The sequence below is a fragment of the Actinoplanes sp. NPDC051388 genome, assembly GCF_055586225.1.
Window position 1 is genome coordinate 189,273 of sequence record NZ_JBVJIP010000017.1, and the last position, 84,501, is coordinate 273,773.

The following is an 84,501-nucleotide window of genomic DNA, read 5'->3' on the forward strand; positions in this document are numbered from 1 at the left end:
CCACCCCCCCATCTTTTTTTTTGGTCTGCCCTCCTTTTTCTTTCGTTTTTTTTTTTTTTTTCCCCCCCCCCCCCCCCCCCCCCCCCCCCCCCCCCCCCCCAGCCCAGTGGGGGGAGGTTTGGTGGTCCGGTCACGGCACGCAGGCCCGCGCCGCGCACGGGCCGGCAGTCAGTGGGCGCCCGGAAGTCTGATCACGGATCTCCTCTGACCCTTCGCCGGTTGCTTGGTTCCCGGCAATTGCACCCCCGGCGCGATCAGGAGGGCCAGCTCCCCGTGCCGAGGCCGTCGCCGCGCGTCGGCGTCGACCGCAAGCCGCCCAACAGCGGACACCGGTACGACGACCAGGCCTGGCGGCGCTGAGGATCTGCGCGAGCCCAACAGTCGACGATCCGTGCGCGTTGGGTACGGATCGTCGACTTTGTTGGGTAAGCCCGGCGTCCGGACCCTGGCCCTGTTGGGTCGGGCCGCGGGCGACGTCGTCGGATTGTTGGGTTGGTGTTGAGCGCGCCGACGCGGACAGCCCGGCGAATTGCGGCGGCGCGACGCCTTAGTGAGATGCGAACACGGCCAGTCGGCGCGGGGGCGACCTGCCCATGACTGCCCATGACAAGAATGTGCCCGAGACCCCGGCCTCCCGGACTGACACGGCCCCCGACATCCGTGTCACCCACGCCAGCCGCGACAAGGCCGCCGTCATCGTCTGGCGGATCACCGCGGACCAAAGCGGCGACGCTGACGTCGCCCGGAATTCTGGCGCCGGCGACAGCCCGCTGACGCCGCGTCTGGCGCGCCATCTCGTCGCGATCTACAGCGACGTGCACGGCACGGTCATCGACTTCGACGCCGACATCAACCTGGAACGCGCCGCCGAGGCAACGGGACGTGCCTATTCGACGATCACCGACGTCAGCCGGACAAGTCCGGGAACGCACCTGCCCGTCCCGGCAGCGTTGATCCTGCTGCGCTGGCCCCGCCCGGACACCGAAGGAGCAGAAGCGGACGCCAACAGCCTGCTCAGGCGCTGCCAACAGCACCTCGCAGACGATGGCAGCACCATCGTCGTCGTCACGGCCGTCCCGCCGGGTGCCGACGGGCCAGCTACGGCGATCACGAGCAGATCCTGCTCCCCGCAGCGCGGGCCGCCGGGCTGCGCCACCTGCACGACATCGTCCCGATCGACACCGCAGACGAGCAGGACGTCTTCACGTACGCGACCGGGCCGCACACCGCCGGGCAGACCTCCTCCGGCGAAGGGCGACAGGACGCCGTCACGACCTTGGTGATCTTCGGTCATCCCCGGCGGCGGCCGTGACACCCCACGACAACGGCGACAGCAACCCGGCCGAGGGACGACAGAAATCTCGGCCCGTTCCCGTCACCCGCGACACGAAACCAGAGCCGCGCGACAGAAACCTGTCGCCGGGTGACAGAGACGAACAGCCGACCCCGCAGGCGAATGAGTCACGTTACGGTGCTGCGCCCGCGACGGCCCCGCCGCCGCAGCCCGGGAACTGGACGCCGGGCAGCAACCACGCCGTCGACCTGACATTGACCCGGGCCGACCTACGAATCGAGCTTCCGCAGCACGACCCGGTCATCACCGCGGCGGCAGCTCGCGCCCTGCTACGGCTGGTCCAACGAGCTGCAGCGGGGCGCGACCCGCCTGACGGCCGGCAGCCTCCACTACTAGGGAGTAGTCCATGAGATTCGCCTTCTACGGACGGGTGTCCACCGAAGACAACCAAGACCCACAGGCGTCCTACAACTGGCAGTTCACGCGCGCCCGCGGGCTCATCGAGCCCGCGGGACACACCATCGTCGCCGATTTCTTCGACATCGGCACGTCCCGCTCATTGCCGTGGAAACGCCGGCCCCGAGCCAACGAGCTGCTGGCCGCGTTGAAGGACCCCCGGCGCGGGTTCGAAGGCGTCGTCATCGGTGAACCTCAGCGCGCGTTCTACGGCAACCAGTTCGGTCTCACCTTTCCTATCTTCGAGCACTATCGCGTCCAGTTGTGGGTTCCTGAAGTCGGCGGGGCCGTCGATCCAGGCAGCGACGCCCACGAGCTGGTCATGGCCCTCTACGGCGGGATGAGCAAAGGCGAACGCAACCGCATCAAGATCCGTGTCCGGTCCGCGATGGCCGCCCAAGCCGCGATGGAAGGCCGCTTCCTCGGCGGACGCCCGCCCTACGGATACCGCCTCGCCGACGCCGGACCGCACCCGAACCCCGGCAAGGCGGCCGACGGCAAGCGCCTGCACCGGCTGGAAGCCGACCCGATCACCGCACCGGTCGTGCAACGCATCTACCGCGAATACCTGGCCGGCGCGGGCATCTTTGCCATCGCCGAACGGCTCACCCGCGACGGGATACTCTCACCCTCGGCCGCCGACCCGGCCCGCAACTCCCACCGCCACATCCAGGCGTGGGGCAAGAGCGCCATCCGGGTCATCCTCACCAACCCCCGCTACACCGGCCGACAAGTATGGAACAAGCAGCGCAAGGCCGAGATCCTCATCGACGTCGACGATGTCGCGCTGGGCCACGAAACGAAAATGCGCTGGAACCCCACCCAGGAATGGGTCTACTCCACCACCCAGGCACACGAGGCGCTCATCGACGACGAGACCTTCGAACGGGTTCAGACCATGATCGCGGCCGGAGCGCGACGGCCCGACGTGGACCGTAAGCCGCGACGGAGCAAGCGCACCTACGCCTTCTCCGGGCTGCTCTTCTGTGGCCTATGCGATCGTAGGATGATCGGCAGCTTCAACAACGGCCGCAACCACTACCGCTGCACCTACGCCGCCGAGTACGCCGATGCCAGCCGCCTCGCCCACCCGCGCAGCCTCTACCTGCGCGAGGACAAGATCGTCGAACTCGTTGACCCCTGGATCCGCCGGGCCTTCTCCTCCACCAACCTGCGCACCACGCTGCAGGCGATGGCCGACGCCCAGCACGACGACGCCGACCAGCATCGCGTCATCGCGGCCCGGGAGAAGATCAACATCTGTCAGACCAAGCTCGAGCGGTACCGAGCCGCACTCGACGCCGGCACCGACCCGATCCTGGTCCAGCAATGGATCACCCAGGTCCAAGCCGAGAAGGCCATCGCCGAGGGCGACCTGCGACGGATTACTGGACGCCGCACCATGACCGCCGAAGAGATCAACACGCTGGTCGAAGCAATGGCCGGCATCGCGACGATCCTGCGCCAAGCCGATCCTGCTGACAAAGCCGATGTCTACAGGCAACTCGGAATCAAGCTCAGATACGAACCAGGCCTCCGCCTGATACAAGCAGAGGCCTCACCAAGTGGATCATGTACTAAAATGTGTCCGGAGGGGGACTTGAACCCCCACGCCCGATAAAGGGCACTAGCACCTCAAGCTAGCGCGTCTGCCATTCCGCCACCCGGACCTGCATTACAGCCTAGCCTGGCCGACCTTGGGCTTGCGCCCAGGATCGGCAGCCCGGCGGGCCGCACAGGCGAGTACTTTACACGGCCCCCGGACCCACCCGCAGGGTGGGCCGCGGGGTGTCGCGCTTCGGGACGATTGGGTCATTCCGGGGTTCGGGCCTGGCGGGCGGCGGGCGTACGCGGCAGCATGTCTCGCGTGTCTCAGCCCTCCCCGCTCGAGCCTGCCCGGCAGCGTGCACTGACCCTTGCCGAGCAGGGTGATCGTGCTGCCGCCATCGCGATGCTCGAGCATGCCGTGGGACTGGGCAGGGTGAACCTCGGCGAGGACGACCCGGGGGTGCTCGGGGCGGCGCATCAGCTCGCTCGCCTGCACCAGGATGACGACGATCCGTCCTCGGCTCGGCGGGTGCTGGAGGAGGCCTACGCGGCGGGGCAGTGGCGGCTCGGTGAGGCCGATCCGTTGATGCTGGAGATCTCCTACGACCTGGGCGTGGTGGCCGAGGAGCTGGGGAACCGGCATGAGGCGCGGAAAGCGCTCGGGCGGGTGGTCGAGGCGGGGCAGCCGGTGCTCGGCGATCACCACTGGGCCGTGTTGAAGGCGCGGGCCTATCTCGACGGTGACACCTCCGTGCTGAGCCCGGACGCACCCACTCCCCCGCCGCCGCCCGCGCCACCACTCCGGCCCAGCCCGGAAAGCAACTGGCCAGCACAACAGGGCACGCCAGCAATGCAGAGCACGCCGCCGATGCAGCGAGCGCCCGCAAACGACTGGCCGGCACAACAGAGCGCCCCGCCGAGCGACTGGCCGGCGCAACAGAGCGCCCCACCAACGCCCGCGAACGGCTGGCCGGCAGAGCAGCAGAACGAACCGACGACCTATTTCCAGCCGTCCGCGCCCCCGCCGCCGATCCAGCACCCGGCCTACGTCGAACACGCACCACCCGTCCAACAGCCGGCCTACGGCCAGCAGGCGCCACCTGCCCAGCAACAAATGCCGGTCCAGCAACAAATGCCGACCCAGAACACGCCGGCCCAGAACACGCCGGCCCAGCAGATCCCGGTCCAGCAGATGCGGGCCCAGCAAACGCAAACGCCACCGGCCTACCAGCAGACCTACGTCCACCAAGACCAAGTGCCGCCCGTCGACCAGCACATCCCGATGCAACCGACCTACCACGACCCCCCGCCCTACCGGCTCGCCGAACCCCAGATCGAACCCACGAAACCGAGCAACCCCCCGTACCAGAGAAAGGGTCCTGCTCTGTTCGCGGCGATCGCCGCGGTCCTGGCCGTCACCGTCGCCGTGGTCGCGCTGGTCTTCGTGCTCGCCGGCCGCAACGGCTCCGGTAACGACAACGACCCGGATGTGCCAACTCTCGGCGGCGGCCCGGCGCCCACCGACGTGCAGGTCCGCGACCGTGGCAGCGCCGTGGAGATCTCCTGGACGAACCTCGGCGAGGGGAAGAACTCGACCATCATCACCGGCGGCCACCCGGGCGAGGTGCTCAAGCCGATGGGTGAGGTCGGGCCCGGCGAAACGCGGTTTGAGCTGCGTGGACTCAATGATCAGCTGGACTACTGCTTCGCGGTGGTCGCGGTTTATGGGACGAACTCGTTCGCCACCTCGGCGCAGTCCTGCACGACGCGGCCGGGGCCCGCCAGCACGGGATGATCATTACAGATAGCGATCAAAGTTATCCACAGCCGTGAAACCTCGGGGGCCCGCCGCCATCGGCATCCCCCTATGATGGCTCGCGTTCTGAAGGTCCAAAACGGGGAAGGATGCGCAGGCCGTGACCACATCGAAGGGCCGCTGGCGCAGCCGCGGTGGGCTCGTCACGATCGGCACGGTGCTGAGCCTGCTGACCGGTCTGGGGCTCACCGTGCTCGGGCTCGGCGCCGCGGATCAGGCGGTGGCGAGCTTCGACGCCGCCTCCTGGGTGTGGAGCAAGGGCAAGGGCGAGGTGGCCCGGGTCAACGGCGTGACCGCCAAGGTGGACACCCGGGTCGACGTGCCGGGCGGGCGCAACCACCAGATGCAGGTCTCGCAGAACGACCGCTTCGTGATCCTGCGCGACGTGAACACCGGCCAGATCAGTTCGATGGACCTGGCCTCGCTCAAGGTCTTCGCGACCGCGGACACCAGCGCGGGCATCGGTGTCAGCGTGGCGCTGCGCGATGACGCGGCCTTCGTGATCGACGCGGTGCGCGGGGTGATCCGCCAGCTCGACCCGCGCACGCTGACCCCGATCGGCCAGCCGCTTCGTTATCCGCCGGGCATCACCGGCGGGGTCTTCGACGGCTCGGGCCGGCTGTGGATCGCGGTCCCCAGCGAGGGCACGGTCTCGGCGATCACCGCGGCGCCGATCGCCTCGGAGGGGCCGCAGCAGGGCGCCGGACCGACGCAGGTCAGCACCAGCACGGTCGCGCCGCCGAGCCACGACCTGGCGATCTCCACGCTGGACACCGGCGTGGCGGTGCTCAACCGCACCACCAACGCGCTGACCACGATCCGCGACGATCGCCGGCAGAGCACCACGCTGCCGCTGACCGGGCCGGGCACGGTCGCACCGCAGACCAACGGCCTGCGGGTGCCGGTGACGGTGCCGGACGCGCGGCATGTCTATGTGGTCGGTGACGGCAAGATGAGCGGCGACTTCCCGGTGCCGGGCGACGGGCCGGAGCTGCAGCCGGCGGTGGCCTGGGAGGGCTTCTTCTATGTCGCCGAGCGCGACACCGGCCGGGTGCACGTCTTCGACGGGCAGGGCCGCGAGCAGCAGGGCATCGACATCCCCTCGCCGGGCGGGCCGCTGGAGCTCGAGGTGCGGGAAAACTATCTGTTCATCAACGCGCCGGGCGCCGCGACGGCCCGGGTCGTCGACAACGCGCACCGGGTGCGGACGGTCGACAAGTACGCCGACGACGTGCTCGGCGGCGACGCCCCGCCGACGCCGCCCACTCCCCCGCCGCCGCCGAAGCCGAAGAAGCCGGTGGTCAGCAAGCCGGGCGCGCCGCGCAACGTGCGGGCCGCGGCGGGCAACGCGGAGGCCCGGGTCAGCTGGCAGTCGGCGAGCGCGAACGGCGCCGCGATCACGCGTTATGTGGTGTCCGGCGCGGGCAAGACCATGCAGGTCGGCGCCGATCAGCGGTCGGTGAACGTGACCGGGCTGACGAACGGTGAGACCTACCGGTTCGAGGTCTACGCGGTGAACAAGAAGGGCAACGGCCCGCCGCGCACCAGCAACGCGGTGCGGCCGACGGCCGAGGTGCCGGACGCGCCGACCGCGGCCGAGGCGCAGGCCCGGCCGGACGGCTCGGTCGTGGTGACCTGGCCGGCCGCGAACGGTCAGGGCCTGGAGATCGAGCGTTATGCGGTGAGCGCGATCTCCGAGGGCGGCACGGCCCCGGTCGGCGAGTCCGACTCGCCGGAGCTGACCATCAAGGACGGCGAGCTGGAGTACGGCAAGCAGTACGCGTTCACCGTGGTCGCGATCAACGAGCGTGGCGCCGGTTCCAAGGCGTCGCCGGTGAGCAACAGCGTGGTGCCGTTCGCCAAGCCGGGCCGCCCGGAAGACGTGGACGCGACCACCGTCAGCGACAAGGCCGGCGCCGTCCGGGTGATCTGGACGGCGCCCGCGGAGAACGGCCGCCCGATCACCAAATACGTGGTGCAGGCCGGCGACAAGTCGCAGGACGTGACCGACGGCAACTCCGTGACGCTGACTGGCTTCGGCGCGGGTGAGACGGTGGCGGTGCAGGTCCGCGCGGTGAACGAGGCCGGCGAGAGCGAGCCGGCGACCGCGACCGCCCGCACGGTCGCCAAGCCGGTGCTGACCATGACCGGCGGGTCGACGACCGTCGACACGGGCACCGTGACGTTCAGCGTGGCGGCCGGCGGCGGTCAGGCCGAGTGCACAGTGACCGCGAACAACGGCGGCGGCTCCGCCACCGGCAGCTGCTCGAGTCTCAAGCTGGACGAGCTGATCTCCAACACGAGCTACAAGTTCACCGTGACCGCCAAGAACGTGGCCGGCACGGACACCGGCGAGCGCACGCAGTCGACCCAGATCCTCGGCGGCACCGCCACCTGCAACAACGGGCCCGACGGCGACCAGCGGACGTATTGCAACTCCGACGTCGACGGCCGCAACGGCAACGAGGTCTTCAGCGTCACCAGCCAGAACAACAACAGGCAGGTGGGCTGGGCGCGGCCGGACAGCCGCTGGCAGGCGTACTGCAAGAAGTCCGGCGAAGAGGTCTACGCGTTCGTCTACAACGACGACAAGCGCAGCAACATGTGGGTCCAGATCAACTACGAGGGCCGCAACTACATCCCGTTCGCGTGGCTCAACCTGGACGCCGGCGACAACGTGAACAAGCTCCCCGACTGCTAGGGCCACCGACTGTGCACACCGAACCCCTGCCGCCCCAGCACATCCAGGGCTTCGCCCAGGTCGCCGCGCAGCTCGCGGACCGGATCGGCGCCGTCGTGCTGGGCAAGCCCGAGGTCGTCCGGCTGGCGCTGACCGCGCTGTTCGCGCAGGGGCATGTGCTGCTCGAGGACGTGCCCGGCGTCGGCAAGACCACGCTGGCCCGGGCGCTCGCGGCGAGCATCCGCGGGCAGTGGCGGCGCATCCAGTTCACGCCCGACCTGCTGCCCTCGGACGTGTCCGGGGTGACGATCTTCAACCAGGCGAGCCGCGGCTTCGAGTTCCACCCGGGCCCGGTGTTCGCGAACATCGTGATCGCCGACGAGATCAACCGCGCCTCGCCCAAGACGCAGTCCGCGCTGCTCGAGGTGATGGAGGAGAAGCGGGTCACGGTCGACGGCGTGCCGCACCCGGTGCCGCAGCCGTTCCTGGTGGTGGCGACGCAGAACCCGGTCGAGATGGACGGCACCTACCGCCTGCCGGAGGCGCAGCTCGACCGCTTCCTGGTCAAGCTGTCGGTGGGTTACCCGGACGAGGATGTCGAGGTCGAGGTGCTGCGCGGCGCGGCGATGCGGTCGCCGGACGCGCTCGAGCCGATCACCGACACGGCCACGGTCGGCGAGATGGTCCGGATGGCCATGCGGGTGCACGTGGCCGATCCGCTCTATCTCTATTCGGTGCGCCTCGCCGCCGCCACCCGCAACCACCCGCAGGTCCGGGTCGGCGTCAGCCCCCGTGGTGTCATCGCGCTCACCCGGGCGGCGTGCGCCTACGCGCTGATCAACAACCGCGGCTACGTGCTGCCCGAAGACCTGAAGACGCTGGTCGAGCCGGTCTTCGCGCATCGCGTGCTGCTCACCCCGGACGCGCAGCTGCGCGGTGTCACGGTGGCGGAGGTGCTGAACGACGCGATCCGCTCGGTGCCGGTGCCCCTGCCCGACAACCAGCGCGCGTGAAGGGCGTCACCGCCCGGGGCGTCGGCGCCGCCGTCGCGGCGCTCGCCCTGCTCGTCCTCGGGTTCCGCTTCGGCTACCCCGACCTGGCCATCCTCGGCGCGGCGGCGGCGCTGGCCCTGGCCGCCGCGGCGGTCTTCGCGATCTGGCGGCCCACGCTCACCGTCGAGCGCCACGCCGAGCCCGACCGGGTGGCCCGCGGCGACCCCGCGACCATGCGCCTGACCGTGCACAACGCCAGCCGGTTCCGGGCCGCCAGCCTGGTCGCCGTCGACCGCTGCGGCGGCCGGGACGTGCCGGTACCGCTGCTGCGGCTGCGGCCCGGCAGAGACACCACCGAGACCTATCCGGTGCCCACCGAGCGCCGCGGCGTCGTGCCGGTCGGCCCGCTGCACGTCACCCGCGCCGACCCGCTCGGCCTGGTCGAGCTCGCCCGCAGCTACGGGGACCCGGCCACGGTCTGGGTGCATCCGCGCATCCACCTGCTCCGCGCGGTCCCGGCCGGCATGGCGCGCAGCCTCGACGGCCGCATCGACAAGGTCCCGCACGGCACGATCACGTTCGACTCGCTGCGCGAATACGTCGTCGGGGACGAGATGCGCCGCGTGCACTGGCGCAGCTCGGCGAAGGTCGGCGAGCTGATGGTGCGGGAGCAGCTGGACACCAGCGAGCCGACCATCGTGGTGCTGCTCGACGACCGCGCCGGCGCCCACCCCGACCCGGAGACGTTCGAGTCGGCGTGTGAGGCGGCCGCGTCGATCATCGCCGCCGCGGTGCGCGAGGACCTGCCGGTCGGCCTGCACCTGGTCACCGGCGAGCACACCGGGCCCTATCTGGACGTCCTCACCGAGGTCACCCTCACCGACGGTGATCTCGGCGCGCGGATCCGCAGCCTGCGCACCAACCGGCTCGGCGACACGCTGGTCTTCCTCACCGGGCCCGGCGGGCTCGACGACCTGGGCGCGATCGGCGCTCTCCGCGGGCCGTACCCGGTGGTGATCGCGGGGCTCTTCGGCGACCGCGACGCCGCGCCGGTCACCGGCGGTAGCGGCATGATCGTCATCGAGGCGGACGACGGATTGCAGTTCGCGGGCGCCTGGGACGGGGTCCGCGGATGGTGAGGTGGCTGCGCGCGGCGGTCGTCCCGATCGTGCTGGCCGGGCTGATCGCGCTGGCCGGGCTGGTGCTGGGCCGGATCTACGCGGGCGATCTGCTGGCCTGGCTGGTGGCCGGCGCGGCGGTGGGTTCGGTCGGCGCCGGGCTGGCCGCGCGCAAGCTGCCGTCGTGGAGTGTCGCGCCGCTGTCGGTGCTGCTGATGGCCGGTTACACGGCGTTCGCGCTCAAGCTCGCCGCCGATCGCGCGGCGCTCACCGATCCGCTCGCCACGATCATCCGCGACTCCCTGATCAACGGGATTCCGCGCCTGCTCACCGCCATGATCCCGGTCGAGGCCACGCCGGACACGGTGGTCGTACCGATCATCGCCGCCTGGCTCGCCGGCCTGGCCGGCACCGAGATCGCCGTCCGCGCCGGCCGCGTCCTGCTCGGTTGCGCGCCCGCCGCGGCGCTCTATGCGGGCGCGCTCTACGTCGTCGGCCCCAACGCGGCCGCGGCGGTGCGGCCGACATCGGCCTTCGCCGGCCTCGTCGTGCTCGCCCTCGCCACCTCGAAACCCGAGACCGGTACGAATGCCGACGACGTGCCCGCCGCGACACGCAAGCTGGTGCGCGGGCGAGCGCTCGCCGGCGCGGCCGCCGGGCTGACGGTGGTGCTCGCTCTCATCGCGACCGTCGGTCCGTGGGTGGCCGACCGGGTGTCCGCCACGCCGGTCGACCCGCGCCGCTACGTCACGCCGCCGCAGGTGGACAGCCTCGACGAGAGCCCGCTGAACCGGATCTCCGGCTGGGCGCTGACCCCGGACGAGCGGCTGCTCGACGTGCGGATGACGACGCCCGGCGAGGAACCGGCGCGGCTGCGGCTGGCGGTGCTGTCCGACTACGACGGGGTGACGTGGCGGGTCGGGGCCACGTACCGCAATGCCGGCCGCGTGCTCCCGCCGCAGCCCGCGCCGGAGGGCGCCACGGTCGACGAGGTGCGCCAGGACATCACCGTCGAGGGGCTGACCGGGCGGCTGCTGCCGGTGGTGCCGACGCCGAGCGAGGTGCAGGGCGCCCGGGTGGCGTTCGATCCGGCCACCGGCACGCTGATCCGTCCCGAGGCGTTGCAGCGCGGCGTGCGCTACGAGGTCACCTCGGAGCGCCCGACCCCCGACCTGAACCTGCTGCCCGGCGCCGACTCCCCGTCCGGCGACGCGGTCGCGCGTTATCTGGCGATCGGCGCGGGCGTCCCGGACCCGATCCAACGGCTCGCCGACCAGCTGTCCGACGGCAACGGCGGCGCCTTCGACCGGGCCACCGCGATCGAGGAGTTTCTGGCCGAGCACTACCGCAAGGTCGCCGACTCGCCGAGCGGGCACGCCTATCCCAACCTCGAATACTTCCTGTTCGGCCGCCGCGACCAGGGTGGACAGGTCGGCACGTCGGAACAGTTCGCCGCTTCCTATGCCCTGCTGGCCCGGCTGACCGGCCTGCCCAGCCGGGTGGTGGTCGGCTTCACCGTGCGGCCCGGCGGCGGCGCGGTCACCGCTGCCGACGCGCTGGCGTGGCCGGAGGTGCTCTTCGACGACCTGGGCTGGGTGGCCTTCGACCCGATGCCGAAGAGCAGGGATCCGCGGCCGGTCGAGGAGGACTTCACCCCGAAGCCCACCACGCCCCCACCGCCGCCGTCCGACGCCCCGCCACCGAGCGACGAGCCGTCCGCATCGGCCGCGCCGCCCCTGCTCGCCGCGGGCGGTCCGGGCGGGCCGTCCACCGTGGTGGTGGCCGGTGGTGCTTCCGGGTCCGCGTTCCTGCTGCTCGCGGCGGCGGCGCTGGGCGTGGTGCTGATGCGCCGCGGGCAACGACGGCGGCGCCTCTCCGACGGTGCTCCCGACGATCGGATCGCGGGCGCCTGGCTGGAGTTCACGGATGCGTTGCGGCTGGCCGGAAAGCCGGTGCCGGGGCACCTCGCGGCCACGGAGGCCGCCGCCTACGCGGCGACGGTTCCCCGCCCGGAGTCCCCGTCACCGCGGCGGCTGCTCCGCCGGGCCGCACCGGTCGCCCTTCTGGAACCGGCGGCGCCCGGTGAGGCAGCGCCGTTGCCGCCGCTCGACCAGCTCGTGGACGGGATCAACACGACGGCCTTCGCGCCGGGCGCCGCCGACGAGGGACAGGCACGGCGGGCCGCCGACCAGGCTGTCACCTATGCGAGCGCGCTGCGCGGCCGCCGATCCTGGTGGCGGCGTGCCTGGTGGTCGCTGCACCCGGGCCCGCTGCGCTGGCACCGCGGCCATCGCCCGCCGTCCGGTCAGTGGAAGGGCGACTCGCCGAAGACCTCCCGGATCCGGTAGAGATCGCGGAGCCGGGGTTCGGTCGCGCCGCTGACCCAGCGGCTGACCGTCTTCGTCGACACCTCCATCTTCCGGGAGGCCGCCTCGAGGGTGAGGCCGCCGTCGCGGAGCCGGCCGGAGAGCCACGCCGCGAACGACGGTTGGCCGCCGCCCGGCTCCGGCTCGGGCCCGCGCGCCGGCGCGGCGGGGCCGGACGTGCGCGGGAGGGTGGCGGGCACCGCGTCCGGCGCGACGAGCACGTCGACCTCGGCCGCGCCGGGAAAGATCCGCAGGGAGACCTGAATGGCGCCGCGCGGCCCGGCCGCCTCCAGCAGCACCTCGGCCACCCGGTCGCTCAGCGTCCGCACGTGCTGTTCGGACATCGGCGAGGTGGCGGTCAGCTCTCGCCGGACGAAGTCGCGGACGTCCGGCAGCGCCGACGGCCGCGCCGGAAAGTTCTGCGTGACCACCACGATCGGCAGGATCTCGGGAGTCTCCGGCATCGCACTCCAATCTCCTGGGCCCTGTGACGACCGCGGGTCGCCGTGCTGAGCCTAAGGGCGGACGGTGTACCCGAACGGGTGACAGTCCTTCTGCCGGGCCCGGCAGCGTGCAAGTCTCGGACCCGCCGCACGTGGCTGATCGGACGGTGACGGCTGATGCTCTTCCCAACCGGCGACGAGCGAGTGCTGCACCTGCTGTGGATGAACGGCGGGCTGAGCTGCGACGGCGAGTCGGTCGCGCTGACCGCCGCCACCCAGCCCAGCATCGAGGACCTCGTGCTCGGCGCGCTGCCGGGAGTGCCGCGGATCGCCCTCCACTGGCCCTACTTCGGGTTCGAGACCGGGCCCGACGGCGGCCCGGACAGTTTCGTCGAGTGGTTCCACCGGGCCGCTCGCGGTGAGCTGGAGCCGTTCGTGCTGATCGTCGAGGGCTCCGTGCCCGACGAGGGCAACAAGGACCAGGGTTACTGGAGCGGATTCGGCAACGACCCGCAGACCGGTCAGCCGATCACCAGCTCCGAGTGGCTGGACCGGCTCGCGCCCCGTGCGGAGGCGGTGCTGGCGGTCGGCACCTGCGCGGCGTACGGCGGCATCCACGCGATGGCCGGCAACCCGACCGGAGCCATGGGCGTTCCCGATTACCTCGGCTGGGACTGGAAGTCCAAGGCCGGCCTGCCGATCGTCTGCGTGCCGGGCTGCCCGACCCAGCCGGACAATCTCGCGGAGACCATCCTGCAGCTGCTCTACCGGCTCAGCGGCCAGGCGACCGAGCTGCCGCTGGACGAGGAGCTCCGGCCACGATGGCTGTTCGAGTCCACAGTGCACTCCGGTTGTGACCGGGCCGCCGCCTATGACCAGAACGAGTTCGCCACCGGCTACGGCTCGAGCACGTGTCTGGTCAAGGTCGGCTGCTGGGGGCAGGTGGTGCGCTGCAACGTCGCGAAACGCGGGTGGATCAACGGGGTGGGCGGCTGCCCGAACGTCGGCGGCATCTGCATCGGCTGCACGATGCCCGGCTTCCCGGACAAGTTCATGCCGTTCATGGAGTCGACGGCGGCGGCGGACGCCCCCGCGGACCCGGCTTTCGCGCCGGTGGTGCGCACACTTCGCGGTTTCACGGTGCGGCTGGCGACAACGCGATGACCGCACCCGGCCCGGCCGAGGAAGCCGCCGCGCAGATCGATCACCTATTGTCGGAGCTGCGTGCACGTCCCGACCGGCGGGCCGCGCACGCCGCCGAGGAACTGACCCGCTGCCTGGTGCAGCTCTACGGCGCCGGCCTGAGCCGCGTCGTGGCCGTGCTCGGCCCGGACCAGCTCCGCGACCTGTGCGCCGACCCCCTCGTGGAGAGCCTCCTGCTGGTGCACGACCTGCATCCGATGACCGTGGACGCCCGGGTCCGTCAGGCGCTGGCGAAGTTGCCCGGCACGGCGGAGTTCCGGGGCATCGACGAGGACGGCGTGGTGCGCCTGCGCATGCCCGCGGGCGGCGGGTGCCGATCGACGTTGCGCGGGATCGAGGCCGGCCTCGCCCGGGCGGTGCCGGAGGTGACCCGGGTCGTGCTGGACGAGCCGCTGCTTCAGGTGTCGTTGCGGCCCGGAATCGCCGCGCCGGGTCATCCGGGCGGCGTACAAGTCCCGCGCCCAGCCACCGGACACATCTGTCCGACGACGCCCTGACCAGCGGCTTCAGCGGGAGCGACGGGGCCGCGGGCCGCCACTTGTGTGCGGACAGGGATGGGTCTGGCGGCGGCCCCGGAACGCCGGGCAGGCTGTAACCGGTAATCAACGCACCGTAAGCACAGGCTCAGGAGTGGCGACGTGATGTGGAACAGACGCGCACCGGGAACGCACCGCGCCAACGAGGCGGTCATCTGGCGTAAGCCGAGCTGGCTGCGGCGCGGGCCCCGGCCCGAGGACACGCCGCCGGTCGTGCGGGAGCCCGAGGCGGGATGGTGGCGGATGCTGGAGGTCCTCGACGCGACTGAGCCGCCCGTGGCCGGCCGGGCGCCGGATCAGCCGGAAGGCGCCCGGTCGGTGGCGGCGGTCAGCCACTCGTACCAGGAATTCAGGTTGTCTCCGCGGGTGGCCGAGACGATGACCACCCGCGCGTGAGGATTGACCGAGGCGATGTGCCGCCGGCAGGCGTCGAGGTCGAAGTCGACGTGGGGCAACAGGTCGATCTTGTTGATCAGCACAAGATCGGCGGCTGCGAACATGTACGGGTACTTCAGCGGCTTGTCGGCGCCTTCGGTGACCGAGATGATCACGACCTTCCCGCCTTCGCCGAGGTCGAACAGCGCGGGGCAGATCAGGTTGCCGACGTTCTCCACGAAGAGCAGCGAGCCGCGCGGCGGGTCCAGCTCGTCCAGCGCCGTGCCGATCATCGCGGCGTCCAGGTGGCAGCCGGCGCCGGTGTTCACCTGAACCACCGCGCAGCCGGTGCGGCGGATGCGGTCCGCGTCCAGCGGCGTTTCCTGATCACCCTCGATCACCACGACCGGGCGCCGGCCGTCCAGGTCGCGGATGGTCCGTTCGAGCAGCGTGGTCTTGCCGGAGCCGGGTGAGCTCATCAGGTTCACCGCGTGCACGTCGCGGTCGGCCAGCCGGCCGCGGATCACCTCGGCGAGCGCGTCGTTGGCGGCGAGCACCTTCTCCTCGAGGGTGATCGTCTCGGTGGCGTGGTGGTGGACGTGATCGTGGACTCCGCAGCCACAGGTCGCGCACATTCCTCAGCCCACCTCCATCGAGACGATCTGCAGCTCACGCCCGGCCGTGACGGCCACGTCGGCGCTGCCGCAGGGGCACAGCAGGATCAGATCGGGGACCTCGGCGTCGCCGCCGCACCGGCGGCAGTGGACGGTGCCGGGACGCCGCTCGATGTCGAGCCGCGCGCCGTCCGCGACGGTGCCCTCGACGGCCAGCTCGAAGCAGAACCGCATCGCGTCCGGCACCACCGCGGTCAACGCTCCGATCCGGACCAGCACGCTGCGCACCGGCCGCTCGCCGGCTCGCCGGCACACGGTGTCCACCACGCTCTGCGCGATCGACAACTCGTGCATCGGACTCCGTCCGGGATCACGGTCGGGTGGGACCGCCGGGGATCGGTTGACATTGTCGCACGCAGACGAGCAATGTGTTCGCAGCGTAACGCCTCCGATACCCAGTGTTGATCTTCGATGCCACAGGGCCTCGACCTGCTCCGGAAAGCGTGTCCGTCATGCCATCAGCCGAAGCGGTGAAAGCAGCCGACACTCTGGTCCACGTTCTCTGGATCAACGCCGGGCTCAGTTGCGACGGTGATTCGGTCGCGCTGACCGCGGCGACCCAGCCGAGCATCGAGGAGATCGCCCTCGGCGCCCTGCATCGTCAAGCTCGGGTGCTGGGGCCCGGTGGTCAAGTGCAATGTGCCCAAACGCGGCTGGATCAACGGGATCGGCGGCTGCCCGAACGTCGGCGGCATCTGCATCGGCTGCACCATGCCCGGCTTCCCGGACAAGTTCATGCCCTTCATGGACGAGCCACCCGGCGGACGGCTGTCCACCGGCGCCGTCGGACTCTACGGCCCGACCATCCGGCGCCTGCGCCAGATCACCACGCGCACGCTCGACAAGGAACCCAAGTGGCGCACGCCGGGCCGGACGCTGACCACCGGCGCCTCCCGGACCTGGTGACGGGAGCTGACGGAGATGACCGCGACGGAGAGCCGGCGGAACAGCACGAGCAGCGCCACCGAGCTCGTCGACATGGCCTGGGACCCGATCACCCGCATCGTCGGCAGCCTGGGCATCCACACGAAGATCGACTTCAAGCAGCGGATCGTCGCCGAGTGCAAGAGCACCAGCTCGATCTTCCGCGGCTACTCGATCTTCATGAAAGGCAAGGATCCGCGCGACGCGCACTTCATCACCAGCCGGATCTGCGGGATCTGCGGCGACAACCACGCGACCTGTTCCTGTTACGCGCAGAACATGGCCTACGGCGTGAAGCCTCCGCACCTCGGCGAGTGGATCGTCAATCTCGGTGAGGCCGCGGAGTACATGTTCGACCACAACATCTTCCAGGAGAACCTGGTCGGGGTGGACTACTGCGAGAAGATGGTCGCCGAGACGAACCCCGGTGTGCTGGAGATGGCGAACCGCACCGAGTCCCCGCACGCCGGCGAGCACGGCTACCGCACGATCGGCGACATCATGCGCTCGCTGAACCCGTTCACCGGCGAGTTCTACCGCGAAGCGCTGCAGGTCAGCCGGATGACGCGGGAGATGTTCTGCCTGATGGAGGGCCGCCACGTGCATCCCTCCACGCTGTACCCGGGCGGTGTCGGCACGGTCGCGACCATCCAGCTGATGACCGACTACCTGAGCCGGCTGATGCGCTACGTCGAGTTCATGAAGAAGGTCGTGCCGATGCACGACGACCTGTTCGACTTCTTCTACCAGGCGCTGCCCGGCTACGAGATGGTCGGCAACCGCCGCATCCTGCTCGGCTGCTGGGGGTCCTTCCAGGACCCCGAGGTGTGCAACTTCAAGTACGAGGACATGACCGCCTGGGGCCGGCGGATGTACGTCACCCCCGGCATCGTGGTGGACGGGAAGCTGATCACCACCGACCTCGTCGAGATCAACCTGGGCATCCGGATCTTGCTCGGCTCGTCGTACTACGACGACTGGGAGGACCAGGAGATGTTCGTGACCCGCGACCCGCTGGGCAACCCGGTGGACCGCCGGCACCCGTGGAACCAGCACACCAACCCCAAGCCGCAGAAGCGCGATCTGGACGACAAGTACAGCTGGGTGATGTCGCCACGCTGGTACGACGGCAAGGACTATCTCGCTCTCGACACCGGTGGCGGCCCGCTCGCCCGGCTGTGGTCCACCGCGCTCGCCGGGATGGTGGACATCGGCTACGTGCGGTCGACCGGCTCCAGCGTGCAGATCAATCTGCCGAAGACGGCGCTCAAGGGGCCGGTCGAGTTCGAGTGGAAGATTCCACGATGGAGCAACACCATCGAGCGGAACCGGGCCCGGACCTATTTCCAGGCGTACGCGGCCGCGTGCGCGCTGCACTTCGCCGAGAAGGCGCTGGTCGAGATCCGGGCCGGGCGCACCAAGACGTGGGAGTCGTTCGAGGTGCCGGACGAGGGCATCGGGTGCGGCTTCACCGAGGCGGTGCGGGGCGTGCTGTCGCACCACATGGTGATCCGGGACGGGAAGATCGCGAACTACCACCCGTACCCCCCGACACCGTGGAACGCCAACCCGCGGGACAGCTACGGCACCCCCGGTCCCTACGAGGACGCCGTGCAGGGGCAGCCGATCTTCGAGGAGAACGACCGGGAGCACTTCAAGGGCATCGACATCATGCGTACGGTGCGCAGCTTCGATCCGTGCCTGCCGTGCGGCGTGCACATGTACCTCGGCGGCGGCCGGAAGCTGGACCTGCTGCACTCGCCGACGCAGTCCGCCGGCAGCGAGTGATCCCGTGCCGGACCACGACTGGCAGGCGGCCGGGGCGCGCATCGACACGCTCCTCGCGGCGAGCGCGTCGAAGCGCGCCGCCGCCGGGACGCCGACATGAACGCCCCGCTGTCGGCACTGCGCCGGATCGCCCGCAGCCGCCCGGCGCCACCCGACGGGGAGCACTGCGACATCTGCGCGGCCGGCATCGTCGCCGCGCACTCGCATGTGGTCGATCTGCAGAGCCGGGCGCTGCTGTGCACCTGCCGCCCGTGCTATCTGCTCTTCGCCGACGAGCACGCCACCCTGCACTACCGGGCGGTGCCGGAGCGCTACCTGTCGCTGCCCGGCTCGGCCCTCGACGAGCAGGCCTGGGACGACCTGCAGATCCCGGTCGGCCTGGCGTTCCTGTTCCGCAACTCGGTGCAGGACCGGATGGTGGCGTTCTTCCCGGGCCCGGCCGGCGCGACCGAGTCCGACCTGCCGCCGGCCGTCTGGGAGCTGATCGTGGCGCGCACCCCGCAGCTGGCCGCGCTGCGACCGGACGTCGAGGCGGTGCTGGTCAACCGGCCCAGGACCACCTCCACGGCCGACCCGTCGAGCTACCTGGTGCCGATCGACGCCTGCTACGAACTGGTCGGCCGGCTGCGCACCCTCTGGCGCGGCTTCGACGGCGGCAGCGAGGCGCATGCCGCCATCGCCGAGTTCTTCACCCGGGTGCGAGCTCGCAGTAAGCCCGCGCCATGAGCAACTACCGGTTCACCGTTCTCGATGTGGTCGCCGAGCCCTATGCCGTGGCGCCGCAACTGACCGCGCGGCTGCGCCTGGAGGAGACCACCGGCGCCCGGATCCACGCCGTCGTGCTGCGCTGCCAGGTGCGCATCGAGCCGCGCCGCCGCCGCTACGACCAGCCGGAGGAGGACGCCCTGCTGGGTCTGTTCGGCACCCGGGAACGGTGGGCCGACACTCTGAAGTCGTTCTCCTGGATGCAGTGCGACACCACGGTGCAGGGCTTCGTCGGCCGCACCGAGGTGGACCTGGCGCTGCCCTGCACGTACGACCTCGAGGTGATCGGCACCCGCTACCTGCACGCGCTCGACGCCGGCGACGTACCCCTGACCTTTCTCTTCTCGGGCACCGTCTTCACCCGGGGCGAAACCGGCTTCTCCGTCGAGCAGATCCCATGGTCCTGCGAGGCCGGGTACGCGCTGCCGGTCGCGGTGTGGCGGCAGATGATCGAGTCCTACTTCCCGAACACCGGCTGGCTGCGCGTCGACTCCGGCGTCCTCACCGCTCTCGCCGCCTTCCGGTCCCGGCACGGCCTGACCAGCTGGGACGAGACGATGCAGAAACTGCTCGCCGAGGACGGACCCGGCTCATGAGTCTGGACGCGGTGCGGGCCGTCGCCGACGCGGTGCTCTACGAGGGGTACCTGCTCTACCCCTATCGGGCGAGCGCCGCCAAGAACCGGTCCCGGTGGCAGTTCGGGGTGCTCGGCCCGCCGGCCGCCGGATCCTTCGGCGAGGCCCCGGACATGGCGATGCAGTGCCTGCTGGACGGGGACGGCGCCGTCACGGTGTTGCTGCGACTGCTGCACCTGCAGGCCCGGGAGGTGCAGCGCCGGGAGCCGGACCACACCTATCGGCCGGTCGGCTCGCTGACCGTCGCCGGCACCACGGCCCTGAGCTGGGACGAAGCGGTGGAGCGGGAGATCACGCTGCCGCGGGTGCCGCTCACCGGCGCCGCGGAGTTCCCGGTCTCGATCCCCGGCGGCGAGGAGGTGGAGCCGATCGAGGGCGGCCGGATCGTGCGCCGCCGGTGGCCGCTGACCGCCCGGGTCCGCACCCGGGTGGAGCCGGACGACGGCTTCCTGCGGCTGACCGTGAGCGTCGTCAACGACCATCCGGGCGAGATCACCGGCAAGGACGACGCGATCCGCCGGTCACTGATCGGGGCGCACCTGATCGTCCAGGCGCACGGCGCGGCGTTCGTCTCCCTGCTGGAGCCGCCACCCGCGGCCGCCGCGGCCGCCGCCCGCTGCTCGCAGCACCGCTGCTGGCCGGTGCTCGCGGGGCCACCGGGATCCGGCGATGTCGTGCTGGGCGCGCCGATCATCCTCTACGACCACCCCCGGATCGCCGAGCAGAGCGGGGGCGCGCTCTTCGACTCCACCGAGATCGACGAGATCCTCACCCTGCGGGTGATGACCATGACCGACGCCGAGAAGGCCGAGGCGCGCGCCACCGATCCGCGGGCGCAGGCCATCGTCGACCGCTGCGACGCCATGTCGGCCGGCGAACTGAACCGGCTGCACGGCGGGCGCAGCGACCAGGTGCCCTGGTGGGACCCGGCCGCCGACGCGGCGGTGGATCCGGCGACCGACGCGGTGGCCATCGCGGGCGTCCGGGTCGCCAAGGACAGCCTGGTACGCGTCCACCCGTCCCGCCGCGCCGACGCCCAGGACATCTTCTTCGCCGGGCAGACCGCCCGTGTCACGGCGGTGGTCGGCGACGTCGACGGCCGGACGCACGTGGCCGTGGTGCTCGTCGACGACCCGGCCGCCGACCTGCACGACTGGTACGGCCGCTACTTCTACTTCGCACCGGACGAGCTGGAGCCCCTGCCCGGCCCGCCGGCGTCCCGAGAGGAGAACCGATCGTGCGAATCATCGGCGCCATCACCACCGCCCTGACCATGGCCGTCGCCGTGCTCACCGCGGTCGTGCTGGTCAGGTCCATCCCGGACATCCGCCGCTATCTGAGGATGCGCTCGATGTGAGAGTGCTGGTGGCCGGGGTCGGAAACCTCTTCCTGGGCGACGACGGGTTCGGACCCGAGGTCGCGCGGCGGCTCGCGGGCGCGCACCGGTTGCCGCCCGGCGTCCGGGTGGTCGACTACGGCATCCGTGGCATGCACCTGGCCCACGATCTGCTGGATCCGGTCGACGCGCTGGTGCTGGTGGACGCGCTGCCCGGCGGCCGGACGCCGGGCGAGGTGGTGGTGCTGAAGGTCACCGCGGACCGGTGGGGCGCCGCCGAGTTCGACTCGCACGGGATGAACCCGGTGGCGATGCTGGCCGGGCTGGAACGCCTCGGCGGCACGCTGCCGGACACCTACCTCGTCGGCTGCCGGGTCGCCGCGGTCGACGAGGGGATCGGGCTCAGCGCCCCGGTCGCCGCCGCGCTGCCGGAAGCGGTCGAGGCCGTGCGCACCCTGCTGGACCGGCTGACCACCGCCGCACGGAGGTCCTGACCATGTGCCTGGGCATTCCTGGACGGGTCGTCGAGATCGTGCCCGGCTTCGCCGATCAGCTGGCCCTGGTCGATGTCCTGGGCGCCCGGCGGCGGGTGAACATCGGGATGCTCGACGCGCCGCCGAGCCCCGACGACTGGGTCCTGATCCACATGGGCTTCGCACTGGAGATCATCGACGCGGCCGCCGCCGGCCGGGCGATGGAGGGCCTGGAGCTGATGGGCCGGTCGGCCGACCAGCGGATCCGGCGTCACCTCAGCGTGTCGGGGCTCGTGCAGGGCGTCGGGTTCCGCCCGTTCGTCTATGCCACCGCGGCCGCGCTGGCCCTGACCGGATCGGTGGTCAACTCCGGCGAGGGCGTGCAGATCGAGGTCGAGGGCGATCCGGACGCGGTCCGTGAGTTCGGCCGCCGGCTGCGGGCCGACGCGCCGCCGCTGGCCATGGTCACCGACATCCGCGAGACGGCGCTGACCACGCGGGGCGGCACCGGCTTCACCATCGGGGCGTCGACCGGCGAGCAGCCGGCCCGCACGCTCGCCTCCCCCGACACGGCGATGTGCGCCGACTGCCACGCCGAGCTGAGCGACCCGCACGACCGCCGGTTCCGGCACCCCTTCATCACCTGCACGAACTGTGGCCCGCGCTTCACGATCATCACCCGCCTGCCGTACGACCGGGAGGCGACCACGATGGCCGGATTCCCGATGTGCGCCGCCTGCCGGGCCGAATACCGGGATCCGGCCGACCGCCGGTTCCACGCGCAGACCGTCGCCTGCCCCGCCTGCGGTCCCCGCCTCGAACTCCTCGCCGGCGACACCCCGGCCGTGACGGGCGAGGACGCCCTGCGCGGCGCCCGGGAGATGCTGGCCGCCGGCCGGATCGTCGCCGTCAAGGGCCTCGGCGGCTACCACCTGGCCTGCGACGCACGCAACGAGGCGGCGGTCACGGAACTGCGCCGCCGCAAGCAGCGCGGCGGCAAACCGTTCGCGCTGATGGTGGCCGACCTGCCGGCCGCCGAGCGGTTGGTCACCATCACGGACGGCGAACGCGAGCTGCTGACCGGGATCCGCCGCCCGATCGTCCTGCTCCCCCGGCGCGACGACGCCACGGCCGGCGTGGTCGCCGGCGCGGTCGCACCCGACACCCCCGACCTGGGCGTCATGTTGCCCTACACGCCGCTGCACGTGCTGCTCTTCGGCCTGCCCGGCGACCCGCCCGGCCCGGACGCGCTCGTGCTGACCTCCGGAAACCTGTCCGGCGAGCCGATCGTCACCGACGACGCCGACGCCCTGACCCGACTGACGCCGCTGGCGGACGCGTGGCTGCGGCACGACAGGCCGATCCGGGTGCCGTGCGACGACTCGGTGAGCCGGCACGTCGCCGGGGCCGAGTTGCCGATCCGCCGATCGCGCGGGCACGCGCCGCTGCCACTGGCGTTGCCGTTCGACGTCCCGCCGATGCTCGCGGCCGGCGCGGACCTGAAGAACACCTGCGCCCTCGCCGAGGGCCGGTACGCCTGGATCAGCCAGCACATCGGCGACATGGACGACATGCGCACCATCGACGCGCTGACCCGCACCGAACGGCACCTGGCCGAGCTCACCGGGGTCCGGGCCGAGGTGCTGGTCGCCGACAAGCATCCAGGTTACCGGTCCGCCGACTGGGCACGCGCCCACGCCGGCGGGCGGCCCGTCCGCCTCGTCCAGCACCACCACGCGCATGTCGCCGCGGTGATGGCCGAGCACGGGATCGGGCCGGACGAGCAGGTCATCGGCATCGCCTTCGACGGCACCGGCTACGGCGACGACGGCGCGGTGTGGGGCGGGGAGGTGCTGATCGCCGACTACAAGTCCTACCGCCGCGCGGCGCACCTCGGATACGTGCCGCTGGCCGGTGGGGACGCCAGCGTGCTGCGGCCGTACCGGATGGCGCTGGCTCATCTGCGCGCCGCCGGCGTGCCCTGGCACCCGGACCTGCCGGCCGTGGCGGCCTGCCCGCCGGCCGAGCGGGCCGTGCTCTCGCACCAGCTCGAAACCGGCCTCGGCTGCCTGCCCACCTCCAGCATGGGCCGGCTCTTCGACGCCGTCTCATCGCTGGCCGGCGTGCGGCAGCACGCGGCATACGAAGCCGAGCCGGCCATCGTCCTGGAGGGGCTGGCCCGGCACGCCACCGGCCCGGCGTATGCGTTCGGGTTGACCGGGAGCCTGGTCGCCGACCCCGGCCCGGTGGTGCGGGCCGTCGCGGCCGACGTCCGGGCCGGCGTGACCGCGGCGGTGATCGCGGCGCGCTTCCACGCGGCGGTCACCGACCTGATCGTCGCGCTGGCGGAGCGCTGCCGCGAGCGGACCGGCCTCGACGTCGTCGCGCTCGGCGGTGGCGTCTTCCAGAACGCCCTGTTGATCGACGCGGCCGGCCGAGGGCTGCGCGAGCGGGGCTTCACCGTGCTGCGCCCGCGTCTGCTGCCACCCAACGACGGCGGCATCGCACTCGGCCAGATCGTCGTCGGAGCGTACGGCTGAAGAGAGGAGAAGCCCATGTGCCTGGCAGTCCCGGGGCGCATCGTGAGCGTCAGCGAGGTCGACGGCACACCGATGGCGGACGTCGACTTCGGCGGCGTACGCAAAGAGGTCTGTCTGCAATATGTGCCCGACGCCGCGGCCGGCGAATACGTCATCGTGCACGTCGGATTCGCCATCCAGCGGCTCGACGAGGCCTCGGCGGTGCAGACGCTCGCCAACTTCGAACGGCTCGGCATCCTCGAGGAGGAGTTCGGCGATGGATTCACCCGGGCGGCCGGGCAGGCAGGGGCGGACCGGTGAAATACCTGGAGGAGTTCAGCAATCCCGACCTGGCCCGCAAGCTGGTCGACCAGATCCACGCGGTGACCACCCGGCCCTGGGCGATGATGGAGGTCTGCGGCGGCCAGACGCATTCGATCATCCGGCACGGCATCGATCAGCTGCTGCCGGACGGCGTCGAGATGATCCACGGGCCGGGCTGCCCGGTCTGCGTCACTCCGCTGGAGATCATCGATCGGGCGCTGGCCATCGCGGCGCAACCGGGCGTGATCTTCTGCTCGTTCGGCGACATGCTGCGGGTGCCCGGCAGCAGCCGAGACCTGTTCCGCGTCAAGAGCGACGGCGGCGACGTCCGGGTGGTGTATTCGCCGCTGGACGCGCTGCGGATCGCCCGGGACAACCCGGATCGGCAGGTGGTGTTCTTCGGCATCGGCTTCGAGACCACCGCGCCGGCCAACGCGATGACCGTCTACCTGGCGCGCAAGCTGGGCGTGCCGAACTTCTCACTGCTCGTCTCGCACGTGCTGGTGCCACCGGCGATCGCGGCCATCATGGAGTCGCCGCGCTGCCGGGTGCAGGCGTTCCTCGCGGCCGGGCACGTGTGCAGCGTGATGGGCACGACCGAGTACCCGCCGCTGGCCGCGAAGTACCGGGTGCCGATCGTGGTCACCGGGTTCGAGCCGCTGGACATTCTGGAGGGCATCCGGCGGACCGTGATCCAGCTCGAATCGGGCCGGCACGAACTGGAGAACGCCTATCCGCGCGCCGTGCGCGACGAGGGCAACACCCCGGCGATGGACATGCTGCGAGACGTGTTCGAGGTGACCGACCGCACCTGGCGGGGCATCGGGATGATCCCGGGCAGCGGGTGGCGGCTCTCCGAGCGGTATCGCGACTTCGACGCCGAGCTGCGCTTCGACGTCACCGGGCTGCACACCGAGGAGCATCCGGGGTGCCGCTCCGGCGAGGTGCTGCAGGGCCTGCTGAAGCCGAACGAGTGCGCGCTGTTCGGCAAGGAGTGCACGCCGCGCAACCCGTACGGCGCGACCATGGTGTCGTCCGAGGGAGCCTGCGCGGCCTACTACGCCTACCGCCGGCTCGACCTGGTGCGGCTGCCGTGACCGCCGAACTGGACCTGGAGAACTGGACCTGCCCGGTGCCGCTGCGCGACACCCCGACGGTGGTGATGGGTCACGGCGGCGGCGGCGCGATGTCCGGCGAGCTGGTCGAGCATCTCTTCCTTCCCGGGTACGGGTCCGCGGGCGGCTCGGCCGGCCTCGCCGACTGCGCGATCGTGCCGGTCGGCAGCGCCCGGATCGCCTTCTCCACGGACTCGTTCGTGGTGCAGCCGATGTTCTTCCCGGGCGGCTCGATCGGCGACCTGGCGGTCAACGGCACCGTCAACGACCTCGCGATGGGCGGCGCGACGCCGCTCTACCTGTCGGCCGCGTTCATCCTGGAGGAGGGCACCGCGCTCGCCGAGATCGGGCGCATCGCGGAGGCGATGGGCGCGGCCGCGCGCGCCGCCGGCGTCCGGCTGGTCACCGGCGACACCAAGGTGGTCGGCCACGGCAGTGGCGACGGCGTCTACGTCACCACCTCCGGGGTCGGCCTGGTCCCGGCGGGCGTCGACATCGGCCCGCACCGGGCCACCGCCGGCGACGCGGTGCTGATCAGCGGCGACATCGGCGTGCACGGGGTGGCCGTGATGAGCTGCCGCGAGGGGCTCGAGTTCGGCACCACCGTGTCCAGCGACACCGCGCCGCTGCACGGGCTGGTCGCCGCGATGCGGGCCACCGGCGCGGACCTGCACACGCTGCGCGACCCGACCCGCGGCGGAGTGGCCGCCGCGCTGAACGAGATCGCCCGGACCGCGGGCGTCGGCGTCGATCTGGTGGAACGGGATCTGCCGATCCCGCCGGCGGTGGCCGACGCGTGCAGTCTGCTCGGGCTGGATCCGCTGCAGGTGGCCAACGAGGGCAAGCTGCTGGCGTTCGTGCCGGACGACCGGGCGGACGAGGTGCTCGCGGCGATGCGGGCCCACCCGTACGGCGGTGGGGCATGCCGGATCGGCGTCTGCGTGCCGGAGCACCCGGGCATGGTGGTGGCGCGGACCGCGCTCGGCGGCACTCGGGTGGTGAACCTGCCGATCGGCGAGCAGTTGCCGAGGATCTGCTGAGATGAGCGAGGCCGGTGCGCTGTTGTTCGCTCGGTACGCGTACCCGCCCAACGAGCTCGGCTACTGCGGCCCGGACGGCGCCGCCGCCCTGCTGCACGCCGATGCCCCGGACGAGATCGCCCGGCGGGCACGGCGGTTCGAGGGCGCGTGGAGCTATCTCGAGATGATCGCCCGGGCGAACCGGCTCGCCGACCCGCTGGACGAGGCGGTCGTGCGGGCCTACTGGGTGGGCAACGAGCTGCTGGACCGCGTGTCACCGGCGGCGCTGACCAGTTTCCTGCGCCGCCGGTTCGCCGGCCAGACCGGGGGCACCTGGCAGGAGGCGGACGCACGGGCGATCGCGCACCACAGCTTCCAGGTGTTCGAGGTTTACCCGTGGGCGGCGCTGCTGCACCGCACCGGCGCTCCGTCCGCGCTGTCGGTGCTCGACCGGTGCCGGGTCCGCGTCGGAACGGTGCGCGAGGTGCTCGGCGAGAGCGCCGTGGTCGGCTCCCGTCCGCTGGTCTGGCAGGGCGGGGCCATCGGGTACGGGCCGATCTGCGAGCAGACGGTGGCCTGGTCGGTCGACGGGCTCTCGCTGCTCGCCCGCCCGGCCCCCGGCGATCGGGTGTCCCTGCACTGGGACTGGGTCTGCGACGTGCTCGACGACGCGCAGTGCGCGCGCATCGAGTCCATGGAGCGACGCCGCCTCGCCGTGCTGCCGGGGGTCACTTCGGAGGGACGAGGGCCTCGTAGGCCTTGAGCACCAGGCTGTGGAAGTGGTGGACGCCGTGCTCGGACAGGCCGGGATTGTGGTCCGGGTCGTACACGATGCGCCCTTGATCGAAGGCCGGCGTCGCCATGCCGCGCTGGACGCTCTCGACGATCGCGATGTCCTGCTGCTGGAGGACGTCGTCGATGTAGCGGACCGCCTCCACCTCGGCGTCCTGCAGCTCGTCGGTCTCGAAGAAGAAGTCCCAGGTCTCCAGCGTGCGGTCCGGCCCGGCGGGGACGACCTGGAAGACCATGAAGTTGCCACGCCCGGGATAGCGCAACAGGCAGGTGTTGGGCCACAGCCACCACACGGCGTGCTGGGTGACGGACGCGGCGGAGACGTCGTACGCGGGATTGTCCTGCTTGCCGGCCTCGGCGAAGTGGCTGGACCAGATCCCGTGCGTGCGCACCTGATAGGTGTCCATGTCGACCAGGGCGACGAACTCGCGGTGCGCGATGTGGCAGTGGTAGCACTCGAGGAAGTTGTCGATGACGTTCTTCCAGTTGGACCGCACGTCGTAGGTCAGCCGCTTCGCGAAGGTGAGCTCGGCGACGTCCGGCGCCCAGAACGCGATCTCGGCCGCCAGGTCCGGCGCCTGCTCGGCCAGCGGCGCGGCGGACGGGTCGAGGTTCACATAGACGAAGCCGCAGAACTCCTCCACCTGGATCTGGTCCAGGCGGATGCCGCTCTTGTCGAAGGTCGCGAGCCGCGCGTTGCGCAACGAGCCGTCGAGGTCGTAGACCCAGGCGTGATAGGGACACACGATCGTGCCGGTCGTCCCCGAGCCGGACAGCAGCTCGTGCGCCCGATGCTTGCAGACGTTGAAGAAAGCCCGCAGCCGGCCCGACCTGTCGCGCACCACGGCGATCGGCATGCCCGCCACGGTCGCCGACACATAACCGCCCGGCGCCCGCAACTTCTCCACATGGCAGATCCACTGCCACGTCCGCCCGAGAATGGCCCGCCGATCCGCTTCAAGCCACTTCACTTCCGTGTACGCCGCCGCGCGCAACGACATCGACCGAGCCGGATCCGGGTCGAAGCCCCGGCCGATCTCCCGCACGTCCTGCCCGCTCACCGCCGTCATATCCGGGAACGCTAGACCACGCTCACGGCAGCGCACCGAGGACGACGCGTTCGGAGGTGAACAGGTAGTCGCGCAGCAGGTCGGCGGCGCGGGCGGCGTCGCCGGACTCGTAGGCCACGGTGATCTCCTCGTTCATCGGCACGAACGGGCGGTGCAGCGTCTCGTAGTCGGTGGCCGCCGCAAAGGCCAGGCGCAGCTCGGCGGTGAGCCGGCGCATCCAGCCGTCCAGCCGCGGACTGCCCGCCAGCGCCACGATCCGCTCGTGGAAGTGCATGTCGGCGGTGCCGACCGCGCGCCAGCGGCCGGCCGCCGCGGCCTCCTTGGCCTCGTCGACCGCGGCGCGCATCGGGCCGGCGGCCGGCGGGTCGACCGGCGCCTGGCGCAGTGCGGTGCACTCCAGCAGCACCCGCACCCGATAGATGTCCGCGATCTGGGCCGGGCTGAGCGTCGCCACGAACACGCCGCGGTGCGGGTGCCGCACCAGCAGGCCCTCCTCGATCAGCGTCGAGAACGCTTCGCGCAGCGTGTTGCGGGAGACCTTGAGCGGGCCGGTCAGCGAGCTCTCGGACAGCCGGGTGCCCGGCGCCAGCTCGCCCGCGATCATCTGGCCGCGCAGGTCGGCCGCGGCCCGGGCCGCCGAGCCGGGCGCGGCGGGATCCGCTTCCGGCCTGTCTGCGAGGGTCACCGGGTCAGTCAATCAGCCGGTCTGGGCGGGGAAGTGGCCCGGGTCCGGTGCGGCGGCGGCGAAGCGCACCCGCCGACCGGGCCGGACCTGGGCGGCCAGGTCGGCCGCGGCCGGGGTGAGCACCGCGATCACCGGGTAGCCGCCGGTGAGCGGGTGGTCGGCCTGGAAGATGATCGGCCGCCCGTCGGGCGGCACCTGCACCGAGCCGCGCACGACGCCTTCGCTCGGGAGTTCCTCGGTGCGGCTGCGGGACAGCGCGGGCCCGTCGAGCCGCAGCCCGACGGTGTCACTCGCCGGCAGGACCGTGTATTCACCGTCCAGGAAGGCCGCCACGGCTTCGTCGGTGAACCAGTCCTCCCGAGGCCCGAGGTCGACCTCGAAAACGACGTCCTCGACCGGAGGTGGCGGATCGACGCGCTGACCGGGGCCGGGGGGTTCCGGACCGATGGGGAGTTCGTCGCCGGGTCTGAGGCGGGCCGGGCCGATGCCGGCCGGATCGGTGGATCGTGAGCCCAGGACCGGCGGGACGTCGATGCCGCCGCGGACCGCGAGATAGGACCGCAAACCGTTGCGTGGCATGCCGATCCGCACCTCGGCGCCGGCCGGCACCGGCACCTCCGTCTCGGGCTCGTGCGGCGCGCCGTCGACGGTGAGCGTGGCGTCCGTCCCGGTCAAGGCGACCATCGCCGCCGCGTCGAAACTCAGCCGCAACCCGCCCAGCGTGCACTCCAGCGCCGCCGCGCCCGGCTCGTTCCCGACAAGTTCATTCGCCCGCGCGAACGCCCCGCGATCGACCGCCCCCGACGGCGCCACTCCAAGCGCCGCCTGCCCGAGCCGCCCACCGTCCTTGACCACCGTCAACGGCCCGGTGCGCACCACCGTCATACCCACGTCGATCCTCCAGGTCTACAGCGGCGAGAGAAGAACATCAGGAGACCTTCTCGAAGCGGACCCGCACACCCGGGACCAGCAGAGCCGGGGACTCCCGGTCGAGGTCCCAGACGCGTGTCTCGGTGTGCCCGATCAGCCGCCAGCCGCCCGGGCTGTCATGGGGGTAAACACCGGAGAACGCGCCGCCCAGTCCCACGGAGCCGGCCGGGATCCGGGTCCGCGGCGTCGAGCGGCGCGGCACCTGCAGGCGTGGATCGCCGCCGGTCAGATAGCCGAAACCGGGCGCGAAGCCGGTGAACGCCACGGTCCACTCGGCCTCGGTGTGCCACGCCACGATCTGCGCCGCGGGCACACCGGCGTGTGCCGCGACGTCGCCCAGATCGGGCCCGTCATAGCGAACCGGGATCGTGACCGTGCCGAGATCGAGGCCCTCCCACGAGTCCACGCGCAGCGAACCGACGGCGGCCACGACAGCGGCGGGGGACGTCACGAGCGGGTCCAGCCGGATCAGCACGGTCCGCGCGGCCGGCACCAGGTCGGTCACGCCGGGCAGGCCGGCCGAGCGCAGCGCCACGTAGAGCGCCAGCGCGGCGTCCAGGTCGGCCACCTCGGCCAGCACGGCCTCGCGGCCGCAGCGCAGGAAACGAGTGCCCGGCATGTCAGGACGCGGAGGTGAACGGCTCGATGTGGACGCCGGCGCCGGCCAGGCCCTTGGCGACCGCGCGGGCCATCTCCACGGCGCCCGAAGTGTCGCCGTGCACGCAGATCGAGTCCGGGCGTACCGCAAGGATCGTGCCGTCGACCGCGGCCAGCTCGCCCGCGGTGACCAATCGCACCATCCGCTCGGCGACGAGCGCGGGGTCGGTCAGCAGCGCGCCGGGGTCGCGCCGGGAGACCAGCTCGCCGGTGGGTGTGTAGCCGCGATCGGCGAACGCCTCGGCCCGGACCCGCAGGCCGGCCTCCCGCGCCACCCGGCTGAACACCGACCCGGGCAGGTGCAGCACCGGCAGCCGGTCGTCGTAGCGGCTGACCGCCTCGACCACCGCCGCCGCCTGCCGCTCGTGGTGCACGATCGCGTTGTAGAGGGCGCCGTGCGGCTTCACATAGCGCACCCGGTCGCCGGACACCCGGGCCAGGCCGTCCAGCGCGGCGAGCTGATAGAGCACGTCGGCGGTCAGGTCGGCCGGCTCGTAGTCGATGAACCGGCGGCCGAAGCCGGGCAGGTCGCGGTAGCCCACCTGGGCGCCGATCGCGACGCCCCGGGTGACCGCGCGTTCGCAGGTGGCCAGCAGCGTGCGCGGATCGCCGGCGTGGAAGCCGCAGGCGATGTTGGCGCTGCTCACCACCTCGAGCATCGCGTCGTCGTGGCCCAGGCGCCAGGTGCCGAACCCCTCGCCCAGATCGCTGTTCAGGTCCATCGCACACTCCCCTGGATTGTTCAACGATCGAGCGGAATTCGTTCAACAATACACGGCTGCGGCGGGGGCGGTGCTGTCGGTTAGGCTTTCCTAACTTGAGCGGGGGTGCGGGCGTGGCGGACGAGTCGCTGTCGGATCTGCTCGGCGGGCGCCGGGCGGCGCTGGACGCCACCGCGCCGGTGGCCGGCTTTCTGATCGGCTGGCTGGCCGGCGGGCAGTCGATCCGGATCGGCGCGGGCGTGGCGGTGCTGGTCGCGCTGGTCGTGGCCGGCTGGCGGCTGCGGCGCGGCGACCGTCCCGGCGCGGTGCTGATCGGCCTGCTCGGCGTGGTGGTCGCCGCGCTCGTCGCACTGCGCACCGGCCACGCCGAAGACTTCTTCCTGGTGCGGCTGCTGACCAACGGCGCGAGCGCGCTGGCCTGGGCGGTCAGCATCGTGGTGCGGTGGCCGCTGCTCGGCGTGGTGGTGGGCGGCGTGCTCGGCCAGAAGACTCGGTGGCGGCGCGATCCGGCGCTGCTCAGTGCGTACGGAAAAGGCAGTTGGGTCTGGGTTCTGCAATATGTGGTGCGGCTGGCGGTTTTCATCCCGCTGTACGCGGCGGGACAGGTGGTGGCGCTCGGCGTGGCCCAGATCGCGCTGACCTGGCCGCTCGTGGCGGCGTGCATCGCGGTGAGCTGGTGGGTGATCCGGCGCAGCCTGCCGGACGGCCACCCGGGCCTGCGTCACCCACGCACGCCGGTGGAGAGTGGTAGCCCAGCCGTGCATCCGGGCGCGGGATAGCCCGCTCAGCTACCAGTTTCAGGGGGTCGCGTCGGCCGGGACGCGCTCCGGAACCGTGTCGAAGCCCTGACGGTGCATCGTGCCCCACACGGACGGACGCCCGCGCCACGCCGCCGAAGCGCCGGAGACCTGCCACAGCGCGAGGATCTGGCGGTAGCCGAAGTTCTCGACGATCGCCGCCAGCACGCCCCGGACCAGGTCCGTCCATCGTGGATAGCGGTGGAACGAGACCTCCTCGATGAACAATGAGATCAGGCTGATCAGCAGGCCGTAGCCGTAAGCCACGAGCGCGAACCGCCAGGCGAAGTCGAGATTGATCGCGTCCGCCCACAGGCCCAGCGGCACCAGCACCAGCGCGGCCAGCTCGATGAACGGCGCGAGCAGCTCGAACACCACGTAATAGGGCAGCGCGATCAGGCCGATCCGGCCGTAGCGCGGGTTGAGGATCATCCGGCGGTGCTTGCTGAGGATCTCGGCGATGCCCCGGTGCCAGCGGCGGCGCTGCCGGCCGAGCACGCGCAACCGGCCCGGCGCCTCGCTCCAGCTGACCGGCTCGGCCACGAAGATCACCCGGTAGTCCTCGCCGCGCTCGCGCAGGTAGTGGTGCAGCCGGACGACCAGTTCGGCGTCCTCGCCCACGGTGTCGTGCGCCATGCCGCCGATCTGCACCACCAGGTCGCGCCGGAAGATGCCGAACGCGCCCGAGATCACCACCAGGCCGCCGAGCCGCGACCAGCCGGTGCGGCCCATCAGGAACGCCCGCAGATATTCCACCACCTGCACCCGCACCAGCCAGCTCTTCGGCATCCGCACGTCCACCACGCGGCCGCCGATCACCTTGCAGCCGTTGGCGATCCGCACCACTCCCCCGCACGCGGCCACCCGCAACGGGTCGTCGCCGAACGGCTTCGCCACCGACAGCAGCGCGTCCGGGTCGAGCACCGAGTCCGCGTCCACCATGCAGACCAGCGGGTGCCGGGCGAGATTGATGCCCACGTTGAGCGCGTCCGACTTGCCTCCGTTGGTCTTGCGGACCACGGTCAAGGTCTCCGGGTTCGCCCGCGCCACGTGCACGGACAAGACCTTCGACCGGTACGGGACCTCGGCCGGCACCACGCGAGGGACTTCCACCAGGTCGAACTGCGCCCGGAGAAGCTCGAACGTCTCGTCGGCCGAGCCGTCGTCCACCACCACGACCTCGTACCGCGGGTAGCGCAGCGCGGTCATCGCCTGCACCGCGGCCACGATCCCGGGGCCCTCGTTGAACGCGGGCACGATCAGCGACACCGGCAGGGTCAGCGGGGACCGGAACATGTCGTCGCTGCCCGCGAACGGCAGCCGCCGCAGGTGCCGGTAGAACTCCATCCCGGCGAGCAGGACCAGCATCAGATAGCTGCTGTTCAGCGCGACGAAGTAGGCGAAGATCGCCCAGTCCGCGGCGTGCAGGATCTCCCGGGCGAACTCGGGCGTCATGCGGTCACCAGAACGCCGGAGACTTCGGACAGCGCGAGCGCCTCTTGCGCGTGAGCCGCCGCGGTGGAGGGCTTGGCGTGTGCGCCGACACCGGCCGCGCGGGCGTTGTCCCGCTCGGCTTCGAGCACCCCGCGCAGCGCGGCCATCCCGGCCGGTCCGAGCCGGCGCAGCGCGTGCGCGGCCTCGTGCGCCACCCGATATTCCGCGTCGGGCAGCAACACCTCCAGAGCTTCCACCGCGGACGGCGCGCCCAGGTCACCGAGCGCACGGGCGGCGGCGGCGCGCAGTGGCGTGGGACGGGCGGCGCCCAGGGCGAGGATCAGCGGCTCGACCGCGGACCGGGCGCCGAGCCGGCCCAGGTTGGCGGCGGCCGCGACCCGGACGTCGAGCACCGAGTCCTCGCGCAGGACGCGGGACACCCGCTGCACCGAGGACGCGGCGCCGAGCAGGCCGAGGGCGTCCAGGCAGACCGCGCGTACCCGGGCCTCGGGGTGATCCAGCGCGGCGGAGAGGGTGACCTCGGCCTCCGGGCCGAGTTGCACCAGGGCGTGGGTGGCCAGCAGGGAGGGCACCGGGTCGGACTGGTCGAGGCTCGCGATCAGCCGCCACGCCGCGGCCGGGTCGCCGATCCGGCCCAGCGCCCGCACCGCGACCACGCGCACCTCGGCGTGCCGGTCGGTGAGCAGCCGGCACAGCCCCGGGACGGCCTGCTTGAGCTCCAGGTCGCCGAGCACCTGCGCGGCCCGGGCCCGCTTGATCCGGCTGCGCGAGCGCAGGTCGTAGAGAGCGCGGCGGGCGGCGCCGCGGTGCAGGAACACCGACACCAGCGCGCGGTGGGCCTCGCCCCGCAGCTTGGAGAGCAGGCCCAGGGCGCCGGGCTCGGCCGCGTTCCACGCGTCGTCCGGGATGGCGACCAGGCTTTGGCTGCCCTCTTCGCCGTTGTCCGCGACGAAGGCCAGCAGCTCGCGGCGCGGACCGGCGGCGAGCGTGGCCTGCCTGCGACGGCGCGCCTGCCGGACCACGCGGACCGCGACGATGCCGATCGCGGTCACGGCCACGATCGCGGCCAGCACCGCGATGGTGATCGTGAAGATCCGGAGCATAGGGCGAAATATATCCTTTATCGGGCGGGCCCCGAGGCCGTTTAGGCTGAGACCCATGGTGGGCCAGGCGAGCAGGCTGAAGAACGTCCGGTACGACATCCGCGGTCCGGTGCTGCGCCGCGCCCAGGAGCTGGAGAGCGCCGGGCACCGGCTGCTGAAGCTCAACCTGGGCAACCCGGCGCCGTGGGGGCTGAACGCGCCCGAACCGATCATGGCGGACGTGGTGCAAAATCTGGCGGCCGCGCAGGGCTACAGCGACGCGCGCGGCATCTATTCGGCCCGGGTCGCGGTCGCGCAGTACTACCAGACGCTCGGCGTGCGAGACGTGCAGCCGGACGACGTCTTCCTCGGCAACGGCGTCTCCGAGCTGATCGTGATGTGCCTGCAGGCGCTGCTGAACACCGGCGACGAGGTGCTGGTGCCGAGCCCCGACTATCCGTTGTGGACCGGCGCGGTGACGCTGTGCGGCGGGAAGCCGGTGCACTACCGCTGCGACGAGACCGCGGACTGGGCGCCCGACCTCGAGCACGTGGCGGCCAGCATCACCCCGAACACCCGCGCGCTGGTGATCATCAACCCGAACAACCCGACCGGCGCGGTCTACTCCCGCGAGACCCTGCTCGGCCTGCTCGACCTGGCCCGCCGGCACGACCTGCTGGTGCTGACCGACGAGATCTACGACAAGATCCTGTTCGACGACGCCCGGCACGAGTGCGCCGCCGCGCTGGCTCCCGACCTGCTGGTGCTGACGCTGAGCGGGCTGTCCAAGACCTACCGCGCGGCCGGCTTCCGCTCCGGCTGGCTCGCCGTCTCGGGCCCCAAGGCGCAGTCCGACGAATACCTCGAGGGCCTGCAGTTGCTGGCCAACATGCGCCTCTGCCCCAACGTCCCGGCGCAGCACGCGGTCCAGACCGCGCTGGGCGGTTACCAGAGCATCCAGGAACTGATCAAACCAGGCGGCCGGCTGTACGAGCAGCGCGACCACGCGTGGCGCAAACTGTCCGCGATCCCCGGCGTCAGCTGCATGAAGCCCCGCGGCGCGCTCTATCTGTTCGCCCGCCTCGACCCCGAGGTCCACAAGATCAGCGACGACCAGCGGATGATCGTGGACCTGCTGGAACAGCAACTACTGCTGCTCTCCCACGGCTCCGGCTTCAACCTGCCGACCACCGACCACCTGCGCATGGTCTTCCTGGCCCCGGTCGACGTCCTCGACGACGCCACCGACCGCCTGGCCCGCTTCCTGACCACCTACCGCCAGTAACTGTTCGCACCTTCTCTCCTACGCCGGCGACGTCAACTCTCTCCGGGTGACGAGCGCGGACGGCACCGAGATTTCGCAGGGCATCGCGGAGCGCCCTGCCTTTGAGAGAAGCCTCTAGGAGACGGGCAGCCGGACGGTGAATCACGTGCCGGCGCCCTCGGTGGAGGTGACCGTGATCGCGCCGCCGTGGTTGTCGACGATCGTGCGGATGATCGCCAAGCCCAGGCCGGTGCCGGGGATGGCCTGGTGGATCGCGTTGCTGGCGCGGAAGACGAGCCGGCTGAGCGGTTCGGTCAGGCGCCGATTGGTACGCCGCGCGGTGGCCACGGCCAGGGCGGCGGCGGCGACTACGGTGAGTGCCGCCGCCGCGGTGACGGTGAGCCATCTGAGCAGGGCGCTGCGGCGCTGCAGGGACGCCGCCCGGCCGGCCGGCGACAGGTCGAGATCCTGGTTGGCGGTGACGAACGCCTGGAACAGCGGCAGCACCAGGACCGCGAAGGCCCGGGTGAGCAGCGCCGGACCGAGCGTCGCCGCGCATCAAGCCCTGATCAGGCGCGGGTCCGGCTGAGCAGGGCCTGGATCCGGGAGACCAGCTCGCGCGGGCTGAACGGCTTGGTCACGTAGTCGTCCGCTCCCGCGCTGAAGCCGCCCTCGACGTCCTGCTCCTGCACGCGGGCGGTGAGCATGATGATCAGCATGCCGGCGGTGGCCGCGTCGGCCCGCAGCATCCGGCACACGTCGATGCCGGACAGGCCGGGCATGGACACGTCCAGCACCGCCAGCGTGGGCTGCCGGGCCTTGGCCTGCTCCAGGGCGGCCTGGCCGTCCTCGACCGCGATCACCTCGAGCCCGGCCTGTTCGAGCTTGAAAGCGACCAGGTCACGGATGTCGGCGTCGTCGTCGGCGACCAGCACCACCGTCACGTCATTTCTCCCGGTTCTCGCGCGCTCGCTACCTATTCGCACGATATCCGGTTATCCGTGGTGTGACTGCCGCTCAGGAAATGCCGCCCCGCAGGGGCCCCGGGTTCTCCGCCCGGGCCGCAGGCGCCTCGGCCGGCAGCGACACAGCAACGGCACCGCAACCGGCGCGCAGCCGCTGCTGCAGCCGGAGAGCGGTGTTCTAACTCCAGACCGCACCGGCTTCCGAACGGCAGGAGGAACGATGACCGCACTGCTCACCACCGACGACGTTCGCACGGAGGCGCTCTTCGCCTCTGATCTGCAGCGCTCGCAGCGTCCCTCGCCCGCGTCGATCCGCGAGGCGGTGCTGGTCGCGCTCGAGCGGCTGGGCGCCGGCGGCTGCGCCGAGCTGGTCGCCCAGGAGTTCGGCGAGCACCCGGACTGCGCTCCCGGCCGGATGCAGTGGGCGCGGCACGCGGTGCGGGATGCCTTCACCGTGGCCTGAGTGAAACACCTCGGCCAATGGGCCGATGATCACGCACCGTGAGGAAAGTTACCGTGCGTGAGTGTCGCGACATCGTGCCCGTGGCCACGGCCGCTTCCGCACGGCCCCGCCACGACACCTGCGCGCCGGCCCGCCGGTGCCGCTGCGTCCGATCCTGACCACCTGCGCCGCACTGAGCCTGGCCGGCGCCGCGCTGATCGGCGGCCGCCTCGTGCAGGACGAGGTGCGGCTACCCGCCCCGATCACGTTCACCCAGATGCCGGTTCCTCCACGGCCCGACGGCCTGGGCGACACGCGCGGACATCGACGATCCGCTGAGCTGGCGCTGCTACCGCGACGGGTCGTAGGATCTGCGCCATGCACGCGCGATTGAGCATGTGGTGGCCCGCCGACCCGGCGGCCACACCCACCCGCGCGTAACTTTTCCACCGCGGCCGCCTCCCCGAGGCGGCCGTTGTCATGTGCGGTCCCGTCTCGGGCGAACCCGAGAAGAGGACCCATGACCGGATACGCACTCATTCACCGCGACGGCGCCGACCACGTCGAAGTGCTCACCGGCGACGTGCAGACCGTCGCCACGCTCGCCGACATCCCGATGGACATGGCGACCGAGACGCTCGCACTGATCCCCTATCGGCAGATCACCGAGCGCGGCTTCGACTGCGTCGACGACCACGCGCCGCTGGAGTGCCTGGTGATCACGTCGCGCACCACCGAGCCGCTGTCCGCGTTCCCGCCGGGCGACCTGCGGGTCACCGGCGGCGGCTTCGACATCTCCGACGAGGCCTACGCGCGGATCGTCGGCGACGTGCTCCGCGACGAGATCGGGCACGGCGAGGGCGCGAACTTCGTCATCCACCGCACCTACGAGGCAGGCGTCGAGGGTGATCCGGAGGCGGCCGCGCGGGCGGCGTTCGGCCGGTTGCTGGCCGGCGAGCAGGGCGCGTACTGGACGTTCCTGGTGCACACCGGCGCCCGCACGCTGGTCGGCGCCTCGCCGGAGCGGCACGTCAGCGTGGCCGACGGGCTGACCATGATGAACCCGATCAGCGGCACCTTCCGGCACGGCTCGGGTGAGTTCGAGGACTTCCTGCGCGATCCGAAGGAGATCGAGGAGCTCTACATGGTGCTGGACGAGGAGCTCAAGATGATGGCCGCGGTGGCCGAGCGCGGCGGGCAGGTGGTCGGGCCCTATCTGAAGCAGATGGCGCACCTCACCCACACCGAATATCTGCTGGCCGGCCGCGGCAACCTGGACGTGCGCGACGTGCTGCGCGAGACGATGTTCGCGCCGACCGTGACCGGCAGCCCGATCGAGAACGCCTGCCGGGTGATCGCCCGGCACGAGCGGCGCGGGCGCGGCTACTACGCCGGCGTGCTCGCCCTGCTCGGGCACGACGAGCAGGGCCGGCAGACGCTGGACGCGCCGATCCTGATCCGCACCGCCGAGCTCTCCCCCGGCGGGACGCTGCGGGTGCCGGTGGGCGCGACGCTGGTGCGGCACTCGACGGCGGCCGGCGAGGTGGCCGAGACGCACACCAAGGCGGCCGGCATCCTGGCCGCGCTGGGCCTGCGCTCGTCGGACGCGGCGCCGGCCGGGCCCCCGGCGATCGACACGCCCGCCGTGGTCGCGGCGCTGGCCGCCCGCAACACCGGCCTGGCCCGGTTCTGGCTCGACGAGCGGGCGCCGGACGCGGCGATCCTGGCCGGCCGGTCGGCGGTGATCGTGGACGCCGAGGACACCTTCACCGCGATGCTCGCGCACCAGCTCCGCTCGCTCGGGCTGGACGTCGCGGTCACCCCGTACCGGAAAATGGGTTTGATCGAAGCCGACCTGGTGATCGCCGGGCCGGGGCCGGGTGACCCGTCGGCGGCCGGCGACGCCAAGATGACCTATCTGCGTGGCCTGCTGACCGGCCTGCTCGCCGCGGGCAAGCCGGTGCTCGGCGTCTGCCTCGGCCACCAGGTCCTGGCCGGCCTCCTGGGCCTCCACCTGCACCGGCGCGACGCTCCCTATCAGGGCGTGGCGAAAGACATCGATCTTTTCGGTACGCCGCGGAGGGTCGGCTTCTACTCCAGCTTCACCGCGGTGGCCGCCGCCGACCGGCTGGTGACCCCGCACGGCGTGGTGGAGATCGCCCGCGACCAGGTGGACGGCAGCGTGCACGCCCTGCGGGGACCGTCCTTCGCGGGCGTGCAGTTCCACGCCGAGTCGGTGCTCAGCCGCGACGGCATGGCGATCCTGGCGGAGTTGATTCCGTCTCTGCTCTCGATCGGGGTTAGCCCGGCGGTGACGGGGTAGCGAAGAGGGTGTCGGTGGTTCAAGCGGATCGAGAGCCTCCGCTTGGGCCACCGGCCCTCTACTGATTGAGCAGCAGGTCACCACGCGGGTGGAGGGTGTGCAGCACCGACGTTCCGATCCGGATCGTGGTGATCAGGCCCGCGTCGCGCAGCACGGTCGTGTGATGGCTGGCGGTCGCCGGTGAGATCCCGAGCCGCCGGGCCAGTTCCGTGGTCGTGCACCCCTCCTCCGCCGTGGCCCGCAGGATCAGCGCCCGGGTGCGGCCGATCAGCGCGGCCAGCGAGCCGTCGCAGGCGCGTCCGGCCGGCGCCAGGCGCAGCTGGTCCGGGTCGATCGGATAGACCAGCACCGGCGGCAGCGCCGGGTCACGCAGCACGATCGGCGCCTGCCGGCAGAAGAACGACGGCACCAGCCGCAGCCCGCGACCGCGCAGGTGGATCTCGCGGTGCACCGAGAAGCCGTGCAGTTCGAGCACCGGCCGGCGCCAGCGCAGGGTCGGGTGCAGCCCGCCGAAGAGGCCGTCCAGCCCGCCGCGGGCCACCTCCTTGGCGTTGCTCACCCGGGTGGCGCCGACCGCCGCGCGGATCTGCATCCAGTGCGGCTCGAGCGCGATCTCGAAGTAGCGGCGCATCCGCCCGGCCAGGTCGTCGACCGCACCCCGGTCGCCCTCGGACAGCGGGCGGAACCGGTCGGTGTAGGTCTGATAGGCGGACAGCACGTTGATGTCGTGCCGGATCGACTCGGCCGGCGTCTGCCGCAGCGCGTCCAGCCCGTCCTCGAGCCCTTCGGACGCCGCCGCCGGGGTGAGGAAATCGGGTGAATAGCCGCGCGGCGGGGCGAGTGCCAGCAGCGGGCGCAGCTCCCGGTCGATGCGGCCGGCGACGCGGGAGCGCCAGGGCGCGAACATCGGCGTGGTGCGCGGCTCCTGCAGCTGGTGCAGGCTCAGCAGCAGCTCCCACATCGGGTCGGGTTCGTCGGAAAGATGGACACGGGCCAGGTCGGATTCCGTGAAATGTATGCGCAGCACCGCAGGCTTCCCCGTTCCCTCGGTTGTCGTCCACAATGTGCTGACACCGGCGGGGTTCACAAGGAAACGTCCGTGTCGGGTATCGAACAACTCGAATACTTTCGAGCAGGGTCGAAAGCCTTTGCCGCATGGCGTGCCGATCCACGATTGTCGGTGGCCTGGCCGGGCATAGGTTGAAGTCATGGAATATCGCACGCTCGGGCGCAGTGGATGCGCCGTCTCCGCCCTCTGCCTGGGCACCATGACGTTCGGCGACGAGTCCGACGAAAAGGTCTCGCACGCCCAGCTCGACCGCTTCGCCGAGGCCGGCGGCACGTTCGTCGACACCGCCGACGTGTATTCGTCCGGCGAGTCGGAACGCATCGTCGGCCACTGGTTCGCGTCCCGCCCGGCGGACCTGACCGAGCGGATCGTGCTGGCCACCAAGGGCCGGTTCCCGATGGCTCCCGATCCCAACGGCGCCGGCCTGTCGGCCCGGCACCTGACCCGCGCGCTGGACGCCTCTCTGGCCCGGCTCGGCCTGCCGGTGATCGACCTCTACCAGGCGCACGCCTGGGACCCGCTGACCCCGATCGAGGAGACCCTGCGGACGATGGACTCGTTCGTCCGGTCCGGCAAGATCCGCTACTACGGCTTCTCCAACTTCACCGGCTGGCAGCTGACCAAGGCGGTGGCCGTGGCCCGCGAGCTGGGCCTGATCGCGCCGGTCAGCCTGCAGCCGCAATACAGCCTGCTGGTCCGCGAGATCGAGTGGGAGATCGTGCCGGCCGCGCAGGACGCCGGGCTCGGCCTGCTGCCGTGGAGCCCGCTCGGCGGCGGGTGGCTGACCGGGAAATACACCCGGGACCAGCGGCCGACCGGTGACACCCGGCTCGGCGACAACCCGGAGCGCGGCATGGAGGCCTGGGAGCGGCGCGGCACGGACCGCACGTGGGCCGTGGTCGACGCGGTGCAGCGGGTGGCCGAGGGCCGGGGCGTCTCGATGGCCGAGGTGGCGCTGGCCTGGGTGACCGACCGTCCCGGCGTGACGTCGACGATCCTGGGCGCGCGGACACTCGACCAGCTGGACATGAACCTGAAGGCGGCGGATCTGCACCTGACCGACGCCGAGACCGCGGTGCTGGACGAGGCGAGCGACCTGCACGCTGCGGACTACCCGTACGGCGAACTGGGCATCGGCCAGCGCGACCGGTCGATCTGAGATCGTGCCGGAGTTGCCGGAGGTCGAGTCGGCCCGGGCGGTCATCGCCCGGGCCGGCCTCGGTCGCAAGATCACCGAGGTGACGGGGGCAACTACTGGGAAGGCCGCCGCGGGCCCGGCGACTACCGGTGGTCCCGCTTCACGCTGACCTTCGCCGACGGTGGCCGGCTGATGCTGGTCGACCCCCGCCGGCTCGGTCGCGTGCGCCTGGATCCGCCGGTCGAGGCACTGGGCCCGGACGCGGCGACGCTCACCGTGCGCGAGCCTGTTGCGGGCGACACGCCGGGCGGTGCGTCCGGCGATCGCCGGCGGCGGGGTGCACACGCTGAAGCTGATCCCGTTCCGCTTCGAGGGCGGCCGCTGCCCACGAGACGGCGCGCCGATGCGGATGAGCAAGGTGGGCGGGCGCACGAGCTGGTGGTGCGGCGTGGAGCAACCCGTCTGATTCTCCGTGAAGACGGTTCGGGCCTCGTGCGTAGATACGGGTGGACGATAACCCGACGACAGGAGCTCGACTCATGGAACGGCTTCGGTGACGCCGGCAGCGGCCGAGACCTCCGCCGACACGGACGCCTCGGTCATCGGCGCCTCACTCGCGGATCCGGACCGGTTCGCCGCCATCTACGACCGGTACGCCGCGATGCTCTACCGCTATGCGGGTCAACGGCTGGGTGCCGAGGTCGCCGACGACGTGGTGGCGGAGACGTTTCTCGCCGCCTTTCGGGGCCGGGCGTCCTACGACCTCGATCGGGCGGACGCCCGGCCGTGGCTGTTCGGCATCCTCACCCGCGAGATCACCACCCACCACCGGCGGGAACGGGCGCGCTACCGGGCGATGGCCGGCTCGGCGCACGAGACGGTGCAGGACGGCCCGGCCGACCGGGTGGCGGCCAAGGTGGTCGCCGACGCGGCCCGGGGTCCGCTGGCCGCGGCCCTGGCCGGCCTGAACGCCGGTGATCGCGACGTGCTGCTGCTGGTGGCGTGGGGACAGCTCAGCTACGACGAGGTGGCCGACGCCCTGAACATCCCGCCCGGCACGGTCGGTTCCCGGCTCAACCGGGCCCGGCGAAAAGTCCGCAAGGCAGTCAGCGAGTTCGACCCGACCACGGAGGAACGATGAAATCCGACCTGTCCATCCTCGAGGACTTCGGGGCGGAGCTCGCCCCGGCCGACGACAAGCCACCGGCCGCGGTGCGCCACCGGGTGCTGAGCGGCATGCGGCAGCCCGCGCGCCGGCCCCGGCTGCTGCCCAGGCTCAACGGCGTGCGCATCGCGTGGCGGCTGGGCGTGCCGGCCGTCGTGGCCGCGGCCGTCGCCGCCGCGTTGATGACCGCACAGCTGCCGGGCGAACCGGGGCGGCCCGCGCCACCCGTGGCCGGCGCCGGGACGCGGCCGAGCGTGGCGCCGCCGCCCCTGGACGCGGGCCAGGTGCTGCGGCTGGCGGCCCAGCACACCGCCACCACCTCCACCATGGACGCGCGGCCGGACCAGTTCCTCTACATCGACTCGGTGGAGGTCCAGTCGAAGACCGCTCTCCACAAGGATCGCCACGGCAAGATCGTCAGCGGCCGGACCACGGTCTCCGGGCCGCTGCGCACGCGGACGTGGCTGTCGGTGGACGGCACCCGGGACGGGCTGGTTCTGCAGGGCAGGGAACGGACCCACACCGACGGCTGCACCGACGGCAAGCAGGCGGAGACGATCGACCGGCCGGAGACCACACCCCTGGTCGACTGTGTGCCCGAGCCGGCCTACCAGCCCGGCCGCGTGTCCACCGACCCGGCCCGCCTGCTGCGGGACGTCTATGCGACGGCGGCCGACCAGCCGATGTGGGTGTCCGCGGGCCCGGGCCGGGACGGAGAGCCCCGCGGCTGGATCCGGATCTCCGACGACCAGCGCGCCTTCACCGAGATCGCCGGGATGCTCTACCGGAATCACCTGCCGGCCGTGCAGGAGGCCGCCTTCGAGGCCGCCGCTCGGATTCCCGGCGTCGAGTTCCGGCGCGACGCCACGGACGCCGCCGGGCGCACCGGTGTGGGGGTGGCCCGCACCGAGGCCGGCACCCGTGAGGAGTTGGTCTTCGACCCGGTCTCCTACCAATATCTCGGGCACAACGTCATCGGGGCCGAGTTCGACCCGAGCGGCGCCGAGGTGGTCGCCACACCGGGCCGGATGGGAAGCATCCGGCTCGATCACGACCCGAGCGGCCCCGAGCCGGGCGAGGTCGTCTACCGGTCCGCGTTGCTCGGCGTCGGCATCGTCGACAAGGCCGGACAGCGTTCGTAAGCGGCGGCCGATCTGATGAGAAAGGGGGCGGCTCGCGCCGCCCCCTTCTTGCTCACGAGGCTCTTGCTCAGGAAGCGGCCACCCCGGCGGCCTTGCCCTCGTGCAGGGTCACGTTGCGGCCGTCGGACGGGTCGAACAGGTGGATCTTGTCGAGGTTCAGCCAGACCCGGGCCTCGGCGCCTTCGCGCACCCGGGACTCGGCCGACAACCGGGTCACCAGGTTGGTCTCGTCGCCCGGCGTGTCCTCGCCGCCCGCGTCGGCGGCCAGGTCGGCCAGGTCCGACGAGGTGACCGCGGCCGAGCCCTCGATCGTGAAGTAGACGTACTTGTCGGAGCCCATCGACTCCACCAGGTCGACCGGCGCGCTGAATTCGTACCCGTGGGATCGGTGGTGGTCCTCGACCAGCGCGGCGTCCTCGAAATGCTCGGGACGGATGCCCAGCACCAGCTCGCGCGGCGCGTCGCCGGCTGCCAGCAGGCGCTGCATGCGATCGCCCAGCGGCAGGTCGCCCAGGGCGGTGCGCAGCTTGCCCTCCTCGACCTGGGCGGCCAGGAAGTTCATCGACGGCGAGCCGATGAAGCCGGCCACGAACAGGTTCCGCGGGTGGTCGTAGAGGTTCTGCGGGTCACCGATCTGCTGGATGTGCCCGCCGCGCATGACCACCACGCGGTCGCCGAGGGTCATCGCCTCGGTCTGGTCGTGGGTGACGTAGACCGTGGTCGTGTTCAGCTGCTTCTGCAGCCGGGACACCTGGGTGCGCATCTGCACCCGCAGTTTGGCGTCCAGGTTGGACAGTGGCTCGTCCATCAGGAACACCTTGGGGCTGCGGACGATCGCGCGGCCCATCGCCACCCGCTGCCGCTGGCCGCCGGAGAGGTTCGCCGGCCGGCGGTCCAGGTAGTCGGTCAGGTCGAGCACCTTGGCGGTGTCGTTGACCTTCTTGTCGATCTCCGCCTTGGGCAGCTTCGCCAGCTTCAGCGGGAACGCCATGTTCTCCCGCACGGTCATGTTCGGATAGAGCGCGTACGACTGGAACACCATCGCGATGTCCCGATCCTTGGGCGCCTTGTCGTTCACCCGCTCGCCGCCGATCCGCAGTTCGCCGGAGGTGATGTCCTCCAGGCCGGCGATCATGTTGAGCGTGGTCGACTTCCCGCAGCCGGACGGGCCGACCAGGATGATGAACTCGCCGTCCGCGATCTCCAGGTCGATGCCGTGCACGGCGGTCGTGCCGTCCGGATAACTCTTGGTCACCTTGTCGAGAACGATGTCTGCCATCTGTTGTCACCTAACCCTTGACCGCGCCGGACGTGAGGCCCGCGACGATGCGCTTCTGGAAGAACAGCACGAAGAGGATGATCGGGATCGTGATGACCACGGCGGCCGCGGAGATCGCGCCGGTCGGGTCCTCGAACTGCGAGGCGCCGGTGAAGAAGGACAGCGCCACCGGGACCGTGCGGGACTGCTCGGTCGAGGTCAGCGAGATGGCGAACAGGAAGTCGTTCCAGCAGAAGATGAAGACCAGGATCGCGGTGGTGAACACGCCCGGCGCGGCGAGCGGGGCGATCACCTTGCGGAACGCCTCGCCCTGGGTCGCGCCGTCCATCTTCGCCGCCTTCTCCAGGTCCCAGGGGATCTGCTTGAAGAACGCCGACAGCGTGTAGATCGCCAGCGGCAGCGCGAACGTGATGTACGGCAGGATCAGCCCCGGCCAGGTGTCGAAGAGTCCCGTCTGCCGCTCGATGTTGAACAGCGGGGACACCAGCGACACCTGCGGGAACATCGCGATCAGCAGCGACACCCCGACGAGCAGCGACTTGCCGGGGAAGTCCAGCCGGCTGATGGCGTAGGCCGCCATCGTGCCGAGCACCACCGCGATCACTGTCGAGATCAGCGCGATGCCGATCGAGTTGACGAGCGCGCGGACGAACTGATCGGTCTGGAAGATGGTCCGGTAGTTGTCGAGCGTCCACTCGCGGGGGATGAAGTTGCCGTCGGTCAGCGTCGCGGTCGTCTTCAGCGACAGCGACACCACCCACAGCACCGGGATCAGCGCGAAGACCACGACGACCGCGTCCAGCAGGCCCCACTTGAGCTTCGCCTTGGGGGATGTGTCGATGAGCGCCATCAGCGCCTCCCGTCGTCGTCGCTGCTGCCGGGCGCCGCGGTGCCGAACAGCTTCACGAAGATGAACGCGATGATCGCCACGGTGATGAAGATCAGCACCGACATGGTCGAGCCGATGCCCAGGTTCAGGCCCTTCATCAGGTTGTTGTAGGCGATCATCGACACCGACGAGGTCTCGTTGGCCCCGGCGGTCAGCACGTAGATGTTGTCGAAGACGCGCAGCGCGTCGAGGGTGCGGAAGAGCAGCGCGACCAGGATGGCCGGCTTCATCACCGGCAGCATCACCTTGGTGAACCGCTGCCAGCCGGACGCGCCGTCCATCGAGGCGGCCTTGAGCAGGTCGTCCGGCACCAGGGCCAGGCCGGCCATCAGAAGCAGGGCCATGAACGGCGTGGTCTTCCAGATCTCGGCCAGGATCACGATGGCCAGGGCGCTGGCGCGTTCGGTGAGCGGGGCGCCGTCGGAGAACAGGTTGGCCAGGTAGCCGGTGCCGGGGGTCCACGCGTACCGCCAGCTGAAGGCGGCCACGACGGTGACGATCCCGTACGGGATGAGGGCCGAGGTGCGGACCAGGCCGCGCCCGACGATGGTCCGGTGCATGATCATCGCGAGGCCCATGCCGAGCACCAGCTCGATCACCACGCTCACGACGGTGATCAGCATGGTCACGCCGAACGCCGTCCACCAGTAGCTGTTGCTCAGCACGGTCGCGTAGTTGTCGAACCACACGAACTGCCGCTCGTCCGGGAACTTCAGGTCGTAGCGCTGCAGCGACAGCCACACCGAGTAGAGGATCGGGTAGGCGGTCACCGCGACCATCACGATCGCGGCCGGCGCGCACAGCAGCCAGCCCAGCTTGCGTTCCTGGCGCTTGCCCTCGCTCAGCTCCACCTTCTTGGCCTTCTCCTTTTGCGAGACGGCCGGTCGCTCTTGTTGGATCGTCACGGCAGGACCCCCTTGGAGTCGATGGCGTCCTGGATCGACTTCTTCAAGGTCGCGGCGGTGCGTTGCGGGTCGATCTGCGCCGGCGGCGACAGCTCGGCGGCCACCACGGTCGACAGATTCTGGTACGCCGGGGTACGCGGCCGAGGCGCCGCATCCTGCAGTTCCTCGAGCAGCGTGTCCTTCATCGGGTACGCCTTGACCACCTCGGGACGGTTGTAGACGGACTCGATGCTCGGCGCCTGTCCGCCACCCACGGCGTCCATCTCCTGGCTGTCCGGCCCGCGCAGGCAGCGGATCGCCTCGAAGGCTTCGTCCGGGTGCCGGCTGAAGGCGCTGACCGCCATGTTCGAGCCGCCGATCGTGGTGACGCTGGGCCGGTTCGCGTCGATCGCCGGGTAGCGCGCCCAGGCCACCTTCTCCAGGATCTCCGGGTTGTCGCTCTGCATGGACGCGTAGACGAACGGCCAGTTCACCTGGAACGCGCCGTCGCCGGACTGGAAGCCCAGCCGCACGTCGTCCTCGATCGCGTTGCTGAAGGACGGGCTGACCACGCCGGAGGTGGCGAGCTTCTTCATCACCTCGAGCGCCTTGACGACGCCCTCGTCCACCACCGCGGTCTTGCCGTCGTCGCTGACCACGTGCCCGCCGGCGCTGGCCACCAGGCTGTTGAAGAGCACGACCAGGCCTTCGTACTGCGCGCCCATGGTGAGAATCTGGTACGGCTGCTTGCCCTGCGCCTTGAGATCCTGCGCCTGCTGAATCATCTCGTCCCAGGTCTTCGGCGGCGTCGGCACCAGGTCCTTGCGATACCAGAGCAGCTGCACGTTGGTGTTGTTCGGCGCGGCGTACAGCTTGCCGTCGTACTGCGCGGAGGCGAGCGGACCCGGCAGGGTCCCGTTCTCCACCTCGGTCTTGTTCTGGCCGGTGAACTCCTTGATCCAGTCCGCGCTGGCGAACTCCTGGGTCCAGGTCACGTCCATCCCGAGGATGTCCATGCTGTCGTCCTTGGCGGCGAGCCGGCGCACCATCTGCACCCGCTGGTCGTCCGCCTGCCGGGGCAGCACCTGATAGACGATCCGATACTTGCCGGCGGCCTGGCTGTTGCAGTTGTCGATGATCTTCTGGAAGTTCTCGACGGGGAATTGGTAGAGGTTGAGGACGGGCACGCCGCCCTCGTCGCTGGATCCGCATGCGGCAAGGGGCGCCAGCAGAGCGATCGCGGCCCCCGCCGCGAGAGCCCGGGCGCGCCTGCTGCGTCGTTGCGGATGTCGGTCCCGGAATGCCATTGACCCTCCATCCGGCACCCGCCGAGGGGGACGGGCGCTGTTCGGTTCGCCCGCTCGACGGTTGGTGAGCTCCGCCACGCCGAGGCGAACAGAAGCTGTCCTGCCCACCCGCCTCGCGACACAAACGCGAATGCATCCTGACCGGCCGCGCCGCTAGGCTGACGTCTGTCCCTCCTCAACGCCGGCGGCGAGACGCCGGCGGAGTACCGCCCGCTGATGGAGGCCTCGGCGAAGGCGCTGCGGCTGGTCGCGGCCCTGGCCGAGGCCCTCAAGATCTGGGACGCGGTCGTCCCGCTGGCGCAGAGTGGCACGTTCTTCGAGCTGAAGCGCGGCCGCTGACAGGGTTTCAGGGCGCGCGGCGGATGGGTATCCGCGACGCGCCGCTCTACTTTCACGGAGGACGTTCAGCATGGTCGACCCGCAGATCAATCTCGACCCCCGCAGCCTCAGCTCGGTGGAGCAAAAGCTGCGCGGCCCGCTGGAGGACCAGCTGACATCGGCCCTCCAGGCCGCCGCCGACAAGATCCAGCACGGGTACGCCGGACAGAACGCCGACCAGCTGACGGTGCTGCTGCTCGAGCAGACCCGAGCGGCACTGCACCCGGACATCGCGGCGGGCTTCTCCCCCGACCCAGCGGAACTCCACCGGGTGGCCGAGGCCATCATCGCCCAGGCGTCCTGAGTTCCGTTTCCGCGGCTCGCGTTCACAGGAGCCGCGGTTACGGTGTCCCGTGGGAGGCGCCCATGGATTCCAGCACCACATACCGTTTCGCCGAACGAACCCTGCACGACATAGCCGTGCAGCGCATGAGCGGCGCAGGCTGGCGCCGCTACGAGGCAGCGGTCCACGGCATGCAACTGGCAATAGACTGCGGCGACCCGGACGAGCTGCAAGCGGTGGCCGAGTTCCTGGCCACGCTGCGAATCCCCCACCAGAAGGGCGCCGCCGACCCGGCCCGCACCGACCAGCCCGCACGCCTGCACCCGATCACCATGCACCTGGCCGAGGCCCTGGCCACCCTGGTGGCGGAGCACCCAGCATGACCTGGTCAGAAGAAAACTACGTCGCCTACCTGACCGCAGAACGCCGCCGCTACGCCTGGGCCCTCCAACACCAAGGCGCCTACCCCCCACCGCAGGCCGAAGCAGAAGCACTGGCCCGCTACCCCTACGAGCCCCCAGACGCCCCCTACCGAGGCCTGATCTTCCACGACGAAGCCTGGCACTGGGCAATGCTCCACCTACACGGCGAAAACTACTGGACCGCCCACCCAGACCTGACCGACCCACCCCCCGCCTACGAGACCCTGGACTAACCCCCGCCCAGCGCACCGCCCCAAACCACCTCCGAGACGGCTGCCGACCATCCAGAAATGCGTTCCGCTCCCCTTTGCTCTGAGCACAGACGCGCCTCCCCCTTCGCCAAGCTGCTCTTCCGTCCTGCCGCCCACCGCTCCACTCCCGAAGCGAAGCTGAGCCCAAGCCCCCGCTCGACGCCCTTTGCTCTGCTCCCTCAGAGGAAGCACCCCGCGACGCCCGCCCGGCCACCACGAGCCAGCGACCGTCCAGCTCGCTCCGAGCGCAACACGCGTCACCCCCGGACCAGCCGCTCCGTCCGCCGGCACCACCGCTCTGCTTCCTCAGAGGAAGCGCCGGATGCCCGCGCTCTACGCCCTTGCTCTGCTCCCTCAGAGGAAGCACCCGCCGCCCTCACTCCGCGCCCCTTTGCTCTGCTTCCTCAAAGGAAGCGCCCACTGCCCCACGTCCACGCCCTTTGCTCTGCTTCCTCAAATGAAGCGCCCACTGCCTCCACTCCGCCCCAGGATTGGCAATCAGGGCGCCTTTGCTCTGCACACATATACGCAACACCCCCGGCCGAGCTGGTTCGGGGCAGCGCAGCCTGCCGGCACTGTCATCGATGCCACCGCTGGCGACCATCTGAAGTGCGTCGCCGGTCGTCCCGCAGATCACGGCGGTGCCGCGCGGGGGCCGACGGCCAGCCGCCGACGTCCGGGATCGGCGAAACCGATCGCGGGCGGCGCTTCCTCGCTGGATTAGCGATCACGGTGCCCTTGCTCTGCACACATATACGCAACACCCGCACTGAGCTGGCCCGGATCAGCCCAACCCATTACCGAACTAACGTCTGCCACCGCTGGCGTCCACCTGAAGTGCGCCACCCGTCGTCCCGAAGATCGCGGCGGTATCACGCGGGTGCCGACGGCCATCCGCCTACGTCCGGGATCGGCGAAGCCGATCATGGGCGGCGCTTCCTCTGAGGAAGCAGAGCAAAGCGCTCTGAAGACGTCCGCACGAGAACAACGCGGAAGCCGGACAGGTTGCGGCGACGACATTCAGGTGCCATCGCCAAACCGATCAGGACGAGTCCGACGCGGCCGGCGGATTTCAGCGCAGCAGCAGATCTCGGACCAGCGCGATCGCGTGCAACACCACCAGGGCGATCAAGGCGCCGCTGGTCACCACCGGAGCTTGCGGGCCCGTGCGGCCGCCGCCGCCGATCACAGCGATGTCCTGAGTGCACCGCCGCCCCGGCTGCCGACGCCTGAGGGCTGTGGGGCGGCAGGCCGACGCGCTGACGGCTCTGCGGGTGAATGCCGGTTTTTGGGGGCGGCGCTTCCTCTGAGGAAGCAGAGCAAAGCGCTCTCAAGACATCCGGATCAAGGCGGCGCGGACGCGGGACAGGTCGCGGCGGCGGCGTTCGAGGGTCATGGCCAGGCCGACCAGGATCAGGCCCGCCGCGGCCAGCGGAATCCAGCGCGGCAGCAGGTCCCAGACCAGCGCGATCTCGTGCAAGGCAACCAGGGTGAGCACCACGCCGCCGGTCACCACCGGAGCCTGCAGGCGCGTGCGGGCGCCGACCAGGACCACCGCGAGCGCGGCCGAGCCGAGCAGCAGCCGGCGCAACGGCTGGCCTTCGCCGGTCAGCACCGACGCCAAGGTCGGCAGCATCGCGGCGGCCAGTGCGGGGCCGACCGATATCCAGCTCGACAATCCGGGTCGCGAACGCATCGCCAGCATCCCGGCCAGGAGGGCGACTGCGGCGGCGGGGATCGTGTAGGCCTCCAGCACCGCGACCCGTTCGGCGCCAAGCAGCAGCCACCAAGCGCCGAGCTGGGTGGTCGCCGCGGCCAGGGCATGCCATCTGCGGGCGCTGGGCACGAGCGCCCGCAGGCCGAGCATGACTCCCCACAGCGTGCAGACGGCAGCCGCGTGCCGGGCCGATCCGACGGTGAGCAGAAGCGCCACCAGCGCGCCGGCGTGCGCGGCCGCCTGCGCCGCGCGCCCTTCGATCCGCCGGCCGCGCGGCCCGGTCGCCGTCGACGCACCGGCACGCAACCGTTCTGGGCCAGTCGCCGCCGCTCCGGCCCGCGCCACGCCCGGGCCGGCGACAACGTCGTCTGGAACGGCCAGACCAGCCTCCGCAGAACCCGGCGCAACCGCACCAGCCTCGACGCTGCCCGCCGCGGCCGGAACAGCCACCCCAAAGCCCGACGCGGCCGAAACAGCGGCCGAATCAGCGCCAACACCATCCGGCCCGGCCGGAGACGGACCGGCCACTGGCGCGGCAGACCGGGTCAGTCCGACGCCCAGCGCAAGCGCGACCGCCGCCGCCCCCAGCACCGCGAACGCCACCTCGTTCAGCGGCAGATCAGCCGCCCGCCCGGCAACAAAGGCCACACCCAGCCCTGCCACCACTGTGGACAACCACCCCGCCAGCCGCGCGGGTGTCAGCCGCCCCGCGACGCCCGCGACCGCTCCGGCCACCACGATCGCGCCGAGGCCCGCCAGCGTCGCCGCGTAGGTGTCGGTGAGCCCGGCCAGCCCGAGGCCGCCGATCACCGCTGCTACCGGAACCACCACCCGCATCCGCCGTCCGAACGCCACCGCCAGCAGACCGGCCAGGCCCGCCGCCAATGCCGCCGCCGGCACGGAGGGCCACGGCGCCCGCGCCGCCGCCATCGCCAGCGGGGCCACGATCACCAGCCCGGGGGCGGCCACCCACCAGCGCGAACGCCCCCGGGCCGCGACCACGGCGGCCAGCGTCAGCAACAGCACCGCCGCCACTTCCGGCCAGCGCACGAACCGTCCCATCGTGAAGATCACGCTGCCCAGCCCCGCGATCGCCGCCGCACCGACCGGCGCCGCCACCGCCCGGGCGGCGAATCCGTCGATCGTCGCCAGCAAGACCAGCGCGACCGCCGCATAGACACTCAGCGGCTCGCCCGCCAGGAAGCCGGCCGGCGGCGCCAGGGCCAGCAGGGGAAGTGCACCGGCGACCGCGAACCCCCGATACGCCCGCGGGCCCCGATGCACCACCCCCACGACCAGTCCCGTGACACCCAACGCGACCCGCGCCTGCCACACCTGAGACTCGATCGCCCACACCGCGGCGCCGGGCGCGGCAAGCAGCGCGACGGTCAGTGCCACCCCGCCGACGAAACTGCGCCGGGCAGCAGCAAGTAGCCCGATCAGGACGACGCCGGCCAGCGTCAACGCCCCCACCACCGGCGAGTCGGCCGCGATCAGCACCGCGAGCCCGGCCGGCACCGCGGCGGCCAGTGCCAGCCATGGCCCGACCACCCCGCGCACCACGAGAGCCAGCACGGCCGCCGCGACGAGCAGATACGCGATCGGGGCCGACCACCACACCCAGCCGAGGCTCTCCGGCGCGGCCAGCACCGCCAGCGTCACCCCGACCACCGCCACGCCGGGCACCCGCCAGACGGCGATCATCCCCGCGGTCAGCAGCAGCAACCCGGCCGGCAGCTGCCAGCCGAACCCGTCGGCGGCGAGCACCAGCCCGGCCGTCGGCAGCACGGTCAGCACCGCGACCCGCGCCCCGGCCCGGTTGCGCAGCAGCGAGACGGCCACCCCGATCGCCGCCATCGCCGCGGCGAAGAGCACCGGCGCGTACCAGAAGGAGAGCCTGCAGGTCGCGATCGCGACCGCAACCACGAAGAGTCCCGCGGCCACCTCGACGATCCAGCCGACCCGGGCCAGGGTGGCGCCGGCGAGCACGAGTCCGGCGGCGGTGATCAGCGCGCACGCCGCCAGGGCGAGCGGGCCGGGTGCGTCCGCGAGCAGCAGCCGGCCGAGCGCGATCAGGCCGGAGACGCCGGCCGCCAGCCCGCCGAACGCGTAGGCGGTGATGCCCACGCCGGTGAGCCGGCCGGTGCGCAGGTGCAGGACGGCGAGGTTGAGCGCGGCCACGCCGGCCAGCGCGAAGGCCCAGCCCGCGGCGTCCGGGTGCAGGGGTGCCACCACCAGCGGCAACACCGGCTGGGCGACGATCAAGGCGGCATAACGCGGGCCGGTCAGCCCGGTCAGGTGCTCGTAGCCGGTGGCGATCGTGGCCGTCACGGCGCAGACCGCGCCGGCGTATCCGAACGCTGAGAACCCGGTGACGCCGAACAGGTTGACGTGCCACGCGGCGTACCCGTCGAGGAGCAGCAGCAGAAGTCCCACCGCGGCGAACGTCTCCGCCGTGGCGGTCAGACCCCGGCGGACGGCCAGGACCGGCGCGGCCAGCGCGACCACCGTGAAGACGCCGAGCAGGGCGGCCCGACCGCCGACCCCGAACTGCGACCAGGCCACCGCGGTGAACACGATCGCCGCGACGCCCAGCAGCAGCCCGCCGAGCAGGAACAACGCGTTCTGCACCAGCTTGGCCGACGCCTCGGGCGACCTCGTCACACGAGCCGGAGCCGGCGCGTCCAAGACCGTCGTGCGCGGCGGCACCGGCGGATTCAAGACCGGCGGCGGGGAGGCCGGCGGGCGCTGGTGGATGCGGGCCGCCGCGTGCTGCCGGCGCTGGATCAGCGCGGCGATCTCGCGGTCGAGCCGGATCACCTCGGCGGCCTCCGGATCGGGGCCGCGACCACAGCGCGGGCAGCCGGTCTCCAGGTTGGCGGGGGCCGTGCAGTGCGGGCATGGGTAGGTCACGCCGTCGATCGTCGCCCCCGGCCGGGCACCCGCGGATGAGTCGGCGTACTCAGGGCGCCCCTAGCCGGGACCCCAAACCGTCCAGCGCCGCACCGCGATCTCCACGAACGGACCTTGCGGCGGGTCGGCGACATATTGCGGATACTTCGCGCTGAGTGCGGCCAGCCCCTCCGCCGAGAAGTCACGCACGGTGGCGATCCCGTCGGCCCGCACCCACCACAGCCGCGTCCAGTCCTCCTCGTAGTGGTCCGCCAGCAGGCTCACCCGCGGCTCGGCCGCGATGTTCGCCAGGCGTCGCAGGCTGCGGGATCGCTTGGGCTTCCCGTCGACCGCACTGAAGATCACCGCACCGGCGACGGCAAACACCATGGGTACGAGGTGAGGGGCCCCGTCCTCACCAACGGTGGCGAGCCGGGCGACACGGGCGGTGGCGAACCGTTGCGCCGGTGTCAACGGAGTCGGCGTCAATGGCCGATGAACTCACTGATCGCCTGCTCCCACTTCTCGAGCCGGCGTTCGATCACGCTCCAGCCACCCGATGGCAGCCAGGCCGACGCCCGCAGCACACCGGCCTCGGCGAGCTGTTCGAGCGCCTTCGGGTCCGGCGGCACGCTGAGCACCTGCACCGGGACCGGCCGGTCGGCGCGCTGCTGGAGTTCGGCGATGCGGCTGAGCAGGTCACGGTCGTGCCATTGCGGGAACCAGCCGTCCCCGTACTCGAGAACGCGGTCCAGCACGGACGGCCCGCCGCCGCCGATGTAGACCGGTGGCCAAGGCTTCTGGGCGGGTTTGGGCCATGACCAGATCCGATCGAAGTCGACGTGCCGTCCGTGGAAGGACGCCTCGTCCTGACTCCAGATGGCCTGCATGGCCCGCACCCTTTCCCCTAGGACGGCGACCCGTTGCCGCGGGTCCGTCCCGTGGTTGCGCATCTCCTCGCGGTTCCAGCCGATGCCCACCCCGAACTCGAACCGTCCCCCACTGAGGTGGTCGATGCTGGCCACCTCTTTGGCAGTGGTGATCGGATCTCGCTCGATGACGAGGCAGACCCCGGCGCCGACCCGCAACCGCGTGGTGGCGACTGCCGCAGCCGTGAGCGCAACGAACAAGTCATAGGTGTGGTAGTACTTGCGCGGCAGTTCGGCGCCGCCCGGATAGGGCGTCTCCCGGCTCGCCGGAATGTGCGTATGTTCGGCGAAGTAGAGCCCGCTCTGCCCCCGTTCCTCGACGATCCGAGCGATCTCCGCAGGTCCCACGCCGTCGTGCGTGGGAAAGTATCCGACCCCGAAATCCATGACGGCGATCCTATGCGCGGATCGTCCGGACGGCCGTGCCCCGGCGGGCGCCGAGGCACGGTCGTTCATGCTCAGATCCAGCGCGTCTGCAGGACGAGCACCAGCACGATCAGCACCAGCGAGGTCAGCATCAGAAGCGCCAGCCGCAGCGCCGGCCGGATCATCGTCCAGAAGCCGCCGATGATGTTCCTGATCGCCTCCAGCGCGAACCCCATCAGCATGATCGCCACCGCGAGTGCGATGACCGAGAGCATGTCGTTCGGCGCCGCGTGCTGCGCGGAGGCCGAAATCAAGTCTTCATGTACGGAGGTCGAATGAGGGTTTACCGTGAACATGATGCAGGCCTTCCCTGGCCAAGGAGATGTGTCTGCCGAGCGCCTCCAGGGCTCCACCCCTGGGGGCGCTTCTCGATTTCCGCACCCCGCCGTGCGCGTCGTTCTCGGACGTTGAGGGCGACGTCGATGGGTGGGCCGCGGCTGCGCGGGAGTGAGAGGGTCGTCGGCATCGCTACACCCCTGACCTCTGAGGCGCTTGTTCAGCGCTTCATATGGCCTCAGCTTAAACTTCAGTCACAGACTGAAGTAGAGTGCCGCCAACATATTCACGCGACACTCATCTCACTCATCTACTCAATGACAGCCACGTAATTCTCCGATGTCACCGCGATCAGTCGAATTCGCTGAAGTCCACTGAAGCCGGAGGTTTGCGCCGGTCGAGATCCGCGACGAGCACGTCGTACCGGTCGCCGTCGTCGCCCAGACCGGTCAAGCCCTCGTGGGTGCGGTAGCCGAGCGCCTCGTACAGGCGACGGGCCCGGGCGTTGTCCCAGTCGACCCCGATCAGCAGTCGATCGTGCTCGAGCTCGCGAAGCAGGTCCTCGGCGAGCCGGATCAGGCTCGTGCCGATGCCCCGGCCCCGGTGCGCCTCGACGACACGCAGCCGGAACATGATCGGCACGTGCGGCAGCCGATCACGGATCTCCGCCTCATCCGCCGCCGCCCACGAGATGATCGCCGACCCGACGATCTCACCGTCCACAACGGCCACCAGGACCCGGAAGGCGTCCGGGTCGGCCAGCCGGCCCTCCAGATGCCGCTCCTCGGCGGCCAGCCCCGACCGCAGAGCCTCGACCTCTTTCTCGGCGGCGATCCGCACGTCGCACACTGAACACCGCTCCTCGTGCTCCGTGGACAAGACAGGTCATCCGTTCGAGACCCCGCCATTCTGGCTCTGCACCGCGCGACATCTTCAGGAGAACTTCAGTCAGCGCCTGAAATCTGCCAAGTCACGGCTCGGCATCGGGAACCGCGACGCTCGTTTACTCCTTTCCTGCATCGCCATACCCTCTAGCGATCTAGTCTCGGGCGGAGTGGACTGAACTTCACTGAAGGGAGTGGGTTCGATGCCGAGCGTGACACCTTTGGCCAAGCGTCTGAAAGCACTCCGCTCCGGCGCGGGCATGACTCAGCTCGAGCTCGGGAAGGCGCTGAAGGTGAGCGTCCCGCTCATCTCCTCCTGGGAGAAGGAGGTCGTGCCGCCGAACCAGCGGCTCGACGAGATCGCCCGGGTGTTCAGCGCGCTCCGCGGCGGGAAACCGCAGCTCCGAGAGCCCGGCGAGCTCGATGTCGCCGAGCGCGCGGCCTACGAGGAGATCCTCTCCGAACTCCTCACCCTCCGCGCCCCCGAGCCCTCCGACCTCTCCCTCGTGCAGAGTCCGTTGAAGTTCGGCTCCGGAGAGGCGATCACCATCGTCTGCTCGGCCGTTCCCGGCACCCGGCGAGCCACCTTCGGCGACGTCGAACCCAACGACGCCAACTTCATCGACTCCTACAAGTACGCGGACCTGGACGCCCTGATCGAACTGCTGCCCGCGGTGGTGGCGCAGAACCCGACCAGCCGGGTCACCGTGGGCACGGCCGGCGAACTCTCCACCGACGACCTCACGTCGCACCTGATCGCGCTCGGCGGGGTGGACTGGAACGGCGTCACCGAGGCGTTGATGAGCTACCTGGAGAACGTGCCGGTCAAACAGGTGCGGCGGGCGGTCGACGAGGATGCCGGCAGCTTCGAGGTGCGGCTCGGCACCGGCGAACGCCGCGTCCTCGCCCCGCATGTCGTCCGCAAGGGCAAGAAGACCACTCTCCGGGAGGACGTGGCGCACTTCCTGCGCGCTCCCAATCCATACAATCGCCAGCGCACGCTCACCATCTTCAACGGAATGTTCAGCCGCGGCAGCTACGGGGTCGTGCGCGCGCTGACCGACCCGAAGATTCAGGAACGCAATGCCGCCCATGCGGTGGAACGACTGAACTCCGCGGACACCTACAGCGTGGTATGTCGTGTGAAGATCGTCGCCAACGAGGTTGTCGTGCCCGACTGGACCGTCGCGGAGGACCGCCTGCACGAGTGGCCGGAGGACGTCGCTTGAGCATCAGCACGCGGGGCCACGTCGACGAGACCGCCAACCCGCAGCAGCCGACCCACCGCCGCCTGCTGCACCGGCCGGCCTCCCGCCCCGCCATGACCGCGACCGTGGACGCGGTCATCGTGCCCGCCGCCCGGCACGCCTCGCAGCTCAAACCGGCCGCGTGGCTGGCGGCCAACCTCGGGGCGCCGCTCGTCGTGCTGTGCAGCCACGACGCCTCCGCCGCCGAGGTCCGGGCCAGCTGGTCCAGAGACGCCACGGTCGTCGCCGTCGATCTCCGCGGCCGGCTGCGCCTGCCCAAGATGCTCACCACCGCCACCATCGGCCGCACCGAGTTCGCCCGCAAGGCGGACACCGCCGCCAAACGCAACGTCGGGCTCGCCGTCGCCCGGATGATGGCCTGGGAACGGGTGCTCTTCCTCGACGACGACATCGAAGGCGTCGAGCCCGACCCGATCCAGCGCGCGGCGGCGCTGCTCGACGAGTTCGAGGTCGTCGGCCTGGACAACCTCGGCTTCCCCGACAACTCGGTGGTCTGCCACGCCAACCGCGACACCGGCGGCTTCCAGAGCACCTTCATCGGCGGCGGCGCGATGCTCTTCCGTGGCACCCGCGCCCACTCGATGTTCCCGGACATCTACAACGAGGACTGGTTCTTCGTCCTCGACGGAGAGTCGATCTCGCGCTGCGCCATCGACGGGCGGTTCTCCCAGAAACCGTTCGACCCCTACAAGAACCCGGGCCGGGCCGGCTCCGAGGAGTTCGGCGACTGCCTCGCCGAGGGCATCTTCGCCCTGCTCGACACCGGGCGGGCCATCCGGGACGCCGACCACGCGTTCTGGGTCGAGTTCCTGACGTCCCGGGCCGAGTTCATCGACGACATCCTGGACCGGCTGCCCGGCACCTCGATCTCCCGGTTCCGCCAGGGACAGATCGCCGCGTCACTGCACGCGGCGGCGGCCAGCCTGCAGACCATCACACCCGAGCTGTGCACGTGGTATCTGAAGGCGTGGCGGCACGATCTGAACCGCTGGCGCGACTGGGTCACCCGGCTGCCGCAGGGCCTGACGATCGAGGAGGCGCTCGCCCACCTGGGCCTGCACCAGCGCTAACGGTGCAGGTCGAGGATCAGGTCGACGACCAGGGCGGTCCATCCCGTCTGATGCCACGCGCCCAGCCCCGCGCCGTTGTCGCCGTGGAAATACTCCGGGAAGACGATCAGGTCCTTCCAGTCCGGATGGTTCTGAAACAGCTCCTGGGCGCCGTAGATCGGGCGCCGCCCCCACGAATCCGGCACGAACAGCGACACCAGCCGGCGGGAGATGTCGTCGGCCACCTCGGACAACGGCACCTTCACCGCCGAGCCGGTCGGATATTCCACCTTCAGGTCGTCGCCGAAGAACGCCGCGAACTCGCGTAACGCCTCCACCAGCAGGTAGTTCACCGGCATCCAGACCGGGCCGCGCCAATTCGAGTTGCCGCCGAACAGGCCGCTCGTCGACTCGGCCGGCTCGTAGCCGACGGTGAATTCGGAACCGCCCAGGGAAACCGTGAACGGCTTCTCCAGATGCGCGCGCGAGAGCGTTCTGAGGCCGTAGTCGGAAAGGAATTCCTCGGGGTCGAGCATGCGGGCCAAAATGCGCATCAGCTGGTCCTGACCGACCACCGACAACAGTCGCTGCCGGCGGCCGTCGGCGGAGAGGCGACGGGCCGAGATGACGTCCGCGTAATCCGATTGGTTGGCCATCATCCAGCGCACCCGGGCGGCCAGTTCGGGCAGCCGATTGAGCGTGCCGGCGCTGAGCCGGGTGGTCGCCGCGAGGGGCAGCAGACCGACGATCGAGCGTGCTTTCAGCGGCAGCCGATGGCCGTCCGGCAACCGCAGCACGTCATAGAAGAAGCAGTCCTCGTCGTCCCACAATCCCTGCCGATAGGCCGCCTCGGCGATGTAGGCGAAATGCTCGAAGAACTTGGTCGCCATGTCCTCGTAGGTGCGATCGTGCAACGCCAGCCGGATCGACATGTCCAGCAGATTCAGCGCGTACATCGCCATCCAGCCGGTGCCGTCGGACTGCTCCAGAACACCCGCCACGGGCAACGCCGCCGACCGGTCGAACGGGCCGACATTGTCCAGTCCGAGGAAACCGCCCTCGAAGACATTGTTGCCGCCGACGTCCTTGCGATTCACCCACCAGGTGAAATTGAGCAGCAGCTTGTGCATGGTGCGGGCCAGGAAATCGAAGTCGCGGCCACCGTCGATTTCGAACAGCCGCAGCGCGGCCCACGCGTGGACCGGCGGATTCACGTCACCGAACGCCCATTCGTACGCCGGAATCTGGCCGTTGGGGTGCATGTACCACTCGCGGAGCAGCAGCAGGAGCTGGGACTTCGCAAAGCCCGGGTCGACGCGCGCGATGGTCACGCAGTGGAAGGCGAGATCCCAGGCCGCATACCACGGGTACTCCCACGGATCCGGCATCGAGATGACGTCGAAGCTGTTCATGTGCCACCAGGCGTTGTTGCGCCCGTAACGCCGGCCGGGTGGCGGCGGCGCCGATCCGGGGTCGCCGGTCAACCACTGCTTCACATCGAAGTGGTAGAACTGCTTGCCCCACATCAGCCCCGCGATCGCCTGCCGGGCCACCGCGGCCTCCTCGGCCGACGCCGCCGCCGGAATCAGCTCGGCGAAATACTCGTCCGCCTCCGCCCGCCGATCCCGTAACACGGCGGCAAAACCCTCCCCAAGATCAATTTCTTCGGGTACGCCGTCCGTCCGCACCAGCCGCAGCCGGATCTCCCGGGTCTCCCCCGCCCCCAGCGTCACCACGTAGTGCAGCGCGCCCTTGGTCCCGACACCGGCCGGGTTCACCGTCGGAGCGCCGTCGACCACGTGGTCGTTGATGCCGTCCTTCGGATACGTGGTGGTGCCCGGCTGCCCCCAGAGACGCTGCGCATTGGTCTCGTTGTCACACAGCAGAGCAGCCGGCTCCCCCTCGCCACGCAACGTCAGGCGTCCGAGGCTGCGGTGCGCGCCGTCCAGCCGGCCCGGCGTGCCGGCGATCGACGGCACCGGCCGGTTCGCCTGTCCCCACGACCAGGTGTTGCGGAACCACAGCGTCGGCAGCACGTGCAGGGTGGCCGGCTCCGGCCCCCGATTCGACACGGTGATCACCATGCAGGTGTCGTCCGGCGCGGCCTTCGCATAGTCGACGGTCACCGCCCAGAACCGGTCTTCGTCGAACACGCCGGTATCGACCAGCTCGTACTCGGGTTCTTCCCGCGACCGCTGTCCGTTGACCCGGACCAGCTCGTCATAGGGGAACGCGGCCTGCGGATAGTGGTAGCGCCAGGTCATCCAGCTGTGCGTCGGCGTCGAGTCCTGATACCACCAGTACTCCTTGGCGTCCTCACCGTGGTTGCCGCCGTCGCCGCCGAGCCCGAACATCCGCTCCTTGAGGATCGGGTCCGCCCCGTTCCAGAGCGCGAGGGCAAAGCAGAAGAGTTGCCGATCGTCACAGAAGCCGGCCATCCCATCGTCATTCCACCGATAGGCCCGCGACCGGGCGTGGTCGTGCGGGAAGTAGTCCCAGGCCGTGCCGTGCTCGCTGTAGTCCTCGCGGACGGTCCCCCAGGCACGCTCGGCCAGATAGGGTCCCCAGGCCCGCCAGGGTTCCGCGCCGGCGTCGGCCTGCGCCAGGCGCACGCGCTCCACGCCTTCGGTCACCCCCACATCCCGATCTCCCAGCAGTCGACCACACAGAGATTGTCACCGCGCCGTGTTACGAACGTTTACCTGATCTTCCCGCTCGCAACATCCGAAGAAGATCAAAGTCACATCCGCCGCCGCCGCACGAGCGAGGCACTCCCCACGACACGGGCGCAGACCCAAACCGAAGCTGTCGGACGAAAACGCCGCCCCGGCATGTCGCCGTCCGGGTTTCATCAGGTACTGGCCCGTGCGGGCCGCTCAGATGAAGGTGCATGAGCGGCGTCCCGGGATGTCGGAGAGGGCGCTGATGGACGCCGCCACCAGCCAAGGCGGCCAGGCGGCCGAGGGCGGTAGACGTTGATGGCCACAGCCTCACGAAGCTGATGCCGACCGGGAAGCTCGGCAGGCCCGAAAGGCAACGCGGGCAACGGAATCGCGGCGCCCCGGAGAGGCCCCGACCGGCTGCCGGCAACGGAATCGAGGGCGCTCAGGGAGAGGGCTCGACCGGTTGGCCCGCCGCACCCGCAAATGGGGTACCAGGTCGGTTGAACCGGCGCCCACCGCCCGGTGAATCGGGCCGGAAATGGCGGCCACGGACATTCGCTACAGCTCGGGTACCCCGGCCGTCGTGACTAATTCCTCCGAGGTTCCCGGGACGGCATTAATCACCGGTTGGGGTGAGCGCTGGTGGGCACGGGCGTCGCCGGGTGGGCGCATCGGTCTGGACGCGTCAGCGGCCAGATGCGTCCGCCCGGCCCTCGGCGTGAGCGACGGTCCGCACCACCCCCGAGCCACGACATCCAGCCCTTGACCTGCCCTTTGTCGCCCGAACTGCGGCTCGGCCCGCCAGCCATCACACACGCCCTAGAGCGTCCTAGGAGGATAGGCCGTATGTGAAAGACGGACTGGAGCCCGGTCACTCGGACGGGTGAGTCAGGTCAGGACGATGCGCGGCGGTGGGAAGCCGTGAAAACCCGTCGTGTACGTCGACGTGTACGCCCCGGCCGAGCCCACGAAGATCTCGTCGCCCTCGCGCAGGTCGGCGGAGAGTGGCACGCCGGTCGCGAACGTGTCCTGGCTGTCGCACGTCGGGCCGGTCACGTTGAACGGCCGGCGCTCCGCGGAATCGCGGCTGTCGCGCAGTGGATAGCGCAATTCGCCGCCCGATTCGAGCGCCTCCATCATGCCGTTGAAAACGCCCAGATCCGTGTGTGCCCACCGCACTCCGTGCCGCATCGCCACGCCGATCACCCGGCAGCGGAAAGTGCCCGCCGCGGCCACCAGGCAGCGCCCCGGCTCGGCCACGACCTCAACCTCATAGGGCAGCTCGGCCCGCTTCAGCGCCAGCACCCGGCCGAACTCCGCCAGCGACGGCACACCGCTCGAGTAGCGCGCGGGAAAGCCGCCGCCGATGTCCACCACCGCGATCCGGATGCCGTCCGCGGCCACCTGCGTGATGACCCGGCGCACGTCGTCCATCGGCGCGGCGAGCGCCTCCGGCGACAGCGTCTGCGATCCCATGTGGAAGGTCAGCCCGCGCGGAATCAGCCCCAGCTCACGCGTCATCCGGCAGAGGCTGATCGCGGCGCCCGCGTCGACGCCGAACTTGCCCTCGCTCGGCACCAGGCTCTCCTGCGGCGCGGTGGCCAGGCGCACATAGATCTCGCTGCCGGGCGCGACCGCGGCGGTGCGCTCGAGCTCCTCCGGCGAGTCCGCCGCGAATCGGCGGACGCCGGCCGCGAAGGCCGCGGCCGTCTGCGAGCGCGCGCGGACCGGGTTACTGAAGATCAAGTTCTCGGGGGGTACGCCGAGCCCGCCGAGCAACGTCATCTCCGCCACCGACGCGATCTCGAACCCGCATCCGGCCCGCCGCAGCGCCTCTAGCACACCCGGATCCGGATTGCATTTCGTGGCGTAGAACGGGCGGACGCCAGGGAACGCGGAAGTGAATTCCGCGACCGCGGCGACAAGCCGCGCGGCGTTCATTTCCAGGACCGGCCCGACGGCGAGTGGATCCTCGCTTAACGGCGCCTCGATTCCGATGACGGGGTTGAGCATCGCAAACCCTTCACGTCGCGTGACGGGGCCGATGCTCAGCGTACACGAAATGGGCAGCCATAGAAAATGCAGGATGCTGCAACGCCCCGTCAAGAGGCGTTGCAGCATCCGCACAATGGTTCCGCACCCGAGAAGTTGACCAAGAGTGACCACTTCCCATCGGTGCGTGCCTATCGCTAGGCTTCGGGTTGGATGTCGAACTCGCCATCCTTTGTTGAGCCCACAAAGGCGATCCACTCCGCCTGGGTGAACATGAGAGCCGGTCCCGACCGGTTCTTGCTGTCGCGGACGGCAACACCTGTGTCGAGGATAGCGACCTCGACACAGTTGCTGCCGCCGCTTCCGTTGCTGCGGCTGGCCTTACGCCAGACAGCACCGTTGAGATGGTGCGTAGGCAACCCTAAGCACCCCCCTTCGATATGTTGTTGTCTCGAAGAGCTCTCACAACTGCAGGAGACTCTCGATCATCTTAAGGGACATGCGATGATCGAGCGCCCTGGCGCTCAATCGATCGAACTCTTCCCGGTAACGGGCAACCTCGCTGGGTTGTTCCTCGTACAAGTCTCCCGCAAGTCCCTCAAGATATACAACATCCAAATGGGTGGTCTCCCGAAATTCCAAAAGCGCAGCGGGCCCGCTTAGGAACAGATGTTCGCCGGCGTTGAGCGGCACAATCTGGATCGTCACATTCGGTGATTGAGCGGTTTCAATGAGATGCCGCAACTGGTCCGCCATGACCTCTTCGCCGCCGATCGTGCGGCGCAGCACCGACTCGTCGATCAGCGCGGACAGCTCGAGCGGGTTGGATCCGGTCAGCCGGTTCTGCCGGGTGAGCCGCAGCGAGATCCGCCGATCGATGTGTTCGCGCTGGTCATCGGGCAGGCCGGTGACCAGCAGGGCGCGCATGTATTCCTTCGTCTGCAGCAGCCCGGGCATCACGGTCGGCTCGAACACCCGCATCGCGGACGCGCCCGCCTCCAGCCCGACGAAGTTGCCGGGCCGCATGACGTCCTTGTAGTCGGTCCACCAGGACCGCTCCTTGGACAACCGGGCCAGGTCGACCAGCGCCTCGCGGTATTCCTCGTCGCGCACGCCGTAGAGCGTCAGCATGTCGCGCACGTCGCGCGCGCTCACCGCGACCCGGGCGGTCTCGATGCGGGTGACCTTGGCCGTGTTCCACTCGAAGTGGCGGGACACCGCCTCCTGAGTCATGTGGGCGCGCTCGCGACACTTCTTCAACTCGGCGCCCAGCCGGCGCCTGCGCAGTGTCGGACTCTCATCCACGGTCACCAGGACCCCCTCGGACTACATGCAGGGACCCGATCCTACTTCCGGCCACCGACCATGATCCAACGAGGACGTCCGCCGAGGACCGCAATTGATCGAATCGAGCTCCGAAGCACATTGGACATCGAGCTTCGTACTCGAAGTCTAGTACTTCTTGTATTGACCTTGGGGTTGGGTACATGATGCGCCAGACAGCGAGTTAAGGCGTCTTCACGGGCAGTCGCGCCCGATGACGTGATAGGTCGAGTGTCTATAAGGGGCGTGGCGGCGTGTTGGCTGACCAGTACTTCCTGATCGCGCACGAGGATCGGACCGGCCGGTCCAGGTTGCATCCTCGGGCCACCGGCCTGGGATTGGCGGCCGCCTTGCTCGGGGAGCTGATGCTCGAGGGCCGCGTGCGCATCATCGAGGGCGATCTGCACATCGTGAGCCGGCAGCCGCCCGGCGACGCCCTGGCGCACGACATCCTCGACCTGTTGATCGCGCAGCCGCAGCACCGGGAGGTGCGCACCTGGCTCGCCTTCCTCTCGCAGGACGCGGCGATCCGGGTCGGCGAGCGGCTGATGCGCCTCGGCGCGGTCGAGCCGGTGACCAGGCGCAAGATGCTGAGCACCCAGACGCTCTACATGCCGAACAACGCCGAGCAGCGCAACGCCGCCGCGTGGGCCCCGGCCCGGCTGGCCAACCTGCTGATGCGCGGCATGGACATGAGCGTGAGCGACCGGATCCTGGCGGGGCTGATCGCGGCCACCGGGCTGACCCGCCACGTGCTCTATGACTACGCGGTGCACCGCCAGGCCTTCCTGATGCTCCCGAGCGCCGTCAACTCGCTGCCCGGCGACCTTCGCGAGCTGGTCGAGTTCACCGAGGCCTCGGTGGGCTCGGTGCTGACCGCCGGCCGCCGGTGACCGCTGTGGGCCGCCACCACCGGCGGCCGGACAACATCGACCAATGGGCCGGGAGGCTGTTGATGGCGCGTAAGGACCCGGAGCCGGACATCATCGCGAGGGCTCTCGCAAAGAACCGGCTCGGCGTCCCGTCCGTGGTTTTCTTCGGTGTGGCCGGCGCGGCGCCGCTCACCGTGATCATCGGCTCGATCTCGGCCATCTACGCGATCATCGGCAGCACCGCGGTGCCGATCGTCTATCTCGTCGTGGCCGCCATCCTGTCGCTGTTCACCGTGGGCTTCGTCGCGATGAGCCGGCACATCGTGAACTCGGGGGCGTTCTACTCCTACATCAGTCACGGTCTCGGTCGGGTGATCGGCGTCGGCGCCGCCTTCGTGGCGCTGCCGGCCTATTCGCTCATGCAGATCGGCCTCTTCGGACTGTTCGGCTCGGCCGCGTCCGGCATCCTCGCCGCGATGGGGCTCAATGCCAGCTGGTACGCGTGCGCGCTGGTCGCCTGGGGCCTCGTGGCGGTCCTCGGCATGCTGTGGGTCGACCTCAGCGGCCGCGTGCTGGCGGTCCTGCTGGTCCTCGAGATCAGCATCGTGCTGATCTATGACGCGGTGATGGTGGCCAACCCGGCGGGCGGCCAAGTGACCCTCGAGACCTTCTCCCCCGCGCCGCTGATCACCCCGGTGGTCGGCTCGCTGCTGGTGCTCGCGATCGCCGGCTTCGTCGGCTTCGAGGCCACCGTGGTGCTGAGCGAGGAGGCGAAGGACCCGAAGCGCACGATCGCCCGGGCCACCCACTGGGCCGTGCTGCTGGCCGGCGTGCTCTGCGCGATCTCCGCGTGGGCCATGTCGGTGAGCACCGGTCCGGACCAGATCGCCGCGGTCGCCGCCGAGCACAAGACGGACCTGGTGTTCACCCTGGTATCGCCACATCTTCCCGGCCCGCTGGTGGACATCGGTTACGTGCTGTTCCTGACCAGCGTGTTCGCCGCGCTGCTCGCCTTCCATGCCGCCGTCGCGCGCTATCAGTTCGCGCTGGGCCGCGAGGGTGTGCTGCCCGCGGCGTGGGGGCGCACCCACCCGCGCACCGGCGCGCCGACGATGGGCTCGGTCACGCAGAGCCTGCTCGCGCTGGGGGTGCTGTCGGCATATGCGGCGGCCGGTGCCGAGCCGCTGGTGTTCGTCTTCGCCTGGCTGACCACGATCGGCGGCCTTGGCGTGCTGATCCTGATGTGGGCCGCGTCGGCCGCGGTGATCGCGTTCTTCGTGCGCAGCCGGCGCGGGGAGAACGTGTGGCGGGCGATCATCGCACCGCTCACCGCGTTCCTTCTGCTGTCCGTCGTGCTCGCCGCGACGATCATCGGATTCGGCGAGCTGCTGCAGGTCAGCGGGGACTCGCCGTTCCAGTGGCTGATCCCGGTGCTCTATCTGGCGGTGGCCGGCCTCGGCTTCATCTGGGCGACGGTCATGCGCGCCGCCCGGCCGGAGGTCTACGCCGCGATCGGCCGGGGCGCGGACGGCCGGGTCAGCATCCTGACCGAGACGGCGCCGCCCAAGTCCCTGCACGCAGACCCGGTTGGTGCCCGTGGCTACCACTACTAGAAGGAACAGCATCATGATCGACGTGTTCGCGGGGTGGCCCCGGCGAGACAAGCGGAACGAACAGCCGGCGGAGCGGAACCGTGCCGTCGACCGGCTGCTTCCCGATCAGACTCTCCGGCACGGCTGTGAGTGCCGGAGCACGATTCAGCTCCCCGACGGGTCGCCACCGGTGTGGCCGAAGTGGAGGTCGCCTATGGCCTCATGACCACACAACTGCATCGTTCACGCAGCGGACGGGAACTGGTATAGCCAGTACGACTGCTGGTCGATCCGGTCGAACTTCATCTCCGGTGCCCACCGGCTGATCATCATCCGGAACACCCTCGACATGTGCCGCTTCTGATCGTTGTGAGTGCAGATGTCGAGGCCGACCAGTCCGTTCTGGTTCGACGCCACCAGGTACATCTGCTCCACCAGGTCAGCGAACGCCCGACGGCCCTGGGCCTCCGGGTGGACGGCGACAAAGCCGATGTACCAGATGCGTTTGGTGGCGTAGTGGTCCGGCCAGTGACGCTCGAACCACTCGGGCGCGATCAGTGGCACGGCCTCCAGATCGTTCGTGTACGTGGCGATACCGCACATCGTGCCGTCATCCCGGAGAGCCAAGTACTTCGACACACGCTGGTCTTTCATTACCGCTTCGAACTCGTCGCGGTACATGAGGTGCCGCTGCACAGCCAGCGACCGGAGTTCCTCGAAGCTCTCTTGGTAGAGGCCCCATGCGGCGTTGATGGACTCGTCATCGATGATCTGGTCGATGATTTTGACAAGCATGCTCGTTGCACCCCCGAGGGTCGTCGGCAAACGACCCCGCTCGTCGTACTCACTTAGGTCGATGATTCTTGACCAACACTGTACGAAGCGTGACGTGAATACGACAATGCGTGCTGGTCAAACTATTTGTGCCAATCGTTGACGAACATGATCGACTACCGCCTTTGTCCGGTCTTGATCAAGGACGAATCGCTGGGCGGCTGCCGCCTCGGACACCCTGCCGAGGCGGCAGAGCAGTGCTCGCCACAGGGCTCTGACCAGGCAATTCGCCGACATTGAGTCGCCTCCGCCCGCGGCTCGGAACGCCCGCCGGCGACGCCCCGCCGGCCGCCGAGATGATCGAGGCGGCACGGCTGATCGGCGTCCTTTGTGGTCGCATGTCTCAAAGTTGCGGAGCGTGATCGGAAATTGCTCGCACCGAGTGACGGCGGCCGCCACCCTGTGCAACCGGTTCTCCGCGCGCGAAATGGCGTCGATCATTGAGCGGGGCGTCGGAAGGCCGCGGATTTCGCTTACCGACTGCGGCGAACCGCCGCCACAAAAGCCCCGCAACCAGGCGAAACGTGCAACGAATGATTACTCACGAGCTACCCACCAGTGACTGATTGTGATCGCTGCACTGGACCCCGAGATCTAGACTCCGACACGCAATGCATTTCTGCTGGTTCAGCGCCTGATGAAAGCCGTAATTGCCGCAGGTCAATTGAGCCATCCAGGGCGGATAAGACCGGCTTCGTAGGCATAAACCACTAGTTGTGCCCGATCGCGTGCGCCGAGCTTGATCATCGCGCGGCTCACGTGGGTCTTCGCGGTGGCCGGACTGATCACCAGACGGGCGGCGATCTCGTCGTTGGACAGTCCCTCCCCGACGAGCACCATCACCTCGCGCTCCCGCTCGGTCAGCTGAGCGAGCTCGGTCGGCGGGGCGCCGGGCCGGCCGCGGCCCCCGGGGGTGGCGAACTCGCCGATCACCCGGCGGGTCACGCTCGGCGAGAGCAGCGCGTCCCCGGCGGCCACCGCGCGCACCCCGCGCAGCAACTCGACCGGTTCGGTGTCCTTGACCAGGAAGCCGGAGGCGCCGGTGCGCAGCGCCTCGAACACGTACTCGTCCAGCTCGAACGTGGTCAGGATGACGACCCGGGTGTCGGACAGCTCGGGATCGGCGGCGATCCGGCGAGTCGCCTCCAGCCCGTCGACGCCAGGCATCCTGATGTCCATCAGCACTACGTCGGGCCGCGTCTCCCGGGTCAGCCGGACCGCCTCGACGCCGTCCGCCGCCTCGGCCACCACCTCGATGTCCGGTTCCGCGTTGAGCAGCGCCCGGAAACCGGCCCGGACCAGGGCCTGGTCGTCGGCGAGCAGAACCGAGATCACGTGGCGTCCTCCGTGGGTAGTGATGCGGTGACCAGGAACCCGCCGCCCGGCAGCGGCCCGGCCTGCAGGCTGCCACCGAGCGCCGCGGCGCGTGCCCGCATGCCGGCGATGCCACTGCCCTGGGCCGGCGCTGCTTCGGCCGGCGCGGGCACGACCGGGCCGTCGTTGCGCACCGACAGCCGCAGCGAGTCCGGCGCGTAATCGACCATGACCTCGGCCTTCGCCTCGGGGATGGCGTGCTTGCGGACGTTGGTCAGGGCCTCCTGCACGATCCGGTAGGCCGCACGGTCCACCTCAGCCGGCAGCGGCCGCTGCACACCGGACATCGTGGTGGTCACCGCAGGCCCGGCACTCCCGGTCAGCTCGTCGAGGCGGTCCAGGCCGAGCGCGGGCTGCCGCGGCGCCTGCTCCTCCTCAGGCCGCAGCACGCCGAGCACCGCCCGCACCTCGCGCAGCGCCTCCGAACTGGCCGTCTTGATCGCGGTCAGCGCCTCGCGCGCCTGCTCCGGCTGGTTGTCCATCAGGTGCAACCCGACGCCGGCCTGCACGTTGATCAGCGACAGGTGGTGGCCGAGCACATCGTGCAGCTCACGGGCCATCCGCAACCGCTCCTCGGAGGCCTGCCGGCGCTCCTGCTCCTCCTTGGCCTGCACCCGCTCGGCGCGGGCCTTGACCATCTCGGCCACGTGCTCGGCCTGCGCCTTGGCGGCGCGGCCGAGGAACATCGTGACCAGCAGGATGCCGGCCAGGAAGAGCAGTTCGCGCAGCTGGGGTCGCGCTCCGGCGGCCAGGCCGAGCTCGTCGTGCAGGAAGACCGAGATCGTCAGGTACGCGAGATAGCCCGCCGCCGCGGCCAGGAACCCGTCGCGGCCCCGTCCCATCTTCATCGCGTTGAACAGCGCCACGATCGGGGCCACCGCATACAGCCAGCGGGGCGCGGCGAACGAGGCGAAGCCGAGTGACGCGGCCAGCGTGATCACCAGCACGAGCAGCGGGGCCTTGCGCCGCCAGCCGAGCGCCAGCGGCCCGAGCACCAGCAAGCCATAGGTGAAGACGTCCATCGGACGGAAGACGCCACCCTCGGCGGCCAGCCGGTAGGCGCCGATCACGTGAAACAGCCCGGCACCGATGACGGCGCCGGCCGGGGGCCCGTTGTGCTGCCGCCGGTCCGGGCGCCAGCGCGGGTTCTGCCAGGCCGGGTCGTCCACGTGTCGAAACTACGGCACACCCGGACCGGTGGGCATCAACATGACGCGGCGGTGCCTCGTACCCCGGTGGGAGTAGTTGATTGATCTTGGATGAGCCGCCGGGAGTAGTTCGGGCGTGGCGTGTCCTACCAACGGGGCGTTCAGGTTGCGTCCGCGGGCCGACGCGGCGGGACCCGGATTCGCCGACTCTTGGTGTCAGACCGCTCGTTCCTCGAGGAGGGCACCCGTGACCACCGACGACGCCACCCGATCCGGCCCCAACCGGCTCCGCACGTCCGACAGCGAACGCGAGCAGGTCGCGACCGTCCTGCGCGCCGCGATGACCGAAGGCCGCCTCTCGCTGCAGGAGGGCGAGGAGCGGCTCGGCGCCTGCTATGCCGCGACCTACCGCGACGAATTGCTGCCGCTCACCTCCGACCTCCCCGACAACGGCCGGCACGCGCTGGCCACCACCCCGCAGGCGATGGCCGCGACACGCCGGGACCGCCGATCCGCCGGCGGCTTCCTGGTCGTCGTGACCCTCGCGCTGACCGGCCTGTGGCTCCTCTCCGGAGCGCACTTCTTCTGGCCGATCTTCCCGCTCTTCTTCCTGTTCATGGGCTTCGCCAAGAACCACGGCCGGCACCCGCACCACCATCACCCGCGGCGTCAGCAGGTCGCACCCTGGAACGCACCGTAGTCCTCTGTAGACAGCCGGGTCGTTGATCGGCTCGCATCGCTCTGTCACTCTGGCGCCCATGATGGGTCCGTCACACGCACTGTCGGGCGCGTCGGTCTGGCTCGGCGGCAGCTGGGCCTTGGATCACTTCCTGGGGTACGAGCAGAGCCCGCTCGCCGTGACCATCGGGGCGACGGTGTGCGCGGGCGCGGCATTGCTGCCCGACCTGGACCTCTCCGGCAAGGTGACGCGCAATCAGGGCGGCGCGACCGTGGCCCGGACGTTCGGTGTGCTGTCGCTGTTCGTGGCCGAGGTGATCGAGAAGGTGTCGCTGGGCATCTACTCGGTCACCCGGATGCCACGGGACCCGCGCCGGACCAACGGGCACCGGACCTTCACCCACACGCTGGTCTTCGCCGGGCTGGTGGGCTGGGGGACGACGTCGCTCTGCGCCGCGTACGGGAAATGGGCCGTTCTCGGGGTGTTGTTCTTCATGGCCGGGCTGGCGTTGCGCGGGCTGTTCGACCGGTGGGCCGAGCGGGCCGGTTGGCTGATCGTGACGCTGACCGCGGGCGCGGTGGCGGTGCTGGCGGCGGCGAACCTGCCGGCCGACCGCGGATTCCCCCTGCTCGGCTCCGCGGTCGGCGTCGGCTGCGTGGTCCATCTCTTCGGCGACATGATCACCCGCAGCGGGGTGCCGCTGCTGTGGCCGATCCCGCTCGGCGCCCGGATGTGGCGGATGATCGGCGTGCCGGACACGATCGCGGTCCGGGCCGGCGGGCCCGGCGAGATCTTCGTGCTGCGCGGGCTCTTCACGATCGTGGCGCTGCTCGCGGTGGTGGCGATGTTCGCGCCCGGGCTGTTCCCGGCGATGGGCATCAACGCTCTTCGGTGAAGGCGGTCGCGCGGGACGTCTGCTCCCAGGTGCGCAGCTCGGCGGTCACCGACTCGAGGTGGGCCAGGATGCCGTCCACCGCGTCGTCGCCCAGGGGCAGGCGCAGCGGGGTCACGTCGGCGTCGAGCGCGGCGATGATGGCCGCGGCGGCCTTGGCCGGGTCTCCCGGCTGCGACCCGTCGACGCCCTTGATCATGCTGCGGGTGGGGCCGGCCGTTTCCGCGTACGCCGGGATCTCCGCGCTCTGCACCAGGCCCGCGCCGGAGAAGCCGGTGCGGAACGCACCCGGCTCGACCACCACGACCTTGATCCCGAGCGGGCGGACCTCCGCGGCGAGCGCCTCGGAGAAGCCCTCGAGCGCGAACTTCGTCGCGCAATAGGCGGAGAATCCCGGGTACGCCACCTGCCCGCCGAAGGACGACATCTGCACGATGGCGCCGGACTTGCGGTCGCGCATGCCCGGCAGCACCGCGCGGGTCAGCGCCGCCGGCCCGAAGACGTGCAGCTCGAAGATGTCCCGCAGTTCGGTGTCGGTGGTCTCCTCGACCGCACCCACCTGGCCGCGCCCGGCGTTGTTGACCAGCACGTCGACCCGGCCGTAGCGGCCTCGCACATCGGCGACCACCCGCTCGGCCGCACCCGGCTCGGTCACGTCCAGCCGCACCGCCTCGACCTGGTCCGGGTGCGCGCCGGCCAGATCGTCCAGGGCTTCCGTGCGGCGGGCGGTCGCCACCACCACGTCCCCCGCTCCTACCGCCGCCTCCGCGATCGCCCGGCCGAAGCCGCTGCTCGCCCCGGTGATCAGCCACACTCTCGTCGCATCGCTCATGGGTCCACCTTCGGCGCCGGTCGGGCTTGGCGTCCAAGACCCGTCGTGATAGCCAATGGTTATGGATGTGCATCTGCGGGACCTGCGGTACTTCGTGGCGGTGGCCGAGCAGTTGCACTTCACCCGCGCGGCGGAGGCGTTGTTCGTCAGCCAGCCCGCACTGTCCAAGCAGATCCGGGCGCTGGAGACGCAGCTGCGAGCCGACCTGTTCTCGCGGGACCGGCAACACGTGACGCTGACGCCGGCCGGGGAGGCCTTGCTGCCGGTGGCGCGATCCCTGCTGTCGGCATGGGAGGACGGCATCCGCGAGGTGGCGGACGCGATGGCGGCACAGGCGGCGACGCTGGTCGTCGGCATGAGCACCGGCCTGGGCCGCGGCCTGCTGCCGGCGGTGCGGGCCCGATTCGCGGCGGCGGCGCCGTCAGCCACCCTGCGGCTCCGCCAGGTGGACTGGGCCGACCCGGCCGCCGGCGTCGGAACCTCCGAGGTGGACGCGGCCTTCGTCTGGCTGCCGGTGCCCGACCCGGCACGCTTCTCCTGGACGGTCATCACCACCGAGCCGGTCCTGCTGGCAATGCCGTGCGATCACCGCCTGGCCGAACGATCCTCGCTGGACATCACGGACGTCCTCGACGAGCCGTTCCTGGCGCTGCCGGCATCGAGCGGCGTGCTGCGATCACACTGGCTGGCGCTGAACTCGCGCGGCGGCCGCCCACCGGTGATCGGCGCGGAGATCGCCAACACGGAGGAGACGGTGGAGGCCCTGACGGCGGGGTTGGGGGTGTGCCTGGTCGCGGCGGGCAACAAGCCGCTGGTCTCGCGCGAGGGAGTGGTGTGCCGGCCGATCACGGGGGTGCCGCCGTCGGAGTTGGCGCTGTTGTGGCGGCGAGGCGATTCGCGGCCTTTGTTGGAGCGCTTCCGGGAGGCGGTCCGGCAGGCTTCTGCGTTGGCTTCGGTCAAGAAGCAGAAGGCTGCGCCGTAGGGCCGCTGGGTGCTTTGCCGGGGCTTTGCTCTGCACACATATACGCAACACCTCCCCCGGGCTGGTCTTTGACTTCTACTCACCGCATTGCTTCCTCAGGGGAGGCGACCGAGTGCCCGCTCTTCACGCCCTTTGCTCTGCTTCCTCAGGGGAAGCGGTCCCCGCCCTCGCTCTAGCCCTTTGCTCTGCTTCCTCAGAGGAAGCGGTCCCCGTCCTCGCTCCAGCCCTCTTTGCTCTGCTTCCTCGGAGGAAGCGGCCCCCGCCCTCGCTCCAGCCCCCTTTGCTCTGCACACATATACGCAACACCTCCCCCGGGCTGGTCTTTGACTTCTGTTCACCGCACTGCTTCCTCAGGGGAGGCGACCGAGTGCCCTCACTTCACGCCCTTTGCTCTGCTTCCTCAGGGGAAGCGGTCCCCCTCGCTCCAGGCCCCTTGCTCTGCGCCCTCAGAGGAAGCGGCCATGGTCCGGGACCGCTTTGACCGGTAGACCGACCGTGCGCTTGCTCTGAACACATCGAGGAAGCAGCCCCGGGGGCCACGGCCTCTCTGCCCGGAGAAGCGGCTGCGCTCTTGCTGTAAGCACATGAGGCACCACCGACTGGAGGACTGGGGCACTTGGCGCTGATCACTAAATGCGGATCACGCCGCGGGAATCTCTGAACCGAGGAATCACCGTGACCGCGCGCCGGCGGTCCGGGGTCCGACGGGATGCGGGTTGTCCTCGTCATAGCTTTTGGTTATCGGGGCAGGTCTTGGACGGATCCCGGATTGCTGGGCGACCGTGGTGGCATGAGTCGAATGCGATCCTCTGCTGCCACGTCCACTGTCCTGTCCGGTCTGGTGACTGCCGTTGCCGTGTTGCTGACGGCCTGTTCGTCGGCCGAGCCGGAGGGTGCCGGGCCGGCCGGGACGGGTGCGTCCGAGGTGGCGTCCGCCGCGCCTGACGAACCTTCGGCCGCGCCCTCCGGAGCGGAAGTGGCTGGGCCGGCACAGGCCTATGTCGACGCCGTCAATGCGGGTGACCTCGAGGCTCTGGTGGCGTCGTTTGCGCCGGACGGCCAGGTGATGGATGTGACGAGGCCGATCAGAGGACGGGACGCGATCCGGACCTGGGCGGACAACGAAGTGATCGGCGGGCGGCTGGAGGTCCTGTCGGTTACTCCGATGGACGGCGGGCAGGACCTGCTTGTGCACTGGGCGCCCTCGGGGTCGGAAGGGTGGCGGGCTCACTATCGCTTCACCATGACGGGTGACGCGATCACACTGGCCGACCTGCAATACGCCTGAGGACACCAGACGGCGAGGCGGCGTCCGAGCGGCGCCTGAAAGGGATGGCGGTGCCTGTCAGGAGATGCACGTGGCCTGCCGGGAGCCGCCTGCAGGAGATGGGGGTGCTGGCTAGGAGATATCGGTGGTGCCAGGAGGCGCCTGCCAGGAGATGGCGGTGCCTGCCAGGAGATGGCGGTGCCTGCCAGGAGATGGAAGTGAGCTTTCCCTGCCTTGCTGGAGAAGGGCAAACCGCCAGCCAGCCGATTCAGGCAACCAATACGGCCGTCACCGACCACGCTGGCCGAGAAGCCCAGGCCACCCGGCCAGCCGACCGAGACAAACAACGCAGGCGGCAACGAGGCGATCGACGGCGACCAGCCCAAGACGCCGACGACGACGCCAACGATCGGGGTGGGACGCCATCCGGGACTGGCCGATGGAGAGGTGATCGGCGGGGCGGCTGGCGATGACGACGACGGCTGGAGAGCAGGACGAAGCTCGTGCGGGGGGCGCTGTCGCTTCCGATGGTGGTTGTCTTGGTCATGCTTGCCGGTCTTTGGTGCGCCTGGGGCGCAGGGAGCTTGATCGGCCGCCGGATCTGCTTTGCCCGTGGGCGGCGAAGAGCGCCGTCGCGACGGCGGCGGTTGCCGCACAGAGCAGCAACGTGGTGGCGGCGCCGAAGGCGCTCACCGCTACGCCCGCTATGACGCCGGAGAGCAGGGAGCCGGCGGTGCTGGCGTTGGCGAACAAGGTGGTGGCCCGGCCGGTGGCGGGGGCCAGCAGGTCCTGGAAGAAGCGGATGCCCGCGCCCGCCACCACGGCGATCGCGATGCCCCGGGCGGCCTGGCCGACCAGCAGCAGGGGCATGCCGTCGGCCAGCACCGTCAACACGAAGTAGAGCACTAGCGTGGCCATGCCGATCAGGATCAGCGCCCTCTGGCTGACGCCGGTGGGCAGGGCCGCCAGCACCAGGGTCGCCGCGATCTCGACGATCGCGCAGGCGCTGGAGAGGATGCCGACCGCGGCGGGTGACTCCTGGAGTTCGCGGGTGACGAACAGTGGCAGCGCGACCGATCCCGCATAAAGCGCGATGAAGAACATGGTCGTGGCCGCGGTCAGCATCGCCACGCCGCGGAACGCCGATGGTGCGCCGGGCGGTGGCTCGAGGGTCTGCCGATGCGGCGCCGGGACGACCGTCGCGACCAGCAACGAGGTCACGGCCATGACGCCGGCCGCGGCCCAGAGGATCGTGGTGAAACCCGTCGCGGTGAGCAGCGCGGCGCCGATCAGCGGCCCGATCGCCCAGGCCAGTGACCAGGCCGCGCGCAGCAGTGGCGCGGATCGGCGGCCGGACTCGCTGTCGCCCAGGACGACCCGGGCCATCGCGAACAGCTGGGGGAAAGCGGCCGCCTGGCCGCCCATCAGGACGGCCGCCACCAGGATCAGGAGCCAGAACGACGTCGTCAGCGTCAGCAGCGCGATGCCCACAGCGGCCAGCGCGGTCACGGCGATCGTGTAGGACCGCGTCGGGCTGCGGTCGAACCGCCGGCCGAGCAGCCAGCTGACCACCACGCCGCCCACCGCCGGCGCCGAGACCAGGACGCCGACCTGCACCGGATGCAGGCCCACCTCGTCGGACGCGAACAGCACCAGGTAGGAGCCCACCATCGAGTCGGCCACGCCGAGCAGGAGGACGGCCGCGCCGAAGGCGGCTATTTGGCGTCGGCGTAACACTCGACCACCGAAACGTCCAACGGGAAGCGGACCTGGGTCTCGCCGAAGAGCAGGCGGCCCGCCTGGACCGTGGCGGACTGGACGGCCGCGACGACGTGGTCGGACTCCTGCTCGGGGCAGTGCACCACGATCTCGTCGTGGACGAAGAAGACCAGCTCGGCCTTGGTGCCCTCGAGCGCCGTGCGGACCGTGGCCAGCAGCACCAGCGCCCACTCGGCCGCGGTCGCCTGGATGACGAAGTTGCGGGTGAAACGGCCACGGGCCCGGCCCGGCGCGCCGCCCTGGGACAGCTCGGCGGTGCCCACCTCCTCCGGCGGGTCGAGGTCTCGCCAGGCCGTGGAGGCCGGTGGGCAGGTGCGGCCCAGCCATGACCGGACCAGTCCCCCGGCCTCGCCGGTGCGGGCCGCGGCCTCCACATATTCGAACGCCGTGGGATAGCTCTGCCGCAGCACCGCCAGGGCGGGGATCGCGGCGCCGCCGGTCTGCCCGTACATCGCCCCGAGCAGGGCGACCTTTGCCTTGGCGCGGTCGCCGTCGAAGGAGTCGTGGGCGAGCGCCGCATAGAGATCGCCGGCGCCGGCGGCCGCGGCGAGGCGGGCGTCGCCGGAGACCGCGGCCAGGACCCGAGGCTCGAGCTGGCCGGCGTCGGCGACGACGAAACGGTGGCCCGGATCGGCCACCACCGCGCGGCGCACCACCTTGGGCACCTGGAGGGCGCCGCCGCCGCGGGTGGCCCAACGGCCGGAGACCACGCCGCCGGGGACGAACTCGGGGCGGAACCGGCCGCCGGTGATCCAGGCCTCGCACCACGACCAGCCGTGGGCGGTCCAGATGCGGTAGAGCTCTTTGTATTCGAGCAGCGGCTGGACCGCGGGGTGGTCGACCTTGCGCAGGGACCAGGCGCGCGTGTTGGGCACGTCGACACCGGCCCGGGCGAAGGCGCGGATCACCTCGGCGGGTGAGTCGGGGTGCAGGCCGTGCACGCCGAAGGCCGCGTTGACCTCGGCGGTCAGCTCGGCCAGGCGCCGGGGCGGGCCGACCGGCTGCGGCGCGCCGAGCAGCTCGCGCAGCAGCTGGTCGTGCAGGTCGGCGCGCCACGGCAGGCCGGTGTGGCCCATCTCGGCCCCGATCAGCGCCCCGGCGGACTCGGCGGCGATGAGCAGGCGGAAACGGCCGGGATGCTCGACGGTCGCGGTTCTCGCGTGCTGGTCCGCGTACCCCCGAACCAGGTCTGGCAACGAAGCGGAAGCGGCCGACGGCGCCGGACCGGTCTCGAAGAGCGCGCCCTGGCTGAGGCCGGGCGGATCGGGCTGGCGGGGATGCGGATCGGGCGGCGCCGGGCGGCCGTCGAGCCGGGCGAGGAGCGCGGCCAGCGAGCGCGGCTCACCCCAGCGGCCGGCGTGGCCGAGCAGCAGCGCCTCGGTCAGCTCGAGGTCGTGGCAGCGGCGCACCCGCACGCCGGCCCGGATCAGCGACGGATAGAGCTCGGCGGTGGACGCCCAGACCCAGCGGACCGGGCCGGACTCCTCGTGGGCGCGGATCGCCGCGGCGAGGTCGGACACCTGCTCGGCCTCGCCGGCGGGCTGCCCGTCAGGGTGCAGCTGCTGGAGTCGGCCGCCCCCGTGCGCGGCCGATCCGGCAACCACTGCGATCAACACCCCGGCATTCTCGCGCGGGGGTACGACAATCTACTTCACCGCTCCGGCGGTGAGCCCGGCCTGGATCTGGCGCTGGAAGATCGCATAGACGACGATCATCGGCAGGATCGACAGGGTCAGCGCGGCGAACAGCGTCGACCACTGCGCCTGGTAGCCCGCTGACGTGCTGATGTTCGCGATGCCCTGGGTGAGCACCCACTTCGAGTCGGCGCCCGCGCCCTGCATGATCGCCACCGGCAGCAGGTACTGGTTCCACTGCCCGACGATGTTGAAGATCGTGATGCTGACCAGGCCGCTGCGGGCCATCGGCACCATGATCTGGAAGAACTTGCGGGTGTGCGAGGCGCCGTCCATGGTCGCGGCCTCCTCGATCTCGATCGGCAGCGTCTTGAAGAACGCGGCCAGGAAGAAGACCGTGAAGGGCAGCGAGTACGCGATGTAGACCAGGATCAGGCCGGTGAACGTGTTGATCAGGCCGAAGCTCTTGAGGATGTAGAACAGCGGCACCAGCGCCATGAAGGTCGGGAACGCCAGCCCGCTGACGAACAGGTAATAGATGACGCGGTTGCCGACGAACCGGTAGCGGGCCAGCACATAGGCCGCCATGGCGCCGAAGAGCATCGTCCCGGCGGTGCTGATCGCGACCACGAAGACGCTGTTCAGGAAGTACTGGCCGACGTGGGCGGTGTTCCACGCGTCCACGTACGTCTCGAAGGAGAACGAACCCGGCAGCGCGAACGGCCGGCCGAGGAAGATCTCGGTGTTGTTCTTGAACGAGGACAGCACCACCCAGATCAGCGGGCCGGCGGTGGCCAGCGCCCACACGAACAGGGCGATGTGCGCCAGGCCGCTGAACGCGTTGATTTCCTTCTTGGTGCTGGGCTTGCGGCCGGCCGACGGCTTCGCGGAAACGCCGGCGGGCGCCTGGGTCTGAGTCATGCTCGCCGCACTCCCCTACAGCTCGACGGCGTCGCGGCGGGTGACCCGGAGGGTCAGCGCGGCGAACGCCAGGGTCAGGATGAACAGCGATACGCCGAGCGCGGAGGCATAACCCGCCTGGCCGAACTCGAACGCGTTGCGATAGATCATCAGGCTCAGCACCGAGGTCGCGCCGTCCGGACCACCGCGCTCCACCGACATGATGTTGACCAGGGCGAACGCGTCGAACGCGGCGATGCCGAGATAGACCCAGGCGACCTGGATGGTGTTCCACAGCAGCGGCACGGTGATCCGGAAGAACAGCGTGAGCCGGGTGGCGCCGTCCAGCTCGGCGGCCTCGTAGATCTCCTGCGAGATCGAGCCCATGCCGGCCGAGAACAGCACCACGTAGAAGCCGACCGCCTGCCAGGTCAGCACGGCCAGGATGCAGAGCATCGCCAGATTTCTGTCGGCCAGGAACAGGATCGGGTCCCAGCCGTCCGGCAGCAGGCCGTTGATCATGCCGCTGTCGTCCGGCGAGAACACCCGGCCGAAGATCACCGCGACGATGGCCAGCGCGAGCAGCTGCGGGAAGAAGAACAGCACGCGGTAGAGCCAGGAGCCGGTCACCCCGCGGGTCACCCCGCCCTTGGTGCCGCCGCCCACGTTGAGCAGGAAGGCGAAGACCAGCGCGATCATGATGGTCAGCAGGGGAAAAGCGAGAAGCAAAAACAGATTGTGGCGTACGGAGCGCCAGAACAGATCGTCGTTCCACAGCTGGCGGAAGCTGTTGAGCGTGTACTCACCGACCGGGCCGATGCCGGACCACTCGGTGAACGCGAGCTGGAAGGTCTGCACGTACGCCGCCACCACGAAGATGACGTACAACGTCACCGGCACGGCAAGAAAACCGATGATGAAGGGATACTTGCCGTGCCGCATGACGTCCTTTCTCCGTTCCGACCAGGGCGAAAACTAGATGGCCGAGGCGGCCTTCTGCATGCGGGCGCAGAACGCGTCCGCCGTGCCACCCTCGAACATCAGCTGGTTCGTGGCGGCCTGGCACTCGGTGTCGAGCTTCTTGTAGAGCTCCGGCCAGCGGTAGCCGAAGTAGTCCGAACCGGCCGCCTTGACCAGGTCGTTGCCGCTGGTCAGACCCGGCGAGACGGTGAGGCCGTCGGCCGCGCCCTGCACCACGGTCAGCACCTTGGTCAGCTTGGTGAAGCCGGCCGCCGCCTCCTTGGAGAGCATGTGGCGGAGGAACTCCATGCCGCCGAGCGGGTTCTTGCCCTTGCTGGAGACGTAGTACATCTCGCCGGCGCCCGCATAGATCGCGGTCTGCGGGAGCTTGTCCGCGCCGGTGATCGACGGGAGCGGGATGACCGCGTATTCGAAGCCGGCCGGGGTGTCCTTGGCCTGCTCGTTCTCCAGCCAGGAGCCGCACGGGTAGAACGCGACCTTGTCCTGGTTCTGCTGCAGCTGGACCTCGGTGTGGCGGAGGCCGGCGAACTTCTTCTCGGAGAACTTGGCGCCGATCTCGGCCCACGCGGCGGCGGCCTGCTTGACCGGCTCGGCGGTCCAGGCGCCGTCCGCGTTCTCGTCGATGGCGGTCAGGATCTCCTTGCCACCGATCTTGGCGGCGCTGGTCAGGATCGCCAGGTACTGGTAGTAGGAGGCGTTGGCGCCCGCGTACGCGAACGGCGTGACGCCCGCGGCCTTGATGGTGCCGAGCAGCGTGGTGAACTCGGACCAGGTCTTCGGCAGCGTCCAGTTGTTCTTCTTGAACAGCGCCGCGTTGTACCAGAGGCCGTAGACGGTGAACGCGTAGTTCAGCGCCATCGGCTTGCCGTCGAACAGGCCCTGCTCATAGGCCCCCGGCACCAGGGTTTCCTTGACCGTCTTGCCGGCGATGTCCAGCGACGGCGCGTTGAACAGCTCGGTGAGGTCCTGCGCCTGCCCGGCCTTGGCGATCGAGGCCATGTCCATCAGCCCGGCGCCGGCGTTGTTGACCATGTCCGGCGGGGTGCCCGCGTTGATCCGGGGCTGCACGACCTTGCCGATCTCGGTGGTCTCCGAGAAGGCGACCTTCGACTCCGGGAACAGCTTGTTGTACGAGGGGATGTCCACGTCGGTGGCGTACTTCGTGCCGAGGCCGCCGTTGAAGATGATGATCTCCAGCGGCGCCTTGGGGTCGACGCCCAGCGGGTTGGTGTCACTCTTGGCGCCGCCGGTGGCCTGGTCGGTGGGCTCGTCCGAGCCACCGCCCACACAGGCGCTCAGCATGCTCACGGCGGGGGTGGCCATGAGCCCGACCGCGGCGGCGCGGCGGAGCACGGTGCGGCGGTCGACCTCGGGCTTGAAGATGTCGGTCATCAGTGAAAACTCCTCGTAATGGTGATGGGGGGCCGATCAGCCCTTGACGGCGCCCGCCGTCAAGCCGGTCGCGATGTTGCGTTGGATGATGAGGAAGAAGATCACCACCGGGATCGCGGTCAGGATCGACCCGGCCATCAGCGGTCCCCAGAACGTCCCTCGTTGCGTCTGGTTCTGCAGCAGCCAGGCCATCAGATTCTGGTCTGCCTGGTCGTTGAACGTGTTGATGATGATGAACTCGTTCCAAGCCTGGATGAAGCCGTACACGGAGGTTGCTACCAAACCGGGACCCGTGAGGGGCAGGATGATCCGCCAGAACACCTGCGACCGGCTGCAACCGTCGATCAGCGCGGCCTCGTCGAGTTCGCGCGGGATCCCGGAGATGAAACCACGGAGCGTCCAGACGGTGTACGGCAGGATCAACCCGATGTAGACGATGGTCACGCCGTACAGGTTCTTGGTCAGGTGGAAGCTCTGCATCATCAGGAAGAGCGGGATCAGCAGCGCGACCAGCGGCACCATCTGCACCCCCAGGATGACCAGGATGATCGCCTTGCGGCCGTAGAACCGGAACCGGGCGATCGCCAGCGCCGCCAGGAAGCCGACCACGATCGCGCCGGCCACCGCACACAGCGTGATGATGACGCCGTTGAGCAGGTCCTCCTTGAAGTACGGCGCGTTGAACGCCGACTTGAAGTTGTCCAGGGTCGGGTTGTGCGGGAACAGCGTCGGGTTGAACTGCAGGATCTCGTTCGACGGCTTGAGCGCGGTGTTCAGCACCCAGTAGACCGGGAAGGCCATCACCAGGGCGAAGAGCACACCGATGACATTGGCGAACACCGTGCCGGTCGCGCTGCGACCGACCGTCACGGTGCCCGTGTCGCGCTCTTTGCGACGCTTCTTGACGGGTACGACAGGGGCGACGGCGGCCATCAGTCCACGTCTCCGATCTTGAACATCTGGCGGATGTAGAACACCATCACGAACATCAGGAGCAGCACCGTGATCACCGAGATCGCCGAGCCGAGGCTGTACGAGTTGTTCTTGAAGGCGACGCTGTAGGCGTACGTCGCCAGGGTCTGGTAGTCGGCGCTCGGCTTGCCGTCCCGGATCACCCAGGGCTGCGTGAACAGGCCGAAGTTCCAGATCACCGACAGCGTGGTGACGATCACGATGAGCGGGCGCAGCATCGGCAGGGTGATGTTGCGCAGCACCTGCAGGGGCGAGGCGCCGTCGACCGTGGCCGCCTCGACGAGCTCCTTGGGCACCTGGGTGAGCCCGGCGTTCAGGGTGATCGCGATGAACGGGATGCCGGCCCAGACCACCAGCGAGGTGATCACCAGCCAGCCCTGCTTCGGATCGGCGAACCAGCTGTGGTTCTCGAAGTTGAAGCCGATCTTGGTGAGCAGGTAGTTGACGACACCGAAGTCGGCGTCCACCAGCCACCGGAAGATCTGGGTGGCGACCAGCTGGGGCATCGCCCAGACGAACATCATCGCGACGATCATGATGATCCGGACGAGCGGGAAGACCCGGCGCATGAGCAGCGCGGCGCTGAGGCCGAGGAGCACGGTGGCCGCGACCGACACGGCGGTGAAGAGCACGGTGCGCACGACCACGTCCCAGAAGACGTCGTCGCTGAGCACCTTGGTGTAGTTGTCCAGGCCGACCCAGGGCGGGGTCAGCCCGGCGAACAGCTCGCGCAGGCGCATGTTCTGGAAGGACAGCACGATCATCCGGATCATCGGATAACCGAGCAGACCGATCAGCAGGGCCAGGGCGGGCAGCGAGAGCCAGTACGGCGTGCCACCCGCGGCGTTGCTCGAGCGCCGCCGTTTGCGCACGTGCGCTCCGGGCGCCGGCGTGCTGGGCGGCGTCTGGCGCGGCGGTGCGGACGGGGAGTCGACGACGGACATCCGGATTCCTTCCTCTTCTCGTCGAGGGGCGCCGGCGGGGGGGGGGGGGGGGGGGGGGGGGGGGGGGGGGGGGGGGGGGGGGGGGGGGGGGGGGGGGGGGGGGGGGGGGGGGGGGGGGGGGGTGTGGGGGGGGGGGGGGGGGGGGGGGGGGGGGGGGGGGGGGGGGGGGGGGGGGGGGGGGGGGGGGGGGGGGGGGGGGGGGGGGGGGGGGGGGGGGG

The 84,501-nt window shown here is 70.4% G+C and carries 79 protein-coding genes and 1 tRNA gene; 42 read left to right on the forward strand and 38 right to left on the reverse strand.

From position 1 onward, the window contains the following. The first annotated feature begins 593 nt into the window (after positions 1–593). Both ACZ6TI_RS35820 and ACZ6TI_RS35825 read left to right on the forward strand, forming a co-directional pair. Entirely contained in the window at positions 594–1,283 is a 690-nt protein-coding gene (locus tag ACZ6TI_RS35820; RefSeq protein WP_465349656.1) for a hypothetical protein, read from the forward strand. A gap of 417 nt (positions 1,284–1,700) precedes the next feature. Next, positions 1,701–3,371, forward strand: a complete 1,671-nt coding sequence (locus tag ACZ6TI_RS35825) for a recombinase family protein (RefSeq protein WP_465349657.1) — start codon at positions 1,701–1,703, stop codon at positions 3,369–3,371. Here ACZ6TI_RS35825 and ACZ6TI_RS35830 read toward each other — a convergent pair. Next, positions 3,336–3,420 (reverse strand) — tRNA-Leu (locus tag ACZ6TI_RS35830). The genes ACZ6TI_RS35825 and ACZ6TI_RS35830 overlap by 36 nt on opposite strands. 197 nt (positions 3,421–3,617) lie before the next feature. Here ACZ6TI_RS35830 and ACZ6TI_RS35835 point away from each other — a divergent pair. The 5 genes from ACZ6TI_RS35835 to ACZ6TI_RS35855 all read left to right on the forward strand — a co-directional run bounded on the left by ACZ6TI_RS35835 (position 3,618) and on the right by ACZ6TI_RS35855 (position 12,252). Beyond that, complete coding sequence (locus tag ACZ6TI_RS35835) at positions 3,618–5,093, forward strand: tetratricopeptide repeat protein (protein WP_465349658.1); 1,476 nt, start codon at positions 3,618–3,620, stop codon at positions 5,091–5,093. A 121-nt stretch (positions 5,094–5,214) separates the two neighbouring features. Beyond that, the gene (locus tag ACZ6TI_RS35840; RefSeq protein WP_465349659.1) at positions 5,215–7,815 is read left to right on the forward strand and encodes a fibronectin type III domain-containing protein; all 2,601 of its coding nucleotides are present in this window, start codon (positions 5,215–5,217) and stop codon (positions 7,813–7,815) included. Between the two features lie 11 nt (positions 7,816–7,826). After that, a complete protein-coding gene (locus ACZ6TI_RS35845) occupies positions 7,827–8,807 on the forward strand; it encodes an AAA family ATPase (RefSeq protein ID WP_465349660.1) in 981 nt (326 codons plus the stop codon). Then, positions 8,804–9,925 (forward strand): DUF58 domain-containing protein, encoded by a 1,122-nt coding sequence (locus ACZ6TI_RS35850; RefSeq protein WP_465349661.1) that lies wholly within the window; start codon positions 8,804–8,806, stop codon positions 9,923–9,925. The genes ACZ6TI_RS35845 and ACZ6TI_RS35850 overlap by 4 nt, the downstream gene beginning before the upstream one ends. Continuing rightward, the gene (locus ACZ6TI_RS35855; RefSeq protein WP_465349662.1) at positions 9,919–12,252 is read left to right on the forward strand and encodes a transglutaminase TgpA family protein; all 2,334 of its coding nucleotides are present in this window, start codon (positions 9,919–9,921) and stop codon (positions 12,250–12,252) included. Before ACZ6TI_RS35850 ends, ACZ6TI_RS35855 begins: the two co-directional genes overlap by 7 nt. On the opposite strand, the gene ACZ6TI_RS35860 is transcribed toward ACZ6TI_RS35855, so the two are convergent. Beyond that, the gene (locus ACZ6TI_RS35860; protein ID WP_465349663.1) at positions 12,210–12,734 is read right to left on the reverse strand and encodes a helix-turn-helix domain-containing protein; all 525 of its coding nucleotides are present in this window, start codon (positions 12,732–12,734) and stop codon (positions 12,210–12,212) included. The genes ACZ6TI_RS35855 and ACZ6TI_RS35860 overlap by 43 nt on opposite strands. 156 nt (positions 12,735–12,890) lie before the next feature. On the opposite strand from ACZ6TI_RS35860, the gene ACZ6TI_RS35865 reads away from it, so the two are divergent. Both ACZ6TI_RS35865 and ACZ6TI_RS35870 read left to right on the forward strand, forming a co-directional pair. Beyond that, positions 12,891–13,877, forward strand: a complete 987-nt coding sequence (locus ACZ6TI_RS35865; protein ID WP_465349664.1) for an NADH-quinone oxidoreductase subunit B family protein — start codon at positions 12,891–12,893, stop codon at positions 13,875–13,877. Next, on the forward strand, positions 13,874–14,413 hold the full coding sequence (locus ACZ6TI_RS35870; protein WP_465349665.1) for a hypothetical protein: 540 nt from the start codon (positions 13,874–13,876) through the stop codon (positions 14,411–14,413). The genes ACZ6TI_RS35865 and ACZ6TI_RS35870 overlap by 4 nt, the downstream gene beginning before the upstream one ends. A gap of 335 nt (positions 14,414–14,748) precedes the next feature. Here the strand turns inward: ACZ6TI_RS35870 and hypB are convergent, their stop codons facing one another. Continuing rightward, positions 14,749–15,462 carry a hydrogenase nickel incorporation protein HypB gene (hypB, locus tag ACZ6TI_RS35875; protein WP_465349666.1) on the reverse strand — a complete coding sequence of 238 codons (714 nt, stop codon included), beginning with the start codon at positions 15,460–15,462 and terminating at the stop codon, positions 14,749–14,751. Positions 15,463–15,465: 3 nt separating this feature from the next. Next, a complete protein-coding gene (locus tag ACZ6TI_RS35880; protein WP_465349667.1) occupies positions 15,466–15,795 on the reverse strand; it encodes a hydrogenase maturation nickel metallochaperone HypA/HybF in 330 nt (109 codons plus the stop codon). A 303-nt stretch (positions 15,796–16,098) separates the two neighbouring features. On the opposite strand from ACZ6TI_RS35880, the gene ACZ6TI_RS35885 reads away from it, so the two are divergent. From ACZ6TI_RS35885 to ACZ6TI_RS35940, 12 genes are all read left to right on the forward strand, one after another. Continuing rightward, positions 16,099–16,407 (forward strand): hypothetical protein, encoded by a 309-nt coding sequence (locus ACZ6TI_RS35885; protein ID WP_465349741.1) that lies wholly within the window; start codon positions 16,099–16,101, stop codon positions 16,405–16,407. Positions 16,408–16,422: 15 nt separating this feature from the next. Beyond that, on the forward strand, positions 16,423–18,213 hold the full coding sequence (locus tag ACZ6TI_RS35890) for a nickel-dependent hydrogenase large subunit (RefSeq protein WP_465349668.1): 1,791 nt from the start codon (positions 16,423–16,425) through the stop codon (positions 18,211–18,213). Between the two features lie 96 nt (positions 18,214–18,309). Continuing rightward, positions 18,310–18,939, forward strand: a complete 630-nt coding sequence (locus tag ACZ6TI_RS35895) for a DUF5947 family protein (protein ID WP_465349669.1) — start codon at positions 18,310–18,312, stop codon at positions 18,937–18,939. Next, the gene (locus ACZ6TI_RS35900) at positions 18,936–19,574 is read left to right on the forward strand and encodes a DUF6084 family protein (RefSeq protein WP_465349670.1); all 639 of its coding nucleotides are present in this window, start codon (positions 18,936–18,938) and stop codon (positions 19,572–19,574) included. The genes ACZ6TI_RS35895 and ACZ6TI_RS35900 overlap by 4 nt, the downstream gene beginning before the upstream one ends. Further along, positions 19,571–20,884 (forward strand): hypothetical protein, encoded by a 1,314-nt coding sequence (locus tag ACZ6TI_RS35905; protein ID WP_465349671.1) that lies wholly within the window; start codon positions 19,571–19,573, stop codon positions 20,882–20,884. Before ACZ6TI_RS35900 ends, ACZ6TI_RS35905 begins: the two co-directional genes overlap by 4 nt. Then, on the forward strand, positions 20,851–20,970 hold the full coding sequence (locus tag ACZ6TI_RS35910) for a DUF6893 family small protein (RefSeq protein WP_465349672.1): 120 nt from the start codon (positions 20,851–20,853) through the stop codon (positions 20,968–20,970). Before ACZ6TI_RS35905 ends, ACZ6TI_RS35910 begins: the two co-directional genes overlap by 34 nt. After that, positions 20,967–21,443, forward strand: coding sequence for a hydrogenase maturation protease (locus ACZ6TI_RS35915; RefSeq protein WP_465349673.1), 477 nt, complete (start codon positions 20,967–20,969; stop codon positions 21,441–21,443). The genes ACZ6TI_RS35910 and ACZ6TI_RS35915 overlap by 4 nt, the downstream gene beginning before the upstream one ends. Positions 21,444–21,445: 2 nt before the next feature. Then, on the forward strand, positions 21,446–23,962 hold the full coding sequence (gene hypF, locus ACZ6TI_RS35920) for a carbamoyltransferase HypF (protein WP_465349674.1): 2,517 nt from the start codon (positions 21,446–21,448) through the stop codon (positions 23,960–23,962). A 15-nt stretch (positions 23,963–23,977) separates the two neighbouring features. Continuing rightward, complete coding sequence (locus ACZ6TI_RS35925) at positions 23,978–24,262, forward strand: HypC/HybG/HupF family hydrogenase formation chaperone (RefSeq protein ID WP_465349675.1); 285 nt, start codon at positions 23,978–23,980, stop codon at positions 24,260–24,262. Continuing rightward, entirely contained in the window at positions 24,259–25,362 is a 1,104-nt protein-coding gene (gene hypD, locus ACZ6TI_RS35930; protein WP_465349676.1) for a hydrogenase formation protein HypD, read from the forward strand. Before ACZ6TI_RS35925 ends, hypD begins: the two co-directional genes overlap by 4 nt. Then, entirely contained in the window at positions 25,359–26,420 is a 1,062-nt protein-coding gene (hypE, locus tag ACZ6TI_RS35935) for a hydrogenase expression/formation protein HypE (protein ID WP_465349677.1), read from the forward strand. The genes hypD and hypE overlap by 4 nt, the downstream gene beginning before the upstream one ends. A gap of 1 nt (position 26,421) precedes the next feature. Further along, complete coding sequence (locus tag ACZ6TI_RS35940; protein ID WP_465349678.1) at positions 26,422–27,162, forward strand: DUF6390 family protein; 741 nt, start codon at positions 26,422–26,424, stop codon at positions 27,160–27,162. Here ACZ6TI_RS35940 and ACZ6TI_RS35945 read toward each other — a convergent pair. The 5 genes from ACZ6TI_RS35945 to ACZ6TI_RS35965 are packed head-to-tail and all read right to left on the reverse strand — an operon-like array spanning position 27,128 to position 31,255. Beyond that, on the reverse strand, positions 27,128–28,261 hold the full coding sequence (locus tag ACZ6TI_RS35945) for an aromatic ring-hydroxylating oxygenase subunit alpha (RefSeq protein ID WP_465349679.1): 1,134 nt from the start codon (positions 28,259–28,261) through the stop codon (positions 27,128–27,130). The two genes, ACZ6TI_RS35940 and ACZ6TI_RS35945, sit on opposite strands and share 35 nt — an antisense overlap. A 22-nt stretch (positions 28,262–28,283) precedes the next feature. Beyond that, on the reverse strand, positions 28,284–28,946 hold the full coding sequence (locus ACZ6TI_RS35950; protein WP_465349680.1) for a GntR family transcriptional regulator: 663 nt from the start codon (positions 28,944–28,946) through the stop codon (positions 28,284–28,286). Positions 28,947–28,958: 12 nt separating this feature from the next. After that, positions 28,959–29,831, reverse strand: a complete 873-nt coding sequence (locus ACZ6TI_RS35955; protein ID WP_465349742.1) for a 5-oxoprolinase subunit C family protein — start codon at positions 29,829–29,831, stop codon at positions 28,959–28,961. A 43-nt stretch (positions 29,832–29,874) separates the two neighbouring features. After that, positions 29,875–30,495, reverse strand: coding sequence for a 5-oxoprolinase subunit B family protein (locus ACZ6TI_RS35960; RefSeq protein WP_465349681.1), 621 nt, complete (start codon positions 30,493–30,495; stop codon positions 29,875–29,877). 1 nt (position 30,496) lies between these two features. Further along, positions 30,497–31,255, reverse strand: a complete 759-nt coding sequence (locus ACZ6TI_RS35965; RefSeq protein ID WP_465349682.1) for a LamB/YcsF family protein — start codon at positions 31,253–31,255, stop codon at positions 30,497–30,499. Positions 31,256–31,350: 95 nt separating this feature from the next. Between ACZ6TI_RS35965 and ACZ6TI_RS35970 the strand changes: the two genes are divergently transcribed. After that, complete coding sequence (locus ACZ6TI_RS35970; protein ID WP_465349683.1) at positions 31,351–32,034, forward strand: DUF3159 domain-containing protein; 684 nt, start codon at positions 31,351–31,353, stop codon at positions 32,032–32,034. A gap of 18 nt (positions 32,035–32,052) precedes the next feature. Here ACZ6TI_RS35970 and ACZ6TI_RS35975 read toward each other — a convergent pair whose 3' ends face one another. Both ACZ6TI_RS35975 and ACZ6TI_RS35980 read right to left on the reverse strand, forming a co-directional pair. Further along, the gene (locus tag ACZ6TI_RS35975) at positions 32,053–33,507 is read right to left on the reverse strand and encodes a glycosyltransferase family 2 protein (protein ID WP_465349684.1); all 1,455 of its coding nucleotides are present in this window, start codon (positions 33,505–33,507) and stop codon (positions 32,053–32,055) included. Beyond that, the gene (locus ACZ6TI_RS35980; RefSeq protein WP_465349685.1) at positions 33,504–34,610 is read right to left on the reverse strand and encodes a HEAT repeat domain-containing protein; all 1,107 of its coding nucleotides are present in this window, start codon (positions 34,608–34,610) and stop codon (positions 33,504–33,506) included. The genes ACZ6TI_RS35975 and ACZ6TI_RS35980 overlap by 4 nt, the downstream gene beginning before the upstream one ends. A 55-nt stretch (positions 34,611–34,665) precedes the next feature. Between ACZ6TI_RS35980 and ACZ6TI_RS35985 the strand changes: the two genes are divergently transcribed. Next, positions 34,666–35,874 carry a pyridoxal phosphate-dependent aminotransferase gene (locus ACZ6TI_RS35985; RefSeq protein WP_465349686.1) on the forward strand — a complete coding sequence of 403 codons (1,209 nt, stop codon included), beginning with the start codon at positions 34,666–34,668 and terminating at the stop codon, positions 35,872–35,874. Between the two features lie 141 nt (positions 35,875–36,015). Here the strand turns inward: ACZ6TI_RS35985 and ACZ6TI_RS35990 are convergent, their stop codons facing one another. Both ACZ6TI_RS35990 and ACZ6TI_RS35995 read right to left on the reverse strand, forming a co-directional pair. Further along, entirely contained in the window at positions 36,016–36,360 is a 345-nt protein-coding gene (locus tag ACZ6TI_RS35990) for an ATP-binding protein (protein WP_465349687.1), read from the reverse strand. A 62-nt stretch (positions 36,361–36,422) separates the two neighbouring features. Continuing rightward, entirely contained in the window at positions 36,423–36,797 is a 375-nt protein-coding gene (locus ACZ6TI_RS35995) for a response regulator transcription factor (RefSeq protein ID WP_465349688.1), read from the reverse strand. Positions 36,798–37,038: 241 nt separating this feature from the next. On the opposite strand from ACZ6TI_RS35995, the gene ACZ6TI_RS36000 reads away from it, so the two are divergent. The 3 genes from ACZ6TI_RS36000 (at position 37,039) to ACZ6TI_RS36010 (ending at position 39,583) form a co-directional block, all read left to right on the forward strand. After that, a complete protein-coding gene (locus ACZ6TI_RS36000; protein WP_465349689.1) occupies positions 37,039–37,281 on the forward strand; it encodes a hypothetical protein in 243 nt (80 codons plus the stop codon). A 61-nt stretch (positions 37,282–37,342) separates the two neighbouring features. Continuing rightward, positions 37,343–37,654 carry a hypothetical protein gene (locus tag ACZ6TI_RS36005; protein WP_465349690.1) on the forward strand — a complete coding sequence of 104 codons (312 nt, stop codon included), beginning with the start codon at positions 37,343–37,345 and terminating at the stop codon, positions 37,652–37,654. 126 nt (positions 37,655–37,780) lie between these two features. Then, positions 37,781–39,583 (forward strand): anthranilate synthase family protein, encoded by a 1,803-nt coding sequence (locus tag ACZ6TI_RS36010; protein WP_465349691.1) that lies wholly within the window; start codon positions 37,781–37,783, stop codon positions 39,581–39,583. Positions 39,584–39,641: 58 nt separating this feature from the next. Here the strand turns inward: ACZ6TI_RS36010 and ACZ6TI_RS36015 are convergent, their stop codons facing one another. Next, positions 39,642–40,610 carry an ArsR/SmtB family transcription factor gene (locus tag ACZ6TI_RS36015; protein ID WP_465349692.1) on the reverse strand — a complete coding sequence of 323 codons (969 nt, stop codon included), beginning with the start codon at positions 40,608–40,610 and terminating at the stop codon, positions 39,642–39,644. A 181-nt stretch (positions 40,611–40,791) separates the two neighbouring features. Here ACZ6TI_RS36015 and ACZ6TI_RS36020 point away from each other — a divergent pair, with 181 nt between their 5' ends. From ACZ6TI_RS36020 to ACZ6TI_RS36035, 4 genes are all read left to right on the forward strand, one after another. Then, positions 40,792–41,811: an aldo/keto reductase gene (locus ACZ6TI_RS36020; protein WP_465349693.1), complete on the forward strand. Its 1,020-nt coding sequence runs from the start codon at positions 40,792–40,794 to the stop codon at positions 41,809–41,811. 289 nt (positions 41,812–42,100) lie between these two features. Further along, positions 42,101–42,256: a hypothetical protein gene (locus ACZ6TI_RS36025; RefSeq protein ID WP_465349694.1), complete on the forward strand. Its 156-nt coding sequence runs from the start codon at positions 42,101–42,103 to the stop codon at positions 42,254–42,256. Positions 42,257–42,343: 87 nt separating this feature from the next. Further along, complete coding sequence (locus ACZ6TI_RS36030; RefSeq protein ID WP_465349695.1) at positions 42,344–42,931, forward strand: RNA polymerase sigma factor; 588 nt, start codon at positions 42,344–42,346, stop codon at positions 42,929–42,931. Continuing rightward, positions 42,928–44,097 carry a CU044_5270 family protein gene (locus tag ACZ6TI_RS36035; protein ID WP_465349696.1) on the forward strand — a complete coding sequence of 390 codons (1,170 nt, stop codon included), beginning with the start codon at positions 42,928–42,930 and terminating at the stop codon, positions 44,095–44,097. Before ACZ6TI_RS36030 ends, ACZ6TI_RS36035 begins: the two co-directional genes overlap by 4 nt. 67 nt (positions 44,098–44,164) lie before the next feature. On the opposite strand, the gene ACZ6TI_RS36040 is transcribed toward ACZ6TI_RS36035, so the two are convergent. The 4 genes from ACZ6TI_RS36040 to ACZ6TI_RS36055 are packed head-to-tail and all read right to left on the reverse strand — an operon-like array spanning position 44,165 to position 48,456. After that, the gene (locus tag ACZ6TI_RS36040; protein WP_465349697.1) at positions 44,165–45,376 is read right to left on the reverse strand and encodes an ABC transporter ATP-binding protein; all 1,212 of its coding nucleotides are present in this window, start codon (positions 45,374–45,376) and stop codon (positions 44,165–44,167) included. A 10-nt stretch (positions 45,377–45,386) separates the two neighbouring features. After that, positions 45,387–46,226: a carbohydrate ABC transporter permease gene (locus ACZ6TI_RS36045; RefSeq protein ID WP_465349698.1), complete on the reverse strand. Its 840-nt coding sequence runs from the start codon at positions 46,224–46,226 to the stop codon at positions 45,387–45,389. After that, positions 46,226–47,170: a carbohydrate ABC transporter permease gene (locus ACZ6TI_RS36050; protein ID WP_465349699.1), complete on the reverse strand. Its 945-nt coding sequence runs from the start codon at positions 47,168–47,170 to the stop codon at positions 46,226–46,228. Before ACZ6TI_RS36050 ends, ACZ6TI_RS36045 begins: the two co-directional genes overlap by 1 nt. Continuing rightward, positions 47,167–48,456 carry an ABC transporter substrate-binding protein gene (locus tag ACZ6TI_RS36055; protein WP_465349700.1) on the reverse strand — a complete coding sequence of 430 codons (1,290 nt, stop codon included), beginning with the start codon at positions 48,454–48,456 and terminating at the stop codon, positions 47,167–47,169. The genes ACZ6TI_RS36050 and ACZ6TI_RS36055 overlap by 4 nt, the downstream gene beginning before the upstream one ends. A 216-nt stretch (positions 48,457–48,672) precedes the next feature. Between ACZ6TI_RS36055 and ACZ6TI_RS36060 the strand changes: the two genes are divergently transcribed. The 4 genes from ACZ6TI_RS36060 (at position 48,673) to ACZ6TI_RS36075 (ending at position 49,772) form a co-directional block, all read left to right on the forward strand. Next, complete coding sequence (locus tag ACZ6TI_RS36060) at positions 48,673–48,795, forward strand: hypothetical protein (protein ID WP_465349701.1); 123 nt, start codon at positions 48,673–48,675, stop codon at positions 48,793–48,795. Positions 48,796–48,865: 70 nt separating this feature from the next. Next, a complete protein-coding gene (locus tag ACZ6TI_RS36065) occupies positions 48,866–49,138 on the forward strand; it encodes a hypothetical protein (RefSeq protein WP_465349702.1) in 273 nt (90 codons plus the stop codon). Between the two features lie 62 nt (positions 49,139–49,200). After that, on the forward strand, positions 49,201–49,500 hold the full coding sequence (locus ACZ6TI_RS36070; protein ID WP_465349703.1) for a hypothetical protein: 300 nt from the start codon (positions 49,201–49,203) through the stop codon (positions 49,498–49,500). Further along, positions 49,497–49,772, forward strand: coding sequence for a hypothetical protein (locus ACZ6TI_RS36075; protein WP_465349704.1), 276 nt, complete (start codon positions 49,497–49,499; stop codon positions 49,770–49,772). The genes ACZ6TI_RS36070 and ACZ6TI_RS36075 overlap by 4 nt, the downstream gene beginning before the upstream one ends. Before the next feature lie 1,348 nt (positions 49,773–51,120). Here ACZ6TI_RS36075 and ACZ6TI_RS36080 read toward each other — a convergent pair. From ACZ6TI_RS36080 to ACZ6TI_RS36100, 5 genes are all read right to left on the reverse strand, one after another. After that, a complete protein-coding gene (locus ACZ6TI_RS36080) occupies positions 51,121–54,420 on the reverse strand; it encodes an SCO7613 C-terminal domain-containing membrane protein (protein WP_465349705.1) in 3,300 nt (1,099 codons plus the stop codon). A 60-nt stretch (positions 54,421–54,480) separates the two neighbouring features. Next, positions 54,481–54,888 (reverse strand): TIGR03668 family PPOX class F420-dependent oxidoreductase, encoded by a 408-nt coding sequence (locus tag ACZ6TI_RS36085; protein ID WP_465349706.1) that lies wholly within the window; start codon positions 54,886–54,888, stop codon positions 54,481–54,483. Next, on the reverse strand, positions 54,885–55,715 hold the full coding sequence (locus tag ACZ6TI_RS36090; protein ID WP_465349707.1) for an LLM class F420-dependent oxidoreductase: 831 nt from the start codon (positions 55,713–55,715) through the stop codon (positions 54,885–54,887). Before ACZ6TI_RS36090 ends, ACZ6TI_RS36085 begins: the two co-directional genes overlap by 4 nt. Positions 55,716–55,786: 71 nt before the next feature. Beyond that, positions 55,787–56,050 carry a hypothetical protein gene (locus ACZ6TI_RS36095; RefSeq protein ID WP_465349708.1) on the reverse strand — a complete coding sequence of 88 codons (264 nt, stop codon included), beginning with the start codon at positions 56,048–56,050 and terminating at the stop codon, positions 55,787–55,789. A 331-nt stretch (positions 56,051–56,381) separates the two neighbouring features. Next, positions 56,382–56,870, reverse strand: a complete 489-nt coding sequence (locus tag ACZ6TI_RS36100) for a GNAT family N-acetyltransferase (protein WP_465349709.1) — start codon at positions 56,868–56,870, stop codon at positions 56,382–56,384. 247 nt (positions 56,871–57,117) lie between these two features. On the opposite strand from ACZ6TI_RS36100, the gene ACZ6TI_RS36105 reads away from it, so the two are divergent. Beyond that, on the forward strand, positions 57,118–58,143 hold the full coding sequence (locus tag ACZ6TI_RS36105) for a helix-turn-helix domain-containing protein (protein WP_465349710.1): 1,026 nt from the start codon (positions 57,118–57,120) through the stop codon (positions 58,141–58,143). Then, positions 58,140–59,252 carry a hypothetical protein gene (locus ACZ6TI_RS36110; protein ID WP_465349711.1) on the forward strand — a complete coding sequence of 371 codons (1,113 nt, stop codon included), beginning with the start codon at positions 58,140–58,142 and terminating at the stop codon, positions 59,250–59,252. The genes ACZ6TI_RS36105 and ACZ6TI_RS36110 overlap by 4 nt, the downstream gene beginning before the upstream one ends. Here ACZ6TI_RS36110 and ACZ6TI_RS36115 read toward each other — a convergent pair. From ACZ6TI_RS36115 to ACZ6TI_RS36130, 4 genes are all read right to left on the reverse strand, one after another. Beyond that, positions 59,249–61,864: an MGH1-like glycoside hydrolase domain-containing protein gene (locus ACZ6TI_RS36115; RefSeq protein WP_465349712.1), complete on the reverse strand. Its 2,616-nt coding sequence runs from the start codon at positions 61,862–61,864 to the stop codon at positions 59,249–59,251. The two genes, ACZ6TI_RS36110 and ACZ6TI_RS36115, sit on opposite strands and share 4 nt — an antisense overlap. Before the next feature lie 918 nt (positions 61,865–62,782). Beyond that, a complete protein-coding gene (locus ACZ6TI_RS36120; RefSeq protein WP_465349713.1) occupies positions 62,783–63,907 on the reverse strand; it encodes a type III PLP-dependent enzyme in 1,125 nt (374 codons plus the stop codon). Positions 63,908–64,083: 176 nt separating this feature from the next. Next, positions 64,084–64,305 carry a DUF397 domain-containing protein gene (locus ACZ6TI_RS36125; RefSeq protein ID WP_465349714.1) on the reverse strand — a complete coding sequence of 74 codons (222 nt, stop codon included), beginning with the start codon at positions 64,303–64,305 and terminating at the stop codon, positions 64,084–64,086. Positions 64,306–64,348: 43 nt separating this feature from the next. Continuing rightward, complete coding sequence (locus ACZ6TI_RS36130; protein ID WP_465349715.1) at positions 64,349–65,197, reverse strand: helix-turn-helix domain-containing protein; 849 nt, start codon at positions 65,195–65,197, stop codon at positions 64,349–64,351. Between the two features lie 266 nt (positions 65,198–65,463). Here ACZ6TI_RS36130 and ACZ6TI_RS36135 point away from each other — a divergent pair, with 266 nt between their 5' ends. Both ACZ6TI_RS36135 and ACZ6TI_RS36140 read left to right on the forward strand, forming a co-directional pair. Then, entirely contained in the window at positions 65,464–66,102 is a 639-nt protein-coding gene (locus ACZ6TI_RS36135; protein ID WP_465349716.1) for a GOLPH3/VPS74 family protein, read from the forward strand. 62 nt (positions 66,103–66,164) lie between these two features. Beyond that, positions 66,165–67,694, forward strand: a complete 1,530-nt coding sequence (locus ACZ6TI_RS36140) for an APC family permease (RefSeq protein WP_465349717.1) — start codon at positions 66,165–66,167, stop codon at positions 67,692–67,694. A 222-nt stretch (positions 67,695–67,916) separates the two neighbouring features. Here ACZ6TI_RS36140 and ACZ6TI_RS36145 read toward each other — a convergent pair whose 3' ends face one another. The 3 genes from ACZ6TI_RS36145 to ACZ6TI_RS36155 all read right to left on the reverse strand — a co-directional run bounded on the left by ACZ6TI_RS36145 (position 67,917) and on the right by ACZ6TI_RS36155 (position 71,050). After that, positions 67,917–68,468 carry a GNAT family N-acetyltransferase gene (locus ACZ6TI_RS36145; protein ID WP_465349718.1) on the reverse strand — a complete coding sequence of 184 codons (552 nt, stop codon included), beginning with the start codon at positions 68,466–68,468 and terminating at the stop codon, positions 67,917–67,919. Between the two features lie 699 nt (positions 68,469–69,167). Next, positions 69,168–69,842 carry a response regulator transcription factor gene (locus ACZ6TI_RS36150; protein ID WP_465349719.1) on the reverse strand — a complete coding sequence of 225 codons (675 nt, stop codon included), beginning with the start codon at positions 69,840–69,842 and terminating at the stop codon, positions 69,168–69,170. Then, positions 69,839–71,050, reverse strand: coding sequence for a sensor histidine kinase (locus tag ACZ6TI_RS36155; RefSeq protein ID WP_465349720.1), 1,212 nt, complete (start codon positions 71,048–71,050; stop codon positions 69,839–69,841). Before ACZ6TI_RS36155 ends, ACZ6TI_RS36150 begins: the two co-directional genes overlap by 4 nt. 226 nt (positions 71,051–71,276) lie before the next feature. On the opposite strand from ACZ6TI_RS36155, the gene ACZ6TI_RS36160 reads away from it, so the two are divergent. Continuing rightward, a complete protein-coding gene (locus tag ACZ6TI_RS36160) occupies positions 71,277–71,729 on the forward strand; it encodes a DUF1707 SHOCT-like domain-containing protein (protein ID WP_465349721.1) in 453 nt (150 codons plus the stop codon). A 58-nt stretch (positions 71,730–71,787) separates the two neighbouring features. Next, positions 71,788–72,603 (forward strand): metal-dependent hydrolase, encoded by an 816-nt coding sequence (locus tag ACZ6TI_RS36165; RefSeq protein WP_465349722.1) that lies wholly within the window; start codon positions 71,788–71,790, stop codon positions 72,601–72,603. On the opposite strand, the gene ACZ6TI_RS36170 is transcribed toward ACZ6TI_RS36165, so the two are convergent. Further along, the gene (locus ACZ6TI_RS36170; RefSeq protein ID WP_465349723.1) at positions 72,587–73,432 is read right to left on the reverse strand and encodes an oxidoreductase; all 846 of its coding nucleotides are present in this window, start codon (positions 73,430–73,432) and stop codon (positions 72,587–72,589) included. The genes ACZ6TI_RS36165 and ACZ6TI_RS36170 overlap by 17 nt on opposite strands. 61 nt (positions 73,433–73,493) lie before the next feature. Between ACZ6TI_RS36170 and ACZ6TI_RS36175 the strand changes: the two genes are divergently transcribed. Both ACZ6TI_RS36175 and ACZ6TI_RS36180 read left to right on the forward strand, forming a co-directional pair. Further along, on the forward strand, positions 73,494–74,414 hold the full coding sequence (locus ACZ6TI_RS36175) for a LysR family transcriptional regulator (protein ID WP_465349724.1): 921 nt from the start codon (positions 73,494–73,496) through the stop codon (positions 74,412–74,414). A 790-nt stretch (positions 74,415–75,204) separates the two neighbouring features. After that, on the forward strand, positions 75,205–75,702 hold the full coding sequence (locus ACZ6TI_RS36180) for a nuclear transport factor 2 family protein (RefSeq protein ID WP_465349725.1): 498 nt from the start codon (positions 75,205–75,207) through the stop codon (positions 75,700–75,702). Positions 75,703–76,224: 522 nt separating this feature from the next. Here the strand turns inward: ACZ6TI_RS36180 and ACZ6TI_RS36185 are convergent. From ACZ6TI_RS36185 to ACZ6TI_RS36215, 7 genes are read right to left on the reverse strand one after another with little or no spacing between them, the layout of a single operon-like run. Next, a complete protein-coding gene (locus ACZ6TI_RS36185) occupies positions 76,225–77,418 on the reverse strand; it encodes an MFS transporter (RefSeq protein WP_465349726.1) in 1,194 nt (397 codons plus the stop codon). Then, positions 77,397–79,076, reverse strand: coding sequence for a bifunctional 3'-5' exonuclease/DNA polymerase (locus tag ACZ6TI_RS36190; RefSeq protein WP_465349727.1), 1,680 nt, complete (start codon positions 79,074–79,076; stop codon positions 77,397–77,399). Before ACZ6TI_RS36190 ends, ACZ6TI_RS36185 begins: the two co-directional genes overlap by 22 nt. A gap of 30 nt (positions 79,077–79,106) precedes the next feature. Then, complete coding sequence (locus ACZ6TI_RS36195) at positions 79,107–80,015, reverse strand: carbohydrate ABC transporter permease (RefSeq protein ID WP_465349728.1); 909 nt, start codon at positions 80,013–80,015, stop codon at positions 79,107–79,109. 15 nt (positions 80,016–80,030) lie between these two features. Then, on the reverse strand, positions 80,031–80,936 hold the full coding sequence (locus ACZ6TI_RS36200) for a carbohydrate ABC transporter permease (protein ID WP_465349729.1): 906 nt from the start codon (positions 80,934–80,936) through the stop codon (positions 80,031–80,033). A 33-nt stretch (positions 80,937–80,969) separates the two neighbouring features. After that, positions 80,970–82,367 carry an N-acetylglucosamine/diacetylchitobiose ABC transporter substrate-binding protein gene (gene ngcE / locus ACZ6TI_RS36205; RefSeq protein WP_465349730.1) on the reverse strand — a complete coding sequence of 466 codons (1,398 nt, stop codon included), beginning with the start codon at positions 82,365–82,367 and terminating at the stop codon, positions 80,970–80,972. 36 nt (positions 82,368–82,403) lie between these two features. After that, positions 82,404–83,300: a carbohydrate ABC transporter permease gene (locus ACZ6TI_RS36210; RefSeq protein ID WP_465349731.1), complete on the reverse strand. Its 897-nt coding sequence runs from the start codon at positions 83,298–83,300 to the stop codon at positions 82,404–82,406. Continuing rightward, positions 83,300–84,283, reverse strand: coding sequence for a carbohydrate ABC transporter permease (locus ACZ6TI_RS36215; RefSeq protein WP_465349732.1), 984 nt, complete (start codon positions 84,281–84,283; stop codon positions 83,300–83,302). Before ACZ6TI_RS36215 ends, ACZ6TI_RS36210 begins: the two co-directional genes overlap by 1 nt. Positions 84,284–84,501: the final 218 nt, after the last annotated feature.

Bases quoted from the DNA above. Each gene is read 5' to 3' on its own strand.
- hypF (WP_465349674.1), top strand. From the start codon at position 21,446: ATGTGCCTGGGCATTCCTGGACGGGTCGTCGAGATCGTGCCCGGCTTC.
- ACZ6TI_RS36140 (WP_465349717.1), top strand. From the start codon at position 66,165: ATGGCGCGTAAGGACCCGGAGCCGGACATCATCGCGAGGGCTCTCGCA.
- ACZ6TI_RS36035 (WP_465349696.1), top strand. From the start codon at position 42,928: ATGAAATCCGACCTGTCCATCCTCGAGGACTTCGGGGCGGAGCTCGCC.
- ACZ6TI_RS36000 (WP_465349689.1), top strand. From the start codon at position 37,039: ATGACCGCACTGCTCACCACCGACGACGTTCGCACGGAGGCGCTCTTC.
- ACZ6TI_RS35985 (WP_465349686.1), top strand. From the start codon at position 34,666: ATGGTGGGCCAGGCGAGCAGGCTGAAGAACGTCCGGTACGACATCCGC.
- ACZ6TI_RS36145 (WP_465349718.1), bottom strand. From the start codon at position 68,468: ATGCTTGTCAAAATCATCGACCAGATCATCGATGACGAGTCCATCAAC.
- ACZ6TI_RS35865 (WP_465349664.1), top strand. From the start codon at position 12,891: ATGCTCTTCCCAACCGGCGACGAGCGAGTGCTGCACCTGCTGTGGATG.
- ACZ6TI_RS36010 (WP_465349691.1), top strand. From the start codon at position 37,781: ATGACCGGATACGCACTCATTCACCGCGACGGCGCCGACCACGTCGAA.
- ACZ6TI_RS36180 (WP_465349725.1), top strand. From the start codon at position 75,205: ATGAGTCGAATGCGATCCTCTGCTGCCACGTCCACTGTCCTGTCCGGT.
- ACZ6TI_RS36075 (WP_465349704.1), top strand. From the start codon at position 49,497: ATGACCTGGTCAGAAGAAAACTACGTCGCCTACCTGACCGCAGAACGC.
- ACZ6TI_RS35870 (WP_465349665.1), top strand. From the start codon at position 13,874: ATGACCGCACCCGGCCCGGCCGAGGAAGCCGCCGCGCAGATCGATCAC.
- ACZ6TI_RS36095 (WP_465349708.1), bottom strand. From the start codon at position 56,050: ATGTTCACGGTAAACCCTCATTCGACCTCCGTACATGAAGACTTGATT.
- ACZ6TI_RS35880 (WP_465349667.1), bottom strand. From the start codon at position 15,795: ATGCACGAGTTGTCGATCGCGCAGAGCGTGGTGGACACCGTGTGCCGG.
- ACZ6TI_RS36200 (WP_465349729.1), bottom strand. From the start codon at position 80,936: ATGCGGCACGGCAAGTATCCCTTCATCATCGGTTTTCTTGCCGTGCCG.
- ACZ6TI_RS36045 (WP_465349698.1), bottom strand. From the start codon at position 46,226: ATGGCGCTCATCGACACATCCCCCAAGGCGAAGCTCAAGTGGGGCCTG.
- ACZ6TI_RS35890 (WP_465349668.1), top strand. From the start codon at position 16,423: ATGACCGCGACGGAGAGCCGGCGGAACAGCACGAGCAGCGCCACCGAG.
- ACZ6TI_RS35975 (WP_465349684.1), bottom strand. From the start codon at position 33,507: ATGACGCCCGAGTTCGCCCGGGAGATCCTGCACGCCGCGGACTGGGCG.
- ACZ6TI_RS36215 (WP_465349732.1), bottom strand. From the start codon at position 84,283: ATGTCCGTCGTCGACTCCCCGTCCGCACCGCCGCGCCAGACGCCGCCC.
- ACZ6TI_RS35860 (WP_465349663.1), bottom strand. From the start codon at position 12,734: ATGCCGGAGACTCCCGAGATCCTGCCGATCGTGGTGGTCACGCAGAAC.
- ACZ6TI_RS35925 (WP_465349675.1), top strand. From the start codon at position 23,978: ATGTGCCTGGCAGTCCCGGGGCGCATCGTGAGCGTCAGCGAGGTCGAC.
- ACZ6TI_RS35905 (WP_465349671.1), top strand. From the start codon at position 19,571: ATGAGTCTGGACGCGGTGCGGGCCGTCGCCGACGCGGTGCTCTACGAG.
- hypB (WP_465349666.1), bottom strand. From the start codon at position 15,462: ATGTGCGCGACCTGTGGCTGCGGAGTCCACGATCACGTCCACCACCAC.
- ACZ6TI_RS36165 (WP_465349722.1), top strand. From the start codon at position 71,788: ATGATGGGTCCGTCACACGCACTGTCGGGCGCGTCGGTCTGGCTCGGC.
- ACZ6TI_RS36070 (WP_465349703.1), top strand. From the start codon at position 49,201: ATGGATTCCAGCACCACATACCGTTTCGCCGAACGAACCCTGCACGAC.
- ACZ6TI_RS35820 (WP_465349656.1), top strand. From the start codon at position 594: ATGACTGCCCATGACAAGAATGTGCCCGAGACCCCGGCCTCCCGGACT.
- ACZ6TI_RS36210 (WP_465349731.1), bottom strand. From the start codon at position 83,300: ATGGCCGCCGTCGCCCCTGTCGTACCCGTCAAGAAGCGTCGCAAAGAG.
- ACZ6TI_RS35825 (WP_465349657.1), top strand. From the start codon at position 1,701: ATGAGATTCGCCTTCTACGGACGGGTGTCCACCGAAGACAACCAAGAC.
- ACZ6TI_RS35900 (WP_465349670.1), top strand. From the start codon at position 18,936: ATGAGCAACTACCGGTTCACCGTTCTCGATGTGGTCGCCGAGCCCTAT.
- ACZ6TI_RS36065 (WP_465349702.1), top strand. From the start codon at position 48,866: ATGGTCGACCCGCAGATCAATCTCGACCCCCGCAGCCTCAGCTCGGTG.
- ACZ6TI_RS35960 (WP_465349681.1), bottom strand. From the start codon at position 30,495: ATGCCGGGCACTCGTTTCCTGCGCTGCGGCCGCGAGGCCGTGCTGGCC.
- ACZ6TI_RS36120 (WP_465349713.1), bottom strand. From the start codon at position 63,907: ATGCTCAACCCCGTCATCGGAATCGAGGCGCCGTTAAGCGAGGATCCA.
- ACZ6TI_RS36055 (WP_465349700.1), bottom strand. From the start codon at position 48,456: ATGGCATTCCGGGACCGACATCCGCAACGACGCAGCAGGCGCGCCCGG.
- ACZ6TI_RS35980 (WP_465349685.1), bottom strand. From the start codon at position 34,610: ATGCTCCGGATCTTCACGATCACCATCGCGGTGCTGGCCGCGATCGTG.
- ACZ6TI_RS35945 (WP_465349679.1), bottom strand. From the start codon at position 28,261: ATGACGGCGGTGAGCGGGCAGGACGTGCGGGAGATCGGCCGGGGCTTC.
- ACZ6TI_RS35955 (WP_465349742.1), bottom strand. From the start codon at position 29,831: ATGACGGTGGTGCGCACCGGGCCGTTGACGGTGGTCAAGGACGGTGGG.
- ACZ6TI_RS36020 (WP_465349693.1), top strand. From the start codon at position 40,792: ATGGAATATCGCACGCTCGGGCGCAGTGGATGCGCCGTCTCCGCCCTC.
- ACZ6TI_RS36170 (WP_465349723.1), bottom strand. From the start codon at position 73,432: ATGAGCGATGCGACGAGAGTGTGGCTGATCACCGGGGCGAGCAGCGGC.
- ACZ6TI_RS35940 (WP_465349678.1), top strand. From the start codon at position 26,422: ATGAGCGAGGCCGGTGCGCTGTTGTTCGCTCGGTACGCGTACCCGCCC.
- ACZ6TI_RS36195 (WP_465349728.1), bottom strand. From the start codon at position 80,015: ATGACTCAGACCCAGGCGCCCGCCGGCGTTTCCGCGAAGCCGTCGGCC.
- ACZ6TI_RS35895 (WP_465349669.1), top strand. From the start codon at position 18,310: ATGAACGCCCCGCTGTCGGCACTGCGCCGGATCGCCCGCAGCCGCCCG.
- ACZ6TI_RS36105 (WP_465349710.1), top strand. From the start codon at position 57,118: ATGCCGAGCGTGACACCTTTGGCCAAGCGTCTGAAAGCACTCCGCTCC.
- ACZ6TI_RS36175 (WP_465349724.1), top strand. From the start codon at position 73,494: ATGGATGTGCATCTGCGGGACCTGCGGTACTTCGTGGCGGTGGCCGAG.
- ACZ6TI_RS35855 (WP_465349662.1), top strand. From the start codon at position 9,919: ATGGTGAGGTGGCTGCGCGCGGCGGTCGTCCCGATCGTGCTGGCCGGG.
- ACZ6TI_RS36090 (WP_465349707.1), bottom strand. From the start codon at position 55,715: ATGGATTTCGGGGTCGGATACTTTCCCACGCACGACGGCGTGGGACCT.
- ACZ6TI_RS36040 (WP_465349697.1), bottom strand. From the start codon at position 45,376: ATGGCAGACATCGTTCTCGACAAGGTGACCAAGAGTTATCCGGACGGC.
- ngcE (WP_465349730.1), bottom strand. From the start codon at position 82,367: ATGACCGACATCTTCAAGCCCGAGGTCGACCGCCGCACCGTGCTCCGC.
- ACZ6TI_RS36060 (WP_465349701.1), top strand. From the start codon at position 48,673: ATGGAGGCCTCGGCGAAGGCGCTGCGGCTGGTCGCGGCCCTGGCCGAG.
- ACZ6TI_RS35965 (WP_465349682.1), bottom strand. From the start codon at position 31,255: ATGGACCTGAACAGCGATCTGGGCGAGGGGTTCGGCACCTGGCGCCTG.